The 113,225-nt window shown below is 38.0% G+C and carries 137 protein-coding genes, 1 tRNA gene, 1 other RNA gene, 1 pseudogene and 1 riboswitch (1 of these 141 running past the window's edge); of the genes and pseudogenes, 116 read left to right on the top strand and 24 right to left on the bottom strand.

What is annotated here, in order from left to right; genetic code table 11:
• The first annotated feature begins 164 nt into the window (after positions 1-164).
• The 15 genes from AC6CHV_RS04125 to AC6CHV_RS04195 all read left to right on the top strand — a co-directional run bounded on the left by AC6CHV_RS04125 (position 165) and on the right by AC6CHV_RS04195 (position 8,222).
• Positions 165-380: a hypothetical protein gene (locus AC6CHV_RS04125; RefSeq protein WP_440272771.1), complete on the top strand. Its 216-nt coding sequence runs from the start codon at positions 165-167 to the stop codon at positions 378-380.
• A 176-nt stretch (positions 381-556) separates the two neighbouring features.
• A complete protein-coding gene (locus tag AC6CHV_RS04130; RefSeq protein ID WP_440272772.1) occupies positions 557-1,075 on the top strand; it encodes a DUF4352 domain-containing protein in 519 nt (172 codons plus the stop codon).
• A gap of 233 nt (positions 1,076-1,308) precedes the next feature.
• A complete protein-coding gene (locus AC6CHV_RS04135) occupies positions 1,309-2,118 on the top strand; it encodes a DUF817 domain-containing protein (RefSeq protein WP_440272773.1) in 810 nt (269 codons plus the stop codon).
• Positions 2,115-2,540, top strand: a complete 426-nt coding sequence (locus AC6CHV_RS04140; protein ID WP_440272774.1) for a hypothetical protein — start codon at positions 2,115-2,117, stop codon at positions 2,538-2,540. The genes AC6CHV_RS04135 and AC6CHV_RS04140 overlap by 4 nt, the downstream gene beginning before the upstream one ends.
• A 29-nt stretch (positions 2,541-2,569) precedes the next feature.
• A complete protein-coding gene (locus tag AC6CHV_RS04145) occupies positions 2,570-2,980 on the top strand; it encodes a GNAT family N-acetyltransferase (RefSeq protein WP_440272775.1) in 411 nt (136 codons plus the stop codon).
• Between the two features lie 39 nt (positions 2,981-3,019).
• Complete coding sequence (locus AC6CHV_RS04150) at positions 3,020-3,517, top strand: GNAT family N-acetyltransferase (protein WP_440272776.1); 498 nt, start codon at positions 3,020-3,022, stop codon at positions 3,515-3,517.
• A gap of 171 nt (positions 3,518-3,688) precedes the next feature.
• Complete coding sequence (locus AC6CHV_RS04155) at positions 3,689-4,225, top strand: histidine phosphatase family protein (RefSeq protein ID WP_440272777.1); 537 nt, start codon at positions 3,689-3,691, stop codon at positions 4,223-4,225.
• A 54-nt stretch (positions 4,226-4,279) separates the two neighbouring features.
• Positions 4,280-4,507, top strand: a complete 228-nt coding sequence (locus AC6CHV_RS04160) for a hypothetical protein (RefSeq protein ID WP_440272778.1) — start codon at positions 4,280-4,282, stop codon at positions 4,505-4,507.
• 433 nt (positions 4,508-4,940) lie between these two features.
• A complete protein-coding gene (locus tag AC6CHV_RS04165; RefSeq protein WP_440272779.1) occupies positions 4,941-5,381 on the top strand; it encodes a hypothetical protein in 441 nt (146 codons plus the stop codon).
• Positions 5,382-5,402: 21 nt separating this feature from the next.
• A complete protein-coding gene (locus tag AC6CHV_RS04170) occupies positions 5,403-5,909 on the top strand; it encodes a hypothetical protein (protein ID WP_440272780.1) in 507 nt (168 codons plus the stop codon).
• Between the two features lie 33 nt (positions 5,910-5,942).
• Positions 5,943-6,134 carry a hypothetical protein gene (locus AC6CHV_RS04175; protein ID WP_440272781.1) on the top strand — a complete coding sequence of 64 codons (192 nt, stop codon included), beginning with the start codon at positions 5,943-5,945 and terminating at the stop codon, positions 6,132-6,134.
• Between the two features lie 53 nt (positions 6,135-6,187).
• A complete protein-coding gene (locus AC6CHV_RS04180; protein ID WP_440272782.1) occupies positions 6,188-6,376 on the top strand; it encodes a PspC domain-containing protein in 189 nt (62 codons plus the stop codon).
• 44 nt (positions 6,377-6,420) lie between these two features.
• Positions 6,421-7,212 carry an MBL fold metallo-hydrolase gene (locus AC6CHV_RS04185; protein ID WP_440272783.1) on the top strand — a complete coding sequence of 264 codons (792 nt, stop codon included), beginning with the start codon at positions 6,421-6,423 and terminating at the stop codon, positions 7,210-7,212.
• A 132-nt stretch (positions 7,213-7,344) separates the two neighbouring features.
• Positions 7,345-7,620, top strand: a complete 276-nt coding sequence (locus AC6CHV_RS04190) for an autorepressor SdpR family transcription factor (protein WP_440272803.1) — start codon at positions 7,345-7,347, stop codon at positions 7,618-7,620.
• Positions 7,617-8,222 carry a hypothetical protein gene (locus tag AC6CHV_RS04195; RefSeq protein WP_440272784.1) on the top strand — a complete coding sequence of 202 codons (606 nt, stop codon included), beginning with the start codon at positions 7,617-7,619 and terminating at the stop codon, positions 8,220-8,222. Before AC6CHV_RS04190 ends, AC6CHV_RS04195 begins: the two co-directional genes overlap by 4 nt.
• 29 nt (positions 8,223-8,251) lie before the next feature.
• Here AC6CHV_RS04195 and AC6CHV_RS04200 read toward each other — a convergent pair whose 3' ends face one another.
• Entirely contained in the window at positions 8,252-8,695 is a 444-nt protein-coding gene (locus tag AC6CHV_RS04200; protein WP_440272785.1) for an SRPBCC family protein, read from the bottom strand.
• 53 nt (positions 8,696-8,748) lie between these two features.
• Between AC6CHV_RS04200 and AC6CHV_RS04205 the strand changes: the two genes are divergently transcribed.
• The gene (locus AC6CHV_RS04205) at positions 8,749-9,249 is read left to right on the top strand and encodes a DNA-deoxyinosine glycosylase (RefSeq protein ID WP_440272786.1); all 501 of its coding nucleotides are present in this window, start codon (positions 8,749-8,751) and stop codon (positions 9,247-9,249) included.
• On the opposite strand, the gene AC6CHV_RS04210 is transcribed toward AC6CHV_RS04205, so the two are convergent.
• Entirely contained in the window at positions 9,244-9,720 is a 477-nt protein-coding gene (locus AC6CHV_RS04210) for a glutathione peroxidase (RefSeq protein ID WP_440272787.1), read from the bottom strand. The two genes, AC6CHV_RS04205 and AC6CHV_RS04210, sit on opposite strands and share 6 nt — an antisense overlap.
• Before the next feature lie 138 nt (positions 9,721-9,858).
• Here AC6CHV_RS04210 and AC6CHV_RS04215 point away from each other — a divergent pair, with 138 nt between their 5' ends.
• Positions 9,859-11,085 (top strand): MFS transporter, encoded by a 1,227-nt coding sequence (locus AC6CHV_RS04215; RefSeq protein WP_440272788.1) that lies wholly within the window; start codon positions 9,859-9,861, stop codon positions 11,083-11,085.
• A 57-nt stretch (positions 11,086-11,142) separates the two neighbouring features.
• On the opposite strand, the gene AC6CHV_RS04220 is transcribed toward AC6CHV_RS04215, so the two are convergent.
• On the bottom strand, positions 11,143-11,499 hold the full coding sequence (locus tag AC6CHV_RS04220) for a YobA family protein (RefSeq protein ID WP_440272789.1): 357 nt from the start codon (positions 11,497-11,499) through the stop codon (positions 11,143-11,145).
• Positions 11,500-11,616: 117 nt separating this feature from the next.
• On the opposite strand from AC6CHV_RS04220, the gene AC6CHV_RS04225 reads away from it, so the two are divergent.
• Complete coding sequence (locus AC6CHV_RS04225) at positions 11,617-12,177, top strand: AAA family ATPase (protein WP_498078181.1); 561 nt, start codon at positions 11,617-11,619, stop codon at positions 12,175-12,177.
• Positions 12,178-12,260: 83 nt separating this feature from the next.
• On the opposite strand, the gene AC6CHV_RS04230 is transcribed toward AC6CHV_RS04225, so the two are convergent.
• The gene (locus AC6CHV_RS04230) at positions 12,261-12,860 is read right to left on the bottom strand and encodes a 1-acylglycerol-3-phosphate O-acyltransferase (protein ID WP_498078182.1); all 600 of its coding nucleotides are present in this window, start codon (positions 12,858-12,860) and stop codon (positions 12,261-12,263) included.
• Positions 12,861-12,949: 89 nt separating this feature from the next.
• Between AC6CHV_RS04230 and AC6CHV_RS04235 the strand changes: the two genes are divergently transcribed.
• From AC6CHV_RS04235 to AC6CHV_RS04295, 13 genes are all read left to right on the top strand, one after another.
• On the top strand, positions 12,950-13,450 hold the full coding sequence (locus AC6CHV_RS04235; RefSeq protein ID WP_498078183.1) for a P-loop NTPase family protein: 501 nt from the start codon (positions 12,950-12,952) through the stop codon (positions 13,448-13,450).
• 85 nt (positions 13,451-13,535) lie between these two features.
• Positions 13,536-13,892 (top strand): hypothetical protein, encoded by a 357-nt coding sequence (locus AC6CHV_RS04240; RefSeq protein WP_341330200.1) that lies wholly within the window; start codon positions 13,536-13,538, stop codon positions 13,890-13,892.
• 273 nt (positions 13,893-14,165) lie between these two features.
• Positions 14,166-14,621 (top strand): hypothetical protein, encoded by a 456-nt coding sequence (locus AC6CHV_RS04245; RefSeq protein ID WP_498078184.1) that lies wholly within the window; start codon positions 14,166-14,168, stop codon positions 14,619-14,621.
• 100 nt (positions 14,622-14,721) lie between these two features.
• Positions 14,722-15,006: a hypothetical protein gene (locus AC6CHV_RS04250; RefSeq protein WP_498078185.1), complete on the top strand. Its 285-nt coding sequence runs from the start codon at positions 14,722-14,724 to the stop codon at positions 15,004-15,006.
• 130 nt (positions 15,007-15,136) lie between these two features.
• On the top strand, positions 15,137-15,415 hold the full coding sequence (locus AC6CHV_RS04255) for a hypothetical protein (RefSeq protein WP_498078186.1): 279 nt from the start codon (positions 15,137-15,139) through the stop codon (positions 15,413-15,415).
• 240 nt (positions 15,416-15,655) lie between these two features.
• On the top strand, positions 15,656-16,324 hold the full coding sequence (locus AC6CHV_RS04260; RefSeq protein ID WP_498078187.1) for a DNA alkylation repair protein: 669 nt from the start codon (positions 15,656-15,658) through the stop codon (positions 16,322-16,324).
• 146 nt (positions 16,325-16,470) lie between these two features.
• Complete coding sequence (locus AC6CHV_RS04265) at positions 16,471-16,980, top strand: GNAT family N-acetyltransferase (RefSeq protein ID WP_498078188.1); 510 nt, start codon at positions 16,471-16,473, stop codon at positions 16,978-16,980.
• A gap of 207 nt (positions 16,981-17,187) precedes the next feature.
• A complete protein-coding gene (locus AC6CHV_RS04270; protein WP_498078189.1) occupies positions 17,188-17,595 on the top strand; it encodes a DUF1761 family protein in 408 nt (135 codons plus the stop codon).
• Between the two features lie 221 nt (positions 17,596-17,816).
• A complete protein-coding gene (locus AC6CHV_RS04275) occupies positions 17,817-18,194 on the top strand; it encodes a DUF5412 family protein (RefSeq protein ID WP_498078190.1) in 378 nt (125 codons plus the stop codon).
• Between the two features lie 128 nt (positions 18,195-18,322).
• The gene (locus tag AC6CHV_RS04280) at positions 18,323-18,841 is read left to right on the top strand and encodes an NUDIX domain-containing protein (protein ID WP_498078191.1); all 519 of its coding nucleotides are present in this window, start codon (positions 18,323-18,325) and stop codon (positions 18,839-18,841) included.
• 170 nt (positions 18,842-19,011) lie between these two features.
• On the top strand, positions 19,012-19,593 hold the full coding sequence (locus tag AC6CHV_RS04285; protein ID WP_498078192.1) for a GNAT family N-acetyltransferase: 582 nt from the start codon (positions 19,012-19,014) through the stop codon (positions 19,591-19,593).
• A 184-nt stretch (positions 19,594-19,777) separates the two neighbouring features.
• Positions 19,778-20,434, top strand: coding sequence for a Type 1 glutamine amidotransferase-like domain-containing protein (locus AC6CHV_RS04290; RefSeq protein ID WP_498078193.1), 657 nt, complete (start codon positions 19,778-19,780; stop codon positions 20,432-20,434).
• 153 nt (positions 20,435-20,587) lie between these two features.
• Positions 20,588-21,157 (top strand): nucleotidyltransferase domain-containing protein, encoded by a 570-nt coding sequence (locus AC6CHV_RS04295; RefSeq protein ID WP_498078194.1) that lies wholly within the window; start codon positions 20,588-20,590, stop codon positions 21,155-21,157.
• A 58-nt stretch (positions 21,158-21,215) separates the two neighbouring features.
• Here the strand turns inward: AC6CHV_RS04295 and AC6CHV_RS04300 are convergent, their stop codons facing one another.
• Positions 21,216-21,665, bottom strand: coding sequence for a GNAT family N-acetyltransferase (locus tag AC6CHV_RS04300; RefSeq protein WP_498078312.1), 450 nt, complete (start codon positions 21,663-21,665; stop codon positions 21,216-21,218).
• A gap of 344 nt (positions 21,666-22,009) precedes the next feature.
• Complete coding sequence (locus AC6CHV_RS04305) at positions 22,010-22,234, bottom strand: hypothetical protein (protein WP_121446430.1); 225 nt, start codon at positions 22,232-22,234, stop codon at positions 22,010-22,012.
• A gap of 150 nt (positions 22,235-22,384) precedes the next feature.
• On the opposite strand from AC6CHV_RS04305, the gene AC6CHV_RS04310 reads away from it, so the two are divergent.
• The 6 genes from AC6CHV_RS04310 to AC6CHV_RS04335 all read left to right on the top strand — a co-directional run bounded on the left by AC6CHV_RS04310 (position 22,385) and on the right by AC6CHV_RS04335 (position 25,454).
• Positions 22,385-22,861, top strand: a complete 477-nt coding sequence (locus AC6CHV_RS04310; RefSeq protein WP_121446429.1) for a hypothetical protein — start codon at positions 22,385-22,387, stop codon at positions 22,859-22,861.
• A 9-nt stretch (positions 22,862-22,870) separates the two neighbouring features.
• Positions 22,871-23,395, top strand: coding sequence for a GNAT family N-acetyltransferase (locus AC6CHV_RS04315; protein ID WP_440273880.1), 525 nt, complete (start codon positions 22,871-22,873; stop codon positions 23,393-23,395).
• A gap of 10 nt (positions 23,396-23,405) precedes the next feature.
• Entirely contained in the window at positions 23,406-23,885 is a 480-nt protein-coding gene (locus AC6CHV_RS04320; RefSeq protein ID WP_121446427.1) for an SRPBCC family protein, read from the top strand.
• A 156-nt stretch (positions 23,886-24,041) separates the two neighbouring features.
• Complete coding sequence (locus tag AC6CHV_RS04325) at positions 24,042-24,449, top strand: VOC family protein (protein ID WP_440273881.1); 408 nt, start codon at positions 24,042-24,044, stop codon at positions 24,447-24,449.
• A gap of 4 nt (positions 24,450-24,453) precedes the next feature.
• Positions 24,454-24,984: an isochorismatase family protein gene (locus AC6CHV_RS04330; RefSeq protein WP_440273882.1), complete on the top strand. Its 531-nt coding sequence runs from the start codon at positions 24,454-24,456 to the stop codon at positions 24,982-24,984.
• Positions 24,981-25,454, top strand: a complete 474-nt coding sequence (locus tag AC6CHV_RS04335) for a tetratricopeptide repeat protein (RefSeq protein WP_121446424.1) — start codon at positions 24,981-24,983, stop codon at positions 25,452-25,454. Before AC6CHV_RS04330 ends, AC6CHV_RS04335 begins: the two co-directional genes overlap by 4 nt.
• Positions 25,455-25,476: 22 nt before the next feature.
• On the opposite strand, the gene AC6CHV_RS04340 is transcribed toward AC6CHV_RS04335, so the two are convergent.
• The gene (locus tag AC6CHV_RS04340; RefSeq protein WP_440273883.1) at positions 25,477-27,138 is read right to left on the bottom strand and encodes a ribonuclease J; all 1,662 of its coding nucleotides are present in this window, start codon (positions 27,136-27,138) and stop codon (positions 25,477-25,479) included.
• A gap of 114 nt (positions 27,139-27,252) precedes the next feature.
• Here AC6CHV_RS04340 and AC6CHV_RS04345 point away from each other — a divergent pair, with 114 nt between their 5' ends.
• The 7 genes from AC6CHV_RS04345 to AC6CHV_RS04375 all read left to right on the top strand — a co-directional run bounded on the left by AC6CHV_RS04345 (position 27,253) and on the right by AC6CHV_RS04375 (position 31,617).
• Positions 27,253-27,849, top strand: a complete 597-nt coding sequence (locus tag AC6CHV_RS04345; RefSeq protein ID WP_498078195.1) for a hypothetical protein — start codon at positions 27,253-27,255, stop codon at positions 27,847-27,849.
• Positions 27,850-27,857: 8 nt separating this feature from the next.
• Positions 27,858-28,262, top strand: coding sequence for a hypothetical protein (locus tag AC6CHV_RS04350; RefSeq protein WP_498078196.1), 405 nt, complete (start codon positions 27,858-27,860; stop codon positions 28,260-28,262).
• A gap of 9 nt (positions 28,263-28,271) precedes the next feature.
• On the top strand, positions 28,272-28,574 hold the full coding sequence (locus AC6CHV_RS04355) for a DUF4181 domain-containing protein (RefSeq protein ID WP_498078197.1): 303 nt from the start codon (positions 28,272-28,274) through the stop codon (positions 28,572-28,574).
• A 644-nt stretch (positions 28,575-29,218) separates the two neighbouring features.
• Positions 29,219-30,214: an NERD domain-containing protein gene (locus AC6CHV_RS04360; RefSeq protein WP_498078198.1), complete on the top strand. Its 996-nt coding sequence runs from the start codon at positions 29,219-29,221 to the stop codon at positions 30,212-30,214.
• 195 nt (positions 30,215-30,409) lie between these two features.
• Positions 30,410-30,832 (top strand): DUF1801 domain-containing protein, encoded by a 423-nt coding sequence (locus AC6CHV_RS04365; protein WP_498078199.1) that lies wholly within the window; start codon positions 30,410-30,412, stop codon positions 30,830-30,832.
• Between the two features lie 94 nt (positions 30,833-30,926).
• Positions 30,927-31,295 (top strand): VOC family protein, encoded by a 369-nt coding sequence (locus AC6CHV_RS04370; protein WP_498078200.1) that lies wholly within the window; start codon positions 30,927-30,929, stop codon positions 31,293-31,295.
• Positions 31,296-31,473: 178 nt separating this feature from the next.
• Complete coding sequence (locus AC6CHV_RS04375; RefSeq protein WP_341330275.1) at positions 31,474-31,617, top strand: hypothetical protein; 144 nt, start codon at positions 31,474-31,476, stop codon at positions 31,615-31,617.
• 149 nt (positions 31,618-31,766) lie between these two features.
• On the opposite strand, the gene AC6CHV_RS04380 is transcribed toward AC6CHV_RS04375, so the two are convergent.
• Positions 31,767-31,840: transfer RNA gene (locus tag AC6CHV_RS04380), tRNA-Arg, on the bottom strand.
• Positions 31,841-31,964: 124 nt separating this feature from the next.
• A non-coding RNA gene (gene ssrS, locus AC6CHV_RS04385) (6S RNA) lies at positions 31,965-32,159 on the bottom strand.
• A 236-nt stretch (positions 32,160-32,395) separates the two neighbouring features.
• Between ssrS and AC6CHV_RS04390 the strand changes: the two genes are divergently transcribed.
• From AC6CHV_RS04390 to AC6CHV_RS04415, 6 genes are all read left to right on the top strand, one after another.
• Positions 32,396-33,403, top strand: a complete 1,008-nt coding sequence (locus AC6CHV_RS04390) for a DUF3231 family protein (RefSeq protein ID WP_121446401.1) — start codon at positions 32,396-32,398, stop codon at positions 33,401-33,403.
• A 230-nt stretch (positions 33,404-33,633) separates the two neighbouring features.
• Entirely contained in the window at positions 33,634-34,146 is a 513-nt protein-coding gene (locus AC6CHV_RS04395) for an NUDIX hydrolase (protein WP_121446400.1), read from the top strand.
• Between the two features lie 23 nt (positions 34,147-34,169).
• Entirely contained in the window at positions 34,170-35,024 is an 855-nt protein-coding gene (locus AC6CHV_RS04400; RefSeq protein ID WP_121446399.1) for an AraC family transcriptional regulator, read from the top strand.
• A 408-nt stretch (positions 35,025-35,432) separates the two neighbouring features.
• Positions 35,433-35,816 carry a VOC family protein gene (locus tag AC6CHV_RS04405; protein ID WP_121446398.1) on the top strand — a complete coding sequence of 128 codons (384 nt, stop codon included), beginning with the start codon at positions 35,433-35,435 and terminating at the stop codon, positions 35,814-35,816.
• A gap of 33 nt (positions 35,817-35,849) precedes the next feature.
• Positions 35,850-37,112, top strand: coding sequence for an MFS transporter (locus tag AC6CHV_RS04410; protein WP_121446397.1), 1,263 nt, complete (start codon positions 35,850-35,852; stop codon positions 37,110-37,112).
• Between the two features lie 51 nt (positions 37,113-37,163).
• Positions 37,164-37,802: a pyridoxamine 5'-phosphate oxidase family protein gene (locus tag AC6CHV_RS04415; RefSeq protein ID WP_121446396.1), complete on the top strand. Its 639-nt coding sequence runs from the start codon at positions 37,164-37,166 to the stop codon at positions 37,800-37,802.
• 275 nt (positions 37,803-38,077) lie between these two features.
• On the opposite strand, the gene spoIIP is transcribed toward AC6CHV_RS04415, so the two are convergent.
• From spoIIP to AC6CHV_RS04430, 3 genes are all read right to left on the bottom strand, one after another.
• Entirely contained in the window at positions 38,078-39,229 is a 1,152-nt protein-coding gene (spoIIP, locus tag AC6CHV_RS04420; RefSeq protein WP_498078201.1) for a stage II sporulation protein P, read from the bottom strand.
• A gap of 132 nt (positions 39,230-39,361) precedes the next feature.
• Positions 39,362-39,739 (bottom strand): VOC family protein, encoded by a 378-nt coding sequence (locus AC6CHV_RS04425; RefSeq protein ID WP_498078202.1) that lies wholly within the window; start codon positions 39,737-39,739, stop codon positions 39,362-39,364.
• A 111-nt stretch (positions 39,740-39,850) separates the two neighbouring features.
• A complete protein-coding gene (locus AC6CHV_RS04430; protein ID WP_498078203.1) occupies positions 39,851-40,717 on the bottom strand; it encodes a YitT family protein in 867 nt (288 codons plus the stop codon).
• A gap of 146 nt (positions 40,718-40,863) precedes the next feature.
• Between AC6CHV_RS04430 and AC6CHV_RS04435 the strand changes: the two genes are divergently transcribed.
• The 4 genes from AC6CHV_RS04435 to AC6CHV_RS04450 all read left to right on the top strand — a co-directional run bounded on the left by AC6CHV_RS04435 (position 40,864) and on the right by AC6CHV_RS04450 (position 43,930).
• Positions 40,864-41,637: a methyltransferase domain-containing protein gene (locus AC6CHV_RS04435; protein ID WP_498078204.1), complete on the top strand. Its 774-nt coding sequence runs from the start codon at positions 40,864-40,866 to the stop codon at positions 41,635-41,637.
• 73 nt (positions 41,638-41,710) lie between these two features.
• Positions 41,711-42,514: a GNAT family N-acetyltransferase gene (locus AC6CHV_RS04440; RefSeq protein ID WP_498078205.1), complete on the top strand. Its 804-nt coding sequence runs from the start codon at positions 41,711-41,713 to the stop codon at positions 42,512-42,514.
• A 13-nt stretch (positions 42,515-42,527) separates the two neighbouring features.
• Positions 42,528-42,872: a VOC family protein gene (locus tag AC6CHV_RS04445; RefSeq protein ID WP_498078206.1), complete on the top strand. Its 345-nt coding sequence runs from the start codon at positions 42,528-42,530 to the stop codon at positions 42,870-42,872.
• 44 nt (positions 42,873-42,916) lie between these two features.
• Complete coding sequence (locus AC6CHV_RS04450) at positions 42,917-43,930, top strand: LD-carboxypeptidase (protein WP_498078207.1); 1,014 nt, start codon at positions 42,917-42,919, stop codon at positions 43,928-43,930.
• Positions 43,931-43,955: 25 nt separating this feature from the next.
• Here AC6CHV_RS04450 and AC6CHV_RS04455 read toward each other — a convergent pair whose 3' ends face one another.
• Positions 43,956-44,543, bottom strand: coding sequence for a hypothetical protein (locus AC6CHV_RS04455; RefSeq protein WP_498078208.1), 588 nt, complete (start codon positions 44,541-44,543; stop codon positions 43,956-43,958).
• Positions 44,533-45,471 (bottom strand): hypothetical protein, encoded by a 939-nt coding sequence (locus AC6CHV_RS04460; protein WP_498078209.1) that lies wholly within the window; start codon positions 45,469-45,471, stop codon positions 44,533-44,535. Before AC6CHV_RS04460 ends, AC6CHV_RS04455 begins: the two co-directional genes overlap by 11 nt.
• 141 nt (positions 45,472-45,612) lie before the next feature.
• Between AC6CHV_RS04460 and AC6CHV_RS04465 the strand changes: the two genes are divergently transcribed.
• Positions 45,613-45,801 (top strand): hypothetical protein, encoded by a 189-nt coding sequence (locus AC6CHV_RS04465; RefSeq protein ID WP_341330292.1) that lies wholly within the window; start codon positions 45,613-45,615, stop codon positions 45,799-45,801.
• A 42-nt stretch (positions 45,802-45,843) separates the two neighbouring features.
• Here the strand turns inward: AC6CHV_RS04465 and AC6CHV_RS04470 are convergent, their stop codons facing one another.
• Positions 45,844-46,863 (bottom strand): DUF2332 family protein, encoded by a 1,020-nt coding sequence (locus tag AC6CHV_RS04470; protein ID WP_498078210.1) that lies wholly within the window; start codon positions 46,861-46,863, stop codon positions 45,844-45,846.
• A gap of 89 nt (positions 46,864-46,952) precedes the next feature.
• Between AC6CHV_RS04470 and AC6CHV_RS04475 the strand changes: the two genes are divergently transcribed.
• A complete protein-coding gene (locus AC6CHV_RS04475) occupies positions 46,953-47,090 on the top strand; it encodes a hypothetical protein (RefSeq protein ID WP_165918152.1) in 138 nt (45 codons plus the stop codon).
• A gap of 30 nt (positions 47,091-47,120) precedes the next feature.
• Here the strand turns inward: AC6CHV_RS04475 and AC6CHV_RS04480 are convergent, their stop codons facing one another.
• Positions 47,121-47,834 carry a DUF4181 domain-containing protein gene (locus tag AC6CHV_RS04480; RefSeq protein ID WP_498078211.1) on the bottom strand — a complete coding sequence of 238 codons (714 nt, stop codon included), beginning with the start codon at positions 47,832-47,834 and terminating at the stop codon, positions 47,121-47,123.
• Between the two features lie 160 nt (positions 47,835-47,994).
• Between AC6CHV_RS04480 and AC6CHV_RS04485 the strand changes: the two genes are divergently transcribed.
• From AC6CHV_RS04485 to AC6CHV_RS04500, 4 genes are all read left to right on the top strand, one after another.
• Positions 47,995-48,849 carry a pirin family protein gene (locus AC6CHV_RS04485; protein ID WP_341330295.1) on the top strand — a complete coding sequence of 285 codons (855 nt, stop codon included), beginning with the start codon at positions 47,995-47,997 and terminating at the stop codon, positions 48,847-48,849.
• Positions 48,850-48,863: 14 nt separating this feature from the next.
• Complete coding sequence (locus AC6CHV_RS04490) at positions 48,864-49,106, top strand: glutaredoxin domain-containing protein (protein ID WP_498078212.1); 243 nt, start codon at positions 48,864-48,866, stop codon at positions 49,104-49,106.
• Positions 49,107-49,209: 103 nt separating this feature from the next.
• The gene (locus tag AC6CHV_RS04495; RefSeq protein WP_121446499.1) at positions 49,210-49,590 is read left to right on the top strand and encodes a DUF1232 domain-containing protein; all 381 of its coding nucleotides are present in this window, start codon (positions 49,210-49,212) and stop codon (positions 49,588-49,590) included.
• 708 nt (positions 49,591-50,298) lie between these two features.
• On the top strand, positions 50,299-51,828 hold the full coding sequence (locus AC6CHV_RS04500; protein ID WP_498078213.1) for a malate:quinone oxidoreductase: 1,530 nt from the start codon (positions 50,299-50,301) through the stop codon (positions 51,826-51,828).
• 104 nt (positions 51,829-51,932) lie between these two features.
• Here AC6CHV_RS04500 and AC6CHV_RS04505 read toward each other — a convergent pair whose 3' ends face one another.
• Entirely contained in the window at positions 51,933-52,901 is a 969-nt protein-coding gene (locus AC6CHV_RS04505; protein WP_498078214.1) for a DUF4179 domain-containing protein, read from the bottom strand.
• The gene (locus tag AC6CHV_RS04510; protein WP_498078215.1) at positions 52,882-53,424 is read right to left on the bottom strand and encodes a sigma-70 family RNA polymerase sigma factor; all 543 of its coding nucleotides are present in this window, start codon (positions 53,422-53,424) and stop codon (positions 52,882-52,884) included. The genes AC6CHV_RS04505 and AC6CHV_RS04510 overlap by 20 nt, the downstream gene beginning before the upstream one ends.
• Before the next feature lie 192 nt (positions 53,425-53,616).
• Here AC6CHV_RS04510 and AC6CHV_RS04515 point away from each other — a divergent pair, with 192 nt between their 5' ends.
• A complete protein-coding gene (locus tag AC6CHV_RS04515) occupies positions 53,617-54,084 on the top strand; it encodes a GNAT family N-acetyltransferase (RefSeq protein ID WP_498078216.1) in 468 nt (155 codons plus the stop codon).
• Positions 54,085-54,136: 52 nt separating this feature from the next.
• On the opposite strand, the gene AC6CHV_RS04520 is transcribed toward AC6CHV_RS04515, so the two are convergent.
• Positions 54,137-54,670 (bottom strand): GNAT family N-acetyltransferase, encoded by a 534-nt coding sequence (locus AC6CHV_RS04520; RefSeq protein WP_498078217.1) that lies wholly within the window; start codon positions 54,668-54,670, stop codon positions 54,137-54,139.
• A gap of 230 nt (positions 54,671-54,900) precedes the next feature.
• On the opposite strand from AC6CHV_RS04520, the gene AC6CHV_RS04525 reads away from it, so the two are divergent.
• Together AC6CHV_RS04525 and AC6CHV_RS04530 are read left to right on the top strand one after the other, a co-directional pair.
• On the top strand, positions 54,901-55,275 hold the full coding sequence (locus AC6CHV_RS04525) for a DUF4440 domain-containing protein (RefSeq protein ID WP_498078218.1): 375 nt from the start codon (positions 54,901-54,903) through the stop codon (positions 55,273-55,275).
• A gap of 95 nt (positions 55,276-55,370) precedes the next feature.
• Positions 55,371-55,703, top strand: coding sequence for a YnfA family protein (locus AC6CHV_RS04530; protein ID WP_341330302.1), 333 nt, complete (start codon positions 55,371-55,373; stop codon positions 55,701-55,703).
• Between the two features lie 546 nt (positions 55,704-56,249).
• Here the strand turns inward: AC6CHV_RS04530 and AC6CHV_RS04535 are convergent.
• Complete coding sequence (locus AC6CHV_RS04535; RefSeq protein WP_121446376.1) at positions 56,250-56,459, bottom strand: YjcZ family sporulation protein; 210 nt, start codon at positions 56,457-56,459, stop codon at positions 56,250-56,252.
• Positions 56,460-56,663: 204 nt separating this feature from the next.
• Here AC6CHV_RS04535 and AC6CHV_RS04540 point away from each other — a divergent pair, with 204 nt between their 5' ends.
• The 3 genes from AC6CHV_RS04540 (at position 56,664) to yiaA (ending at position 58,263) form a co-directional block, all read left to right on the top strand.
• On the top strand, positions 56,664-56,924 hold the full coding sequence (locus AC6CHV_RS04540; protein WP_498078219.1) for a hypothetical protein: 261 nt from the start codon (positions 56,664-56,666) through the stop codon (positions 56,922-56,924).
• Between the two features lie 430 nt (positions 56,925-57,354).
• Positions 57,355-57,663 carry a hypothetical protein gene (locus tag AC6CHV_RS04545; RefSeq protein ID WP_498078220.1) on the top strand — a complete coding sequence of 103 codons (309 nt, stop codon included), beginning with the start codon at positions 57,355-57,357 and terminating at the stop codon, positions 57,661-57,663.
• Between the two features lie 135 nt (positions 57,664-57,798).
• The gene (gene yiaA, locus AC6CHV_RS04550) at positions 57,799-58,263 is read left to right on the top strand and encodes an inner membrane protein YiaA (RefSeq protein ID WP_341330307.1); all 465 of its coding nucleotides are present in this window, start codon (positions 57,799-57,801) and stop codon (positions 58,261-58,263) included.
• A gap of 25 nt (positions 58,264-58,288) precedes the next feature.
• Here yiaA and AC6CHV_RS04555 read toward each other — a convergent pair whose 3' ends face one another.
• The gene (locus tag AC6CHV_RS04555; protein WP_498078221.1) at positions 58,289-59,263 is read right to left on the bottom strand and encodes a hypothetical protein; all 975 of its coding nucleotides are present in this window, start codon (positions 59,261-59,263) and stop codon (positions 58,289-58,291) included.
• Between the two features lie 111 nt (positions 59,264-59,374).
• Positions 59,375-60,700 (bottom strand): alkaline phosphatase, encoded by a 1,326-nt coding sequence (locus tag AC6CHV_RS04560; protein ID WP_498078222.1) that lies wholly within the window; start codon positions 60,698-60,700, stop codon positions 59,375-59,377.
• Positions 60,701-61,031: 331 nt separating this feature from the next.
• Here AC6CHV_RS04560 and AC6CHV_RS04565 point away from each other — a divergent pair, with 331 nt between their 5' ends.
• The 6 genes from AC6CHV_RS04565 (at position 61,032) to AC6CHV_RS04590 (ending at position 64,488) form a co-directional block, all read left to right on the top strand.
• Positions 61,032-61,202 carry a hypothetical protein gene (locus AC6CHV_RS04565; protein WP_498078223.1) on the top strand — a complete coding sequence of 57 codons (171 nt, stop codon included), beginning with the start codon at positions 61,032-61,034 and terminating at the stop codon, positions 61,200-61,202.
• Between the two features lie 508 nt (positions 61,203-61,710).
• Positions 61,711-62,529, top strand: coding sequence for an SDR family oxidoreductase (locus AC6CHV_RS04570; RefSeq protein WP_498078224.1), 819 nt, complete (start codon positions 61,711-61,713; stop codon positions 62,527-62,529).
• Between the two features lie 156 nt (positions 62,530-62,685).
• Positions 62,686-62,865, top strand: a complete 180-nt coding sequence (locus tag AC6CHV_RS04575) for a hypothetical protein (protein ID WP_133372279.1) — start codon at positions 62,686-62,688, stop codon at positions 62,863-62,865.
• A 97-nt stretch (positions 62,866-62,962) separates the two neighbouring features.
• A complete protein-coding gene (locus AC6CHV_RS04580) occupies positions 62,963-63,250 on the top strand; it encodes a hypothetical protein (protein ID WP_498078225.1) in 288 nt (95 codons plus the stop codon).
• A gap of 21 nt (positions 63,251-63,271) precedes the next feature.
• Entirely contained in the window at positions 63,272-63,946 is a 675-nt protein-coding gene (locus tag AC6CHV_RS04585) for a toxoflavin lyase-like VOC family protein (protein WP_498078226.1), read from the top strand.
• Between the two features lie 20 nt (positions 63,947-63,966).
• Positions 63,967-64,488 (top strand): GNAT family N-acetyltransferase, encoded by a 522-nt coding sequence (locus AC6CHV_RS04590; protein WP_498078227.1) that lies wholly within the window; start codon positions 63,967-63,969, stop codon positions 64,486-64,488.
• A gap of 171 nt (positions 64,489-64,659) precedes the next feature.
• Here AC6CHV_RS04590 and AC6CHV_RS04595 read toward each other — a convergent pair whose 3' ends face one another.
• Complete coding sequence (locus tag AC6CHV_RS04595) at positions 64,660-65,484, bottom strand: polysaccharide deacetylase family protein (RefSeq protein WP_498078228.1); 825 nt, start codon at positions 65,482-65,484, stop codon at positions 64,660-64,662.
• A 182-nt stretch (positions 65,485-65,666) separates the two neighbouring features.
• On the opposite strand from AC6CHV_RS04595, the gene AC6CHV_RS04600 reads away from it, so the two are divergent.
• The 41 genes and pseudogenes from AC6CHV_RS04600 to AC6CHV_RS04800 all read left to right on the top strand — a co-directional run bounded on the left by AC6CHV_RS04600 (position 65,667) and on the right by AC6CHV_RS04800 (position 108,755).
• Positions 65,667-66,764: an FAD-dependent monooxygenase gene (locus AC6CHV_RS04600; protein WP_498078229.1), complete on the top strand. Its 1,098-nt coding sequence runs from the start codon at positions 65,667-65,669 to the stop codon at positions 66,762-66,764.
• A 286-nt stretch (positions 66,765-67,050) separates the two neighbouring features.
• Positions 67,051-67,614: a GNAT family N-acetyltransferase gene (locus AC6CHV_RS04605; protein ID WP_498078230.1), complete on the top strand. Its 564-nt coding sequence runs from the start codon at positions 67,051-67,053 to the stop codon at positions 67,612-67,614.
• Positions 67,615-67,781: 167 nt separating this feature from the next.
• Positions 67,782-68,829 (top strand): annotated as a pseudogene (locus tag AC6CHV_RS04610) (flavin-containing monooxygenase).
• Between the two features lie 17 nt (positions 68,830-68,846).
• Positions 68,847-69,155 (top strand): ArsR/SmtB family transcription factor, encoded by a 309-nt coding sequence (locus tag AC6CHV_RS04615; RefSeq protein WP_341330320.1) that lies wholly within the window; start codon positions 68,847-68,849, stop codon positions 69,153-69,155.
• A gap of 12 nt (positions 69,156-69,167) precedes the next feature.
• Positions 69,168-70,115: a cation diffusion facilitator family transporter gene (locus tag AC6CHV_RS04620; protein ID WP_498078231.1), complete on the top strand. Its 948-nt coding sequence runs from the start codon at positions 69,168-69,170 to the stop codon at positions 70,113-70,115.
• 103 nt (positions 70,116-70,218) lie between these two features.
• Positions 70,219-70,920: a response regulator transcription factor gene (locus tag AC6CHV_RS04625; RefSeq protein ID WP_121446363.1), complete on the top strand. Its 702-nt coding sequence runs from the start codon at positions 70,219-70,221 to the stop codon at positions 70,918-70,920.
• Positions 70,917-72,320, top strand: a complete 1,404-nt coding sequence (locus AC6CHV_RS04630; protein ID WP_498078232.1) for an ATP-binding protein — start codon at positions 70,917-70,919, stop codon at positions 72,318-72,320. Before AC6CHV_RS04625 ends, AC6CHV_RS04630 begins: the two co-directional genes overlap by 4 nt.
• A 120-nt stretch (positions 72,321-72,440) precedes the next feature.
• Entirely contained in the window at positions 72,441-73,865 is a 1,425-nt protein-coding gene (locus AC6CHV_RS04635) for a trypsin-like peptidase domain-containing protein (protein WP_498078233.1), read from the top strand.
• Between the two features lie 323 nt (positions 73,866-74,188).
• Positions 74,189-74,644, top strand: coding sequence for a DinB family protein (locus AC6CHV_RS04640; RefSeq protein ID WP_498078234.1), 456 nt, complete (start codon positions 74,189-74,191; stop codon positions 74,642-74,644).
• A gap of 186 nt (positions 74,645-74,830) precedes the next feature.
• Complete coding sequence (locus AC6CHV_RS04645; RefSeq protein ID WP_341330326.1) at positions 74,831-75,400, top strand: DNA-binding protein; 570 nt, start codon at positions 74,831-74,833, stop codon at positions 75,398-75,400.
• A gap of 23 nt (positions 75,401-75,423) precedes the next feature.
• Positions 75,424-75,509: riboswitch (cyclic di-GMP riboswitch) on the top strand.
• A 395-nt stretch (positions 75,510-75,904) separates the two neighbouring features.
• On the top strand, positions 75,905-77,488 hold the full coding sequence (locus tag AC6CHV_RS04650) for a peptide chain release factor 3 (protein WP_498078235.1): 1,584 nt from the start codon (positions 75,905-75,907) through the stop codon (positions 77,486-77,488).
• Between the two features lie 65 nt (positions 77,489-77,553).
• Entirely contained in the window at positions 77,554-78,609 is a 1,056-nt protein-coding gene (locus tag AC6CHV_RS04655) for an iron ABC transporter permease (RefSeq protein ID WP_207899857.1), read from the top strand.
• Complete coding sequence (locus tag AC6CHV_RS04660; RefSeq protein ID WP_498078236.1) at positions 78,585-79,403, top strand: heme ABC transporter ATP-binding protein; 819 nt, start codon at positions 78,585-78,587, stop codon at positions 79,401-79,403. The genes AC6CHV_RS04655 and AC6CHV_RS04660 overlap by 25 nt, the downstream gene beginning before the upstream one ends.
• Complete coding sequence (locus AC6CHV_RS04665; RefSeq protein ID WP_121446358.1) at positions 79,404-80,354, top strand: ABC transporter substrate-binding protein; 951 nt, start codon at positions 79,404-79,406, stop codon at positions 80,352-80,354.
• Positions 80,355-80,427: 73 nt separating this feature from the next.
• Complete coding sequence (locus tag AC6CHV_RS04670; RefSeq protein ID WP_121446357.1) at positions 80,428-80,655, top strand: DUF2198 family protein; 228 nt, start codon at positions 80,428-80,430, stop codon at positions 80,653-80,655.
• Between the two features lie 356 nt (positions 80,656-81,011).
• Positions 81,012-82,991, top strand: a complete 1,980-nt coding sequence (gene uvrB / locus AC6CHV_RS04675; protein WP_121446356.1) for an excinuclease ABC subunit UvrB — start codon at positions 81,012-81,014, stop codon at positions 82,989-82,991.
• A 7-nt stretch (positions 82,992-82,998) separates the two neighbouring features.
• Positions 82,999-85,872, top strand: a complete 2,874-nt coding sequence (gene uvrA, locus AC6CHV_RS04680; protein ID WP_121446355.1) for an excinuclease ABC subunit UvrA — start codon at positions 82,999-83,001, stop codon at positions 85,870-85,872.
• A 121-nt stretch (positions 85,873-85,993) separates the two neighbouring features.
• On the top strand, positions 85,994-86,494 hold the full coding sequence (locus AC6CHV_RS04685) for a hypothetical protein (protein ID WP_121446354.1): 501 nt from the start codon (positions 85,994-85,996) through the stop codon (positions 86,492-86,494).
• Positions 86,495-86,611: 117 nt separating this feature from the next.
• Positions 86,612-86,995, top strand: a complete 384-nt coding sequence (locus AC6CHV_RS04690) for a hypothetical protein (protein WP_165918150.1) — start codon at positions 86,612-86,614, stop codon at positions 86,993-86,995.
• A 173-nt stretch (positions 86,996-87,168) separates the two neighbouring features.
• The gene (locus AC6CHV_RS04695; protein WP_121446353.1) at positions 87,169-87,483 is read left to right on the top strand and encodes a magnetosome magnetite crystal formation protein family; all 315 of its coding nucleotides are present in this window, start codon (positions 87,169-87,171) and stop codon (positions 87,481-87,483) included.
• A 14-nt stretch (positions 87,484-87,497) separates the two neighbouring features.
• Positions 87,498-88,598 (top strand): DUF4097 family beta strand repeat-containing protein, encoded by a 1,101-nt coding sequence (locus tag AC6CHV_RS04700; RefSeq protein WP_121446352.1) that lies wholly within the window; start codon positions 87,498-87,500, stop codon positions 88,596-88,598.
• Positions 88,599-88,831: 233 nt separating this feature from the next.
• Positions 88,832-89,032, top strand: a complete 201-nt coding sequence (locus AC6CHV_RS04705) for a PspC domain-containing protein (RefSeq protein ID WP_099352489.1) — start codon at positions 88,832-88,834, stop codon at positions 89,030-89,032.
• Positions 89,032-89,397, top strand: coding sequence for a phage holin family protein (locus tag AC6CHV_RS04710; RefSeq protein ID WP_121446350.1), 366 nt, complete (start codon positions 89,032-89,034; stop codon positions 89,395-89,397). The genes AC6CHV_RS04705 and AC6CHV_RS04710 overlap by 1 nt, the downstream gene beginning before the upstream one ends.
• 82 nt (positions 89,398-89,479) lie before the next feature.
• A complete protein-coding gene (locus AC6CHV_RS04715) occupies positions 89,480-90,004 on the top strand; it encodes a GNAT family N-acetyltransferase (protein WP_498078237.1) in 525 nt (174 codons plus the stop codon).
• 608 nt (positions 90,005-90,612) lie between these two features.
• Entirely contained in the window at positions 90,613-91,548 is a 936-nt protein-coding gene (gene hprK, locus AC6CHV_RS04720; RefSeq protein ID WP_498078238.1) for an HPr(Ser) kinase/phosphatase, read from the top strand.
• Positions 91,549-91,577: 29 nt separating this feature from the next.
• On the top strand, positions 91,578-92,393 hold the full coding sequence (lgt, locus tag AC6CHV_RS04725) for a prolipoprotein diacylglyceryl transferase (protein WP_498078239.1): 816 nt from the start codon (positions 91,578-91,580) through the stop codon (positions 92,391-92,393).
• A gap of 313 nt (positions 92,394-92,706) precedes the next feature.
• Positions 92,707-93,651, top strand: coding sequence for a nucleoside recognition domain-containing protein (locus AC6CHV_RS04730; protein ID WP_121446346.1), 945 nt, complete (start codon positions 92,707-92,709; stop codon positions 93,649-93,651).
• A complete protein-coding gene (ppaX, locus tag AC6CHV_RS04735; protein ID WP_498078240.1) occupies positions 93,641-94,276 on the top strand; it encodes a pyrophosphatase PpaX in 636 nt (211 codons plus the stop codon). The genes AC6CHV_RS04730 and ppaX overlap by 11 nt, the downstream gene beginning before the upstream one ends.
• A 204-nt stretch (positions 94,277-94,480) precedes the next feature.
• Positions 94,481-95,005: a heptaprenylglyceryl phosphate O-acetyltransferase gene (locus tag AC6CHV_RS04740; RefSeq protein WP_498078241.1), complete on the top strand. Its 525-nt coding sequence runs from the start codon at positions 94,481-94,483 to the stop codon at positions 95,003-95,005.
• 435 nt (positions 95,006-95,440) lie between these two features.
• Positions 95,441-96,625: an ATP phosphoribosyltransferase regulatory subunit gene (locus tag AC6CHV_RS04745; protein WP_498078242.1), complete on the top strand. Its 1,185-nt coding sequence runs from the start codon at positions 95,441-95,443 to the stop codon at positions 96,623-96,625.
• Complete coding sequence (gene hisG, locus AC6CHV_RS04750; protein ID WP_121446342.1) at positions 96,625-97,254, top strand: ATP phosphoribosyltransferase; 630 nt, start codon at positions 96,625-96,627, stop codon at positions 97,252-97,254. Before AC6CHV_RS04745 ends, hisG begins: the two co-directional genes overlap by 1 nt.
• Before the next feature lie 27 nt (positions 97,255-97,281).
• Positions 97,282-98,547 carry a histidinol dehydrogenase gene (gene hisD / locus AC6CHV_RS04755; RefSeq protein WP_121446341.1) on the top strand — a complete coding sequence of 422 codons (1,266 nt, stop codon included), beginning with the start codon at positions 97,282-97,284 and terminating at the stop codon, positions 98,545-98,547.
• A gap of 407 nt (positions 98,548-98,954) precedes the next feature.
• Entirely contained in the window at positions 98,955-99,542 is a 588-nt protein-coding gene (hisB, locus tag AC6CHV_RS04760) for an imidazoleglycerol-phosphate dehydratase HisB (RefSeq protein WP_498078243.1), read from the top strand.
• On the top strand, positions 99,543-100,175 hold the full coding sequence (gene hisH / locus AC6CHV_RS04765) for an imidazole glycerol phosphate synthase subunit HisH (RefSeq protein ID WP_121446339.1): 633 nt from the start codon (positions 99,543-99,545) through the stop codon (positions 100,173-100,175).
• Positions 100,172-100,906, top strand: coding sequence for a 1-(5-phosphoribosyl)-5-[(5-phosphoribosylamino)methylideneamino]imidazole-4-carboxamide isomerase (hisA, locus tag AC6CHV_RS04770; RefSeq protein ID WP_498078244.1), 735 nt, complete (start codon positions 100,172-100,174; stop codon positions 100,904-100,906). The genes hisH and hisA overlap by 4 nt, the downstream gene beginning before the upstream one ends.
• Positions 100,906-101,664: an imidazole glycerol phosphate synthase subunit HisF gene (hisF, locus tag AC6CHV_RS04775; RefSeq protein WP_121446337.1), complete on the top strand. Its 759-nt coding sequence runs from the start codon at positions 100,906-100,908 to the stop codon at positions 101,662-101,664. Before hisA ends, hisF begins: the two co-directional genes overlap by 1 nt.
• Complete coding sequence (gene hisIE / locus AC6CHV_RS04780) at positions 101,661-102,281, top strand: bifunctional phosphoribosyl-AMP cyclohydrolase/phosphoribosyl-ATP diphosphatase HisIE (RefSeq protein WP_498078245.1); 621 nt, start codon at positions 101,661-101,663, stop codon at positions 102,279-102,281. Before hisF ends, hisIE begins: the two co-directional genes overlap by 4 nt.
• A 606-nt stretch (positions 102,282-102,887) precedes the next feature.
• On the top strand, positions 102,888-104,378 hold the full coding sequence (locus AC6CHV_RS04785; RefSeq protein ID WP_498078246.1) for a tetratricopeptide repeat protein: 1,491 nt from the start codon (positions 102,888-102,890) through the stop codon (positions 104,376-104,378).
• A gap of 102 nt (positions 104,379-104,480) precedes the next feature.
• Positions 104,481-105,425 carry a thioredoxin-disulfide reductase gene (gene trxB, locus AC6CHV_RS04790; protein ID WP_121446334.1) on the top strand — a complete coding sequence of 315 codons (945 nt, stop codon included), beginning with the start codon at positions 104,481-104,483 and terminating at the stop codon, positions 105,423-105,425.
• A 62-nt stretch (positions 105,426-105,487) separates the two neighbouring features.
• A complete protein-coding gene (locus AC6CHV_RS04795; RefSeq protein WP_121446333.1) occupies positions 105,488-106,051 on the top strand; it encodes a GNAT family N-acetyltransferase in 564 nt (187 codons plus the stop codon).
• A gap of 1,135 nt (positions 106,052-107,186) precedes the next feature.
• On the top strand, positions 107,187-108,755 hold the full coding sequence (locus tag AC6CHV_RS04800) for a GNAT family N-acetyltransferase (RefSeq protein ID WP_121446332.1): 1,569 nt from the start codon (positions 107,187-107,189) through the stop codon (positions 108,753-108,755).
• 84 nt (positions 108,756-108,839) lie between these two features.
• Here AC6CHV_RS04800 and AC6CHV_RS04805 read toward each other — a convergent pair whose 3' ends face one another.
• Positions 108,840-110,153 carry an aminotransferase class III-fold pyridoxal phosphate-dependent enzyme gene (locus AC6CHV_RS04805; protein ID WP_498078247.1) on the bottom strand — a complete coding sequence of 438 codons (1,314 nt, stop codon included), beginning with the start codon at positions 110,151-110,153 and terminating at the stop codon, positions 108,840-108,842.
• A 652-nt stretch (positions 110,154-110,805) separates the two neighbouring features.
• Here AC6CHV_RS04805 and AC6CHV_RS04810 point away from each other — a divergent pair.
• The 3 genes from AC6CHV_RS04810 to mgfK form a co-directional block, all read left to right on the top strand.
• Positions 110,806-111,264 (top strand): NUDIX hydrolase, encoded by a 459-nt coding sequence (locus AC6CHV_RS04810; protein WP_099352509.1) that lies wholly within the window; start codon positions 110,806-110,808, stop codon positions 111,262-111,264.
• A gap of 200 nt (positions 111,265-111,464) precedes the next feature.
• On the top strand, positions 111,465-112,355 hold the full coding sequence (gene rapZ / locus AC6CHV_RS04815; RefSeq protein WP_121446330.1) for an RNase adapter RapZ: 891 nt from the start codon (positions 111,465-111,467) through the stop codon (positions 112,353-112,355).
• On the top strand, positions 112,355-113,225 hold the 5' portion of the coding sequence (gene mgfK / locus AC6CHV_RS04820) for a gluconeogenesis morphogenetic factor MgfK (protein ID WP_440274245.1). Its footprint extends 104 nt past the window's final position; only the first 871 of its 975 coding nucleotides appear in the window; it begins with the start codon at positions 112,355-112,357; its stop codon lies off the right edge, out of view. The genes rapZ and mgfK overlap by 1 nt, the downstream gene beginning before the upstream one ends.

The following is a 113,225-nucleotide window of genomic DNA, read 5'->3' on the forward strand; positions in this document are numbered from 1 at the left end:
ACAAGGGTGGAGCAAAAAAGCAAGTTAGTGTCCGAACCCGAACCCGAACCCAAAATCTATCAAATAGGAGATTGAGAGTAAAGAATAACTAAGAAATATAGGGTTGTAGGAAGTAGCCGCCTGAGCAACAAAATATGCCCCAAAATGCCTAGGAGGTTAATTATATGAATAAAGACAATGACTCTCAATCCACCACAAATCATTCAAAAAGAAAGAGTGATTTATTTTGGGACCTTTTTCTTACAGGTGGATGGTCCTCATTTGAAAAGGAATGGAAATATCCAAAGAGTCCTTGGCATACATTCCTTTTGTTTTCTGTCCCTGTCTTGGGAGCGGGGATCATCGTACTAATAGCCGTATTTGTGAGAAAATTATTTTAGTGCAACCAAAATAAAAAAACAAGTTTAGTAACATACTTATTCGCTTATATGAATGCAAGCCCAATCGTAATTTTTATAATATTGTCCTGTAAACTCTTTAATTTATACAAGACTTTTGGTATAATAATTCTGAAAATTGGTAAATTTTAAAATACAGAAAAAGGGGGTTAATAACAATGAAAAAATTTAGTCTTTGGTCGGTACTGCTGGTATTGGTATTGTTTGTCAGCGCTTGTGGTGGGGGTGGAAGTTCAGAAACAGGTGGGGACGGGATAAGCGAGGATGGTATCTTAACAATTGGTGAAACTGGTCTTTATTCAACCAAAGGTGGGGATTTTGAAGTAACGATAAATAGTGTCAAGAAAGAAGCAGGTGGGGATGGTGAGACGGCTTTAAGGGGTACATATGTCGTTGCAAATGTAACGATAACGAGTAGAGCATCGGAGTCTACAAATTTAGAAAAAGTATTGCCATTTAAAATCTTTGTGGACGACATCGTTAACTGGAACAGCGTAACAGCTGGCAAAGAGTTCAGTTTTGGAAAACAAATTTCAGGGGAAATTGCTGGAGGTGATTCCATAACTGGTGAAATTATATTTGATGCTCGGGAATCGGAAACATATAAAATTCTGCTGGGTGGAAAAGCAGAACCAAATAAACTTGAATGGAGCCTAGCAGCAGAGGATTTTCAGTAAAAATATCAATAAATTTTTGAAGTGGTACTGGAATAAGATTCCGGTGCCACTTTTTTCTTTTGTGAACTAGGAAAACTTTTTAATACTATCATCTTAAACAATAAATTAAATCTAAATTTCAATAATATTTTATTGAAAAACAATAAATAATAACATATAATCAACTAAGGAATAATTCAATGTCGGGTGGGACACAGGGGCAGTCTCCTGGTCCCAAATTGGAGGTTAGGATCATGAGAGCGTTGAAACAGCTTTTTCATTTTGGTTGGGAGCAGGCCCTTTCCTGTTTGTTTCCTGTGGTTATTTTTGCCTCTTTGGCTCTTACAAAAATCATACATCTTCCTTTTTTGCCACGGTATGATTGGCTGCTAATCATCTGTGTTGTGATGCAGTGGTGGATGGTACGCTCAGGCCTAGAAACACGGGATGAACTAAAGGTGATCACATTGTTTCACCTTATCGGGCTGGCTCTTGAACTTTTCAAGACACATATGGGCTCATGGTCCTATCCAGAGGAAGGGTATTTCAAAATTTTCGGTGTGCCATTATATAGCGGATTCATGTATGCAAGTGTGGCGAGTTATCTTTGTCAGGCATGGCGCAGGCTTAATGTGGACCTTGTAAAGTGGCCACCATTTTGGTTAGTGGTCGCCCTTGCAGCTGCGATTTATTTGAACTTTTTCACACATCATTTTTGGATTGACGTCCGTTGGTACTTAGCGGTGCTTGTTATGGTTGTTTTTTGGAAATCCTGGGTCACATATGAGATTAATGGAACACATTACCGGATGCCAATTGCCCTTTCTTTTATGTTAATCGGATTTTTTATTTGGATAGCTGAAAATATTGCAACATTCTTTGGAGCTTGGGAATATCCCAACCAAACCAAAGCCTGGAGTCTCGTTCACTTAGGTAAGGTGAGTTCATGGGTTCTATTAGTCATAGTGAGCTTTCTTATCGTAGCAACGTTGAAGCAGGTTAAAGGGAAAAATTCCACTAGGATTACTACTAGTCATTTTTATAAAAAGGAGATGGTAAAATGAAAATGCGAGTGTCGATACTGTTTTTTCTTCTTATTTTATTATCAGCCTGTGCAGAAAATTCTGGTACTCCAATTGTGCCAAATGAAAGTAATATGATTATTAAAGTAAAAAACAATGCAGATTTTGAAATGTATGGTCTGGAAATAGATATACGTAACCATACACAAGGGGCGGTGTATGCGGACGGATCCAAAATAAAAAAAGGAGATGAACTTTTGTTTGAATTCCTAGAAGAAGATTTTACTTTAGAGGGTGAAGGTGAAATGGACGTTTTTATTTTAACGGACAACCACATAGAGGATAATGGTGATAGAATACCGATAAACAAAAAAGTAACATTAGACTTGGAGAGTAATAAGGAAATCATATTTGAATTAACAGGTGGATCAATAAGCGACGCTGAACTAAAAAGGTTAAAATAAGTGTAAGGATAATTGATGAGGGTGAGGATATGGCAACAACTATTACAAGGATCAATAAAGAACAAGCTTGGGAAGTACGGCACAAAGTGATGTGGCCAGATAAAGACTTTGACTATATAAAATTAGAAGATGATGATGCAGGAATTCATTTTGGACTTTTTGAAGGTAACACGCTGAAATCAGTTGTTTCTCTTTTTATAAAGAATGAGGAAGCCCAATTTCGAAAGTTTGCTACACTTCAAAAGGAACAAGGCAAGGGCTACGGAAGTACGTTGTTGGACTACGTGTTAAAGGAAGCAAAGAATCATGAGCTGAAAAGAATATGGTGTAATGCCAGAAAAAACAAAATGGATTTTTATAAAAAATTTGGTTTGCAAGAAAACAATGTTAGCTTTGAAAAAGGTGGCAAAGCCTATGTGATTATGGAGAAATATTGGTAATTCAATATAGAAACGTTGAAGTACGGGGGAGGAGAGCAGATGCTTGTAAGAGAAATTATACCTTCAGATGCAGAGAATTTTGGGTATCTTACACAACAAGTTGAAATGACTTCTGAATTTATGCTTTGGGAGGCGGGGGAAAGGAAGGCAAATCCCGACCAGCAACGAAAAATGATTGAGAGAATTGGTGCCAATGGTAATTCTACAATTCTTGTTGCCGAAGAAAAAAGCCAATTAATCGGTTTTCTAATGGCGATTGGTGGTAATGCCAGGAGAAACAAGCATTCCGTGTATATTGTTGTCGGTATCTTGAAGGATTCTAGAGGTAAAGGTGTAGGCACAAACCTGTTTGAAGAACTTGAAAAGTGGGCATTAGCGCACCAAATCCATCGTTTGGAATTAACCGTTGTGACTCGAAATGTAGCGGGATTAGCATTATATCAAAAAATGGGTTTTGAAATCGAAGGAACGAAGAGACATTCCCTTTTTATTGATGGTGAGTTTGTGGATGAATACTATATGTCTAAGCTTTTATAGAAGGAAGAGAAGGTGTGATAATCCAAGCAGGAATCACATCTTTTTTGTGGAACTTAACATAAAAAGGAAAAATGCTAATAAAATCTTTCACGATTGAGACTTGGCAACATACAGATGGTAAGTGAATGCGCTCAGGGGAGAAAAAGATCCGGTTTCTAAAAGGAGGACCATATGAAAAACATATATATGATCAGGCATTGTGAGGCTGAGGGCCAGGAACCTGAAGCGCCTCTAACAGAAAAGGGCAAACAACAAGCCATTAATTTAGCTGCTTTTTTTGAAAAACGAAAAGTAGATCGAATCATTTCGAGTCCGTTCAAACGTGCCATCCAAACAATTCAAGCACTGGCAGGTGAACGTGATCTTGTTATCGAAATGAATCATCAATTATCAGAACGTGTTTTAAGCGCAAGGAATATGCCAGATTGGTATGATAAATTAAGAGATACATATGTGAACTTTGATCTGAAATATGAAGGTGGCGAATCGAGTCGAGAAGCAGTAAGCCGAATCATTGAGGTTGTTGATGAAGTTTTGAAAAGTGATGCTGAGAATACAATTATAGTGACACATGGTGGTCTATTGTCACTGCTATTAAATCATTACAATAAAAACTTTGGATTCGAGCAATGGGCAGCACTTAGCAATCCGGATGTATATCTCTTAACTGGAGAAAATCAAATCACTTTCAAGCGACTTTGGGAATAAACTGTAACGTTATTTCTCAAAAAGTTATAGAGTAAAAGTGAAAGGGGAATTCCCATGAAAACACTTGGACTCGCGCTTTCGGTAACGATTGCCCTGTTCTTTATCAGCATGTTTATTATAGCTCCGGTCATGTCCAATATTGGCTATTCATCTGTTGAATCGTCCTATCATCTACAAACACACGCATTATTAATAACCCTGATTTTTACGGTTATTCTTTGTACCCTCCTTGGCACAAGATATATTGTAGAAGAACTAAAAAAAGCAAAGGCTAAGCACTAATTGAGCGTTGACCCAATGGCAGGTCAGCGTTTATTTTTGTGTAAATAAACTGAAACTTCTGTAAATATAAAACGTAAGATATAGAGAAGGGAGTGGGTTTCTTGAAGAGATATATGATTTTTGTGTTATTGGTATCGGTGCTGGAATTAATCCTGCTTTTCGGTATATCTCTGTTTTTGGATATAAACCTCGTAAACACAATGTTTATTGGTTCCTGCATTTTCATCATTTTTGCATTTTTAATGAGTTCCACGGGTGATATCTTTTCGAAAAATAGTCAAAAGGCCATTTTCGATATGTTTTTGGGAAGCTACAAACCACAGCACGAGAAAATGACATTAAAAATTAGTCCATTTCTAGTTGGCTCGATCTTGTGTTTTGGAATGTATTTTGTTTTGTATTATTTAGGGATTTTGACATGAGGAGAAAATAAATGAAAAAAGCCCTTTGTATAACAATCCTAGTTTTATTGATGCATTCAATCTCTGCTCACGCTCTTAGCTGGGCGTATTTCTTTGTCGTTCATGATGGAAAAGTATACGAGGTAAAAGAAGAGTTGCTACTCAAACAAACTGAACTTGGAAAAGCGATAGGTAAAGTGGAAACCGAGGCTGATGGGTATAGTGGGGACTATTATGGAAATGCATCAAACTATTATGAAATCGGTACACGCTATTATAAGATACAAGGTGTCCCAATCACCGAAGCAATTGCAGTTGAAACTGAAGAAGGGCTGTATGTAATAGCGGTCTATGTCCACGATGCTGCACCTCATATCAAGAATCTCCTCACAAGCTCCTATTTTTGGGTTATCTTAGGAATAGGGATGGTTCTATTGGTGGGGATTAATGTGTTAAAATCAAAACAAAGCTGATTTACTAGTAGTGTTCCAATTTTGACTTATATCAAAACTGTATTACCTAGAAAGCTACTAACCGCATCTATCTCAAGTTCCCTTTTCGCAATCTTGTTTGGCTTATTTTTTCCAGGTTCATTTGGGAGTGAAATCAACTCGATAAAAGAATATATGTGGAGTTTTTCAGCAACAGTACCATTCTACCTCATGTACAGCTTTCCAGTCATCCTCGTTTACGGAACGGTAACTTCTGTCATTAGCGACTTCCTTTCAGGACTCATTACGAAAAATAGGTTAAAACGAATGGAACCATATCTGTCAGCAGTATTTCATTTCTTATTTGGTTTCGTTCTCCAATGGATAAGTCTAGTTGCTGCCATCTTGTTTTTTGTAACAGACCGTATTTTAGGCAAAAAGAAGAACAGATACACTTGGAGCCATGGTTTAAAAAGCCTAATCATTCCATTTCTAATCTGGATCCTTTTCATGGGAATCATATGGATTATGGATTTCATTAGGGATGGTGGAGATCACATCGTTTATTAGTAGTAAAATATGTGGGTAAATGGAGGTTTCATAATGAGTCCTTTTATTGCACTTTTTATTATTTTATTTGCCATTGTGGCAGATTACTTTTGGTTTGATACGGATAAGAAGAGATGGGGTTGGATGAAAGATTGGTCAAAACTCAGTAAAGGGTTATTTTTTTTAGGATTTGCGGTCTTCTCGATATTAATTTACATAGGTTTAAGTTTCAAATATTTACACTAATTGGCGGATCTAAAGTAAGATGAGGTGCCATTCTTCTAATAGGGGGAGTTTACTTGAACCAGAAACTAAGAAAATCTGCAAAAGATAGGTCTATAACTGGTGTTTGTGGAGGTATTGCTGAATTTTTTGGCATATCCTCTTTTGCTGTTAGACTAATCTTTATTCTTTTACCACCTGCGAACATACTAATCTATATCATTCTTGCAAATACGATGTCTGATAGTCCACGGTCTCTTTATTAATAAAGAAATACGTTAGAGGTGATTAAATAGGGAGTGTGAACCAAATGGAAGTATACGATAGAGAAAATGTTACTTGTGTTGAATTAGAGGTTCCGAATATGCCAAACCTCTTTTTATTCGTAACGGATGGAATGTTAGTTGATACTGGAGCTAAAAGCTATGAAACTCAAATTATTCCTTTTTTAAAAGAAGCATCATTTGATCTTGTTGCATTAACACATAGTCATGAAGATCACACAGGTACAGCTCCGTGGATACAGGAAAACCTTAATGTTCCGATTTATATATCGCCTCTCGGTGTCGACACTTGCTTGCAATTTGCCCCATATCCACAATATCGCCAAATTATTTGGGGCAAACGAAAGCCATTCAGACCACTTCCGATATCAGATACAATACAGTCTCGGAAAAAAGAGTGGAAAGTATTACATACACCAGGCCATGCTGAGGACCATATTGCTTTATTGAATAAAGAAACTGGAATTTTGTTCACAGGCGATTTGTTTGTATCACCAAAAACAAAGGTAATAATGAGGTCTGAATCTATCCCTCAAATCTTGGACTCAATTCGGAAGGTTCTTACCCATGACTTCGGTCCAATGTTTTGCTGTCATGCCGGCTACATACAAGATGGACAAAAACGGATGCAACAAAAGCTTGACTACCTTGAAAATCTTTGCGGCGAAGTAAAAAATCTATATGAAATTGGGCTTTCCATAGAAGAAATTAATCAAAAGATTTTCCAAAGAAGATACCCAATTACGTTTGTATCAGAGGGTGAGTGGGATACTTTGCATATTATTACTTCAATTATCGGTGGTAATAAAAAATCTTAGGCAGATATTCTACATAAAAAAATTTAATTGTTAAGGGAGTATTGTTTCTATTGACAATTAATTCCTTTTGGATATAATTTAAGTAATTAAGTAATTACTTAAATACCGATGATGGAGGTCGTATAAGTGGCCATCAATGATTTATTTAAAGCTTTATCTGATGAGAATAGAAGAAAGATCTTAGACCTTTTGAGAAAAGGAGATTTGACGGCTGGTGAGATTGCTGAACATTTTGAAATGAGTAAAGCAGGTATTTCACAGCACTTATCTGTATTGAAAAATGCTGAATTAGTATTTGCGATAAAAAGGGGGCAGTATGTTTACTATTCATTAAATTCAACTGTTTTTCAAGAAGTATTGAAATGGATTATACAGTTCCATTCAAATAAAAAGGAGGAGAATATATGATCAATAAAGTTTTTATAAGTATTTTAACCCTGTTTTCATTTGGGATCAGTATTTTTATATTGGCTACCACTTCCGTAGAAAATACAATATATGGTCCTCAGGAAGTCATATTGTTTAGCATCCCATTAGCCATGGTCATTGTTAACAGCAACTTGTTTATACTTCCCAAACTGATTAAATCACCTGATTCCTACCTACGATTTAAAAAAGGACTTGAAAATATATTTTTGGCCTTATCACTACTATTAACCATTCTCCATATAGGTTTAATATTATCTGTATCCGGTTTTGACATTAATCTAATCCTATTAGTCCCTTTAAGCGTAGGGGTTGTCCTTATCACCACAGCAAATACACTTCCGAGATTTCAACTAGAAATGCCAACATCCTCAGTGCTATCTAAATCAACTCACCAAGTTTGGAACATTGTCTTACGTCCTTTTTCTATTCCTTTGATTATAGGAGGATTAGTGATGTTATTTTGTGCATTACTTCCAGAGCACCTCATACTAAGTGGGTTCCTAACGGTCCTTTTTTGTACATTATTGATTTCCATCTTACTTTCATTTAGAGCCTATAAAACTCATTTGAATAAATGTTAAGCTTCGCAAGAATAAAAGCTAGGGAATACCTATTCAGGTCTTACCCTAGCTTCACAGAAACCTTTTAAACTGTTAAGAACAAACTCACCAGATTGTTTGGCTGAACTTTTAAATAGCTTATCAATCATATTCATAACAGGTCGGAAATACGTTGTTTCAAACTCTTGCTCGATAATGGTATGATTGGCATGGTGCTGTAAACGATACGAAAAAGTCATCTTATAGGTTTGTGATTCAAGTTCAAAAGCGAAGAACGATGGGCGGGTAACTTGCTTATTTCTCCCCTGTAATGTAACCTGTTCTTTTTCTTCCACGGCTGTAAGCTGAAAGCTCGCACCAGGATGAGATTCGTGCTTGAGGTTAGAATAATGGATAGACGTCACATTCGGAAACCATTTTTCACGCAAATGGGCCTTCGCAATACAGTCAAATACGTCTGTAATGGGTGCTTCGATAACAATTGATTGTTTCATAGGAATACCTCGTCATTTTTATTAGATTAAACATAGCAGAAAAGGTGATATTTGTGGAGAGAATTTTTGGACTAGATCCTGTAGTTGGAGAAGACCCAAAAGTATTAATCCTTGGTTCGATGCCAAGTGTAGAGTCACTTCGGAAACAAGAATATTACGGGAACAAACGAAATCATTTTTGGAAAATCATGTTCCAGCTTTTTGATAGTCTCGAGCAGGAAGAATACGAGGATAAGATTGCATTTATAAAAGACAAAAACATTGCCCTTTGGGACGTGCTATATAGCTGCCAACGTGAAGGAAGTTTGGATTCAAATATTAAAAATGAAGAACCGAACGAAATTGAGTCTTTTGTTAAATGTAACCCAACCCTTCGCCTAATCGTTTGTAATGGCACAAAAGCCTATAAAAGCTATCAAAAATACATTGGGCTTAATCGCTTTCCAAATCATGAGGTGATTAAACTACCTTCCACAAGCCCCGTTCCCGGAAAATACAATAAAACTCTTGAAGGCAAGCTCCAAGAGTGGAAAAAGATTAAAGAGTATTTATAACACTTTTTTTAGGTCTTCCTCCATTTTTTCAGGCTCAGTTTGTGGGGCATAGCGGCCCACAACTTGGCCATTACGGTCTACTAAAAACTTGGTGAAATTCCATTTGATCGCTTTTGATAAAACACCTTTTTGTTGTTCTTTTAGGTATTCAAACAATGGGTCGGCTTTCTCACCATTTACATCAATTTTTGCAAACATCGGGAATTTTACGCCATAATTTATTTCGCAAAATGAAGTTGTTTCATCAACATTTTCAAACTCTTGATTTCCAAACTGTGCAGACGGGAACCCGAGAACAACTAAACCATCTTCTTGATATTTATCATAAAGCTCCTGCAACCCCTTAAACTGGGGTGTAAATCCACATTTACTTGCTGTGTTGACGATAATTAGTGGTTTTCCTTCATATTCCTTCAGCGCTTTTCTTTCACCATTTGGCATGGTTACTTCAAAATCATACACACTTGCCATTATTACCACTCCCTAAAGTACGACTTATCCCAATCGTAAATGATGTTAGATTTGGATTCAAGTTTGGACTTCTTTTCATACAGATTTTCATGTAAGATTCAGTGGAGAGAGAATTTTTTGAAAAAATGAGGGTGTAGAATGAACCAGTCGTTGAAAGAGTGGAAGTTCCCAGCGATGCTATTAACTGGGTTAGGATTATCCTCTTTGGGGGATTTTATTTATCTTGTAGCTATTAATCTACTTGTTTTAAAAATGACCGGATCAGCCGCAGCAGTTGCTGCTCTTTGGGTTGTCGGTCCAATTACGTCAATCCTCGTAAATGGATGGTCAGGAAGCATTATTGACCGCTCCAATAAAAAGAAGATCATGATCATCACAGATATCGTCCGAGCTGTTGCGGTTGCCATCATCCCATTACTTCCAAGTATTTGGATGATTTATGCCTTATTATTTGTAATCAGTGTTGCTAAATCTTTTTTTAATCCTACATCAACTACTTATATGACTGCCCTCATCCCGAAGGAACAGCGGAAGACGTTTAATTCGATTAGAAGCTTGGTTTCTTCAGGTGCATTTATCACAGGACCTGCGATTGCAGGTGTGCTCCTCATCGTGGGGAGTCTTGAAATCGCCATCTATAGTAATGCCATTTCCTTTGTCATTTCTGCTATACTCATCGCATTTTTACCGAATATTGATAGGAATCAAAATGACATAACGGAAAAATTTCAAATGAAGAACTTACTAGAAGATTGGAAAGTGGTTATTCGCTTTGGAAAAGAGGCATTATTTGTGATGATCATTTATTCCAGCTTTGTTATATTTGATATTTTTACGATGGCTATGGATTCGCAGGAAGTTGTTTTTACACAACGGGTAATTGGTCTAACTGAAGTGGAGTATAGCTTACTAATGAGTGTAACAGGGATTGGCTATGCGGCTGGAGGATTATTGGTGATTTTTATTTCACGATTTCTATCGATTCGCGCCCTGATCGGAACAGGACTCTTTATGCTTGCAGCAGGCTATTTCATCTACTCCCTGTCCACATCCTTTACGATGGCAGCCACTGGTTTTATTATATTAGGCTTCTTTTTTGCCTTTTCAAATACAGGCTTTACCACCTTTTATCAAAACAATGTACCAGTGGAAATCATGGGTCGTGTCACAAGTATTGTAAGTGTGCTGCAAAGTGCAGTTTCTGTTGTTTTCCTATTATTTATTGGAATCATGGGCGACCTCCTGCAGTTACGATACACGATTGTTACATTGTCTATTGTTAGCGTGGTGCTTGCCGTTTTTGTGATCATCCTTGTTTCTCAACCGACGAAAAAAGTGTACTTTTCAGAGGATAAGGCAGGATAGATATGTATACATAAGCTCAAATCATGAAAAATGCTGCGACCCTAAAAGTCGCAGCATTCACTCATCAACAATCTCAACTTTACTAGCTTTTGCCTGAGCTGGGGCAGACTCCGCAATCCCGCCATCCACCACAATTTTTACTTTTTGCCCAACCTCGAGCTTAGATACAACTGACTTGTCAATAGAACTAACGTTGAAAAAAATACTTGAATAATAGTACTCGTCATAAATTTCTTGATCTGTTTTTGTCTCAAATTCGGCTCCAGTAATGTGTTCATTGACTAGGATTCGCTCCCCGATCCCAAGAATGTAGCCAGTAATGGTTGTTTCGGCACTATTGCCCGATTGCCCGCCTGTTCCACAACTTGCAAGCAACAAAGTGAAAAAGCTAAAAAGTAAAACAATTCGTCTCATATTCTCACCTCATCTTATTTGGCGAAAATTCATGTGAAAAGGTTACGAACTGGATAAATAGTACGTGAAACTTTGTAAAAATATGTTAAAATATTTGAAAAGCAAAGGGGCAGGGAGATGAAATTTGTTCACTTATTTGGACCTCAAGCAGTTGGGAAAATGACGGTAGGACAGGAACTAGCGAAAATAACGGATTTAAAGCTGTTTCACAATCACATGACAATCGATTTAGTCAGTCATTTTTTTGATTATAGTACAAAACAGGGAAAACGGTTAGTAAAATTGTTTCGTCAGGAGATTTTTGAAGAAGTGTCAAAGAGCGATCTAGATGGCATGATTTTTACGTATGTTTGGATGTTCGATATGGAGTCAGATTGGGAGTATGTGAAAAATTTATCTGAGCTTTTTGAATCAAGAGGGGCAACGGTTTATTATGTTGAACTTGAAGCCGACGTGGAAGAGAGATTCAAACGGAATAAAACACCGAATCGCCTCGAACATAAACCTAAAAAACGCGATATCGAATGGTCAGAAAATGACATGAAAAAGACAATGGAAAAACATCGCTTGAATTCATTTGATGGTGAAATCACATTTAAAAACTACATCAAAATTGACAATACAAACCTAAGCGCTATAGAAGTAGCCAAAATGATCAAAGAAAGATTTCAATTATAAAAAACGCTTGGCATTTGTGTGTGAAACTGCATGATCTTCAAATAGGAAGATTGCAGTTCACATTTGCCAAAGCGTTTTCCAAATCAGTTATTCTTATTTAATTCATCTCGAAGCAATTCCAATCTTCTTTCCAATTCATGTGTGAAATGCTCACGTGCTTGCTTTGCGTCCATATCTGGAGAGGCAATATACATGGGTTCACCAAAAATAAGCCTTGCCTTTTTAAACTTGATTAATTCACCAATCGTATTTGGCCCAATATACACAGCGGGAACGACTGGTACCTTGCTGCGCTGTGCAATCGTAATCGCTCCTTGTTTAAGCGTAGACTGCTCATTCGTACGAGTTCCACTTGGGAAAATTCCTACGATTTCCCCTTTTGAGAGTAATCTAGATGGAATTTTTAACACACTTGGACCAGGGTTATCACGATCTACTGGAAAGGCGTTTAACTTTGTTAAAAAGCCACCAATAAATTTGTTTTTGAACAATTCCTTTTTTGCCATATAGTGTATTTGTCGAGGGAGTAGGGAAACACCAAGCCACAAAATATCAATATAACCTGTATGCGTACAGGCAACAACATAAGCACCGTCCTTTGGCAACTGTTCCTTGTTAAAAACCTTAATTCCACCTGTAGTTGTAAGGATGCCTTTTACTAAATTTGCAATAAAATGATACACGTAACTTACCCCTTCATAAAAAACTTCTAAACTAGTAAGATTATAGCATGAAAGAATGGGTCGAAAATACCAAAAAAGCGAGGATCTGCATGGAAAAAATCATGGTAATCGGAATATCTGCTGGCGTTGGAAAATCTACATTTGCTCAACAATTAGGTAATAAAACTGGAATTGACGTGTTCCATTTAGACAGCTACTTTTGGAAACCAGGATGGGTGGAGGCTACACTTGAGGAATTCAGACAATCTCAGGAGGAGATTCTAACGAAAGATACCTGGATTATCGACGGCAATTATAGCAAAACCTTCGACCTTCGTGCAGAGCAAGCCGATACCATTATTTATCTCGAACTACCAAGATATATGTGCTTATACCGTGTCCTCAAACGCTATTTAACACACATTGGAAAAAAACGCTCAGACCTTGGCTGCACCGAAAAGTTAGATTGGAAGTTTATCAAATTCATCTGGACGACCTATAAACCAAGAATACATAAAATGCAGAAAAGGCTTAACCGATTAGCAAAGGATAAAACTGTGGTCATCCTACGAGGGAAAAAGGAAATTCATGATTTTATGAGTAAATTGTAGAGAGTAATAAAAAAACACCCTAAAAAAAGTAAGTAGTTCGTTTTAGTGGTGAAACAGTAGGCCTTTTCCAAAGGATATTTACATAATGGTGGTGATGAAAATAAAAACGCTCGCCTTATATATTTTTGGATTTGTTCGATTTATTATTTTAACTATTTCTATATTTTTAAGTATATGGTTCTTCGTAGTAACTGTATTTTCAGGGATTGCTGCAATAGGGGAAACTCAAGAAGAGTGGGTTTATGCGTTAACACAATATCTATATTTTCTTGTTTGTGCTTTTTTAATAGGTGTGATGAATGAATTCGAAAAGAAAATAAATAAAGAGGATTACGACATAAGCTCAAATATTTGGTTATTTGATTTATATTTGCTTATATTAATAGCTCATTATGAATTGCCTAAAAAACTACTAATGAAATTGATGGGACGTTCAAAATAAAAAAGCCAGGTCAAGTTTCCTGGCTTTTGTGTTTGTGGTACGTATTTTGTATTTCTTCAACTGCTTGGTGATCGAACTCATTTTTAATAGCAGTGCCTAAACGGGTGTGGGTGTTTCAAGGAGAGTGCCCTTCTTTGTTGGATCTTTAACTACCAGGGCAGGTTAGTGAAGAAGGATTTAATCATTGTATATAGTATCACTATTCTTAATAGCGACTCAGTTTAGAAACCTTTTTCCTTTAGAGCGTAATAATTACAAGGTAGGTGGTCTGAAATGAATAAATTGTCTAAAATAGGAAAAAAACTGACTTTTATTGGTATCGGGGTAGCTGCATTTGGCATTGTGCTGATGATAAAAGATGACGGTGGAACATTTACTGCTCTCGCAATGCCTTTCATATTTATAGGTTTATTAGTAATAATGGCGTCAATCTTGTTTTTAGGAAACTTGAGTAAAAAGGCGTTTCATACAAATAACTTTATCGTTTTGTTTATGTTACTGGCGTTTAACACAATAGCCTTATTTGGGGCTGAATTTAGCGGAGGAGCAGAACCTTATACGTTGTTTGCAACTGGGGTTTCATTTGTATTTTGGGGAATTTTTTATTTTGTTCAATTTGCACGTCCCAACCAGATATGGCGAATTTCTTGGTTTTTCATTATGTTACTATTTTTATTCTTTTGGGAAACAGGACTTGGTACATTAGTTGGTCTAATGTTTTTTAACTAAAGGGTGCAAGAGTTGAAGATCAAAGCTGTCCCGAGGGCAGCTTTTTCTTTTAGTACTAACAGGCAGATTTGTTCAATAAGAAATCAATGGAGGTATAGTTATGTGGGTAATATTCGGGGTTATTGCAATCGTTGTTACTTTTATAAATCTTTATATGTATACAGCTGGAAAGGATTATAAGCTTGCTATGGCGATGGGTTTATCATTTACAGCATTAACACTTTGTGCAGAATACAGTCTTGTTTCGGATTGGGTAGAGGTGAAAGATTGGGCAGCTTTAGACGATGTAGTACCTGGTATGGAAAAGGCATTATGGTTTTTGACAATTGTTTCTATCATACTAAATATAGCACCTATACACTTAGAACGAAAAGGTAAGAAATAAAGAATGTGTCACATCATTTATATAATATGCAATTAATCTGTAAGTCTTAATGTATAGCAACGGGTAGCGATTTGCGAATAGTCGCTAAATTGCTAGCAAGCAGGTTAATGGAATAACGATTTTAGATATTATGGTAGAAAGGGTGACCAAAATAAAAACAGTTCTTCAAGCAGTTATCAGTTCAGTTGTCATTCACTTAGTCTATATCGTTGGTCAAATGGTAGTAGGTTATATAAAAACTAGAAACTACAACCCAGATATTGTAAGTGCTTGGGATAAAGGTGAGACACTTAAAAATGAGGTTGTTTTTGGTAAGGCTATATCTCCTTTTATTTACTTATTAACATTTATCGGTGTAACCGTTATCTGTGGGATTTTTATATTTTTATATAAAAAGTTATTGAACTAATGAGTAGCGTTTATTAAAAAAGGAATGCACTTTTCGTATTCAATTATAAAGTAAGTAAATTAACGATAGTTGCTCTTCTATTATAGGGGAGAAAGCTTTAATAGGGTGTATGCTAAAATATAGAAAATGGTAAACTTTGGATGCACACACTGCAATAAGACTTATTACAGTATTGAGTTCTTGATATATCCCGTCAAGTACATATTATGAAACAGTGCTTTAATAAAGGAGTTGTATAAAATGAATGAAAATAAAGTTACAGAAATAAAACGCTCTTCAAAAGCAGAAAACATTCTAGCTCAGATTAATAGTAAAACTAAGCTAGGCGACTTACGAAAAATCGCGAAGGACATTAAAAAGGATCACGAACTAGCTATGGAACTATGGTCAACCGAAGAGTTTTTGCCCAGACTATTAGCAATCTTAATTATGGACAAAAAACTTCTTTCACCAGATGTGCTAAATAAGCTTGATAAGGATATGCAGACTCACACTCTTGATGAGCGAAATAACTTAATGGACTGGTTAATGGCTAATCAGCTCACCAAAGACAAGAAGAAGATTGCATTGATGGAGTCATGGGAAAATAGTCCTTCTGCTCTTCAAAGGCGAGCTTTCTGGTATTATCAAGGGCGGTTGAGATGGACTGGACAAACACCGCCTGATAACACCGAGGACTTGTTATCTGCAATGGAAGCTAACATTACGCAGGAAGAACCGGAAGTTCAATGGGCTATGAATTTTACCGCTGGCTGGATAGGCGTTTATGATGAAAAGAATCGTGCACGTTGTATTAAACTTGGTGAGAAAACGGGTCTTTACAAAGATGAAAAAGTATCAAAAGGATGTACTCCCAACTATTTGCCAGAGTTCATTAAGATTGAAGTAAACAAACGAAATAAAAACTAGTTACCTCTGTACTGTTCAGAAGGAAATAAATAAGGACGATTTCCACAATAAAGGTGATCGTCCTTCTTCTTGGCAAAGTTTCAGTCGTTTCAAATAAGAACTTTATTCTTTTTCAACTAACGAAGTTTTCTATTGGAGGGAGAAGGATGGTAAAAATACTAGAATTGGCAAGTAACGAAATAATACAACAAGTATCAGAACTATATAAAGAAGTTTGGAATAATGAGGATAATTCAATAAAAGAACGGATTTTAAAACATAGCTCATATAAGGGGTATAGAGGGTTTGTAATCCTATCTAAAGAAGACAAAGTAATAGGTTTTTCATATGGGTATACTTCATTACCAGGACAATTTTATCACGAGTTACTTACAAAGAAATTTAATTCAGAAGAATATCATGATTGGTTACAAGATTGTTTTGAATTTGTTGAATTAGCAGTCCATCCATCATACAGAAAACAGGGGCTGGGTAAATTGCTAAGTACAAAACTATTAGAAAACCTTGAAAACAAGACCGCTATATTAACAACTCAAAACGATAATAATTCTGCCCGGTCACTATATGATTCTTTGCATTGGAAGGTTCTAAAAGAAGCTTTTTACCCAAGCAATTCGAAACAGCCATATGTAATCATGGGTAAAGAATTAATGTAGTCTTTCTTCACAAGTTAACGAGAGAAAGGTATTTCTACTTATTGATACAAATCTACCTCCAGTTGCGAAGTATATGGAATATCTCTATAACAAGGAAATTCTGGAGTAGTATGACAGTTCCGTCGTCCAACATTGCTAATAAAGACCATTATTTATATAATTGATGAGAAAAATTAGTAAGAGCTGAGTTTTTTTGGAGGGAAGAAAGTGGATTTTGATTTTGGTGCAATCAGTTATTTAGCAGTAATTTTAAGTGCGGTTGCTATCTGTATTCTTGGTTCAATCTGGTATTCACCAAAGGTATTCTGGAATACTTGGCAAACATTAAAGGGATTGAATCAGGAGGATCTACCTAGCGTGGGAAAAGTGATGACTAGTTCGATTTTGATGGCTATTGTTAATTCCTTTTTGTTAGCGAATATTGCCAAGTGGGCAAATATAGGTGGTTGGGCAGATGGGTTATGGCTCGGGTTACTAGTAGGTCTTATCATCGCTGGCACTTCTGCCACGAATGCCTTTTATGAAGGGATGAAGTTGAAACTTTACTTGATAACGGCTGGTTTTCATGTGATCAGCATGATACTTGCTGGGATCATTATCGGGAGTTTCTCTTGATACTCTCACTCACATTGATTGGATCATTTCGGAAAGGGATATTTTTACTTGTACATGACGGCCACTCTAGTAGAATGGCCGTTTTGTCGTATTTGTGTTTAATGTTAGACTATTTAAGTAAAATTACCTTGAAAACAAAAAAGTAATAATCTTTTTCAACAAAAGGGTGCATTGATCTAAGAAGGATTAACTACCCTTTGTGAAATTCTGGGGGAGAAGAATTGCTTAATAAAATTAAACGTCCCATTTATATCCTGCTATTTGTATTTCTTGCTATCTATTGTATTGATTGGTTTTATTTTGATTATACACGCTTCAAAGATGAATACCTTTTTGAATCTACCTCTCCAAATGAATCTTTCACAATAAAAATATTTCGTTCTAAAACAGATACGGTCACTCCTGTCGTGTTGGGGGTGTTAAACATAAACAATAAGAATAAAGAAACAAAATTTATCTACTTCGATAAAGTGGATTATGCGAAAATTAAATGGCTTGATGATGATATCGTCCTTATAAATAACATCCTGTTAGAGCAACTAGAAGAATACTGGCATATTCGAGAAGGAGTAAAAAAGGAAGTTTATAGTATCATATAATCATTTTCATTGAATTGACTTAAATCCTAATCGGGTGTATTCCTTACTTAACGTACGAAGCAATTTAGTTTAACAAGGAGTACCGTCAGATTTATCTTGTTACAAAACTATACATAAGGAGTTTAGCTATGGAAAAGTGGGATTTATATGATAAGCATCGTAATAAAATAGAGAAACAAATAACTCGTGGAGATGAAATGACATCAGACGAGTTTCATTTAGTAGTACACGTATGTATATTTAATTCAAAAGGAGAGATGCTCATTCAGCAGCGTCAGCCCTTTAAGCAAGGATGGTCAAACCTTTGGGATATCACTTGTGGTGGTAGTGCGGTTGCAGGCGATACCAGTCAGCAGGCTGCCTCAAGAGAGTTATTCGAGGAGTTGGGGATTCATTATAACTTTGAAAAGATACGTCCACTATTTACAATTAACTTTGAACGTGGCTTTGATGATTTTTATTTAATTGAATATGACTTAGATTTGAATGAATTGAAGTTACAGACTGAAGAGGTACAAGCAGCGAAATGGGCTTCTAAAGAGGAAATCATAAAGCTAATCGAACAAAAAAAATTTATACCTTATTATGAGAGTTTCATTGCGTATCTTTTTGAGGGTCGACATCATTATGGTTGTATTCGTTTGTAAATGTGTAGTTTTGCAATGATAACGTATTTAAGGAACTAAGTTTATAAAGGCGTATAAAAGATGGTGAAGTATTGTACTTAAAGTAAGGGTGCGTTGATCTATGAAGGATTAATGCACTTTTTTGTTGAAGTTATAAAACGAAACATACGGAATTGTTAGATAAGGATGGAATGATTATAATTTTTAGTAAGATATCAAAAGGTGTGAAGCAAAAGATGCATTTAAAATATGAGGTTTTACCAATTGAAAAAGCTGACTCTTGTAAAGAGTTGTGTAATGAACTTATGGTTTTTCAAAAATCAAAGGCAAAAATTACACCTGAATTGTTTGATGATATGAATTTTGAGACTAGGATGCTTTATTCTATAAAAAGTGCTACAGACAATCAAATAGTGGTTGTAAAAGATGGGGATAAAATAGTTGGTTATGTATATTCAAATATCTCTCCTAAAGAAGCCTACTCGAATAATTTCGCAACTTTCTTTGACCTTTCTTCTGTTAATGGAAAGAATGTAGGGTGTTTATCTCAGTTTTATATAAAAGAAGAATATAGACGATTTGGGATTGGCTCAAGGCTATTTGATATTTCAATGAAATGGTTGTATCAATTTGATGATATAGAAGATTATTTTATTTTTGTTTCAAATGGTAATGATGCATTAGAATTTTATAAACGAAAAGGTTTTGCTGTTAGCCACAATATTTTGAATGGATTCATAACTGTTTTACGAAAAAGATTTCCAGATCGTTAATTTTGAATGTGAGGGATTACACTTAAACGAACGGGTGCAAGAGTTGAAAATCAGAGCTGTAACGAAGGCGGTTTTTTCTTGTTTAACTAACGGGGCAGGTTTGTTGAAGAGTTTTGTTTAACTTGTGTTTAACAATCGGTCATATTGAGAGTATTTTGATGCTGACAAGAAAACGGGGGTACTTATGAAAACTCACTATTATTTAGGTTGGTTTAATAATTTTTTTCCAGAGAATCTAAGCAGAGTGTTACAGGGGGATATAACTGATAGAAAATCACTTGCTATGATTAGCTCGAATCCTTCTATTTATGAAAACGCTGGTGTTACTGAACGCTCTTGGCTTGACCAGGCTGGTATTATGTTTGACGAATATCATTTAATTAATTTTCGCGTACAGAAGGAAGATGCCCAAACGATAATTCAAAATGCTTCAGTCATTTTCTTGTTGGGAGGGGATATTCTTAAACTTAATAATTTTTTGAAGGAATATGAATTATTGGATTTGATAAAAAAAAGTAGCGCAGTTGTGATTGGAGCAAGCGCTGGTGCAATCAATATGTCCGCTAAATGGTTATGCTCGAAAAACTTTGGGGATAAAGTTGAAACGAACTCTGTTTATGACGGAATCGGTCTTGACAATTTTTCCGTCCTGTCTCATTTTGATCTTGAAAATAACATGGAGTTAGTTCAAAGCGAACTATCTCTTCTATCAAAAGAAATAGATATTTATGCATCGAACAAAGATTGTGCTTTACGTATAAAGGGAGACAAAATCGACGTTATAGGCAATGTTTATTTGCTTTCCCATTCAAAGATTCAGAAATTGGACGAGACGCTCTAGTTTTAGTTCAATCGGGTCCGAGTAATAAAATATGCGTCACTTTTTTCTTGTTCAACTAAAGGGTGCGTTATTGAACAAACGGGGCAGGATAGTTGAAGAATCGAGTGCAAAATGTGAATAGATAGTAGATAAATTAATACATGGAGGATACATATGTCATTTGGACAATGCCAGAGCATTAAGTCATTGATGTCAGGATATGATAGACCTTGGTTTATTGCTGGAGGATGGGCAATTGATCTTTTTATAGGGAAAGAAACAAGAGAACATAAAGATGTAGAGTTCGCCATTTTTCGAAAAGACCAAATATATTTGAAGAATTATCTCAAAGAATGGGAGTTTAAGAAAGTCGTTAATGGTAAGTTCCATGCTTGGGAAAGTGAGTTTTTAGAGTTACCAATTCACGAAATACACGCTTTAAATATGTTAAGTGGCGACAAAATAGAAATTCTTCTAAATGAAACAAAAGAAAATAATTGGATATTTAGAAGAGATTTAAGGATATCATATCCACTCAATTCTATTTGGAGTATTAATGAAACAGGTATTCCATACCTAAAACCAGAAATTGTACTATTGTATAAGGCGAAAAACACAAGAGAAATAGATCATCAAGACTTTTTAAAAATAAAGGATTATCTCGATAAAAAGAAGAAAAAATGGCTTAAAAATGCTCTGGAAATCCACGAACCAGAACATAAGTGGCTTAGATTTTTAAGGTGAATTTTCATTAACTAACAGACTTAAATTACACGTCCATCTTACCAAAAAATGAGGAACATTACTTATTTAATTGCCATATGTACATATTATCCTTGATTCCGATTCTCTTCATATTTAATTTTTTTAAGACTTTAATTGATGAAGTATTATCAATTAAACATTCAGCAACTATTTTTTTAACAGTACCGGTTGAGAATGCCCATTTAATAATTTCATTTACTGCTTCTGTAGCAAATCCCTTGTTTTGAGCTGCCGGTATAATCCCATAACCTACTTCAACAATATTTTCTGAGTCAGGTTTGCCTTTAAACCCAATATCACCAATGATTGTATTATCTTCTTTATTAATAACAAGCCATACACCCCATCCTAATAGGGAAGGGTCTTCTTTTAGTTTTTTCAAGTAATTGTTTATATGGCTTCCAATTTTAAATCCTGTGGTCGCATATACAGAAAATACTTCATCAGTGCAAGGGACAATTACTAGTCTTTGAGTTTGAAGTTCCATTTTTTCTCCTTGTTTACTTAATTTTAAATCATCTTCATTTCTCATTTATGTCTTCTTATAATTACTTTACTGTCCTATATATCCTCTGTAAACAATAATCGTAATAATTTATTCCACATTACTCAATGTTTTTATTGTGAAATCCTTCGCTTAAACATTCAATGCTTAAATTGAATAAGAACATCACATAAAATAACAAAAAAACTTGGGATGTCCCAAGTTTTTTTGTGTTAATTGTATTGTTAATTCCTTGCTATTTTCATTTCAAACCGTATGTTATTTGAACTGTGATTTTAAGTTTTCTTCACATTATCGGAAATCTTACTAAAACAGGGTGTTCATACTTAGATAATCTTTGTATCATTCTTTGGGGCTTCAAGTTTCATTTTTTCGAGCTCGACTCGCATTTTCTCAGTTTCAAGCAAGTAATTTTCATGCTTCAGCTTCTCTAACTCTAATTCATCTTGGATCATCTTATGTTTATATTTTGATTGTGTCTGAAAGTGACTCGTGATAATCGCAACAAGCGGAATTGAAAAAACCATTACAACCGCAACAATACCCGTCATTCTTTGACCTCCTTACAAAAAATCCGTTTCTTTATATATATTTCATTATACCAAATATACGGAAGAATAAGCCGTATGGTTTCAAAATGTGTAACCTTTTTTTAGAATGTTTCGTCAGTTTATTAAAAGCTCACATTTGGAGGACATATGATGAAAAAATGGATGTTTGTACTTTTAATTGCGATTTCTATTACTCTAACAGGTTGTGGAGAAAGTGATGCAAGTAGTAAGCTGTCTGGAAGAAAACCGCCGGAGACGGTGATTCAAATTGGAAATGAAACCTATCCAACGAAACTAGGTACGTACTGCTGGAGCACTTCAAATACAAGTGAATGTGTTGACACAGCTGGGCCTGAAGGATTATTGGAGGGAAAGGAACCGATTGTTGTGCCCCCAGGTGAAGAAATTACATTTATTATGGATTATGAGCCATTGCCAAATGAAGTGCACCTAGCTATTTACAATGGTGACAAGGAACAAGAAGTAAAAGTAGTAAATCATCGTTTTACGGCACCTGCGGAAAAAGGGATATATTACTATTCATATGGCGTTTGGTGGATGGATGAAAACGAAGAGAATGTATCAAACGGTGATGCGTTTTACGCCTTTGCACTCGAGGTAAAATAGGAGGACGTTATGAAAATAAGAAAAGCGGTATTAGCTGATGCATCAGGCATTGCCAAGGTGCATGTCGACAGTTGGAGATCGACCTATACAGGAATTGTTCCTGATGAGTACCTTCAGAATTTATCTTATGAATCTAGGGAAATGATGTGGAAAAAAGGAATCCCCAACGGCCATATATTTATAGCAGAAAATGAAGAAGGTGAAGTTGTAGGATTTGCCTGTGGTGGGCAAGAGCGGAGCGGGGAATACGGAAACTTTCATGGCGAGCTCTACGCCATTTATATTTTAAAAGAATATCAAGGGCGTGGCTTGGGTAAAAAGTTAGTAGCTCCTGTTGTAAGACAACTTTTAGGCAAACACATAACTAACATGCTAGTATTAGTTTTGGAAGAAAACAAATCCTGTCTATTTTACGAAGCACTTGGAGCCCGCAAACTAGATTCGGTCGAAGTCGAAATCGGCGGGAAGACACTGAAGGAAGCCGTTTACGGATGGGATGATTTAAAATCAAGCTTCGGCACGATAATGAACTAGGAGGTACAACATGCTAGCAATACTTGAAAAAAATGATTCCAATTACATAGCTACATTTGAACGTCACTTTTCACACTCCGTTGATGAGGTGTGGGCGATGCTAACAGAAAATGATAAACTACAATCATGGTTTTCAGAATTAAAGGTTGATTGTCTTCATAAGGGTGGCCGTCTCCTATTTGATATGGGGGATGGAACCTTCGAAGAAATGACCATCACTGACTTTAGTGACCACGCTGTTTTGGAATATACATGGGCCGACGACAAAGTCCGCTTTGAGTTGACCCCTGGGCCAAATGGTTGCAAACTTCTATTAATTGAAACGATCACAAAGTTGACTGACCATACCCCAAGAGACTTAGCTGGTTGGCATGTTTGTTTAGATATCATAGGTGTTTTACTTGATGGAAAACAAGTGGATGACCGTAAGAAGCTCTGGGAACCCTTATATGAACAATACGTCCAAGCCATAGCTAGCTTAACTAAATAACACTTCATAAAGAAGCCGATCCATAAGGATATGGCTTCTTTTTTATACGCCATCGAGCTCTCTTATTGGAAGATAATTCATAAAATTAAAAGGGAATTCAAAATATGGCTCGAATAAAGTAAATATCGAAGTCTGTTAAAAAAGGAGGCCAAGAAAATGTCACAAAAACTCATACGGGTCGGAACCACTTACCTTCCTGTTTCTAACGTGGAGCGTTCAGCTAGTTGGTACACTGAAAAACTTGGGGCTACGTTAAATTATATGGATGAGGACAAAGCCATCATCAATTTGGCGAATCAAAGCTTTTTCCTTGTTGCAGCATCGGAAGGACAAAACGCAAACTTCATAGATTCAAAAGGTAATGAACGCTTTTCACTAACTTTTGAGGTTGATGGTTTACAAGCATTAGAGAAATTACATAAAGAATTCAAAGATCTTCATATCACTGTAGGAGAAATCGAGGACCGTGGCCATGCAGGTAAGAACTTTGTATTTAGAGATCCAGACGATAACCAATTCGACGTTTGGAGCGAACTCAGTCCTACATTTAAAAAAGGAGGATAAATAAATGCAAGCATTACTAGTGATTGATGTCCAAAATGGCATAGTAAATTTTAAAGATTTTAGCGAGGAACTTCACAAAATTCAACAAATCATTCAAGATTTTAAAACGAGAAAACTACCAGTAATCATGGTACGTCATTTTGATGAGGTTGAGGAAAGTCCATTATATCGGGAATCTGAGGGCTCTGAACTGCATGAATCTGTCAGAGATTATGCGGATTATATCATTGAAAAAGAGACACCGAGTGCCTTTTTTAAAACAAAGCTAGCAAGTATTTTAGAGGAACTCGGAGTAGAGCACATATTTATTACTGGCTTTGAAACAGAGTTCTGTTGCATGTTTACCGCCATTTCCGGATATGATCGTGGCTATAAAGTAACCTTTATTGAAGATGCAACCGGAACCACAAACACTGAAGATACGTATGAGATGAAAGGACTTGATATTAATGACTTTGTAGGAACAGTCCTTAATTGGTCTAATGCTGTTGAGGTTCTATATTATAATGAGTATAAGGAGACCTATAAAAAATGAAGCAAGCACTTCAACTTAGAGAAGAGGGTCGTTTTAAGGAATCAAATGCACGGCTATTGAGTTTGGTAAAAGAGTCGCCAAATGATCCTCAGCTAAACTATCAGGTTGCCTGGAGTTTTGATGTGTTAGGTTTGGAATCGAATGCTGTCCCTTTTTATGAAAAATCGATCAGATTAGGTCTAGAAGGTGAAGACTTGGAAGGGGCACTTTTAGGTTTGGGTAGCACTTATCGGACCCTCGGAAAATATGAAAAATCAGCAGAGACTTTAGTAAAAGGTCTCGAGCTATTCCCTGAAAATCATGCGATAAGGTCTTTTTACGCAATGACACTATACAATCTTAATAGACACCAGGAAGCTATGGGAATTTTGCTAAAAAGTCTAGCCACGACCTCGGGGGATAAGTATATTCAACAATACAATCGTGCAATCAACTTTTACGCAGATAAGCTTGATGAAATATGGAAATAAAAAACCCTCCACAATCGGAGGGTTAGACTTCAATGATAAACGGAACAATCATCGGCTTTCGTTTTGTTTGGGCAAATAGGTACTGACCCACCGCTTTTTTAATTTCTCTTTTCATTGCATTCCACTGGTACTTATTTTCACTTTGCAGGTCTAGAATCGACTTTTTCACAAGTCGGTTCGTCTCCCTTAGAAGCTCTTCAGAGTCTCGATTGAACACAAAACCGCGCGTAATTGTATCTGGACCAGATATGATTTTCTGATCTCGTTTACTGAGTGTAACAACAATGACAACCATGCCATCCTCAGATAACTGCTTGCGGTCGCGTAAAATAATATCGCCTACATCACCGACACCAATTCCATCCACATATGTGTCTCCAGAAGGGACTTTCCGAGTTTGACGGGCCTCCGAATTTTGAACATCAACCACATCGCCATTTTGAATAATGAAGGTATTCTCCGGATCCACTCCAACGGATGCTGCTAGCAATTTGTGCTGATGTAACATCCGATATTCGCCGTGAATCGGGATAAAATATCTTGGTTTCATTAAGGTCAGCATGAGTTTTAATTCCTCCTGATACCCATGACCAGACACGTGCATTCCAGTTGCGCTTCCACCGTATAAAACGACCGCCCCAAGTTGGAACAAATTATCAATAATGCGTGATACATTTTTTTCATTACCTGGAATCGGACCGGCCGCTAGAATTACCGTATCCTCAGGAAGGATTTGAACATCTCGGTAACTTGCATTCGAAAGACGGGCAAGTGCAGCCAACGGTTCCCCCTGACTTCCTGTACATAAAATACAAACCTTCTCCGGTGCAAGATTGTTCACCTCTTTGGCATCAATCAGCATCCCATCTGGTAGGTTAAGGTACCCGCGCTCGACTGCAACATCTACCACATTCACCATACTTCGCCCAAGTAGAGCAAGTTTTCGGTTTGTTTTCATCGCGGCATCAACAACTTGTTGCACTCGACTAATGTTGGAAGCAAACGTTGACACAAATACCTTACGCCTTGCTTTGAAAAATGCTTCCTCTATACTGTTTCCAACTTTTAACTCAGTCGGTGTTGAACCAGGGCGCTCCGCATTCGTACTTTCTGATAATAGTACAAGCACACCTTCTCTCCCGATTTCAGCCATCCGATGAATGTCCGAATGTTGATCATTTACAGGTGTCAAATCAAATTTGAAGTCCCCAGTATGTACAACCCTACCCTCGGGAGTGTCAAACACAATTCCGAGGCAATCCGGAATACTATGATTTACTTTGAAAAAGGAAACTGAAATTTCTCCAAACGTAAGCTTTGAATCTGCATCAATAGTTATTAGCTCCGAATCTGCAATAAGTCGGTGCTCTGTCAGCTTTAACTCAATTAAACCTAGTGTAAATCGAGTCGCATAAATTGGTACATTGAGTTTTTTTAGAAAGTATGGAATCCCGCCAATATGATCCTCATGCCCATGCGTAATAAGTAATCCGCGAATTTTTTCCCGATTTTCTTCTAAGTAAGTAAGGTCTGGAATGATTAAGTCAATGCCAAGCAAGCTCTCATCCGGAAACTTCCCCCCACAATCAATCACCAAAATGTCATCATCATACTGTAGCACATACATATTTTTCCCAATCTCATTGATTCCGCCAAGTGCAAAAATCGATAATTCGTTGCTCAATACTTACGCCTCCTACATCTTAAATCGTGTTCTTAGTTTGACCAGAGTTTACTGGATTTATTTATAAGGTGTTCCAAAATATGTTAATATTAGTTTTGTGAGGGGGTACTGAACGTGAAACGATTACCATTTGAACGACGAAACGTACATTATAATGAGAAACTTTTTGAAATAGATGAGCAAATATGTGCCCTTTTAGAGAAGAGAAAAAATATCTCAAATGACAATCCAGGATTACCAAAGGAAGAAGTGATTTCTGGGTGGGCAAAAAAATATGGATTCTACGAAGAATATTTGAATGCTGTTTTTGAATCATTTCGAACTGAAAAATATTTCAAACCAAGGGTAGAGCCCGAAGGATTTAAGAAACACCTGCCGGTTTTAAAAGCTGTCGAAGTAAAAAATTTACTTTATACTATCAATTTTATACGACAATACTCGAACGCAAGTGTCATCAATTTAAATATCGATTGGGATGCATCAGAAGAAATCGAAGAAACGTGGGTACACACTTTTTGGGAATTAGAAATGGGAGACAAGTACGATTGCAGAACAGAAGGTGGTAGTGGATCAGGAGGCCATGTTTCTTTTAAATTTGTTGTGTCACCTCCACTACCAGACGATCCAAAGGGAATAGTCCTACAATTCAAGGGAGATCAAACACCATATCGTGAAGCTCCAACTCGGGTAGAGTTTGAAATTGAATTATGAACTATTTTATGAAACTTAATGTAATGGGCACACTTTATGCCCTTGCTTTATTTGTTGCGATCGAACTAATTTTAAATGTTTATCGGATTAGTAGACTCACAGGCTGGGATCTTGGAAGTGTAATAAATGTAATCACTATTCTTGTTTTTGCGGGATTTGTTGGGGCAACCTTTTTGTTCATTTTGATGACAAAAAGGTGGATGAAGGCAAGAAAATCTAGTTACTGGTCTGTGGTACTTTGGGCACCATATCTTGTATTCTGTGTTTATATATTTGCTTCACTTTTCCCAATTATAGACCCCGGAGAAGTACCCAGCCCAGGTGTCGGCCTAGTGCTCATTGCTGCTCTGTTTGTGTACCCATTTTATGTGGCTTTGGTGAATTTTGTCGGTGTGAATCTACGGAGAGGATAAGGTGTATCAATGATTTATCAGTTTATTATATTTTGTTTGGTAGTTATAATACTCGGATCGGCTGGTGAAGCCATTATAAGGCGAAAGTTCAATATAGAGAAAAGAGGAAAATTGGCTCGCTCAGTCAATAAACTACAAACTAGACTTGAAATAGCTCTATTTGTCCTTTTTATAATCGGCATTTGGTTCGTAATGGACAATATCTTTCTATACTTAATTGGTTACTTAACTATCCTTAATTTATTCCGTGCATTCATGTACTATAAATATGAACCCGAAAAGAAGCCCATATCCTTTTTGTGTATGAATTAGTACTGTTAATGGCAGTTTGGGCTGTGGCATATTGGTGGATTTTTGAGTGATTTCAGTTATTAGCCATAAAATAAAAATAACGGCCATAAATTTTTTTTATTGGCCGTATTTTTGTGCTAACGGCTATAAAAGTTTAATAAAAGCCATAAATTGTCCCACGCTGAAAAGATTAATTAATTTTAGGCTGTTTTCGCAAACTTTGTTGTTTTTATATCGTTGACTTCCGCTTCAGGTGGACGCTTTCCGCGGGCGTGGCTTGAGCCTCCTCAACGAAATGTGGAGGCGGCTTGCACAGAAACGAGAAAATTGGCCACTCCGACAAAGAGGCGTAATTTGCCTCTGAAGGAGGAGTTGAAATTTCTCGAGTTTCTAGCCGCTACAACTGGACAAGTCGCTGCCGCTCCTGCGGGGTCTCAAGTCTCACGCTTTTCCCGCTGGACATTGAATTTGCTTCTTTGAAATAACCCACGCACGAAGAAAATGTGAATACATTTTCGAGGAGTCGCCACCTTACGCTCCAACCAACTTGGTTTGCAATTTATTAACATAAAGCAACAATCTTTTAGAAAAGAGCCTAATTTTAAAAGGATTTAAAGGGATTTTGTCGAAAAAAACATTATCAAACAATAAAGGAGTTAGAGTTAATGAGGAAAAAGGAGTTAGAAATCCCTTTACGCATTAGAAAACTTGAAGCCGAACTAAAAAGATTGCCGGAATCGCACCCAAAATACCAAGAAATTAACGATGAATTTGGTCGTAGGATGTCCGGATACCGTGGAGAACAATCCTTAAAGTACTATTTGTCCTTTTTAAAAGAAAAAAATTACTTCATCTTTCACAATCTACGTCTTCCTGACGTCTCCGGTGAGCACTTTTTTGAAATAGACTTACTTCTAACCAGCCCCAAATACCAACTAATCATTGATGCTAAACATTATCGCGGAGAATTATATTTTGACGGTAAGTTTGACCAACTAATCCAAACCTACAAAGATACGAAGAAATCGTACCACTGCCCGGTTGCCCAAATCAACAGGCACCAACTACAGCTAAAACGACTCCTCGAAACCTTTAAATTACCCAGCCCCCCAATTGAAACCTTAGTTGCCTTCACAAATCCCAATGCTATTATTGATGCCAGCAAAGACTTTAAACACTTTCATAAAGTCATAAAAAGCCCAAGTTTTCTTTCGAAAATAGATTTGTTTGAGAAGAGGAATAAGCAAGAAATATTGGATAAAAAACAACTTCAAAAATTGTCAAAACTACTTTTAAAGAAACATACCCCACATGATCACGACATACTCGCACAATTCGGGATAAAAGAGCATGAACTCATTAAGGGCGTGCGATGTCCTAAATGCAACAAGATTCCAATGGAACGAACGCCCAGGTCGTGGCGCTGTACAAAGTGCAATTATACCTCTAAGACAGCTTATCTGAACTCTTTGGTTGATTATTCGCTTTTAATCGGGAACACAATCACAAATCAACAACTACGTGATTTCTTAAAATTGCCTACTCGTTCAGGTGCAAAAACAATATTCAAGTCATTAAATTTAGAGTATAGGGGTGATCTGAAGGCTAGAGTATATATCATCCCTGACGATTTTGAAAATATCCTTAAAGAATTTGAGTGAAAATAGGGTTCGTTTAGTATTTATGGCTAATAATATTTTTTTATGGCTGATAAACAAAATTTATGGTCAATAATCAAAAAATATGGCCGGTAATTAAACTTTATGGCCAATAGTTCCAAAAAGCAGGATTCCCCACCCCACGTCTCGAATGAATGAAAAATGTCAATCCTACATACTATCAAGGAGGTCTAAACCATGTATGAATTAAAAACAAAAGAGAATGACGCAAGTGTCATCGAATTTATTGAAAGTGTTGAGAGTCCGAAGAAGAAAGAGGATGCTTACAAATTATTAGATATTTTCACAGAAACGTCTGGATACCCGGCAAAAATGTGGGGGCCGAGCATTATTGGTTTTGGATCTTACCATTACAAATATGCCTCCGGTCATGAAGGAGATGCGCCACTTGTTGGATTCTCACCACGCAAAGCAAAAATTAGTCTGTATTTTGCACCTGGCGATACAAAGCGTGAGGAGCTTCTCGAAAAGTTCGGCAAGTACACAACTGGAAAAGCGTGTGTCTACATTAATAAAATTGCAGATGTCGATGTTGATGTACTTAAAGAGTTAATTGCCCAATCCATACAATTTTTAAAAGAAAGGTATCCTGAAAAATAAGGTAAACTTATATCAATACATAAAATTAATCAAATTTAGTTATCCCTCGAAATGAAGTACGATAGAAGTAACACATATTAAAGAGGCGATAAAAATGACTTATACCATTAAGGCAATTGACCACATTCAACTTGCTGCGCCAAAAGGCAGTGAAAACCAGGCACGCCATTTTTACGTAGCCATTTTAGGCTGCAAAGAAGTCGAAAAGCCAGAGACTCTTCGAAAAAACGGCGGTGCTTGGTTTACGTTTGGAACTGTGCAAATTCACATCGGTATCGAGGATCCGTTTGCTCCCGCCAAGAAGGCACATCCAGCATTCGAAATCGAAAACTTAGAAGCCTTAAAACAACATCTTCTTAACAACAAAGTGGAGATAATTGATGACAACAACTTGCCGGGTGCAAATCGATTTTATGCGCATGATCCGTTTGGCAACCGCCTAGAATTCTTAGAATGGAAGTAGAGTTGAACCAATGAAAAACCAGTTACTCAATCCAGTTCCCGAAAAAATTAGACCTTGAACTACAAGACATCCTCGAACGAATCAGCAGTTCGAAGCCACTGCAAATATATGAATGAACGACAAACTGATTGCCCACACTATGGCTAATGTAGAATTTTCCATAGTGGAGGTGGTCAGTTTGCCTAAGGATACGAAAAATGAAAGCCTAGAACTTTCTTCAAATGATGCACTTCGCGGGAAGCCCTATCTCGATATCGATCGCACTATTATCGAGGGAGTTTCAGCGTATGTGAATAAAGAAACGAAAACAAAAGATGTATAGGGGCTTAAAGCCTCTTTTTGTTTTTTTAACCTAAGAGGAAAAAGTGAGTAGAGTCCAAAAGAAAAAAAGGATGTCCCCTGAAATGACCCGTAATTGTTAGAATCTAACGTTTACAGGGCAATTTAGCCCGGACATCCTTTTTAATTTAGCGTCCCAGATAGGAATCGAACCTACGACCTACAGCTTAGGAGGCTGTCGCTCTATCCTACTGAGCTACTGGGACATCATATAAAAAATAAATATACTACAGAAATTAATTATAAAATTAATTACTGAAAAAGGTCAAGACATTGAAACGACAAATAAAAAATCCACTCTCCTATTGGAAAATGGATTAGCATGAAATTGGAAAAGCCACAATTGCCGTAATACGCTAAGAAAGTTTAAAACCACCACTCCTCAAAGTGGGTGTTTGCAGAAACGTTCCTGTATGTCCTTCAAGTCGCCATGGACGAAGGCCTGCCATTCCAGCTTCAATGTTAAACTCCCTATTACAGTTCAAAGGTTAAACTTTATTATGATTACGTACAATGTAGCTTGTATATGTATACTACATGATTGAAACCATGAAATCAAATGTAAAAAAAATCCAAATTGTTGAATTTTGTCGTTGTCTTTTCAGTCGAAATCAATTGTTGTTAGAAATAGTAGTGGAATCAACAACATCTTTAGTAATTAGAAAGAATTTTTGTCGAAAAAAATTTGAGAGCCTATGATTTTTGAATACATTCGCTCAGCTTGAAAATACTATATAAAAAAAGTGATGAGGAGTTATGCAATGAAACCAACTAATGAGCAACTTACTACGGCAGAAATGGGTAAGCTGTGGGCGGTCTACATGGGGAACTCAATGGCCATTTGCGTGTTAACCTATTATCAAAAACATTGCCAGGACCCTGATATTATGGAGATTCTTAAAAAAGCAAAAGGCCTCAGCGAAAAAATAATAACTGGAATTACAGAGGTATTCAAAAAAGATAATTTTCCAATACCGATTGGATTTGACGTTAAAAAGGATGTTAACCTAGACGCCCCTAGATTGTTTGCAGATGAATTTTACCTTCATTATTTAAAGTATACTGCAAAGGCAGGGCTTAGCCTTTACTCTACTGCGATTCCTATGATGATACGGAAAGACGTTAGAGAACTTATTCTTACTATCGACCACAATACAATTCAATTTTTAGTTGCTCTAAATGAAATTCTAGAGAATAAAGGTTATTTAACAAAACCACCAATCATCCCAATCCCTAAGGAAGTAAGTTTTGTGGAAAAACAGAGCTATCTAGCTGGATTCCTTGGTGATGCAAGACCGCTACATGCTTTAGAAATTGCACACCTTCAAGATAATCTTGAAAATAATGTGGCGAGTAAAGGGCTATTGATTGGATTTAGCCAAGTAGCCACTCATAAAAAAGTAAGAGAGTTTATGCAACGCGGAGTGGAAATTACACATGATCATATTAAAGATGCTAGGGAAAAATTAAATGAAAATAATCTACCAGGGCATCCATTACTTGATGACTTAGTGGAACCATCATCCATCCCTCCTTTTTCAGACAAGTTGATGGTTTTCCATAAGATTGATATGTTCTCAATGAAGATTCGGTCTTATGCGAACGCTATGTCAACGAACGGTAGACGAGACCTTGGGATGATGTATGGTAAGTTCATTATCGATGTAGGAAAATTCGCAGAAGATGGCGCAAATATCATGATTGACGAACACTGGTTTGAAAAACCCCCACATGCTGTTGACAGGAAAGCACTTCTAGATGACCGATAAAATGAAAAAGTCAGGCAACCATAGCCTGACTTTTTTATTTAAGGTAATGTAATTAAGCTCGAAAATTCCCCTTTTTTCTTTCGCAACCAGTTTGCTAATATTCAAATCCTTTCCTCGTTAGTTAGAGAAACTAGATATCCAAAACGTTTCAATATATTAAAAGGATTTTGGTTTGTTTGCATCGAAATACATATAAATCTTATCATTTTTAAAAAGGGCGGAAGCGAAAAATGTTGGAAACAGATGGCAACATTTTTAAGATTAGACAAGCGGTTGGAGCAATCGTTTATAAAGAAGATCACTATTTGCTCGTACATAAAACAAAAATAAATACTCGAACAGGTACAAAAAAAATAGATGGCGAGTGGGATTTTGTTAAAGGCGGAATCGAAGATAGTGATGAATCTCCAAGACATGCAATCCTCCGCGAACTGCAAGAAGAAACAGGCTCAATCGATTTTTCGATCATAAAGCAGTTTGATGAAAAAATTCACTTTGAGTTCCCTGAAAAAATGAAAAAGAAAATCGGATATGAGCGCCAGGAAACCACGATGTTTTTAGTGGAATTCACAGGTTCTAATTGCGAATTTGCTCCATTAGATAAAGAAATTGCAGAGCTTCAATTTATACCGGAAAAAGAGGTCGGCGACAAACTTACTCACGAAGATACAAGAAGCTTTTTTATGAAAAATCTGTCTCAACAAAGCACAAAAAGACAGGATGGAAAAATGTGTGACAAGTAGAATGAAGGTAAGGAGTGAGGGAAATGAGTTGGCTAGAATCATTACAGAACGCAATTGATTATATGGAGGACCATCTGCTAACGGAAGTTTCAATTGAAGAGATAGCGAGTCGTGCAAATGCATCACCGTTTCATTTTCAACGGACATTTTCGATTCTAACAGACATTACAGTGGGTGAATACCTCCGCCGACGCAGGTTAACATTAGCAGCTGAAGAACTATCGAGAACAGACACAAAGATTATTGATCTAGCCTACAAATATGGCTACGACACTCCCGAGGCTTTCACAAAAGCCTTTCGGAAACAACACGGTGTAACGCCAAGCGATGTCCGGAAGGGGATTGGAAAGCTGCAATCATATAGCCGCCTGGTCATCCAGGTGAGTCTGAAAGGAGTAGATCCAGTGAAGTATCGAATTGTTGAGAAGGAAGGATTTAAAGCAGTTGGGGTAAAACGAACGTTTTCATGTGTGAATGATGAGCATCTCAGTATGATCCCGAAATTATGGGATGAAGTGAATTCCGATGGTACCTGCGATTCATTGATTCCGCTAATGACTGGCGAAACGAACGGAATATTAGGCATTTGTGTTAGTGAGCCAAATGTTAGAGCAATCGATTATTGGGTTGCTGTGGAAAACAAGGATGGAGCATCTGGAAAGTATGACATTTTAGACATACCAGCTTCAAAATGGGCCGTATTCGAGGTTCATGGCGCGATGCCACACGCGATGCAGGACGCATGGAAAAAAATCTACTCAGAATGGTTTCCATCAAGCGGGTATGCGTATGCAGGGACTGCTGAGCTTGAGCTATACTCAGACGGAAACGCAGCAGACCCCGATTACTACTCAGAAATTTGGATACCAGTAAAGTAAAGAGAGAGCCCCAAGGAGATTCCTTGGGGCTTTAATGTGTGGTGATTTTCGCTAATGGCAGTAAGTTGGCGATTAGCGGCAGTATTTTTGGAATAGTGGCAGTATTTCCGAATTAGCGGCAGTAACCAAAAGGTTATAGGCCAGTATAAGTGAGTGATTCCTGAAAAAAACAAGTCATTGCGACCACTTATGGCTGATAATCCAAAAATATGGCTAATAAATAAAATTTATGGCCAATAAAATGATTTTATGGCCAATAATTAAAACTTATGGCTGTTAACCAAAATTTTTCGAAACCCGATCCTTAGTCCACAACCAAATACAATTAGACGGAAATTTCCGAAAAACATATAATGGAAATATCTAAAATACATATTACGAGTAAACGTTTAAATAAGGAGGGACGAAATGAACTTAACACATATTCGTCTGTTAGTAGATAACTATAAAGAATGTTTCTTATTTTACCGAGACACATTAGGTTTTGAAGTTTCATGGGGGGATAAAGAATCCAATTATGCTGATTTTACAGGAATTGGTGGAGCGAAGTTGGGTCTTTTTGAAAGAAAACAAATGGTGGCTGCGATAGGTACTGAATATGTACCACTTGTAGAAAATCAGGACAATTCGGCATTGATTTTTAAAGTGGACAGTGTCGAGGATACATACGAAAAAATGAAGGATAAACTTGAGTTCATCACGAAGCCACACGAACAAGTTGATTGGATGCTGAAGGTTGCACATTTTCGAGACCCAGCAGGCAATTTAATTGAAATCTATGAGAATCTTTAAACCTGCATTGTAAAACAAGAAGGAGTGCTGTCCATGCATTATGGCTGGGTTGTGGTTTGGATTACATTCGTTGCGGTATTGATAGCAGCTGGAATTCGCTCAATTACAGGTGTTATTTTAATTCCGCTAGAGCAAGAGTTTGAGTGGAGCCGTTCATCCATTTCATTTGCTTTTGCTATTAATCTCATACTCTATGGAATTTCAGGGCCGTTCATTGCTGCGGGGCTTGAGAGATTAGGCGTTCGAAAAATCATGGCCTACTCGATGGTCCTGTTAGTTATCGGATTAATTACAAGTTTGTACATGACACATATTTGGCAGCTTCACCTCATTTGGGGAGTCATTATTGGGATAGGTTCGGGCGTTTTTTTATCCGTACTTTCAGCAAATATCGCAACGATTTGGTTTGAAGAAAAGCGCGGAATGGTTTTGGGTCTCCTTATGGCTGCAACCGCTGCGGGGCAAATGGTCTTTTTACCGTTATTATCATTTTTAACTGAGGAATTTTCCTGGAGAGTAGGAACGACTGTATTTATCGGACTAGGACTCCTAATAACCCCGATCATCTTTATTTGGATGAAGGATCATCCACGTGATAAGGGGCTTCTTCCTTATGGGGCAACCAAGGAAGAAGTGAAAAATGAAACTAAAAAGAATCCAATCAGTTCTGCCTTTGAAGTGCTATGGATTGGAATGCGCTCCGTACCGTTTTGGTTACTGTCAGGTAGTTTCTTCATTTGCGGCTTGTCGACTGCAGGTCTTTTAGGTACACATTTTATCCCAGCCTCAACCCACCATGGAATACCTGAGGTACACGCAGCGAGCATCTTCGCGTTCATGGGTGTTTTTAATATAATCGGAACGATGATTGCGGGCTGGTTATCTGATCGCTTCGACAACCGTTGGCTCTTATTTTGGTTTTATGGTCTTCGAGGACTGTCGTTACTCGTGTTGCCGTACGCTCTTCAGATGCAGTCGTATGTGATGCTTATCGCCTTTGCTGTATTTTATGGATTGGACTGGATTGCTACGGTTCCGCCAACGGTTCGACTAGCAGCTGACTTCTTCGGAAAAATAAATGGGCCGATTATTTATGGCTGGGTGTTTGCAGCCCACCAAATCGGATCTGGAGTAGCTGCATATTTAGGTGGATATTTTTACGAGGTTTTCCATAGCTACACCATTACGTTTCTATCCGCAGGAGTCCTATGTATCGTTGCAACCCTGTTTGTATTAATCATAAAAAAACAAGCCACAATCATTCCCCAGGACCCTAGTGTGACGGTTAGTAAATAAACGAAGAGGAGTATCTGGTTTTTTACTACAAAAAAAGAAGGTGTGACTTAAATGAATAAAGGAAATCCATTTCTACATAAAATTGAAACAGAAGAAGAGTTGCGCTCCATGATGGGTACTCCAAGTGAGTTGGTCAAAAGAAAAGCTATTTCTTATCTTGATGAAAATTGTGTAAAGTTCATTTCTAAATCACCATTTCTTGTCATATCTACGTCTGATGAATCTGGCTTTTGTGACGTCTCTCCAAGAGGGGATCAGGCAGGTTTTGTTCAGGTGTTAAGCAAGAAGTATTTACTCATACCCGAGAGACCTGGGAATAAGAGAATGGACTCACTTCGAAATATTTTAACGAATCCTAGGATAGGTCTTCTTTTTATGATTCCAGGATTAGGTGAAACAATGAGAGTGAATGGAAAAGCCACGGTGGTCAAGGACCATGAACTCTTTGAGGAAATGGCCGTTAATGGGAAAAAGCCACTTTTAGGCATAGGAGTTGAGGTAGAGGAGTGCTTTATCCATTGTGCCAAAGCCTTTATCCGATCGGGATTATGGAAGCCTGATTCTTGGCCGGAACGATCACAATTACCATCCCCGGTAAAAATGTTACTTGAACACACGAAACTCCCTCATGCAACGAAAGAATCAATCCAGGATAGCCTTGAAGAAAGTTATTCGAAAAGACTTTATTAGATTGATAGGAAGAATTAAAATGAACGTAAATAGGTGCGTTAATCCATAAAGGGTTAAACGCACCTAATCTTGTTTGACAAAAAATTTTATTACAGCGCGGGATTAGAGTATTTTACCCCCGTTGTTTTTCTTTCTCCACAACCAATAGTTTAATCAACGCTTTGCAACACATCACAATACCAGTGAGAAATGCTGCAAGGGTATAGACAAAGGGTAAGTAAAAAAAGCAAAACAAAGTGGAAACAAACAACCAAATAAGCCAAAAGAGTAACTCTTTATTCATTTGTTGCATTCACTTTCTCAGCATCGAGGATATGTTCACTGATTACTTTTGCCAGCGCATCAACTGTGTTTTTTATTTCTTTCATGTCATTATCGACGCCACCGACCTCGATCAGAATGGAGTTTTCCGCTAAGTCCTGATTATACACTCCATTTCCTTGGTCCAGTCCTTTTCCAACCACACCCCTGCTGATTCCTGGGAACAGCGATTCGATAGATTTATCTAGAGCCTCGGCCAAGGCATAACTTTTTTCAAAATGACGACTCGCTTTTCCGACCACAAAAAATACTCTCGCATATGGTTTATTGTTGATGGTAACAGTTGTTACATCTTTTCGAACACTGTCACGATGAATATCGATTAGAAAGTCGATATCGGAGTCACTTGCCATTGCCGATTGAACGATTTCACGTGAGACAGCATAAGATTCAGTCGTGTCCCACCCTTTTTTCTTCAATATTTGCCCAATATTCGTCTTATCGATAACTGCCCCAATTCCGTATTTTTCTAACTCTTTTCCTAGAAGTTCGCCAACAACTGTGATGTTTGTTTTAGAATCGACAGCTTTATTCATATCCGGGTCACTAGTAAGTCCAAGTAGAGGTAAGTAGGATTCATAACTGTGAGAGTGGTAGATTAGCACCTTTTTATCCGTGGCTAGATTGACTGGTGGAGTTTTCGGATCTTCCTTATTAAACTCATCCAGTTCCTTTTGAGCCATTTCTCTTTCTTGTAGTAAGACATCTAAAGGTGGCGCCGATTCGTATGGGAGATTGGTGAAATCTGTACCTTCTCCAGATACCAGGATTTCGGTATGATGCAAAGATAATCCAGGTAGTTCATGGCCGAAAAAGCTTCGCAAATCACCGTATTTAAATTGAAAGGTTGATTCTACTAAGGTTTTTGTGAAAGATTCCTGTTCCACGGTTAAAGATTGTACGAAATAGGCATTTTCAGATTCAAGTAATTTCACAAAAAACTCAGTTGGAAAGGTTCGAATGTTAACATCGATTTCGCGAAAACTCATCCAATCTTTTTTAATAGAGGATATGCTTGATGCGGCTGCAAAACAAATGAGTACGGTTAAGATAAACATAAGGGCGACTCTCGGAATTAACAATTGCCCATATCCTAAATTTTTCATGATATCCGTCCTTTATTGCTTTTGGACATATATATGAATAATTCTACCTAAATAGAATGTCTATTTTCCTATGATCGATTTTGTTCAAATGAAAAAAACATGGCGGACCATGCTTTCTAGGGAAAAGCTCTCTTACTTATCTTCTCGTAATAAATACTCATTTCCATCTTGATCGTAGAAGGTGAACATAGAGCCATACGGCATTTTTTGTAATACCCCAACTTTAACTCCATTTGAGTTCATATTTTCATAAGCAGTGTCGATATCAGTTGTGCTGAAAAGAATCGATGGATGAGAAACCTTTGATGGGTCATGCTGCTCCATAGCTGCCTTCGCATAGAGTACCAACGTCGTAAACTCGTTCTCACTTGGACCAACTTCTATCCAAGAGAAATCGGGTCCCATTGGTTGTTCAAACTTTAAAACAAAGCCAAGTTTGTTCACCCAGAAATCCTTTGCTTGTTCTTGATCTTCCACATAAACAGTTACTTTACCAATTTTATTAATCATCATTATCACCTATTTCTATAGCGTCATCTAAATTTTAACAAATCTGCAAGTAAAAACGAAATGCTTGTATAACAAAAAATACAGAGGCCATCTAGCCTCTGCATTTACTACTTAATGTCCGCTGCCGTTTCCAAAATTACTACCCGTCACATCAGCGATATTTTCAATCGCAATCAATGCACTTGGATCCAGTTCATGAGAAATTTCCTTTAATGTGGAGAGCTCGATCCGACTAACAATTGTATAAATGATTTTCCTTGGTTCATTTGTGTAGGCCCCTTCACCATGAATAAAGGTAATTCCACGACCCAAAACTTTATTCAATTCATTAGCAAGCTCATCAGGCATATCAGAAATAATGGTTACTGATTTTAATTCTTCCAAGCCTTCAACCACAATGTCTATCATTTTAAAAGCAATGTAATATGTAATAATGGAGTACATGGCTGTTTCCCAACTGAATACGAGCAAAGCAGCAAGAATAAAAATAAATACGTTCGTGATCATCACAAATTGTCCAACAGATACGGGTCGTTTCCTGCTTACGATGATGGCCAAAATTTCGGTACCATCCAAAGCTCCACCAGTCCGAATGACCAATCCGACACCTGTTCCTAAAATAACCGCCCCAATAATGGTTGCTAAAAATAAATCATCTGTTACAGGTTCAAAATGATGCAAATAAGCAGTAAAGGCGGATAAAACAACAACGCCATATAACGTATGTAAAGTAAATTTAATTCCCATTTTTCGATACCCAAGAAAAAGGAATGGAATATTTAAAACTATAAGGAAGATACTCATTGGAACTCCAAATATCTTGGACGCAATGATGGACAGACCGATAACCCCACCATCCAAAATATCATTTGGAACTAAAAATAGTTCCAACCCAAAGCCCGCGATCAGAGCCCCGATGGTAATCATAATAAGTTGTTTAATTTCTGTTAATACCCGTTTTTTCTTTGTTTTACCCACAAAAACCAAGCCTTTCACTATTAAAAATAAAATTTACTTATTAATATTACCACATTTAACGGACATGCTTACAATTTTTGAAGGAAATTAATACCTTTAAGTGGAAATTTATAATAAGTAATTTTAAGTTTAGTAAAGGAGCACAAATGAACAAAATTGATAATTTTGAGGAATACAAGGATCCGGTCCTTTATGACCGAGAAAATGACCCTTTCCAAGATGATGTGGAATTCTTAAAAAAATGGGCTGAAAAAGTTAACGGTCCAATCATTGATTTAGCTTGTGGAACAGGTCGAGCAACCATTCCCCTAGCAGAAGCGGGACATTCTCTTATTGGGGTAGACATACATCAAGGCATGCTTGCTCAAGCAAACAAGAAAACAGAACATGCAAACCTAAACATTGAGTGGATTGAGCAAGACTGCATGAATCTTCAATTAGGAGTAAAAAGTCCACTGATTTTTATCGTCGGAAACTCATTTCAGCACTTTCTTACGAATGAAGCCCATGATCAACTTCTAACTTCCGTTCACGATCACCTTGAAGAAGAGGGGATTTTCATCTTCGGCACGAGGTTTCCAAGTCCGGATGAATTGCTTCTACCACCTACTGAGGAATATTGGCGAAGCTATAAGGATGAAACAGGGAAAACGGTAGATGTCTACACGATAAGTAACTACGACGCGCTTCAGCAAGTGCAACACTATATAACTATTAGACGACAAAAAGATGACAGCGGTAAAACAGTTGGAGAACAGAAAACGAATATCAAATTGCGCTATGTATTTCCGCTAGAGATGGATCGTTTACTCAAACAAAATAAATTTGAGATTTTAGGTGTTTACAAGGATTGGGATGAATCGCCTTTAACGGAAGATAGCCATCAAATGATTTATGTCTGCAGAAAGGTGTCGGAATAAATGGAAATGATCACAGGGCTGGCATCCATCACATTAGTAGTTTTATAAATTCATCAAAAAAGGAAGTGGAGAAGTGGTCGTAACCAAGCAATTTGCCCAAACCATAGAAACCGCTGAAATAGAGGTATTAAACTCTAGACTAACGGCTATACAAGCGATCGAAGGAAATCCGATGGGCGTAGAAGTGAAACACTTTGGAAGTGCAAAAGCTTTTTCAGTTAAGAATATTCCAGGTCCATCGTTCAACACGGTAAAGGGTTTATCTGATGGCGATGAGAAATACATAGATGAAATCATTCATTTTTACAATCAGAAGAATATTCCTGTTCGATTGGAACTAACGCCGGGGCATGTTTCTTCGGATTTTCTTATGTTCCTAAGCAACAAGGGCTTTTATCAATATGATTTTCACACAACCCTTTACTCAGAACATTCTTCACATCAGGATACGAGCACTAATTCCAAAATCAATGTTCGCGAGTTAGACCATCATGAATTTGATTTATTCGCCGGAATTTACACGAAGGGCTTTGGTATGCCGGCATTTTTAAAAGATGGGGTCGCACAGAATAACAAAATACTTTACGACAATGAAAATTGGACATTCTATCTTGCAACTATTGAAAATGAACCAGTGGGCATAGGAGTTTTATATACACACAATAGCATTGGAACTCTTGCAGCCGCAACGACCTTGCCGGAATTTCGTAATCATGGTATACAAACAGCATTAATTAAGAAGCGGATGCAAAAAGCACTGGAAAAAGGATGCAGTTTAATTGTAAGTCAGGCAAAATTTGGCTCAGTCAGTCAAAACAACATGGAACGAGCAGGTATGCACATAGGTTATACAAAGGCTATTTGGATAATGAAATAAAGGAGAGGTTTCGATGGCACGAATAGTAGGTTTTGAAATCAGCAGCCAGGACCCTGAAAAAGCAGTGAAATTCTATTCAACGGTTTTCGGTTGGGAATTTGAAGAACTAAATTGGGGGTTTTGGCCTGTTAAAAGATCAGGTCTAGTAGACATTCAAGGTGGGATTAGCAAAGGCCCGCATGATTATCCACATGGAACGAGAATCCAAATTGAAGTTGATTCGATAAAGGATACAATTGTGAAAGCTGTAGACAACGGTGCAATGATTGTCCGTGAAAAAATGGAGTTTGATGATTTCTTCTTGGCGTATTTAGTCGATCCAACCGGAGTTGGTTTTGGATTAATAGAAAGAAAGTAATAGGAAAAATGTAAAACGATATCGAATTGAATGGGGGACTTCGGGTGATAAATTATCCTCTATTAATGAGTGGAGCAACTATAGGGGTAACGGCACCGTCATCAGGGGTAGAAACAGAGCTTCATGATCTTATTAGATCTGCCATTACTCGTTTGGAGCAGAAGGGGTTTACTATCATTTGTGGTGAAACTGTTTGGACACAGGAAAAAGCAAAGTCTGCACCAGGAATAGAGCGTGCAGACGAGTTTAACGAAATGATGGGCAGTGAAGAAATCGATCTGATTATTCCACCCTGGGGTGGTGAATTACTTATTGAAATTCTTGAACATCTCGACTTTGACAATTTCAGAAACAAATGGATCCTAGGTTACTCAGATATAAGTGGGTTACTATTGGCTATAACATTGAAAACAGGTTTGGCAACTGCACATGGAACAAACTTAATAGATTTAAGAGGAAAAGATTCGGACCCGACGACAGCAATGTGGCAAACCGTCTTATCCACAAAGAAGGGAGAATCAGTCATCCAATATTCATCAGAAAAATACCAAAAGGAATGGCAGCATGATAATCCAACACCTCACATTTTTCATCTAACCGAACCGACCTACTGGAAAACAACAGGAAAAGGTGTAGTAACTATAAAGGGAAGAATACTTGGTGGCTGTATTGATATCGTTAGACATTTAATAGGTACCCCATATGGAGATGTTAGGAAATTTAATAAAGACTTTCTTGATGGTGATTCCGTGGTCTGGTATTTTGAAAATTGCGAGCTTGTAACAACCGATTTGCGACGATCCCTCGTGCAAATGAAGCTAGCGGGGTGGTTTGAAAATTGTGAAGGCATTATGTTTGGCAGAAGTCCAGCAAATAATCCAGTTGAAGATTATACGGTAGAGGATATCTATCAAGAACTCACAGAGGAACTAAAGATTCCGATTATATATGATATCGATTGTGGCCATGTTCCACCACAAATTACATTTATTAATGGAGCATATGCCGAAATTGAAGTAGTAAACGGAAAAGGAACTGTTTTACAGACGTTTAAGTGAAACGCTTGGTACAGAACCAAGCGTTTTATCCATCCTTGTTGAAATCCAATCCTTGAAGTTCCTTATGCTTATGCAATTTTCTCAAAAGTACAAGAAACATGATTTCCATGAAGAGACCTAAAGGGATCGTAAAGAATAGGTAACCCAATATAATTTCTCGTGAAAAGTTCATCGCAAATGTATGGATGAGTGTGATAAGTAGCATAACAGTCATATAAATTTTAAACGTTTGTGAGCTTCTACTTATTAAAACTTCATCCCCTAGAGCAGAGACCACTGTCATGATTAACTGAAAAACAAGGAATACAATGACCAACTTGAAAATTTCTAGTAAAAAGGTATAGATATCCCAGATAGGTATGCCGACAAAAGATCCTAATTCATTCCCATTCACATTTTGTTGGATAAACACAGTTGGAATACTAATGAGTATAAGCACGATCAAAAGCTTTTTCAATAGATTGCCGGATCTGCTTTCTGAAGGAACCCCGACTAGGCTTGCGAAAATGAGATAATACCCGATTGGCTCTGGCAAAATATCAACGTAAATCAAATGGATCTCCAATAGAATAAAAACGAAGCCCCAGAACATTTGCTTAAAATTAATTTTCATTCGCCCTCACCAGCCTCTTTTCCTCGATGATTTCGTTGATCGCCTTTTGATCTAACTCAGGGTGATCTATGATTGGTAACTCCCTCACAAACTCATCACCCGATTCTGTTTTTCCGTTGAGTTTGATGCTGAATTGAAAGAAACTATACCTAGCCGGATTGAATTGTATGAAGAAGCGGACCCATTCTTTTTGTTCCAAAGCAAATGGAAGTAAATCATCATTGGGGGTGACACCTGGTAAGTCATCCCATTCCTTTTCGCGGTCTTCATCGAACCATTTTGGAGGATTCGCACCAGTCTTGAGTTTTTCGAGTTCACTCAATTTATCCTGTTCAAGGTCAACTTTAATAAAAATGTCATCTGACAATTCCTCTTTAAAAGGAATCTCAATTTCCTCAATGTTGACTGGTTCTAAAGCAACCATCGATTTCTCCTCTCGATGCTGATTACTACTTGAACTTATTTGTGTCTCTAACACACTGGGGTATTCCGAATTTTTATGAAGAATGACTTCTCCAATATCAGCCAAAAGGGATTTTCCATTGGAAAGATGGACCTCCATTTCTGAAAACGATAAAGGACCTTCACCTTCGAAATCCATGGGAAACGTAACATTAAGTGCTTTTAAATAATGATGTGTATACTCTTGTTCAAACTGAGGTTCCTGCGACCCCCATATAAAATCCATATTCGAGCTCGCATATGCCTCAATTCCATCAATTTGTACATGATCAATTGATGAAGAGTCCGACTTATTGGTTACGTAATAAAAAGTGAGCATTGTCTCATCTTCATGATTCAAAGTGAGTTCATAATAATGCTCCAAAAATAGTGGGGCATCCAGCTGTTTAGATTGGAAATACAAATAATTGCCGATATAGCTAAGGATAATGACCACTATACTGATCCAGAATATTTTCTCCTTCAAACAAAAACCCCCAATTCTATAAATCTCTAAAATTATTTTACCATCAAGGTTTGGTAATATTTTTATTTATTTCAATTTTTTTGAAATAATGCGATAATAGAAGTAACAGATATCTAATAGGTACGGAGGGAGGAGTTTCGATTGTATTATGATAATGTTCTTGATTTCATCTATGTAGCATTATTCTGGTGGGTGATCTTTCTAGTTTTTCAACGCATCAACAACCGTTATCCAAAGAGTAATCCGTGGAAGAAGGATATCATGTTAACGTTCATACAATCTTTAGTAGTTACACTTTTGCTTCCGATTATCGTGAAGATCTTTATATAGACACCTTTCGTTTAAAAGGCATAGGAGTTATCCAAATGCCTTTTACAGCCCCCACGTAAACCATTTTCCATGCCCTTCTGTTTGACCAACAACATGTTTATACACTTTTCCTTCAAGAGAATAATCTAGATGAAGGTCGCGGTCTTGTATATTGTTATATAGATGAAAAATCTCACGTTCGGTTCCGATCTGCTGAACCTTATCTAGCAATCTATTCCTCACTTCCGAAGGCATTTGGTTTGCTACATGGGTGTGGAACATACAAATCGCATATTCGCTTGACATTTCTTTAGAAAGGTCCTCAAGCATTTCAACACCATTCCCTTTAATCAATCGTATTTCGTTCGCCTTAACTATTTTTGCAGCTTTTTCAAATAACTCCCGTCTTTCATGATGTTCGGGCCAAATGAGGGCTTTTAACCAAAGGACATTGTCATCATCTTTTAAATCAATTGGATGGAGGTCAATGCCAATACGAGAAGCTACTGGAGGAATATAGTCTTGTAGATTAGGAGCATTATCTCCTTTTATCTCAGCTGTTATATGTAAAGTTGATTCTCTGTTTCCGTAAGCTGCATCCGTCCCATACGAGTAACTATACTGATCCCATAGCAACTGCAGGCCGGCACTGGTCCCAATTTCAATCAATGCTAGCGGCTTTTTCATGATATGATAAATATATTGAAAGGCCGGAAAAAGATAAGAACATCGTCTTACTTCATTTGTCTGAACCAATTTTTCCTGTAGAAGTGGGATGATTTCATTAGAATATTGATTGCAAAACTCTTTAAAAGGTAAAAAGGATTCATCTACTTTCCGGGGATGCGTCGTCATACTTGGATAAAAATCTCGAAGACTGTGGTCTTTTCCTTTTAACAAAAGGTAATGAACAGCACCAAACAACAAATTAGATGAAGGCTGACCACTACGTGCATGAGAAGCCAACTCAAGGAGTTCATCATCGTCGGCAATTTGTAATGAAAGAAATTCATACAAGCTACTTGAACCCTTACACTCGGTGTTGGCGAAGTTTTGAAACTTAATAGACTGAGTGTTATTCACTATTTTTCTCCTCCTGAAATTTTTTTAACTTGACCCTCAAACCAAGATAAGCCCAAGCGAATTATATAACGAAAGGTTTGGTGGATTACATGAAAGAACAAACAATAAAGTTTACGTATAATGAAATCGACTTACTTATAGAAGCAATGGATAAGGATATATGGAAAGATATTAAATGGAAGTTTGTAACTGAAGAAGAAATTGAATCTTTATTAAAAACCTCTTAAGGTATCCCTTAGGGGGTTATTTATTTCCCATTATTCCTCTACCCACTCCAATTGACCGTTCTCTATTAGGCATAATAACTTGTTTTCACCCTTAATTACATAGCTTTTGTCTTCGATTTGCAACTCACTTTCAGTAATAACTAAACTGTAAGCATCTTTACCAATATAGGCTGTCACGAAATAACCCAATCCAGATCCAAATCTTGTTTTCATAAGGTTCATATCAGAAGGCTCGGTAATGAATCTGTGTATCAATGATTGATCGGTGATGGTAGTTTTATTGTTCATGTAGCCCTTCTTTTGAACAAATGTCATTGCAGTTACTTCAATTTTATCGATTTTCTCCGTTTCCCCAATGTATTTACTTACTTCCTCACCAAAAGTAGTTTTCGTGATTTTTTCATAAGTAAAAAAGATTCCAAAAGTAGCAATAACAGAAACAACCATTAAAACAAGAGACAATTTGTACTTCTTTCCCTCAACATATTTCCATTCCATGAATGACTGAAAACCCCAAAAAGAAAACATAAAAGAGATGAGAAGCCATTTTGTATGGTTAACATTATCAATATCAAATAATGTATAGGCACTTCCCAAAAATAAGATGACGATAAGGATGCCGCCTATCCGGAATTTTACTCGCCCGTCTGATTCGGCCAAATTATACCCTGGTTCTAATCGTTTTCCTATAACACTATCGATTATAGACAGCAGGAAAAACATAAATAAAAAAACGAAACCCATTAAATCCCCCCAGTCTTACTTTGATTATACTGATTATTGGAAAAATATACTAGGTGAGGTCTGAAGGCGAAGCGTAATTTTTGTACAAATTCACCTAAAGTGTCAAAATGAAATGGAAATAGGAAAGAATACAAGTATGAACAAGCAAGGAGTGAACGAAATGAGTTCCCTTTTTAAACGAGATCTTAAAAAGCATTGGTATATAAAATACAACAATAATGGGTATCCACATATACAGCAAGGCTTTGTGCTACCGCCTAATCGGTTTGAGGAGTTTGACCCGTTTTTAATTATGGCGGAGGACTGGTATAAGCGCGGCGCATTTCCGGACCATCCACACCGAGGGTTTCAAACGATTACCTATGTAATTGATGGACGATTGGAGCATATCGATAACCACGGTGGAAACTCAATTTTAGAGGCTGGCGATATCCAATATATGAATGCTGGCAGTGGTGCAAGACATGCTGAGGAGCCAGTTGACCAAGATATTGCTCATACACTACAGTTATGGTTGAACTTACCGAGTTCCCTAAAAAATACAAAAACCTCCTACCAAAATGTGTATATAGAGGATGTACCTCATGTGAAAATTGAAGGTGGGGAATTAAAGGTCTACTCTGGAGACATAGCGGGGGTTAAAGGACCGATGAATAGCTTGGTCCCCATTACTATGACTGAGATTTCACTTGCGAAGGGTATGACATACAAACACATACTGCCTGAAAATCACAATGGGTTTGTATATGTACTTTCCGGTGAAGTAGAGCTTGGTGAAAGTAAAACACCTCTGAAAAAAACAGGGGCAGGAACCCTTACTTTTAACGAAAATGGTAAAAACGAAAGTGAATTTGAAATATCAGCAAATAGTCGTTCAAAATTACTTGTTTACTCAGGGGTGCCACTGCGCGAAGAAATTGTCGCTTATGGCCCATTTGTTATGAATTCAATGGAAGAAGTCCAACAAGCATACCGTGATTATCACGCAGGAAAATTTGGCCCGCCGGCAGAATAAGGAGTATTGTTACAATGAATAAAGAAGTAATTGTCTATACAACAAATGACTGTGTCGAATGTACTTTTGTTAAAAAGGTTCTCACTGAAAATGGTATTCCATTTGACCTCCGAAATATTGCAGAAAACGTGGTCTTCCAAAAGGAATTGGAACGCTTTGGTTTTCTAGGTGTCCCTGTAACAGTTGTAGGTGACCGCGCTGTTAAAGGATTTACCCCTGAACTTATTGAACTATTAGAACCGTTGAAAAAATCCTAATCTCTTTGCAATGGTTAAAAGTGGTACAAGTAGGAGATCCTAAAGTATACACCCCTAAAGAAGATGGGAATAAAATAAGGAAACAAAATTATTGGGTGAACTTATGGAGAAAATCAAAAGCTGGGCAAAACGCTTGAAAAAACAAATATTCGTCTTGTATTTTGCATATAAGGATGCGAGGGTTCCATGGTATGCTAAGCTTTTTACTGCTGGAGTGGTAGCTTATACATTCAGCCCGATCGACTTGATCCCAGATTTTATACCAATCCTCGGATACCTTGATGAGGTCATCCTTGTCCCAATTGGAATCATGTTTGCATTGAAAATGATCCCAAGTGCAGTGATTGCAGATTGCGAAATGAAAGCAGAAGAAATGATGAAAAACGGTAAACCCAAAAACTGGGTTGCAGGGATACTTATCCTGTTCATATGGGCTTTAATTTTGATCTGGATGATTGTCAAAGCATCTCAATATATACTCTAAACCTGTATTTCAAAGTGCAGGTTTTTTTTGGTTGTTAAGTAATCTTTTTGGCAATTGCCCTGAAATCCTCATTGTGATGAAAAAGCATTACTCAAGATGAAGTAAAAAATATGAGTGATAAAGTAGATTTTCTTGCGTTGCACGATACCGGATTGGTTGGAAAAGCGCTGTCACTTGTCAAATTATTATGATTTATTTTGCATGAAATTTGATGTTTCTGCTTTTTTTCATGTTATAATAACAAAGGATGGAATGAAGAATAAGAGTTTATTAGTATTCCATTCATACAACTGAAGATGCAAGGCTGTATTGTCGGAGCCATGAACTTCTAAATAAACTTCTTACTTTTAACTGGCTTTTAATTAGCCTATAATTATCATATAGTAATGAAATATTAATCTATAACTTTATTCAGTTTTCTTACTTCAGTTAATTAGTACTAAAACACAGGAATTTAAATTTGTGTGAGCGTTTAAAACATGTCTGAATAAAGTTAAGCCTCTGGCGGATGCCACAGATTTTCAATGGAATCTTTTCGGGCAAGCTCGAAAAAATCTGGGCACAAATACGCCAAGGCGCATTTGATAAGATTGCCATCCAAAATGGCCTTAATTGAGACGAGAAAGAGATTGTCTAATAATGGTGAGCCCGATTTTGTGACCGCCTTCATCTTTTTTGTCCAAATTTTAAAAGAAAAGGTTGATAAATATGAGCAACATAGAAACCAAAACAGATGTCATTTTAATCGGTGCTGGTATCATGAGTGCGACATTAGGGACACTCTTGAAAGAACTAGTGCCTGAATGGAACATTACCGTTTTTGAAAAGCTCGATAAACCAGGAGAGGAAAGCTCTCACGAATTGAATAACGCGGGTACAGGTCATGCTGCACTATGTGAACTTAACTATACTGTTGAGAAACCAGACGGAACATTAGATATTAAGAAAGCAATTAATGTCAACGAACAGTTCCAAGTTTCCAAGCAGTTTTGGGCATATCTTGTAAAGAACAACTTAATCCAAAATCCACAAGATTTCATCATGCCATTACCGCATATGAGCATGGTTCAAGGAGAAAAGGATGTCGAATTTTTAAAGAAGCGATTTGAAGCGCTGTCAAAAAATCCGTTATTCCAAGGAATGGAGTATAGCGAAGATCCGGAAAAACTTTTAGAGTGGATTCCGCTCATTATGAAGGATCGCTCGTCAAATGAGCCAATAGCTGCTACAAAAGTAGACGCTGGTACAGATGTGAACTTCGGTAATTTAACACGAATGTTGTTTGATCATTTAAAGAATAAAAATGTCCAAATTAATTACAACCACAGTGTAAAAGATGTGAAACGTACAAGTGATGGTCTATGGGACTTGAAGGTGAAAAATCAAAATAGTGGTTCTGTTGAACATCATAAAGCAAAATTCGTCTTCATTGGAGGCGGTGGAGGAAGCCTACATCTACTCCAAAAATCTGGTATTCCTGAAGGAAGACATATTGGTGGATTCCCTGTAAGTGGGATTTTCATGGTATGTAATAATCCGGAAGTGATTGAAAAGCATCATGCCAAGGTATACGGAAAGGCGAAGGTTGGTGCGCCACCAATGTCTGTTCCACATCTTGATACAAGATATATTAACAACAAAAAGTCATTGCTATTTGGACCTTTTGCGGGATTCTCTCCAAAGTTCCTAAAAACAGGCTCCAATATGGATTTAATTACATCAATCAAACATGATAACTTGTTAACGATGTTAGCTGCAGGGGTAAAAGAAATTCCGCTAACAAAATACTTGATTCAGCAAGTTATGTTATCAAAAGAACAACGAATGGAAGAACTCCGTGAATTTATCCCAAACGCAAAAAGCGAAGATTGGGATTTAATCGTAGCTGGCCAACGTGTTCAAGTTATTAAAGACACTGAAGCAGGCGGCAAAGGAACCCTTCAATTTGGTACTGAAGTAATTACTGCAGCTGACGGTTCTATTGCAGCGTTACTTGGTGCATCACCAGGTGCATCAACTGCTGTTCATGTTATGCTTGAAATCATTAAAAAGTGCTTCCCACAACATATGCTAGAATGGGAGCCAAAAATCAAAGACATGATTCCTTCATACGGGCTATCCCTTATGGAACACCCAGATCTACTGGCGAAAATCAATGCTTCAACTGGAGAAGCACTTGGCTTAATCGAAAAACAAGAGAAAGTAGAAAAAAAACAAAAGGAACTTGTCCTAAGCTAACCACTTATGATGTATAGATAAATAATACCTTCAATCTTGATTGGGATTGGAGGTTTTTTTATGTGCAAAATCCGAACCACTCAGTAGTCCGGAATTTGCATTTCTTAATTCAAATGAACCTTTAATGCATCTAAATTAATTTCTTCATTGCCAATATGATACGAAGGTATTACCTCAATAAACATTGGTGGATTTTTACTATCAATTTCAAAGATAAGCATAGAATCTGAAACGGTATGGAGTGATAATTTTTCACTTTGATCAGAAACAACGTTAAAGTGTAGGTTTTCACCTTCTATCCCAGCTGTTGATAATTCTTTATAAGTTAACATAGCGTTTGTTTTTCCAATCTTTATATCATGAAAAAGGAGGCTATAATCCTTATTTGTAGAGTACATTGTTTCATTAAGTACAATTTTCCGCGAAGGTAATTTTTCAACAGAAAGATTAAAGGTCCACTCTCCTCTTACGCCGGCCATATGTGTGAACGTAATCGGGATTTCTAGCTCGTCTGGACTATTCTCGTTGGGGTTATTCAATATCATTGCACCCACATATTCATTGCCTTGTTTCGTTATGGTCCCCATAGTTGAACCCCATCCAGATTCATCTTTTCCGTCAAACATCTTATAGGAGTACCCAGACTCTGGTCCTGTTTCTCCGCCAAATGTTTCAGACAAGTTTTCACCAGATGCTTTAAAGGTTAAACCAACATAGGAGCCATCATAAAAAATCGATGTAATGCTCATCTTGACTCCTTTATTTTCAACAGTTTGATTCATTTCCGTTATTAGCTGTTCAGTTGCCAAATTCTGCCCAATTGTCATTTGATAATTATCGTAGATACTCCCAATGATTGGAACTTGAGCAAGAACCTGGTTTACAGGTGCAAAAACAAATCCGGATGCTAGGAGTAAAGCTGCAGCCCCAGTAGAAAAAAAAGTTGTGCGTTTTAGTGGTCGTATGTATTTACTTTTTCGACGGAACCTTTCACCGCGCTCGATCCCTTTTCTAATCGCAACATTTAGTTCTTGTTTCGGTATTTCAATATCGTTAAATAAGTCTTTTTCCATAATAATCAGCCCCTAACGTTTTTCTTAATTCAGCTTTTGCTCTCCGTAAATAGGTTTTAATGGTTGATTGTGGCTTATCCAGAATCGTAGAAATCGTTCGAATCGGTAAATCATAATAATAGAAAAGTAAAATAGCATTTCGATAGTTCATATTTAGCGAAGAAAGTGCCTCTGATAAATCAATTGTTAGGTTCATTTCTGGTGTCTGACTGGATTCGATTAAATACTCTAATGTTTCTTCCGGAAGCTTTATCACCTTCTTATTACGTGCAAGTTCTTTATAAGCGGTTCGCATTAAAATCTTCACAAGCCATGTACTGAAAAAAGTAGGTGATTTCAGTTGATGGATGGAAATATAGGCCTTATAGGTAGCTTCCTGTATGACATCAAGTGCATCCTCTTTGTTCCGCATATGTAAATAGGCAATTTTATATAACTTTTCACTTTCAGATTTTATAAGTTGTTCAAATGCTTGTTTGTCACCAGCAATGGCCAGCTCAACTATGTTCGTAGAATATGACATTTCCTAATTAACCTCCTTTCAATTATTAGAGGTATGATATGTAATAAAAAGTTTCAATTAAATGTTTATAGTAATATATCATTTTGTCGAAAGAAAAACTTTCCGTTCTCCGCTATTCTGTGAAGGAAGAACTCCACATTCTGTTGAATAAATAGGGTGGTAAATTTATTTTTAACTAAAAAGGAGAACTACATGAACATTAAATTAGTTGATGTAACAGAGGACAATTTCTATGATGTAATCAACTTAAAGTCTGATGAAAACCAAGAAAAGTATATTCAAATTTATGAAAGGTGGGTAGGATCAAATACGTATTTTCTCGCAGTATGCCAAACATTTGGTTTTACTCCAAAAGCAATCTATGATGGTGATACACTAATTGGTTTTGCTTCTCATGGCTATCATAAAGTAACAAATCGGTATGAATTAATCAGTATGATGTTAGGGCATAGGTATCAAGGAAAAGGATATGGAACCCCTGTTTTAAATGCAATTATTGAAGATATGGTTGGTGCCTATCAATGTGAGGAAATCTATCTATCTGTTATCTATAATAATGAACGTGCAATACGGACCTATGAAAAAGCGGGTTTTATCCCGACCGGAGAGGTAGAAGAGGGTCATCATCCTGAGCCGATTTATTGTTTGAAAATAAAATAAGAAATGGGGTGCTCAAAGGTCCAAACTTTAGAGCCTTGGATACCCCTCGTTATTATTCCTCAAAAGCTTTTGAATATTGAATAAGTCCTTGAACATGATCAAGAGAACCTTCAGTTAGTTCGAGAGCCATAAATACCTCATTCGGTACATCAAAAGGAGCTTTTATATTCCAGCGATTCGCCTGTTTGAAGCCAAACAATGGATAATAATCTTTATGTCCAAGTACAATAACTGACTGATATCCAAGATCTTTTGCCTTATCAAGTGCAGCACGGATTAATTGGCTTCCAACCCCTTTTCTTTGATACTCTGGTGCAACAGAAACGGGGGCAAGTGCCAGTGATTCGACGGATTGGTCTCCATCCACAATCTTAATTTTTGAAAGAATGATATGTCCAACAATCTCATCTTTTTGATTAACGGCAACCAACGAAAGTTCTGGTATAAAAGCATCTGATTTTCGAATCCGGTTTACGAGAAAATGCTCTGTCTTATCACTGTATTCTTCTTTTAAAAAAGCTTTTCTGACAACTTCTTCTGTTTGAAAATAATCTTCAGTTTGTTCTTGTCTTATTACTATTTCCATTTATAATCCTCTATTCTAGGTATATTTTTTATGTATAAATGGTACACATCCCAGCTCTAAACAGAAGTTACCAAATGATAGCCTACTCCTATAATACCTTCATTTTAGAAGGCTATGGAACATGGGTCAATGATGCTTTGTGGGAAATTGCAAGTTGAGAAAGGGTTACGAAAGTTTAAGTAGAATAAAAACATAGAATGGAAGAAGCATAAAGGAGGATTTTGTAAATTATGGAAAATGAGTTAAAGCAAAAATTGAAAGAATTAGAGGAAATGCATTTAAATATAGAAGTTCGAAAAAAACGTGAGGAGCTAGATAAACTACTAGCAGATGACTTCTTTGAGATTGGTAGTTCCGGATATATGTTTAATAAAAAAGAATGTCTTGAATCCAGAATTGACCTTTCGGTAATGTCACTCCATAACTATGAGATTTATCCCCTGGCACCAGATGTCGTTTTAGCAACCTATTTCATTGTCAATGAGACGAGGAAGCGGAATACATTTCGAAGTTCCATATGGAAACTTATTGAAGGAAGGTGGCAATTGTATTTTCATCAAGGGACGATCTCACCATTGAAGTTGAGTGAAGTACTTAATGAATAAATTTTACGAAATTTATAAGTAATTGCCTAGCAAAAGATAAAAAAATACTTAGTTGATATAATAGGTAAGTACTGCAATTACATATACTGGAAGTGATGTACATTTTACATGCCATTTTCTTTTTTATCATAGCAGGAATCGCTGAAATCGGAGGAGGCTATTTGATATGGCTTTGGTTAAGAGAAGGGAAGCCGTATTACTGGGGAATCGGTGGGGGAATCGCATTGGCCTTATATGGTGTGATTGCTACTTTTCAAACCTTTCCATCTTTCGGTAGAGTTTATGCTGCCTATGGTGGGGTATTTATCGTTCTTTCTGTCCTTTGGGGTTGGGGAATTGATAAGAAAACACCCGACCTATACGATTGGCTAGGTGCTGGAATTTGTATCATAGGTGTTTCCGTGATGTTATTTGCACCGCGACAATAACAAAAGGGCATTGATCTAAGGAAGGATCAACGCCTTTTTACTTTTTTGCGATTTCTGTTTAGTCTTTTTAGAGACGGTTTTAATGAAAAATATGCCTACAATTAAGGCAAGTAAATTGAGAGAATCACCGAAATTCACTGTGAAATTTATGTTGTTATTCACTCTTATATAGTTTCGATTATCAGACCTCGCCTGCGAAACTTTTTCATCGTTATCCAAATTGATCCCTCCATATGAGCGGTTGTCCTAAACTCAATATATGAAAGAAAATAATAAGTATTCGTGCCAATGTCCTCACAACTATATTATTTTGGTTTGTCCGATAAAATGTGAGTTGTGTCCGATATATTGGCAACAATGTCAGATAAAATCAAAATATTGTCCGATATCAAGATTATTAGAAAAAAACGAGTACATCATCAAAACGAACTGGCATTATAATAGAGTTCTAGAAGGAAAATAGAATTAAATTAGCCAAAAAACAAGAACACATCAAGTAGACATGTTCTTGTTTTTTGTGTGATGTTTTTAAAGGCTAGCTTTTATTTAGCACTTTGGAAAATAGCAAGCACCGATAATGATTAATAAGATGAACAACACAACGATCAATACGAAGGTATTATCGTTACAAGGTTCAGGACAAGCGTATCCATAACTAGGGGTAAAATCATAGCTTGGGGCTGTATATGTCGGTTGTGGTGCTACGTAAGGGGTCTGAAAAGATGCCGCATTTACGTTAGATAAATTTAGCTCCATGTTCTTACTTCCTTTCTCTTGTGTAGATTCCCTACAGTATACTCACCTAGTCTCAAAATGCCACGTTTCTCTAAGAAAATGGGTCATTGTCACGGGCCGATAAAGGATTATGTAGAACTGTCTATGTAATATTTTGGTATTGTTGTGTGGTAAAATTGTTTACATAAGTAGCCAGTACATTTTGTGGTTTTGGGGGTTAGTATGGTGAAGGAAGATAAAAAGGTTTCGTACATAAGTATGTTTTTTGGCGGAGTTGGGACTGTTTTAATTTTATTAGCGGCAATTAAGCTACTTGATGCGGATGAATTAAACGAGGGGTATCTTGTAATTTTCGGTTTTATATTTACAATCGGTTATATTAACAATTTAGAGTCTAAAGCGGGTGTGAGTAAAAAAGCAACATGGGTTAGAGCAATCCTTTCCATGGTAGTCTTATTACTAGTTTCATATTTTGTATTTTTCTAATGAATGGAGGGATTGTTAGATGAGAAAGGGTAAAAAAAGATTTAGTTTGGGTGGGTTACTCGTGATCTTTTTAATCCTATCCTTATGATTTAACCCAACAAAACAGGACTAGATAGAATATACAAATTTTAATAAGATCCCAGCAGAATCTTTCAATAAACAAGTTGATATCGAAATTGAAAGGAAAAATTTCTTTATCTTTTCAACTTATGCCCCAAAAGAGAAGGTTTTTGAAAGTTACGGTATTGTTCATTTAAGATTTATGAACGGTTTTTTTCAAATCTCTGATGGACAGTACGATTACCCATGGTGGTTAGAACTTTTCAAATAGGCTGTTCACGTAGACGATGATACAAATGACTTTATAAGACAGAATATTTTGGAATTAAACGGCGGGTAGATCCGTATATACACAAAAGGGGGAGCTGATTTGGCCGAAGTTATTTTGTGTTTGATATTAATGATTCCTTTATATGCAGTGTTAATTTGGACCTACTTCAATCCAGAGGAAAGTATGTTATTCGGGCAAAGGTGGATGTATAAGGGAGAACTTGAGTTTTCGGAACATGCCATTCGTTATACGAAATTTATGGCACGCGTAGGTATTTTACTTATAACAATGGTATTCGTACTCTTTATTATTGATCATATCATAATCCGACTTATCATCATTCTTGGATTCATTTCTTATGTGATTATCGGGGGCTATCGGTTACTACAAAAATATTTGGAATCTTAAAATGTCGAAAATTCAAGATGTAAAAAAACGAAAAAATTATCATTTTTTGTAAGTGATTTTTGTATAATGGATTTAGGCACTACAGGGCATCTGCAGTGCTTCCTTTTTTATAAGAAAGATGGAGGGGAACATTTGATGGAAAATGAGATTTTGGTAGATAAAGACAAACAAGAAAAACCAAAAGTGAAGGTAGAGCGGAAAGAAGGGGAACCAACTGCAGCCTTTAAAGGGGCTTCGTGGGCAGCGTTATTAGTTGGTGTTGCTGCTTATCTTATTGGTTTATTTAACGCCACAATGGAACTGAATGAGAAAGGGTATTACTTTGCAATCTTAATTTTTGGTCTGTATTCATCTGTTTCTTTGCAGAAAGCTGTAAGAGACAAAGAAGAGGGAATTCCAGTAACAAGTATCTATTATGGAATTAGTTGGGTTGCACTCATTGTATCCGTATCATTAATGGCTATTGGGCTTTACAACGCAGGAAGTATCGTTTTAAGCGAAAAAGGATTTTACGGAATGGCATTTGTTCTAAGTATTTTTGCAGCTATAACTGTTCAAAAGAACATTCGTGATACACAAAAGGCAAGAGAAAGAGATTAAGAGATGAAAAGAGGACCTTCCATGTTTAAATTGGATGGTCCTTTCCTTTTTGTTTTTTTCGTTTCCATAACAAAAACGCGGTCCAACTTAATAAGATAATGAGTAGGACGGATACAAGCGTAAGAGTTACAGTATCCGTCATCAAGATTGCAGTGTAATCTCTAAAATCCATCTCTTTGGCAAAGACCTGATAAGGGTTATCGACATTATAGACGATTGGCATTTCCTCGGTATATTTTTTATAACTATGCCATGTGACGCCCTTTACGATAAAAATACTTTCGTGATCCTTCGGTTTATACATCAAGGAGATGTAGTACTCATTTTCGTTATAGATGGATGTTCCCCTATCAAAACCACGATCCGTAACAATAGCCATTGTTTCAGCATGATTGTTTCCGAAATATTTCTCATACCCGTTTTCAAGTGCTAATTTTGTTTCTGATGAAAGGAAGAGAAGGAGAGCTAGTATCAAACTACCAAATATAAGTAATGAAATCACAAAGCCTGCAATCTTATCAACATACAAGCGTCTTGAAATAATTGAAAATAATTTCTTTATTGCTTTAATTTTGCCTAACCAATATAAAATATAGCCGATGGGATACAGACTAAAGACGGTTAACAAAATATAAAACCAGCGTATTTCCTCTTTTAACAGTGTCTCTGTATAAAATTTTCCGTCAACCTCATAACCGGAAATTGTATCCGCAACATCAATTTCTTCAAATAATTCCTTAGAGATTGTAATCATGGAATCATTATGTTTTGTAGGGATACTACTATCGGGCAAGACACCGATTTGGACGGAGAACCTAGGCCCTTCCAATAGTCCATTCACTACATACTTACGCCAAACCCTCTCTTCAACTTGATTTTGCTCCGCTTTTTCAAGGAACTCCCGATGCTCCTGAACGTTATCATAGATCGTATAAAGGATAACTATAAATGCAACCAATGCCAGCAACTTCAACCCATTTTTGTCCCATAAATCTTTCATGAATGACACCCTTAATTTTCCTTTTTGACTAGTATAACATCGTTTAGGGTGTTTTTATTTTCTTTGACAAAAAAAGAGCTGTATCTTAACAGCTCTTTTACATAGTATAGATTAGTTTCCAGGCTTGAATTTGATTTTCATTGCTTTGGCCATTAACACAGGTAGGTTTGTGTTTTCATGTAAACCGCTAAATAAGTGAGACCCTGGTCCGAATGCATATAAAGGAACGTCAGTACCAGTGTGCCCCGAGCTTGACCATCCAACAATTGCACGTTCAGAAACAACTTGATTAATTGCAATCGATGGCGAGTTAGCAGCCTTGATTCTTTCCACTTCGGCAGCAGTTAAATCCAAATTTGTATATTGCTTAACCACTTCCTTTACATTACTGCGGTCAGCGTTCAGTTTGCTTTCCATGAAATCACCAGTTGCTGTAACGTTACGTAAAACATCGAGATTTGCATCTCCTTTTCCATAACCACCGACTGACATCCCGCCAGTATCATGGTCACCAGCAACAATCACTAATGTGTTGCCATCCTTCTTAGCAAATTCTACCGCTTCCTTAACAGCAAGTTCAAATGCTTCACTGTCCTTCATTGCCCATGCAGCATCATTATCATGACCAGCCCAATCAATTTGGCTTCCTTCAACCATTAAGAAGAACCCATCCTTATCCTTTTTAAGAACGTCTATCGCAGTTTCTGTCATTTCTGCAAGGCTAGGCTCGTTGGTTTCATCACGATCTAATTCAGGTGCCATGCCGTCTTCAGCAAATAGCCCGATAAGTTTGTTTGATTTCTGGACTTTTTTAAGCTCATCGTGATTTGTAACATATTGATATCCATTTTTGACGGCCTCATTCAGTAAGGTTTCAGGGAAGTATTTTTTACCTCCGCCAAGAATAACATCGACATCATTTTCTAGCAATTGTGGTGCAATATCTGCTTCATTTGAACGTGAAGCTACATGAGAAGCAAATACAGCGGGTGTTGCATGTGTAATTGTTGAAGTTGCAACTAAGCCTGATGATTTTCCTTTCTCTTCAGCAACTTCAAGAATTGTTTTTAAATCTTTCCCATCTGGAGATGTACTAATCATCCCATTATTTGTTTTGATTCCAGTTGCCATAGCTGTACCTGCTGCGGCTGAATCGGTCACCTCTGAGTTAGAGGAATAGGTGCGATGCATCCCAACAAGCATTGAATCAAGCACAGTTTCCTCACCTTTATACCATCTGTAGTTCGTTGCATATGAAGCAGAGTAGCCGTCTGGAACCATAAAAATAACATTTTTAGCTTTACCATTATTCGTATCTGGCTTACTTGATTTCGCATCAGCAGTAGGAACTGAAAAGTTTCCAACAAGGGCTCCAAGTGCGAGTGAAGACACAACAGCAAACGGGATCAGTTTCTTTTTAATAGATTTGTTTTTCATTACTATTCCTCCTAAAATGTTGTTAGGATTAGTATAGAATTCGAGTTTGAATATCGCTTTACTAGAAAGTAAATAAAAGGTTAATAGGAAAAAATGGTACAAACCTCATGCTTCATATATAACTATAAAAAGATAAATAGATATTTTAGCATAATCTTTTTAGCTATCACGGTTAGTTAATTGGTTCCTTTTAATGGGAAGTTTCAGTTTAACTTTTGAGATGGGAAGTGAAGGTAATTCGAATGTACTAGACACGCCTTCATCTTTTATTTACACTTCTGATACAATATTTACTTTTTTTGCTAAAACGGAAGGATTAGGAGGTCTTATCATGAGATGTGGGGCAAAATGCTTTCTGGTTGAAATAGAGGTAGACGGAAAAGTACAAGTCGAGTCAGTCAACGCAAGAACATCGGCGGAAGCGAGAAAACAAATCCGAAAACAATTGGGGCAAGACACTGAAATTCTAACAGTTAAAGAAGAGAAGAAGAAAGTACAATGATAAAAGGGTATGTTTGGGATGGGGAAACTAACGTAAAAAAGAAGATATAATGTGTATGAATTGTTTATACGATTAATCAGGTGCGTTGTCTATGACAGCGCATTTTTTATTGTTTTTTTAGGCTGTTATCGTAAACTATGTTACTTTTTAATCCGATTATGCAAGGGATATATTATTGTTCATTAAGTGATTTCAGTTGATGGTACGAGATCCTCGAAAATGCTGGCATTTTCTTCGTGCGGTGTATGTTCAAGGAAGCAAATTCAACGTCCTGCGGGAATAGCGAGCAAGAAGAGAACCCGCAGTGAAGCGAGGAGGCTTGCGAATCGCCCGCGGAAAGCGAATACCAGGAGCGGAAATCACCCTACATTTAAAAACAACAATCTGTTAGAAAAGAGCCTTTTTTTAAAAGAATAGTTAGAAAAATAGATGTGAATTCTGGAAGCACATGCTATTTTATAAGTAATATAGAGTAATCCAAATCTAAAGAAAAGGGAGATCACGTTTGATGAGCAAAATCATTCGAGACCAATATCCACTTAAAGGGAAAAATGTACTAATTACTGGAGTTAGCCGTCGCCAAGGGATTGGGTATGCGATAGCCCGCCAAGTGGCTGCATGGGGAGCGTCTGTTATGATTCATCATTTCCAGCTGCACGATCAAGAACAATCATGGGGTGCGGATGATTTGAGTGAAGTACTGAAAGGTATTAACGCAGAGCTAATAGAAGGTGCATTTCTATATGACATAAGCGGGAATTTTTTGGAGCCTGAAGAACCAAAAAGGGTGATGGATGAAATCCGTAATAAATGTGGACATATAGATGCTCTTGTTTGCAATCATGCAATGAGTGGTAGCGATGGGGTACTTGGTGAACTGACTGTAGAAATGTTAGATAAACACTGGGCTGTAAATGCACGCTCGTCCATTCTACTCGCACAATATTTTGCAGCTCAACATGATCCTAAATCAGGCAGAGGAAAAATTATTTTCATGACCTCGGGACAAAGATTAGGTCCCATGACAGGAGAAGTTGCCTACGTTGCTTCGAAGGGAGCGCTTGCTGATGTAACGCTGACACTATCAGATCAATTGGCTGATCAAAACATTACTGTGAATACCGTGAACCCGGGACCAGTTGATACGGGGTATATGACCGAGGAATTATGGGAACACCTTAAACCCATGTTCCCATTTGGAAGGATTGGGCAGCCGGAAGATCCAGCGCGTCTTATTGCGTGGTTATTAACGGATGAAGCTTCGTGGATGACCGGACAAATTATTAATACAGAAGGAGGCTTTGGACGTTGGCGTCATCCTTCCTGATGGAGGAGTTTAAAGCTGTACGTACCAGTCTTAGAAACGATAAATGCTTTACCGGAATCACACTCAGATTAGGGAGTTTTAGGAATATTGTCATGAACTGAAGAATAAACGTTATAATACAAGCCTTCCTAATCTCTTCGTTAAGGTGCTGATTTTTTGAATAGGAATAAGAATATTAGTGTAGCAATTCTATTGCTGATTTTGATACTCGTTATCCTGATTGTCCATGTGATCCTTCATGTAAATGTGTATGTTGTCTACAGCGCAAGTCTTGGTACGATTTTTATGATTGGCCTTATCATATTTCTCATTGTTTTACTCATATTAAAAACATAACCGTCTAAAGAGGTGTTAATCAAAGAAGGCTTAACACTTCATTTTGTTGAACTAAAGTAATATTACAGTTGTCATTTCTTACAAATTGGAGGTTACTATGGCGTTTCTATTTTGGCCGTTTATGATTGTATCACTTATCCTTTCCGTTTTTTCAATCTATAAAAGAAAACCTTTATTACTCGTAATATCAGCTGTGCTTATAGTACCACTGTCACTATATCTTGCAGCTACACCACGTTTTGAAATATGGGGACTTATATTTCCATTGTTTTATGTCGGGGCTGCCGTATCCCTAGCCAAAAAAGTAAAATGGTTATCCATTTTGCTGGTATCTCCAAATTTTATTCTTATTGGGTGGATAGGATTTTCGGTAATGAATCAGTAATTTGTAAAGGAGTGTCTCAACGTGGAAGTAAAGTTAGTAAAATTACAAACAGATAGAATGAATGAAATGAAGAAGTTCTATGTTGATCTTTTCGGATTTCCATTAATTAATGAAAATAAAAGTAGCTTTCGAATTAAGGTAGGTTCTAGCGAGTTAGAATTTACTACGGAAAATGTAAAAGGGAATCCGTTCTATCACTTTGCCTTTAATATTCCTTCTAACCAGTTTAGTGAAGCTAAGTCATGGGTCAAAGAGAGGGTGGAACTAAATGTGGAGGATGGGGATGATGAAGTCTATTTTTCTTTCTTTTCCGCACATGCTTTCTATTTTTACGATCCTGCCGGGAATATTGTAGAGTTCATTTCAAGGCAGGGCTCAAAAGAAGAAGCAAAGCCATTCTCGATAGACAATGTGATAAATATTAGTGAAATAGGACTTACAGTAAATGATGCGATTAGTGCTGGCACTCGGTTAATAGAGATTGGTATAAATGAGCGTAACAACAACCCACTTAGTCAAACATCACTAAATTTCATGGGAGATAAATCAAAAGGTGTATTCATCATTTTAAATCAACCTGGGAGAAGATGGATCTTTTCCGATAAAATCTCTGCAATATTTCCAATTGAAATTTTAACAACAGATGGCAGTAAAATTATAGTTAACTCTGAAAATCTGATAGAAGTGTATGAATAATAACTAGAAGGTGAATGTATATGGAACAGACAACATTAATTCGGCCATCACTAGACTATCAATTTGAATATCTATCTTTCTATAATGAATGGAAAGATAGTAATGAAGATATGGTACCTTGGGTGATTAGTAAGGACCCATCAAATTTTCAAGATATGCTTCAATCTCTATTTGATGCTGAAAAAGGAGAAAATCTCCCGGAAAATTGGGTGCCTGACTCAACCTTTTGGTTAGTTGGTGAAAATAAAAAAGTAATTGGTGCAGTAAATATCCGCCATCGATTAACTGAAACGTTATTCAACAGTGGTGGTCATATTGGGTATGGAATCCGTCCCTCTGAGCGACGTAAGGGGTACGCATCGAAACTTTTAGCATTATCTTTAGAAAAAGCGAAAAAACTTGGGATTCAAAAAGCCTTAGTTGTTTGTGATGAGGATAATATAGGTTCATTAAAAACAATAGTACATAACGGTGGGGTACCTGATACGGACTTTATCGAAGAAGATGGAAATGTAATTAAAAGGTTTTGGATAGAAATTTAGATTCATTTGCATAAGGTTAGAACTAGATAGTTTCATTCGCACTAGCATTAAATCTCTCCGGATTAATGCTTTTTTTGCTAATTTTAGGAATTTGTGAACCTTGTGTGATTAGTTAACAACCAAAAGAAAAAAAGCGCCAATTTCCACTAAGCGCTTTTCTCAAGGTTTATTTTATTTTTTCACCAAATCATTCATTTTCAGCTCAAACTCAGCATGGTCTCCAAGTGCATGTGGAACTTGAATACTTATGATAACAGCATCATTAAGGTAATATGAAAAAACACCATATGGGTTTTCTTCAGGATTTGGGTGATCTGCTTTCGTGATGGCATCAATAAGCGTTTGTAAATTAAAAGTATTTAAGTATTCAACAATAGCAGCCTGTTTTTCCTGATTTGGCTCTTTTGGATTTTCCCAATCAATGTACGGTGCATTTCGCAATTTTTCAATGAAGCCTGCATCAATTACAAACTTATCCGATAGTCTAACTTTTTCTCCTTTTTTCCAGTCAATAGTGGTGGTGAAAAGGAGGCTTGTAGGATACATCCCACCATGATAATCACCAGTATATTGAATACTAAAAGTATCAGCATCTGGCAATAGGATTTCGTAATTCATTTCAAGTGAAGAGTCACTACCATGATATTGCTCTATAAAAAGCGTTGCGTCTTCTTTAATAAGAGTATTGATTTCCTGCTCAATATTCTTATCCTGCATTTCATTTAGCTGAGGATAATGAATTGTAAGTTCCCCATCCTCATAAGTTGCTGTATCTATTTCAAAAGGTTCAGTATTAGTTTCTTCTTCTACTTGCTTTGATGGCGTATCTTCTTCATCTACTTCTGCCGGTGCATCATCGTTCTCATCGGTTTCTACTTGTTTTGGTGATGTATAATCTTCTTCATTCACCTGTTGCGATAGTCCCGTCTGCTCGCCACTGCAGCCTGCTATAAATAGGACACAAGCAATCACAATCAGTAAAAGGATTTTCTTCATTTAACTCTCCCCTTGAAAAATATTCCAAATCATTATTCTCTATTTTATTACAATCATGTATGGAAATGAATATCAGTTGACCAAATAAATCCTGGTTGTTATCATTTAATTATCGTTTAGTGAACTTTGTTTCTTATTAGGAAACCTTTTTGCATCATACGATTATAATAGAAGGTGATAACATGAATTTGCAGACAGATGTTTGTATTGTGGGCGGAGGTCCTGCGGGTGCTCTACTTGGCTATTTAATGGCGAAGAAGGGTATATCAACTATCGTCGTTGAGCGTACTTCTGGAAATGAACGTGAATTTAGAGGTGAGCACATCAACGCAGAAACCGAAGCGATATTAAAAGAACATCAACTTTTCGATAAAATAGAAGCACTTGGATTATTAAAGATGAAGAAGGTTCAATATATTAATGGTAGGCATATTGTAAAAACAATCACACCAACAACTGAGGATCACGTTGGTATTCATATACCGCAGCCCCATTTTTTAACGGCTGTTTCAAACGAAGCTGCACGGTTTCCAAACTTTCAGTTGCTTGTAAACACAACTGTCACAGGGTTAGTTCAGGATGATAAAGGACACTATACAGGTGTAAAAGCAAAGCAAAATGGAGAAGAAATCAACATTACGAGTAAAATCGTAGTTGGTACGGATGGCCGCTACTCAACTGTTCGAAAACTTGCGGGTATTGCGGCTTCAGAGGAATCACATGGTTATGATGTGCTTTGGGCTAAAATTCCAGCACCTGCTGATTGGGAGCCTTCAACAAAAATGGTTCTTGCTAATGGACATCAACTAGCTTTGTTTACCCAAACAGGTGGGATGATTCAAATTGGTTGGAACATTCCAGAAGGTACATTCAATTCTTTACGAAAGCAGCAGCTAGAGCCATTTTTGGAGCCACTTATAACAAGCTTTCCAGAATTAGAGTCAACTGTAAGGGAGCAGATTCAATCGTGGAAGAACTTCGTCTGCCTAAAAGTTTTTAGTTCAAATGCAGACACTTGGGTAAAAAATGGCCTCATCATCCTTGGAGATGCAGCACATACAATGACACCAACAGCAGCGATTGGTATTAACTGTGCAATTAAAGATGCACATGTATTGGCACCAATTCTTGAACAAGCATTAAATGCAGGCGATCTTAGTGAAACAAGATTAAAAGAATTTGAAATTACAAGACGCGTGGAAATCGAACAACAACAAGAAATGCAGTTTGAAAAAGAAGAGGCATTCGTAGAGAATTTCCTAGAAGTGGTTGGAAATTAAGCATGCAGTAGTAAAACGCTGCATGCTTTTTTAATGCCGAAAAAGAGCTAAAAGCAGTAAATTCAGACGCTATCGTTCCCCTTTTTCTGATTGCGTTTGGCGATTGGGCACGATTCAGACGCTTGCGTCCCCTTTCCGCCCATTTCGTTTGGAGATCAGGCACGAGTGTTTTTTCACAGTCACGGTTTAAATAAAAGAAAGGATTTTCTCTGTTGATACCGAATAAAACATATATATAGGTAATATATTGGAAATTAACGTTTTGAAAGATAGCAGGGGGATCAAGATGAATCTAGTTAAAGTAAAAGGAGAAAAAGTCACTTTACGTCAAGTTGAAAAAGAAGATTTACCTGTACTTTGGGAACTACGCTACGGTAACCCAAATCCAGAATGGAAAAAGTGGGATGCGCCTTATTTCACACTTAAATACATAGATAAAGAAACGTATTTAAAAAAGGCTGAACATCAACTCGCCATGCAACACCACCCATTAGATCACATGATTATTGAAGCCGATGGTCAAATCATCGGATCCGTTATTTTCTATTGGGAAAGTGAAGCCACAAGATGGCTTGAGATGGGCATTGTTATCTATCTTCCGGAATATTGGGGGGATGGATACGGAACCGAGGCGATGAAGCATTGGATTGATTATTTATTTGAAACGATCCCATACATCGAAAGAGTCGGATACACGACATGGTCAGGGAATCAACGTATGGTCAAGGTTGGCCAAAAGCTCGGCATGACACTCGAAGCGCGTATGAGAAAATGTCGTTACTATAATGGCTTCTACTATGACTCAATCCGGATGGGGTTGCTAAGAGAAGAATGGGAACAAGAAAAATAAGAACTCGAACCTGCATTCCTAAAGAAATGCAGGTTTTTTTAATGGGACACAGGGACAGGTTCATTGTCCCACAAAATTTTTCCAATTTTAATTGACACCTTTCAAACAATTACATAATATTATATATGAGCATATGCTCATATACTTTAAATGAAGTAGGGATATTCATGTATGATGCTGTGGTAATCGGAGCCGGTCAAGCGGGTTTAGCCATAGGTTTTTATTTAAAACAAGCCAAACAGTCATTTCTACTTATAGATAAAAGCGAAGGAAATCGGGGAATCATGGATAAATCGATATGATTCATTGACCCTTTTTACACCAAGAGCCTATAGTGAGCTTCCTGATTTCAAAATGAATGGTCCAAGGCAAGAGTACCCAACAAAGGATGAGGTTGCCGATTATTTGGCTAAATTCGCATCATACCATTCGCTTCCGACCCAATTAAATACAACAGTCACAAACGTTACAAAGGTAGAACATGGTTTCAAAATTGAAACGTCGAAAGAAGTAATCCTTGCTAAAAATATAGTGATTGCAACTGGTCCGTTTCAAGAACCATCGATCCCATACTTTGCAAAGAACTTATCCAATCAAGTATTTCAAATCCATTCAGCACAATACAAAAATCCAACACAACTCAAAGACGGACCTGTATTGGTTGTGGGGGGAGCAAACTCCGGTGCACAAATTGCTGTTGAGTTAGCAAAAGAGCGAACTGTTTATCTTTCGGCTAGTCAAAAATTCAACTTTATCCCGCAGGACCTTGGTGGTAAGAGTATTTTTTGGTGGTTTGATAAATTTGGTATACTCGAAGCTAGTACAACATCCAAATTAGGTAATTTTATAAAAAAACGTCCTGATCCGATTTTTGGATATGAATTAAAGACAGCCATCAAATCTGGTAAAGTGACGATAAAATCAAGAACTATTAGTATAAAAGATGAAACATTCATTTTTGAAGATAAAAGTGAGCTTAACGTTCCTAATGTCGTTTGGGCAACTGGATTTAAATCTAATTATCAGTGGTTACAAATTCCGAACGCATTACAAGAAAACGGTCAGCCAGAGCATATAAAAGGAATCACCAAGATAAAGGGTCTTTATTTTTTAGGATTACCCTGGCAAACAAGAAGAGGCTCAGCCTTACTCCAAGGAGTAGCCGATGATGCAAAGTACATAGCACAGCATATACAGGTAACCAAGCAAAAGTAAGAAAGAAGGGTTAAATAGTGGAACAAAAAGATCATTCCTTTTTATCTCAAACCACCATTGGCGAAGCATCACGTATTTTTAAAGCACTTGCGGATCCAACGCGGATTAAAATTCTTTATTTATTATCACAAGAGGAATGTTCGGTTACCCATATTGCGGAAGTCCTCGAAATGTCACAATCAGCAGTATCCCATCAACTTAGCTTACTGAGGAATCTTCGCTTAGTGACGTACCGACGCGAGGGGAATACATTTCTTTATACATATGATGATGAACATGTCATTACTTTGCTCCACCAAGTCATTCATCATATTGAACATGAATAGGAGGGGAAATTGATGGGACATCACCATCATCACCATCATCACGGACACGACCATCATGGTCACCATCATCATCATCATTTTGATGAAGTTAGAGAGGGCAACAAAAAAGGCTTACTCATCGCTTTGGTCATTACGACGGGAATCATGCTGCTGGAATTTTTCGGTGGTCTTATTACAAACAGTCTAGCTTTACTATCGGATTCAGGTCATATGCTAAGTGATGCGAGTTCATTAGCGTTAAGCTTAGTCGCATTTTGGTTTGCTACCCGACCTGCATCTCCGAAGAAAACCTATGGGTTTTACCGATTTGAGATTTTAGCCGCTCTATTTAATGCAGTTACATTGTTTGTCATTGCAGGCTTTATCGTTTATGAGGCGGTTCAACGATTTTTCGAACCTCCGACTGTGGCAAGTGGGACGATGATGATCATTGCTGGTATTGGTCTTTTCGCGAATATACTAAGTGCTTGGTCACTGATTAGTAAAGGCGATGTAAAAAATAACGTGAATCTGAGGAGCGCATACCTTCATGTTCTTGGAGATGCACTTGGATCAGTGGGTGCCATAATCGCCGGACTCTTGATGCTGTTGTTTGAATGGTATATAGCGGACCCCATTATTTCTGTAATTGTGGCAATCTTAATTTTAAAAAGTGCCTGGGGTGTGTTAACACACTCAATTCATATTTTAATGGAAGGTACGCCGATTACGATTGATCAAAAAGAAGTGAAAGCCACTTTAGAAGAAATTGAAGGGGTGATAGATGTTCATGATCTTCACATCTGGACGATCACATCAGGCATCGACTCACTCACATGTCATATATTAATCAAAGACGACCATGACAGCCAGGAAATCTTACAGCAATCCATTGATAAAATACGTGATAAATTCAAAATCGAACATACCACTATTCAAATTGAAAAATCTTCAATTGAGCATGGGGAAATGAGAGTATAGAAATCACAAGGGGCATCCAACAATGGAGGGCCCCTTCTTTTAATAAAAGCTATTTATATTGTAAAATAAAAGTATCTACGGTTTATTATTAGGAGTTGGAGATATGAGAGTTCTTGTTATAGAAGATAATGAGAGTGTTTGCTCGATGATAGAAATGTTTTTTTCAAAGGAAGGTATTCAAGGTGAGTTTGTCCATGATGGACAAGAGGGGTATAAGCGATTTAAAGAGGAAAATTGGGATTTAATCATTGTAGACTGGATGCTTCCTGGTATGGATGGGGTTACCATCTGCCGAAAAATTCGTGAAGAAAAAAGCACGGTTCCGATTATTATGCTCACCGCAAAGGATAGTGAATCTGATCAGGTACTGGGCCTTGAGATGGGGGCAGACGACTATGTCACAAAGCCATTCAGCCCACTTGCGTTAATGGCACGAATAAAGGCGGTCACAAGACGCTACAATAGTAAGCCTTCAGAGAACGTAGAGACGGGGACGCTTCAAACAGAACATTTTAAAATAAATAAAATTACAAGAGAAGTTATACTGAATGGGAAATCGATCACGAATTTAACGCCTAAGGAATTTGATTTATTGTATTATTTTGCGCAGCATCCGAAACAGGTATTTTCTAGAGAACAATTATTAGATCGCGTATGGGGTTACCAATTTTACGGAGATGAGCGCACGGTCGACGTACATATTAAGAGGCTCCGTAAAAAACTAGGTACTGCAAATCAGCCATTTTTCCATACCGTATGGGGTGTTGGTTATAAATTTGATGAGACTGTTGAGGAAGACAAATGAAATTTCGCTACATGTTTCAACAGCTTGTTAGTCACATAAGTGTGATTGTGGTTGCTTTTGTAATCTTAAGTATTGTGTTCGCACATTACGTTGGGAACCTCGTCTTCGAAGAAAAGGTCGACGAACTGACCACTTATGGTGAAAACATCATTTCTGATATTAGTCGTACATCTAATGTCGATTCATTAATTCGTCAATACTCAAACATGCTTGGTGAAAGAAATATTTTATTTACTGTATTTGATGAAAATGGGGTAAGTCTAAGTACTGCCAGTGGATTTGTACCACAAGTGGAGTTGAAAAAGAAAGAATGGGACAAGGTCCGAAGTGGGCATATCGTGTCAGTCAAACAGGATTACAAGCGATTTGAGCAAGAAGTGACATTTATTGTCATGCCTTATATGGTTGGTCAAACTTTTGTCGGCGGTGTTCTGCTTGCGTCACCAATCAGTGGGACACAGGAAATGATTCATGATATTAACCAGTATTTATTTTATACGATGTTTTTAGCATTGGCTGTTGCTCTATTAATGAGTTGGATTTTGTCGACGGTTCATGTAAAGCGTATCAGACGTTTAAGGAAAGCGACCTCAATGATTTCTGCTGGAGATTATTCCATTAAATTGCCTTCATCTGATTTTGATGAGATTGGTGAGTTGTCGAAAGATTTTAATGAAATGGCGCAGCGCTTGCAACAATCAATGGAGGAAATTGAAAGCCTTGAAAGCAGAAGGCGGAAATTTATGGCCGATGTTTCCCATGAATTGCGGACTCCGCTCACAACCATTAGCGGGGTGATTGAAGGGTTAAGTAATGACTTGATACCAGATGAGGAAAAGGAAAAAGGCGTTCAACTGGTAAGTCAGGAAACAAAGCGTCTTATTCGTCTTGTGAATGAAAATCTGGATTATGAAAAAATTCGCTCCAACCAGGTTACGCTTCAAAAGGAAACAATCGAATTAATTGAAGTGTTTGAGGTTGTTAAAGATACACTTGAACCACAAGCGGAAGAGAAAAATGATCAAATCATGATTGATGTTCCCAACGGTTTAATGATTACAGCAGATTACGATCGTTTAATACAAATACTAATTAATATCACAAAAAACAGTATCCAGTTTACTGATAATGGGGTTATTTGGATTCGTGGAAAAGTAGGAGAACATGAAACAATTATCGAAATTGAAGATACCGGTGTCGGGATTGCCCCAGCGGAAATAGAAAATATTTGGCATCGTTTTTACAAAGCGGATGTCTCACGAACGGGTACATTGTTTGGTCAATTCGGCCTAGGACTTTCTATCGTGAAACAGTTGGTCCAGCTTCATAACGGTAAGATTAAGGTCACGAGTGAGAAAGGAAAAGGAACCAAGTTTGAAATTCGATTTCCATTAACGTAATCCAGAATAATAATGGTGGATTTTCGCTTATTTTTCCACTTCTTTTCAAGGTTTGTTAATATTTTGTTCATAATTTTTGACTATGATATAAATAAGGAGTAAGTCAAGGAGGAATTCATAATGGAAAACGATAAACGTTTTGATGAATTTAAACATACAGATGATCAATCTAACAACCTAGATAATAAGGAAAGTTATTCTTCTACAGAGATTCAGACCGAACAGGAAAAAGTGGATATGAAACCAGAGGTAGAACACAATGACTTAGAAGCAACACAAATTGAACACGCTCAAACTGAAACTGTACAGCAATCAGCGGTCAGCGAAGAATCGACACTTCGTGCATCAAGACCAAAAGAGAAAAAGTCAAACTCAAAAATGAAAAGCTTTTTATCCATGGTGTCAGCAGGTGTCCTTGGTTCAGCATTAACGCTTGGAGTTGCACCACATATTGACGGTCTCCAGGGATATTTCAATTCAGAGTCACCTGCAACAGAGCAGAACACTGAGGTTATTGAAGCGTCTGGACCAGTTAAAATCCAACCAACCGCGGTATCTGACTCGGCTTCTTCTATCGCTGATATGGTGGAAGAAGCATCAAAAGGAATCGTGGGAATTACAAGTATGCAATCCCAACAAAATCCTTTTAACCGAAGCAACTCACAAAATATTCCTAGCGGTACTGGCTCTGGAGTTATTTTTCAAAAAGATGGAGATAAAGCTTATATTGTAACGAATAACCATGTTATCGAAAATGCAAATGAGGTAGAAATCTCTCTTCATAATGGTGAAAAAACAATGGCTAAGTTGATTGGTACAGATCCATTAACCGATTTAGCCGTTTTAGAAATAGATTCAAAACATATCGAAGCGGTTCTTCCATTTGGTGATTCTGGGACACTAAGACCTGGTGACCAGGTATTTGCGATTGGGAACCCACTTGGACTTGATTTATCAAGAACAGTTACCTCAGGAATTGTAAGTGCGAAAGACCGAAGTATTTCTGTTGATACCTCTGCAGGTAGTTGGGAATTAAACGTTATTCAGACTGATGCAGCCATTAACCCTGGTAACAGTGGTGGTGCTCTTTTAAATACACAAGGACAAGTGATTGGAATTAATAGCTTAAAGATTGCGAACAGCGGGGTAGAAGGATTAGGCTTTGCGATACCAAGTAATGATGTTGTTCCGATTATTAACAGTCTGATTGATAATGGTAAAATTGATCGTCCATTTATCGGCATTGGTTTAGCGGACCTTGCTGAAGTTCCAAGAATGTATTACGCTGACCTTCCGAATGATGTTAAGGAAGGCGTCATAGTTACAGGTGTTGCTCAAAATTCTGCAGCAGAAAAAGCTGGTTTGAAAATGACCGACGTCATTGTGAAAATCAATGATACCGAAGTTAAAAGTTCGATGGACCTTCGCAAATATTTATATTCAAAAGTAAAAATAGGTGATCAAATTGAATTAACCTTCTACCGAGGTGGAAAGCTCGAAACAGCATCATTAACTTTAACAAGCAATACGACTGGAATTGAATAATTGACATAAAAGGCCCCAAATCGAATCAGATTTGGGTCTATTTGCGTAGGGAAACTCTCCGACATTTTTTTCTATTGCCGACACCATTTCCCGGGAAACGACAGCGTGTATTGGTTGTTGACAGAAAATTTAAACAGATGCACAAACGCTCTAGACCATAGGAATTATGCATGTTACTAACTATTACCTAAGCATCACGCATTTTTTAAAATGCTTTCAAAAGAAAAATGAATACAGATGACTTATTAAGGCAATAATCTGGTCTCAAATAACATCAAATGCCATATAGATTACTACCACTTAAAAACTAGGAGGGGTTTACAATGAGTCACTATTTATTGAAGCAATTTGAAGTATTAAAAGGTCGTTTCCTTGGCGAACTAGAGGATATAACAGACGACATAATTAATATTCAACCGGAGGGTTTTAATAATACAATTCTTTGGCATGTAGGTCATCTCGTTACGGTCAATGAGCAGTTCATGTTTGGTTATCCGAAGAAATCTACTTCTCTACCGGAAAATTACATAAACCTATTTGCTAAAGGAACTAGTCCTGCAGATTGGAATGGAGATATTCCCTCAAAAACAGATCTTGTAAATCAATTTACCAATCAGGTAACTAGAATACAGCAAATTCCTGTTGAACGTTTGGAAGAAAGGCTGAAACAACCCTTTCTTGGGCTGGAAACCTTTGGTGAAATAACGAACCTAGCACTCTTCCATATTGCCTACCATTTAGGCCAAATTCATGCGATGAAGCTTATGCTTCAAAAATAAGTAGCTACTATCCGGAAAGATGCACATTCAACTTGTATACTATAAAAGTATAAAAAGCACTTGACAATTCTAGTGAAAATAAAAATGTCAGTGTGTTTTTAGTTCAATAGTATGATATGATAAGAGTATGTCATCAAAAGGCCTTTCATTCTTAGTGCTATTAAGAATGAAAAGGGGATTTTTGATTTGAAGAAGAGAACATGGACATATGAAGAAATAGAGTTTTTGAAGGATAATGTAGGCCGTATGAAAATCTCTACCATTGCCAATCACCTTCGTAGGACGGAAACGGCAGTTGAGTTAAAGATTAAAAGATTAGGGCTTTCGAACACGAAATCCTTTACTGGTCAATTGACTATGCACGAATTGGCAACTCTATTAAAAATTGATCCAAAGTCTGTAAAGCTATGGATTGATAACCATGGACTAAGGTACACAAAAAAAGCAACACGAAATACTCGAAAATTTTACTTTATTAAACCCGAGGATTTTTGGGATTGGGCAAAGAGGAACAAAAGCCGAATTGACTTTTCAAAAATTGAAAAAAATGCAATCGTTCCTGAACCATGTTGGGTGGAAGGAGAGCGTTCAAAGCAAAAGAGGGTCAATTACCGGGCGTGGACTACAGTAGAAATTAACTCTATGATTGAGCTTGTGGCAACAGGTACTCCGTTTTCCGATATTGGGAAAAGACTAAACCGTAGCCCAATTAGCATCCAACGTAAATACCAGCGTATGAATCAAGCAGTGAAATAAATACATCATTGATAAAAACCAAACTATACAAAAGGCAAAATTGTTGAAAGACAATGACGCAAAGCCACGGGCCTAAGGAGGATAACTCTATGGTGGCCGGGTTGCTATAGAATGGAAGGGTTCCTTTATTTGATGACGAAAAAATGGGAGATACTAGTTGAACTAGTTCTCCCATTTTCTTTTTCTACATTATTGATCCAGTGAATTGTTATCTATTTCTTTTACACCTTTCATAATTTGCATTGCAAAACCGACACAAACTAGAATAAGACTAAAAACAAGAAAATATGCTACAAACATGTAACTCTCACCTCATTATAGTTTTTTTCTATTTCTATCTTTAGTATAGTGCGAACCTAAATAGGATTCTGTGATTTAAATCACAGAATCGCTTTATTTTCGAACCTTTGCTATGCGGAATTGGAATCAATTCTCGTTGTAGTTCCTTTTTAATTGTGATATATTTTTTTAGATACAATCTGTGATAACGGAAGGATAATTTACATGAGCTATATAGATGAAGTTCAAAAACGAAGAACGTTTGCCATCATCTCCCACCCGGATGCCGGTAAAACGACGATGACTGAGAAATTATTATATTTTGGTAATGTAATTCGTGAAACAGGTACGGTAAAAGGAAAAAAATCAGGAAAATTTGCTGCGTCGGACTGGATGGAGATTGAAAAGCAACGTGGGATTTCAGTTACGTCAAGTGTGATGAGTTTTCCATACCAAAACTTTTATGTCAATATTCTTGATACACCAGGACACGAGGACTTCAGTGAGGACACTTATCGTACGTTAACAGCTGTGGACAGTGTTGTGATGATCATCGACTCCACGAAAGGTGTCGAGCCACAAACGATTAAACTATTTAAAGTTTGTCGTATGAGAGGTATTCCAATTTTTACATTCATCAATAAGCTTGACCGTGAAGGAAAAGATCCACTGGAACTTTTAGCCGAAATTGAAGAGGTCCTTGGTATTGAGTCTTATCCGATGAATTGGCCAGTTGGAATGGGGAAACGATTCTTAGGGATTGTTGACCGTTACAACAAACAATTTGTACATTTTACTGGAAATGAAGACGAAAAAATCATTTCATTACAGGAGCTAGAGGACGGCAAATATCCTGAAATTACAGATAGTCCGATTTATGAAAGTACACAAGATGAATTACTTTTATTGGACGAAGCAGGAAATGATTTTGATGTGGAACGTGTAGCCAAAGGTGAACTTACGCCCGTCTTCTTTGGTAGTGCGCTCGCAAACTTTGGTGTAGAAACGTTTTTTAATACATTTTTACAATTTGCTTCAGAACCGAAGCCACGTAAAACAAATCTTGGCTTAATTCCACCAGAGGACGAAACGTTCTCAGGCTATATTTTCAAAATCCAAGCAAACATGAACACGAAGCACCGCGACCGAATTGCATTCCTTCGCGTCTGCTCAGGGAAGTTTGAACGTGGAATGAGTGTCAACATCACTCGTACAGGCAAATCAATCAAGTTGAATCAAACCCAGCAGTTTATGGCTGCAAGCCGTGAAACAGTAGATGAGGCTTATCCTGGCGATATTATAGGGATTTATGATCCAAATGTCTACCAAATCGGCGATACCCTTACAGCTGGAAAAGAAGATATGCATTACCAGGAATTGCCTGTGTTCCCACCTGAAATGTATCGTAAGGTACGTGTGAAGAACGTAATGAAAGCAAAGCAATTTAGAAAAGGTATTGAACAGCTCGTTCAAGAAGGGGCAATTCAATTATTCAGACAGGAATCAAGTGATGAGTTCATTCTTGGTGCGGTTGGCCAACTTCAATATGATGTGTTTGAATATCGATTAGAGGGAGAATATAATGTCTCTGTTGAGTTCACTTCACTTGGAAACAGGATCCCAAGATGGATTGGCAATAAAGATGTAGATACTCGCCTATTTGACTCAAGAAGTCTACTTGTTCGGGACCGTAACGACCGATATGTCGTGTTATTTGAAAATGACTTTACGTATCGTTATTTCCAAGATAAAAACAAGTACGTTGAACTAATCGACTTCTATGAAAGTAATGACTATAAAGGTGTGTAAAAACATGACTCTACGACGCTCAGAAAACTTCTCTGGGCGTTCATGTTTTGTAGAAAGGAATTGGGATGAAAAGGGATTATATTCAAAAGATCTTCAATCAAGATGAACCAAATATGAAGATTATAACAATACTGCTGTTGATAGTAAGTGCACTTTCAATCTTCTTCTCAATCGGTATAGGGCCAGTCTCAGTTCATCCACTTACGGTCATCCAAATTCTTTTAGCCAAACTTCCCTTTCTTACTATTGAAAATAACTGGACTCAGGTTGAGTATAATATCGTTTGGGGTTTGCGCCTACCAAGAGTGTTATTAGGAATGATTGTTGGTGCTTCATTAGCGATAACAGGGGTAGTTATGCAGGCATTGGTACGTAACCATCTTGCAGATCCATTCATTCTCGGTGTTTCATCAGGTGCATCTGCAACGGCAACTTTAGGTATGTTATTTGGTGCTTTTTCAATTTTCGGTACTTATTCACTTTCCATTAGTGCGTTTATTGGCGCTGCTGTGACGATTATTTTAGTCTATGTCCTTTCAAAGGTGAACGGAAGAATCAATGTTACTCATCTCTTACTTTCAGGTGTCGCCATCGCACTGATGATGGATGCTTTAACAAGAACGATTACGCTAAGTGCTCCGAACGCGTTAGGCTTACATAATGCTACCTTTTGGATGTCAGGTAGCTTGGCAGGAGCAAAATGGGGCTATTTAACACTGCCTCTTATAGTGTCAGTGATTTGTATGATTGCTTTAATGAGCCAATACCGTGCCCTTAATGCCTTACTTTTTGGTGACGAAACAGCGGGAACATTAGGCTTTAATGTGGGGAGATTACATAAACTGTTAATCCTTGTGGCCTCGCTTTTAGCTGGTGTCACGATAGCGGTGAGTGGCTCAATTGGATTTATCGGTTTAATGGTTCCGCATATTACAAGACTTCTCGTTGGTTCAGATCATAAACGTGTTCTTCCTGTAAGTGCCTTACTCGGTGGAATCCTTGTTGTGTGGACAGATGTCGCAGCCAGAATGGTGATCGCACCTGAAGAATTGCCAATTGGGATATTAACCGCATTAGTAGGAGGCCCATTCTTCATTTGGTTATTAAAAACAAAGAAGTAGGTGAAAAATTGACACTACAAGTTGAGAATTTGAATTTTTCATTGAATGAAAAACAGATTATTGAAGATATGAATTTGCATGTTAATAAAGGTGAATTTGTCGGAATCATCGGACCAAACGGAAGTGGGAAATCGACTCTCCTTAAAAACTTGTATCGTGTGCTTAAGCCTGATTCCGGTGTTGTTTTTTTAGATGGAGAGAATGTATATAAAATGAACCCTAAAGAAGTTGCCAAAAAAATCGGTGTAGTTGGACAAGAAAATGTCATCCCATTTGACTTTAAAGTTCAAGAAATCGTCGCAATGGGACGAAGCCCATACAAAGGACTTTTTGATGGTGACAGTAGAAAAGATAAAGAAATTGTTGCAAATGCGATTGAGCAAATTGGTATGTCTGATATGGAGAAACGTAACTATATCAATCTATCAGGCGGAGAAAAGCAGCGTGTCTTACTAGGTAGAGTGCTTGCGCAGCAAACGGATCTATTACTACTAGATGAGCCAACAAATCACTTGGATATCCAGCACCAGCTACAAATTTTTGATTTGATTAAAGGTCTAGGTGTAACAGTATTATCCGCTATCCATGATTTAAACCTTGCTGCTCTATATTGCGACCGACTTTATGTTGTTAAGGATGGGCGTATTTTGATGGCAGGAACGCCTGAAGAAGTATTAACGTCTCAATCGATATACGAAATCTACGGGGTCAGGTCTGATGTAGCAATTCATCCAACTACGAAAAAAGTGACGATTACCTATTTACCCGTCAGTTTGTTAGAAGGAGAAATTTAAATGAAAAAACTAGTTTTGCTACTGGTAGGGATTCTTGTTTTGGTATTAACAGGATGTGGCTCGGATACAGAGAACGGCTCCGTTACCAAATCTAAAGAAGCTCTGGTCATTGATAATTATGGAAGAGAAATAGAATTTACTGAGAAACCTTCAAAAGTATTAACCCTGGGGCCGAATGCAACCGAATTATTTATTGCATTAGGACTCTCTGATTATGTAATTGGAAACAGCTTGGACAATCATAGCCGCGGTGCTTTGCCTGAATACAAGGACGATTATGAGAAGATTCCAGAGCTTACGTACGGTTCTGCAACAAGGGAAGCTGTAATAACGAGTGGGGCAGATTTTATTTACGGCATTGATTGGGAATTTGGTAGTGAAGGTCTAGACGTGGATGAGCTTGAAAGCTATGGAATCAACGTATATATGAATAAAGCCACAACAATGGAAGAAATTTATCAGGAAATACGTGATATCGGTAAGATCTTTGACATTGAAGATCGAGCGGAGTCATTTGTTGAAGAACAAAAGGCACGAATTACTAGTGTGCATGAGAAATTGGATAATCATGAGCCAGTTGATGTACTAGTATATGATAGTGGCGGAAATGGCATTTTCACCGCGGGTGGAACAAATTTTGAAACGTTATTAATAGAGCTAGCAGGCGGCCGAAATATTTTTAATGATATCACAGACAAACAATGGACCACAGTTAGCTACGAAGAAGTACTTGCAAGGCAGCCAGATGTCATTCTAATTCACGATTATGATGCTCCTTCGATTGAGCAAAAAATAAAGGATATCAAAAATGACCCAGCGCTTTCACAACTTGAAAGTGTTAAAAATGAAAAGTTTGTCGTTATTTCATTAGAGAGTGTACTACCAGGAAACCGTATGGCGTATGCAGTTGAAACATTGGCTAAAGGATTCTATCCGGAATTGTTTAAATAGCAGGAGTAATCACGTGAATTCCTTAATTTGATTTGCTATATTGAAGATATGAAATTGAAAGGATACGAATTTAATGCTATTAAAACTATTGCTGGCGCTCATCCTTCCTGGTGTACTCGTCGTTTTCTTTACAAGAGTAACCTATAACCATTATGTGGGGTTTTTACTAGCGGTTGCCCTTATCGTTGCGTCTATTTATAAAGGATATGCCGATTCTGCGATTATCATCGCTGCTGATATTCTTTCGTTGGGAGCAGGATTCATGTATGCGAGAAATATGGGAAAAAGAGCGGGAAAATAAAGTCCTTCATCGAGATGATGAAGGACTTTTGTCTTTGAAATTACTTCGATTTATTTCAAACTTCTCCCACACTTAAACAAAGCTTTTATTTAATCTTACACTTCTAATTGCCCCTCTATGAATAAAAAAATTCAAATAAAAGATCACCTTTTATCATATAAAACTCCTTCAAAGTAAACCTATTTACCTAATTATAGTATGTTATATTTTTTATAAACTACATTTCAATAAATAAAAAATCGAATATCAGTTCGTATTTTTGTTTGTTTTAGGTCAGTTTGTGGTACAATATTTCTATCGAGAAAAAGTCAGTGGAAAATTACATAAAAACAAAAGAATGGATGGGAGGAACGTAAATGAAGGATCAATTTGAGTTAGTTTCAAAGTATTCACCACAGGGTGACCAACCACGAGCAATCCAACAGCTTGTTGATGGAATCAAAGCTGGCAAAAAAATTCAAACCTTATTAGGTGCTACGGGTACAGGAAAAACGTTTACGATTTCGAATGTGATCAAGGAAGTAAATCGACCGACACTTATCATTGCCCACAATAAAACATTGGCAGGTCAGCTTTATAGTGAATTTAAAGAGTTCTTTCCCAATAACGCTGTTGAATATTTTGTTAGTTATTATGACTACTTCCAACCAGAGGCATATGTTCCATCCTCTGATACATATATCGAGAAGGACTCAAGCGTGAATGATGAAATTGATAAATTACGACACTCAGCAACATCTTCACTTTTTGAACGTAGGGACGTCATCATTATTGCGAGTGTATCTTGCATTTATGGCTTGGGTTCTCCTGAGGAATATAGGGAACTCGTTGTTTCATTAAGAACGGGAATGGAAATCGAGCGAAATGAGCTTTTACGCAAATTAGTGGATGTTCAATATGAACGAAATGACATTGACTTCCGACGCGGAACCTTCCGTGTAAGAGGGGATGTTGTTGAAATTTTCCCCGCCTCACGTGATGAGCACTGTATTCGCGTGGAGTTTTTTGGTGATGAAATTGATCGGATTCGTGAGGTTGATGCCTTAACTGGTGAAATACTGGGTGAACGTGAGCATGTTGCAATATTCCCGGCATCCCACTTCGTAACCCGTGAAGAAAAAATGCAAATTGCGATCAAAAATATTGAGGCAGAGCTAGAAGAACGCTTAGCTGAACTTCGTGAAGATGGTCAATTATTACAAGCACAACGTCTTGAACAACGGACAAATTATGATCTTGAAATGATGCGTGAAATGGGCTTTTGTTCAGGTATTGAGAACTATTCACGTCATCTAACCTTACGCCCGCCAGGTTCAACACCTTATACTTTACTGGATTATTTTCCAGAGGATTTGTTAATTGTCGTTGATGAATCGCACGTTACATTGCCTCAGATTCGAGGCATGTTTAATGGTGACCAGGCAAGGAAACAAGTACTGGTTGATCACGGCTTCCGTCTTCCATCAGCATTGGATAACCGCCCTTTGCGTTTTGAGGAGTTTGAAAAGCATATCAATCAAATCATTAACGTCTCTGCTACACCTGGACCTTACGAAATCGAGCATACAGACGAAATGGTTGAACAAATTATTCGTCCAACTGGATTACTTGATCCAATTATTGAAGTTCGACCAATTCAAGGTCAAATTGATGATTTATTAGGTGAAATCCAAGACCGTGTAAACAAAAATGAACGAGTCCTGATTACTACCTTAACGAAAAAAATGTCTGAGGATTTAACAGATTACTTGAAGGACGTTGGGATTAAGGTAACCTATTTGCATTCAGAAATAAAAACACTAGAGCGGATTGAAATTATTCGTGACCTACGTATGGGTAAACATGATGTACTAGTAGGGATTAACCTGCTTCGAGAAGGACTGGATATTCCTGAAGTCTCACTTGTTGCCATTCTGGATGCGGATAAGGAAGGGTTCCTGCGTTCGGAACGATCACTCATTCAAACTATTGGTCGTGCCGCTCGAAATGCTAATGGTAGGGTCATCATGTATGCAGATAAGATGACGAACTCAATGGAAATTGCGATTAATGAAACAAAACGTCGTCGTGAAATACAAGAGGAATATAACAAAAAGCATGGTATTACGCCACAAACTATTAAAAAGGATATTCGCGATGTCATTCGTGCTACAACTGCAGCCGAAGATACGGAAACCTATGAAACAGTACCTAAGTTAACTGGATTATCGAAAAAGGAACGCGAACAGGTAATTGCTGAAATGGAAAATGAAATGAAGGAAGCTGCAAAAGCACTTAATTTTGAACGAGCAGCTGAATTACGTGATTTAATTTTGGAGTTAAAAGCGGAAGGATGACATAAACATGGCATTGGATAAAATAGTCGTCAAAGGAGCAAGGGCCCATAACTTAAAAAATATAGATGTTACGATTCCAAGAGATCAACTAGTTGTCGTGACTGGTCTATCTGGTTCAGGAAAATCTTCCCTTGCATTTGACACCATTTATGCAGAAGGACAACGGCGCTATGTCGAGTCTCTTTCTGCATACGCACGTCAATTTTTAGGCCAAATGGATAAACCCGATGTTGATTCAATTGAGGGTCTTTCACCTGCGATTTCGATTGACCAAAAAACAACAAGTCGGAATCCAAGGTCAACTGTTGGAACGGTAACAGAGATTTATGATTATTTGCGTTTATTATATGCTCGAGTAGGAAAACCGGTTTGTCCTAACCATGGAATCGAAATTACTTCACAAACTGTTGAGCAGATGGTGGATCGTATATTAGAATACCCCGAACGGACAAAACTGCAGGTACTCGCGCCTGTTGTATCAGGACGTAAGGGTGCCCATGTGAAAGTTTTAGAGGATATAAAAAAACAAGGTTATGTCAGAATTCGTGTCGACGGTGAAATGCTTGAGCTATCAGATGACATCGAGCTAGAAAAGAATAAAAAACATTCAATTGAGGTTGTCATTGACCGAATTGTAGTTAAAGAAGGTGTAATAGCAAGACTATCTGATTCCCTTGAGGCTGCCCTTCGATTAGGCGGAGGTAAAGTAATTATTGATGTAATTGGGGAAGAGGAACTCTTGTTTAGTGAGCTTCATTCATGTCCAATTTGTGGTTTTTCGATTGGGGAACTTGAACCAAGAATGTTTTCTTTTAATAGCCCTTTCGGTGCATGTCCCGATTGTGATGGCTTAGGTAACAAGCTTGAAGTCGATCCAGATCTCGTGATTCCGAACTGGGATTTATCGCTTCGAAAGCATGCAATTGCACCATGGGAGCCAACAAGCTCTCAATATTACCCACAATTACTTGAATCAGTTTGTAATCATTACGGGATTGATATGGATATTCCTGTTAAGGATATCCCGAAGCATTTGATGGATAAAATCCTTTATGGAAGTGATGGGGAGGAAATCTACTTCTATTATGAGAATGACTTCGGTCAGAAACGTGAAAATAATATCGTTTTTGAGGGTGTCCTTCGAAATGTAGAAAGACGTTACAATGAAACAAGCTCCGATTATATCCGGGAACAAATGGAAAAGTATATGGCTGAGCGGGCTTGCCCTACATGTAAAGGATATCGATTGAAAAAGGAAAGTCTAGCTGTTTTAATCTCAGGAAAACATATTTCTCATGTTACAGACTTTTCTATTAATGAAGCTTTTGATTTCTTCACTACTATTGAGCTTTCTGAAAAAGATATGAAAATCGCGAACCTTATTTTTCGAGAAATCAAAGAACGACTCGGTTTTCTCGTCAATGTTGGATTAGATTATCTAACTCTAAGTCGTGCCGCAGGTACTTTATCTGGTGGTGAGGCTCAACGGATTCGACTAGCTACTCAAATCGGTTCGCGTTTAACCGGTGTTCTCTATATTTTGGACGAGCCGTCAATAGGATTACATCAACGAGATAATGACCGACTGATTGATACATTAAGGACAATGAGAGATATTGGGAATACATTAATTGTAGTTGAGCACGATGAAGATACGATGTTAGCTGCTGATTATTTAATCGACATCGGACCGGGAGCTGGAATTCATGGGGGAGAGGTTATTGCTGCGGGAACTCCTAAAGAAGTAATGGAAGACCCGAATTCCTTAACAGGACAATACCTCTCGGGTAAAAAGTTTATCCCACTTCCAAGCGAAAGAAGACAGCCGGATGGACGTTACGTAGAAGTTATTGGTGCAAAGGAAAATAACCTAAAAAATGTATCAGCTAAGTTTCCCCTTGGTCTGTTCATCGCTGTTACAGGTGTATCAGGATCAGGTAAGAGTACTTTGGTGAATGAGATTCTCCATAAATCATTGGCACAGAAACTGAACCGAGCCAAAACAAAACCTGGTGAACACAAGGAAGTTAAAGGGATTGAACAATTAGAAAAAGTAATCGACATTGACCAGTCGCCAATTGGACGAACACCACGATCAAATCCAGCTACATACACAGGCGTCTTTGATGATATTCGTGATCTGTTCGCTAATACAAATGAAGCAAAGGTAAGAGGTTATAAGAAGGGCCGTTTTAGTTTCAATGTTAAGGGCGGACGCTGTGAAGCCTGCCGTGGTGATGGAATTATTAAAATCGAAATGCACTTCCTGCCAGATGTTTATGTACCTTGTGAGGTATGTCATGGGAAACGCTATAATCGTGAAACATTAGAAGTTAAATACAAGGACAAAAACATATCAGATATATTAAATATGACTGTTGAGGATGCACTATCCTTTTTCGAAAACATACCACGAATCAAGCGGAAAATTGAAACCTTATATGATGTTGGTTTAGGCTATGTTAAACTAGGACAGCCCGCAACAACTCTATCTGGTGGAGAAGCACAACGCGTGAAGCTTGCATCTGAATTACATCGTCGCTCAACTGGTAAGTCGTTTTATATATTAGACGAGCCAACAACAGGCTTACATGTAGATGACATTTCAAGATTGCTTAAGGTCTTACAGCGATTAGTTGAAAATGGGGACACAGTCCTCGTCATTGAACATAACCTCGATGTAATTAAAGCCGCGGACTACATTATTGACCTCGGCCCTGAAGGTGGAGACAAAGGCGGTACTATCAATGGAACAGGTACACCAGAAGAAATTACAAAAATCAATGCATCCCACACTGGACGCTATCTAAAACCAGTCCTTGAACGCGACCGTCAGCGTATGAAAGAACTAATCAAAGAAAAAGAGACAGTTTCTAAATAAATGCAGAATCCCGTTTTGCGCATAGCAGCAGAACGGGATTTTTTAACTGAAAACATACTCCGGGAGGAAAATTATGGTACTCTACTAATAGATTCTTAATTAATAGGTGGAGTTGATACACATGAAAGCAAGAGCTCAGAAAAAACTATTTAGCCTTTGGACAGGAGAATTATCAGCTGCCATTCTATTTGCGGTCCTCTGGTTACTATATATTCCAACTTTTGAATGGTCTGCTCATTATTTAATCACTATTCCACATCTATTTGCATTCTGTATTTTGGAATACATTTTATTTCAAGGTAGTTATTATTGGTACTTGAAGTGGAAGCGGGTCAAACAAGGCAAAAGTTCTTCTTTACCTGACAGTTATCTATCCCGTTTTCGTTTTTTTAAGAAAAGTAATCTGGTATTACTTGTAGTGGGTTTCCCTTTCCTAGTCTACCAAGCTACTTTTTCTAAAGGACTATATTGGTACCTTTTCTTATACGGATTTGCTATGGTTGAATACATTAATTATTATCATATCCGCCTTTCCTACATGAGCACAGAAGAAATGAAAGAACTCATTCGCCAAAAGGGGTTTCGCCAATCGATTCTTGCAAGGGAGTTAGGCAAAAAGTAAATTGAAGTTCATCCTTCTTAGTTCTAACGGAAGTGTAATACCGTAAATATTACTGTAAGGGTCTTTAAGGTAATCTTTTGAAAGTGGCTATTTAAAAACCATACAAAGGGGATTATGATGAAAATCACCATTCGCATTATTGAAATACTGTTGGGGACCATATTTTTAGGAGCAGGGTTAAATGGGTATGCTGTATTATTTGGATTTGAGCCATTTGCACCAACAAGCCCTGCTGCGATGGAATTTTTGGGAGAAGGCTATTTTCTAGCATTGGAAAAAGGTGTTGAAATCATCACTGGTGTTTTACTGATTATTCATAGGTATGTTCCGTTAGCCTTGGTTGTTTTAGCAGGTTTGATAGTCAATATTTTAACATTTCATATCTTTGTAGATTCAGAGTTGCTTCCATTGGCGATTATTATCACAGTATTTGAAGGAATATTAGCATGGCATTACCGCGAAAACTTTAAGGGACTTTTAGAAAGCAAGCCTAAGCATTAAATCCAGTGGGTTGACCTCTGGATTTTTTTGAGTCAGGGGAAATTCGCCCGATTCTTTCATCGATATATCAAGTGGCTCCCTTTGTTATCTAAGACTCCAGGCTTATTTTTATAAAATCTTGAAACCAATTATATCTCGTTATCGTATATAGAGGTATAAAGGGGAGATGAAGAGTGAATACCGACAAATTAATTGCAGCGTTGTGTTACTTCAGTGTTTTCTTTGCGGGGTTTATTTTACCACTCGTTGTTTATATCATAGTTCAAAATCCAGTAGTAAAAAGGCATGCCTTGCATGCGTTAATCTCACATATTATTCCAGTAGCAACAATCGTTTTTATCATTATTCCGTTTTTCTTTATATGGTCTGTGGAGGCATTTGTAGCTACTATGGTGCTAGTGTTCATCCTATTAGCGATCATTAACGTCGGAATTGTGATTTGGAACATTGTAAAAGGAATTCAAGTATTAGCTCAAGAAGAACTTTAAGGGAGGAAGGAACCATGAAAGAAGAACAAAAACGTATTTTAAAACTAGTTGAAGAGGGAAAACTGACAGCTGAGGAAGCAATCGTTCTAATTGAAAAACTCCATTCTGGCGAGGAGAGCCAGTCCCAAGATCCAGCACAGGAAATCAAGACAGAGCTTTCGACTCAAGTCCAGTATGAGCAATCCCAGCAGCAACACCAACATTCATATCAAAGCAAGGGCTCTGCGAAACACAAATTTATGGACTTTATCGACACTGCTCTGAAAAAAATTAAAGACCTCGATCTCGATTTTAATTTTGGTAATGCGGTAGAAGTGAAACATATTTTTCAGCATAAGGACGTATATATTACCAAGCTTGACCTAGACGTTTCGAATGGAAGTATCACAATTATTCCGTGGGAAGAGAAGGATGTCCGCGTTGAATGTGAAGCAAAAGTATATAATATTGATAACCAGGAACGTGCACGCAAAGCATTTTTAGAGGATGTTCTTTTCTCCATCGAAAACGGTGCACTTCGCCTATCAATCCAGAAAAAGCAAATGAAGGTTCATGCAAAAGTATATGTTCCTCAGGAAAATTATGAAAGTATTAAGACACGCATGTTTAACGGACCGATAACTGGGGAAAATTTACGAGTAAAGGATTTCCGTGCAAAAACAGCAAATGGTGCAATCACCATTTCGAATTTTGATACAGAATCGGTTGAAATAGAAACAGCAAATGGTCACATTAAAGCAAATCAAATCACAAGTAAAGATTTTGAAGCGGAAACATTAAATGGGACTGTAACAGCAACTGGACGTTTTGAGAAAGTTGACCTCCAAAGCTTTAACGGAAACATCACTTGCGACATTCAGGGAGATAACTGCCACACTGCGTATGTAAAAACAACCACTGGGAGCATTGATGTGTTTGTCGCAAATGACTATCAAGTTGACGGTGAATTAAAATCAAATCTCGGCAGCTTCAAGTCAGAGCTTCCAATGATGTCAATCATTGAGGAGAAAAATGAAGTTGTTCAGAAGTCTCTACGGTTTAAAGCAAATGAAGAGAAAGTGCAAAAGCTACATCTCTTTGCTGAGACGAAAACAGGCTCTATTACGATAAAGTGAAAAATTCATTCAGTAAGGGGGTCTTCATCCCCTACTGAATGTTAGTTGAGGCCACACGAAGTGGGTCACAAAGACGTTGACACAGGATGTGTCGATCTTAGTCTTTGTACATTGATTCGGGCTTCTACTGGCAGTTTGCCCCCAAAAAAATACTTGTTGGTTATCCCAATAAACTTGTAGTGGGGGTCTTACTACCAGTTAATGCGGGATAAAACTACTTTGAGGTGTTGACAATGAAAAAGAAATTATACCGCTCCACTAGAAATAGAATGCTAGGAGGAGTGCTTGGAGGCCTAGCGGATTATACAGGAATCGATGCGTCATTATTACGTATACTTGCTGTAGTCGGATTCATTTTAGGCGTCGGTTCATTAGGGATTATTTATCTCGTTTGGTTGTTTATTGTACCAAATGAAGGAGATGTCTATAGATAATGAGATGGATTGCTAGCATAATTGTTAATAGCATCGTACTAATGGTTGTAGCAGGATATGTCGATACGTTTCATCTTGAAGGCGTAGGCGCCGCTGTCACAGCAAGCGTAATCCTATCGATTTTAAATGTAATCGTAAAACCTATTCTCATCGTTTTAACTTTACCTGTTACGGTACTCTCATTAGGTTTATTTTTATTTGTGATCAATGCACTTACTTTAATGCTGACACAGTCCTTAATGGGTGACTCCTTTGTCATCGAAGGCTTTGGCACAGCATTACTAGCAGCAGTTATTATCTCGATTCTAAATTTACTCATACAAAAAGTAATCGTCGAACCGCTTCAGGAGAAAAAGAAGAAATAATACTTTACTAGCAGCGTAGTCCAAGGAGGATTACGCTGCTTTTTATTGAACATATAGTCAAAGGAGAGAAAGGAGTACAAGCATGTTTCCAATACTAGAAACCGAACGACTTAGATTAAGAGAGATCGTACTTAGCGATGCCGAAGCAATATTCACCTGTTTTTCAAACAATGATGTCACGCGTTATTACGGACAAGATCCACTAACCAAAAAAGAACAAGCAGAGCAATTTGTTGAATTCTTTGCAAAAAACTATAGAGAAAAACGTGGAATAAGATGGGGAATTGAATTAATAGAAATCAATGAATTCATTGGAACGATAGGATTTAATGCTTGGTCTCCCAAGCATATGCGAGCAGAAATTGGCTATGAGCTACAGCCCCAATACTGGCGAAAAGGATACGCAACCGAGGCTGTTAAAAAAGTAATCTCTTTCGGTTTTGACAATCTAGGATTAACTCGCATTGGTGCCATAGTGTTTGTTGAAAACGTAGCATCAAATGAATTGTTACTAAAACTTGGATTCGAAAAAGAAGGTATCTTAAGGAACTATATGTACCAAAACGGTGTTGCGCATGATACAAATGTTTATTCACTGGTAAAATGAAATACTCAAAGACAAATATAAGAGTTCTCCATGCAATCTGTCGTTGAGACTGCCTCTCGCAGACAAAACAAAAGAGTTAGTTTGGTAAGCTGTCTCAGAGGCCGTCTCTCAAAGACAAATTAACTGAGTACACCGTTCAAACGTCTCTGAGGCCGTCTCTCGAAGACAAATTAGATGAGTTCACTGTTCAATCTGTCTCTGAGACCGTCTCACAAGGACAAAATAGATGAGTACACCGTTCAATCTGTCTCTGAGGCCGTCTCTCAAAGACAAAATAGATGAGTACACCGTTCAATCTGTCTCTGAGACCGTCTCTCAAGGACAAATTAGATGAGTACACCGTTCAATCTGTCTCTGAGACCTTCTCTCCCACAGGTAAACAGAAGTAATTCTCCCAATCCACCTCTTAAAACACAACTCCCCTACATTCTTCTGCAATTTAAATCAGAAAAGTTTTGGCCTTACACAGAAAAATGCTAAAATAGGAGAATGAGTTTGAAAAATTTAATTTTATAAAATACAGTCTTTTTAAGCAAAAAATGTGAGGGCTTTAAAAATACGCAGTAACAACCAAAAACTACATGAATCACAATCAAGGAGGAACAGATGTGCCAAAAGTTAGCACAAAAGATTTAATTGAGAAGTTCAAATTAGAATTGGTGAGTGGGGAAGAAGGAGTGAATCGCCCGATAACAACAAGTGATATATCTAGACCGGGTATTGAACTAGCGGGATTTTTTGATTACTATCCTTCAGAGCGAGTCCAGCTATTAGGAAAAACTGAGCTGACGTTCTTTGAGAAATTATCTACCGAAGAAAAAAGATACCGTACGGAAAAGCTTTGTACAGATATCACTCCTGCAATTATTATTTCGCGTGATTTAGAAGTTCCACCAGAACTGATTGAAGCCTCCGAGCGTGAATCGGTTCCGGTGATCAAAGCACAAATGAAGACAACAAGACTATCAAGTAGAATTACAAACTTTTTAGAAAGTAAGCTCGCTCCAACAACAGCTGTCCATGGTGTTCTAGTGGATATATACGGAGTAGGGGTGCTAATCATCGGTAAGAGTGGTGTGGGTAAAAGTGAAACAGCGCTTGAACTTGTCAAACGCGGACACCGACTTGTTGCAGATGATTGTGTAGAAATTCGTCAAGAAGATGATGATACACTTATTGGTAGCGCACCTGAGCTTATCGAGCATCTCCTTGAAATTCGTGGTCTTGGGATCATCAACGTCATGACCTTATTCGGAGCAGGTGCAATTCGAAATTATAAACGGATTACACTTGTGGTCAATCTAGAACTTTGGGATCAGACAAAACAATATGACCGACTTGGACTTGAAGAAGAAAAAATGAAAATCATCGATACTGAATTAACAAAATACACAATTCCAGTTCGTCCTGGGCGAAACCTAGCCGTCATCATTGAAGTGGCAGCGATGAATTACCGTCTTAAACGTATGGGCTTGAATGCTGCAGAAGATTTCTCAAATCGACTTTCACATACAATTGAATTTAGGGAGCACGACGACATATAAAAAAATCAATAAAATAGGGAGATGAGATAGTGGACCGAAACATTCAACCATTAGATCCAACATTTTTAGAATTTGGCGCGTTACGCATTCAATGGTATGGATTAATCATCGGGCTAGGGACCATGCTAGCCCTTTACCTTGCCATTAAAGAATCAGAACGCAGAGGTATGCATAAAGATACTTTCATGGACCTTATGCTGTTCGCTGTGCCAATTGCTATCATCTGTGCAAGAATTTATTACGTTATTTTTAAATGGGATTATTACTCGCAAAATCCTTCCAAAATCATTGCAATTTGGGAAGGTGGAATTGCCATTCATGGTGCGTTAATTGGTTCAGTTGTGACTGCGATTGTGTTTGCAAGAGTAAAAGGTTTGTCCTTTTGGAAAATTGCAGACATCGCGGCACCAAGCATTATCTTAGGTCAAGCAATTGGCCGTTGGGGAAATTTTATGAACCAAGAAGCACATGGGGGACCCATTGCTGAGGAACAGATCCAAACTTTCTATAATGTGTTACCTGACTTTATCATGGACCAAATGTATATCCAAGGAACGTACTACCATCCAACCTTTTTGTATGAATCAATTTGGAGTCTTGTAGGTTTTGTTTTATTACTAATGCTTCGAAGGGTTAACCTAAAACGTGGAGAAATGTTTCTTACATACGTCATCTGGTATTCTATTGGCCGCTTATTCGTAGAAGGCTTACGGACCGATAGCTTAATGCTTGGGGATATTCGAGTGGCACAGCTGATTTCAGTGTTATCGATTGTGGGAGCAATTATCGTACTTATTTACCGAAGAATAAAAGGTCATTCGAACGAGCGTTATTTAGAGAACTAATTTTAAAATGTGAGTTTAAAAAGGAGGATGAAAAGGACCGGTCGACAAAAACGCCACGGCCTCATGTCTTGTCGACACTAGCACGTCCTGTGCGTCGAAAGTTCAAGGCGGCGCAGTTTCGAGTACCGGAGCGAGGCAACTGCCTGAGTTAACTTCCTTGCAGCCTTGCGCTGAGGAATTGACCTCGTGAATAAACTAGAAGACGCAAGCGCATAACCTGTTTATTGCCATTTTCTCGGAGCAATGTACGCAGAAATTCGATGTGTCATTTTTATTGGACTTTTTAAACATCCTTAAAAGGGAGAGGGGAAACTTGCTAGATACAATCAAGAGAGGCTTCATAGTAGGATTAAAAACTACTTGGACATTAGGGAAGGTTATTTTCCCTGTTACCCTACTTGTCACAATGTTGCAATATACACCGGTGCTAGATTGGGTGATTAAGTGGATTGCCCCAATCATGGGCTGGTTTGGTCTGTCAGGTGATGCCGCAATACCACTTGTATTAGGTAACTTTTTAAACCTTTATGCAGGGATTGGAGCGATCTTAACACTAGATTTGACCGTAAAAGAAGTGTTTATTTTAGCTGTCATGCTATCATTCTCGCATAATATGATTATCGAATCGACTGTTGCTGCAAAAGTAGGTATGAAGATTTGGGTGATTGTAACAGTTAGACTGGGACTCGCATTCATTTCTGCCTTTGTCATTAATCTAGTTTGGAAAGGTGGAAGTGAGCTAGCGAAATATGGATTAGTATCTACGACTGATGAACAAATATCAGGCTGGGGTGCTATTGTTTTAAATGGTATAGAAAAAGCTACATTTGGGATTCTGCAATTGGCTCTTATTGTCATTCCATTGATGGTTGTTATTCAAATATTAAAGGATTTAAAATGGTTGGATGTATTTTCAAAGTGGATGACGCCAGTCACAAAGGCACTCGGAATGAAGGAAAATACATCAACAACCTTGGCTGCAGGTATTTTGTTCGGTCTAGCGTTAGGAGCAGGTGTAATGATTCAGGCGGTAAAAGAGGATAATGTAAGTAAGAAAGATGTAACCTTAGCATTAATTTTCTTAGTATCCTGTCACGCGGTTGTGGAGGATACGCTTATCTTTATCCCTTTAGGCATTCCGGTTTTACCGCTATTGTTAATCCGCCTCATTACTGCAATCATACTAACAATGGTCATCGCTTTTATCTGGAAACGCGTCGAGCAAAATAATAGAAAGGAAGTTATTTATGGCAATTAATACACTACTATTTGATTTAGATGGAACGTTAATTGATACGAACGAACTGATCTTGCAATCCTTTTTACACACCTTTGGAAAATACTTTCCAGATCGCAACTATAGCAAAGAGGATATTTTGCCGTTCAATGGTCCTACTTTACATGAATCTTTTTCATCTGTAGACCCGGATCGTGCAGAAGAAATGATTGCTGAATATCGAAAATTTAATCATGAAAAACATGATGAACTAGTTACCGAATTCCCGGGGGTATTTGACACCATTAAGACTCTTAAAGAAAAAGGTTATAAAATTGGAGTTGTTACAACAAAAGTTCGAAAAACGGTTAACATGGGATTACAACTAACCAAGCTCGACCAATTCTTTGATGTCGTGGTGACATTGGATGATGTGACTAATCCAAAACCAGATCCCGAACCAGTCCTGTTAGCGCTGAAAATGTTAAACTCAACACCGGAAGAGGCCATTATGGTTGGCGACAATTATCAGGATATTGTAGCTGGTAGAAATGCGGGCACAAAGACTGCTGGAGTTGCCTGGTCTCATAAAGGAAAAGACTTCTTATTGGAATACAACCCTGATTATATGCTAGAAAACATGAGTGACTTACTGGATTTAGTTTAACTTTATTCAGAAGTAACCTACTTCTAAAGTGGGATGAATATAAAGGGATTTACCGTTCCAGTTGAGGGTACAAATCATGACTGAATAAAGTTAAAGCCTCCGGCGGATGCCACGATTTTTCAGAGGAATTTTTTCGAGCAAGCTCGAAAAAAATCGGGCGCAAATACGCCAAGGCGCATTTGATTATAAAAGGATGAAAAAATTGTGAAACGACGAACCACACGATATTTTGTTTCAGGACCTAATTCACTTTGGCAAATTTATAAGACCGTATCCTTTTGGAAGGTTGTTAAAAACTTTATCGTCATACAGATCGCGCGCTATACGCCATTTCTTGGCGTGAAAAATTGGCTATATCGCACTTTTTTAAAAATGAAGGTAGGGGAAAAAACAGCATTTGCACTTATGGTAGTACCGGATACAATGTTTCCTGAGAAAATCAGTGTTGGAAGCAACACCGTTATTGGCTTCAATACCACAATATTAGCCCATGAATACTTGATTAAAGAATACAGATTGGGTGACGTTAAAATTGGCAACGAGGTAATGATTGGAGCTAATTCAACGATTTTGCCAGGTGTGGAAATCGGCGATGGAGCAATCGTATCAGCGGGTACATTGGTCCACAGAGATGTCCCAGCAGGCAGTTTTGTTGGCGGGAACCCGATGAGAGTGATTTATACGAAAGAACAAAGGGAACAGCGAGAGAAAGAGGAATCAAGCCATTGAGTTGGTTTGGTTCCTTTTTTATTGCCCAAGCTTACACCATTTACGTATCTCTTTTACCTTCTCTATTTCTACTGAATCATCTTCTTTCCTCTTTTTCCTCATCTGTTCATTTTCTATTTCCAACATCTGTCTCCTTTCTTCCTCTCTTGCTTACAAATTTTCGGTTCATTTATACACAATATCAACTCAATCCACAATCTTACTTTTATAGTTATCAACAATATACATATAATCCACAGTTAATAACTTTATTCTCTATAATGGCACAATATCCCGATCCTACCTAATATATTTTACCTAAATTCTGACTTTTTTGTTGACGCATATAAGGGATAGGTGTATTATATACTTTATCTTGGTAGTATATTAGCGAACTAAAGTAAAATGATTTTTTTAAGAAAATATTGGGAAAGTTAACATATACAAACTTTGGTGGTGACGAAAATCGTGTTTATGTTTGAAAAACCATTAGGAATGAGAGATACATTGCCTGCTTTATATGAAGCGAAAAAGAAAATCCGTAATGCAATGTCGTCTCAAATTGAAAGCTGGGGTTATCAATTTATTGAAACTCCAACACTTGAATACTATGAAACAATCGGTGAGGCGTCAGCGATCCTCGACCGTCAGCTATTTAAATTATTGGATTCACAGGGTCACACACTTGTGCTAAGACCTGATATGACAGCACCAATTGCTCGAGTCGCAGCATCTCGTTTATATCAAGGTGAATATCCACAACGTATCGCATATTCCGCAAATGTGTTCCGTGCGCAACAACATGAAGGTGGAAGACCAGCTGAATTTGAGCAAATCGGAGTCGAGTATATTGGCGATACAACAACAAGTGCAGATGCAGAGGTTATCTCGCTTATGATTGCGTCTCTTAAGCAGGCAGGATTAACTAATTTTACAGTGCCAATTGGCCATATTGGATATGTGAAAGCATTGTTTATGGAGATTGTCGGAAATGAAGCAAGAGCGGATGTCCTTCAGCGCTATTTATATGAAAAAAATTACGTTGGCTACAGAGAGCATGTGAAAAAACTGCCGCTTTCTTCTATTGATAAACAGCGATTGCTATCTCTTTTACAATTGAGAGGAAATGATTCGAAAATTGAGAAAGCGAAAGATTTAGTCGAATGTGAAGAGGGAAAAAATGCAGCAGCCGAACTTGAAATGCTCTGGAAAAAACTAGAGGCATTCGGAGTAACTGAGCATATAAAAATTGACTTTAATCTCGTGAGCCATATGAGCTACTATACAGGAATTCTTTTCGAAGTTTATGCTGAAAATGTAGGCTTTTTAGTAGGAAATGGTGGACGCTACGATCATTTATTTGAAAAGTTTAATCGTCCTGCACCAGCGACAGGCTTTGGTATCCGTGTTGACCGACTTCTTGAAGCTCTTGATTTACCTCAGGAAGAGCCAGAAATCCATTGTGTGATTTTTAGCGCTGAACAGAGAGAAGAAGCAATCCGTTTTGCAATGAGTAAAAGAGAAAAGGGTGAGCGGGTTATCCTTCAAGATATAGCAGGAGTCAAGGATGTTGATGCTTGTACAAATGCTTTTGCCAAAAACACCTTTTTCTTAGGAACAACAAGGAAGGAGGAGGCATAATGAGTGACAAATTAACAATTGCAATGCCAAAAGGACGAATTTTTGAAGAGGCGGCACAACTTTTAGTAAAAGCAGGTTATAATCTGCCTCCCGAATTCGAGGATTCCAGAAAGTTAATTATCGATGTTCCTGATGAGCCGTTTCGTTTCATGCTTGCAAAACCAATGGATGTAACTACATATGTAGAGCACGGTGTAGCAGACCTTGGTATTGCCGGTAAAGATGTCATGCTTGAGGAAGAGCGCGATGTATATGAAGTGCTCGATTTGCAAATCAGCAAATGCTATCTAGCCGTTGCAGGACTCCGAGATGTCAAAATCAAAGGTGTCGCACCTAAAATCGCAACAAAATATCCAAACATCGCATCTAGCTATTTTCGTGAAAATGGGGAGCAGGTTGAAATTATTAAACTAAACGGTTCAATCGAACTTGCACCATTAATTGGTCTTGCAGATCGAATTGTCGATATCGTCTCAACAGGACGTACATTGAAGGAAAATGGATTAGTTGAGCTTGAACATATTGCAGATATCACGTCACGACTTATTGTAAATCCAGTAAGTTATCGCTTGAAGGATCAGCAAATCGATGAAATCGTAGAGCGATTATCAACCGTAGTATCGCAGTAGTATCAAAATAGAAAGGACCGACACACCATGAGAATTGAACGTGTTACCAACACTGTTTCACTGAAACGGACCATTGATAGTGGGACAGAAGAACAAAGAAAAGCAGTCTTAGAAATTCTCGCAAACGTACAAAAAGTAGGGGATCAGGCCCTTCGTAACTATACTGAAAAATTTGATGGGGTTTTACTTGATGGATTAAAAGTCACCGACTCAGATTTTAAAGAAGCGTATCAAAAATTAGACGCGAAACTTGTTCCAATTATTAAAGATGCAGCTGAAAATATCCGTGATTATCATAGCCGTCAGGTAAAACAGTCATGGATGACAATGAAGGAAAATGGGACGATTCTCGGTCAAAAGGTCACTCCACTTGATGCAGTTGGTGTTTATGTTCCTGGTGGGAAGGCTGCATACCCGTCATCCGTCCTAATGAACGTCATTCCTGCACAAGTCGCTGGAGTCGAGAGGATTGTGATGGTGTCACCACCTGGAAAAGACGGTACCATTCCAGCCGGTGTATTAGTGGCTGCAGACATACTTGGTGTAAAAGAAATCTATAAGGTTGGTGGTGCTCAAGCTGTTGGGGCGTTGGCGTTCGGAACAGAAACCATCAAGCCTGTTGATAAAATCGTCGGTCCTGGTAATATCTTTGTAGCATTAGCAAAACGTGAGGTATTTGGAAACGTGGATATCGACATGATTGCTGGTCCTAGTGAGATCGTTGTGTTAGCAGATGAGACAGCTCTACCAAACGAAATCGCAGCAGACTTACTCTCCCAAGCAGAGCATGATGAACGAGCATCAAGCATTCTCGTAACACCTTCAATGCAGCTTGCAGAAGCAGTTTCTAAAGAGGTTGAAAGGCAGTTAAGCCTTCTTCCGCGTGAAGCGATTGCTAGGGCATCAATTAATGATTTTGGAGCAATTTACGTTACAGGTGACCTAGATGAAGCAATCAAGGTTGTAAACGAGCTTGCTCCAGAGCATCTCGAAATCGTGACAGAGGAACCAATGGAGCAAGTTGGAAAAATCAAGCACGCTGGAGCTATTTTTATCGGACGTTATAGTTCTGAGCCTGTCGGTGACTATTTTGCTGGTCCAAACCACGTCCTTCCGACAAACGGAACTGCACGTTTTTCAAGTCCACTAAGTGTGGATGATTTTACAAAAAAATCAAGCATTATTTCATATAGCAAACAAGCTATCGAGGAAAACGGTCCAAAAATTGCTGCTTTTGCAAGACTAGAAGGGTTGGAAGCACACGCAAGAGCCGTTGAGGAACGATTAAAGTAGAAGTTCAAAAATTCGGGTGAAAGCGAAACATCGAATTTCTGCAAACATCACTACGAGATATGGTGAAAAAATAGGACATGCGCTTGCGTCTGCTAGGTTAATCTCGAAGTCAATTCCTCAGCGCAAGGCTGCAAGGATGTTAACTCAAGCAGTTGCCTCGTTCCGGTACTCAAAGCTGCGCCGCCTTGAACTTTCGATGTACAGGATGTACTAGTGTCGACGTTGCCACAGGACGTGGCGTTCTTAGTCGACGGGTCCTTTACATTTTGAACGTATATTAAAATAATTCACAAAATTCACATCTGATTTGTGGATAGTGTGGATAATGTGGACAATAATCCACAGATTTCAGAACCATCAAGGACTCATTACCATTTTTAAAATTGTGGATAACGGTAGGTGTAATTATGACAAGACAAGCAAAGGTTGAACGTAAGACAAATGAAACAGATATAAAACTAGATTTTGCAGTAGATGGGGAAGGTATTTCAAAGCTAGACACAGGCGTTCCATTTATGTCCCATATGTTAGATCTCTTTACACAACATGGAAAATTCAACTTAACAGTTGATGCAAATGGTGATACAGAAATCGATGATCATCATACAACAGAAGACATTGGAATTTGTTTAGGACAGGCATTGCGTGAAGCACTTGGAGATAAAAAAGGAATCAAGCGTTATGGGAACGCATTTGTTCCAATGGATGAAGCTCTCGCGCAGGTTGTTATTGATTTAGGAAATCGTCCACACTTTGAATTGAAGGCAGATTTCCCAAGTACTCGAGTTGGCACATTTGATACAGAACTTGTTCATGAATTTTTATGGAAGCTTGCATTAGAGGCAAGAATCAATCTCCATGTAATTGTTCACTACGGTCACAATACACATCATATGATTGAAGCTATTTTTAAAGCGTTTGGTCGTGCATTAGATGAAGCAACGATGATTGACCCACGAGTTAAGGGGGTCCCGTCAACGAAAGGGATGTTGTAGATGATAGGCATAATCGATTATGGCATGGGGAATTTATACAGCGTTTCTAAGGCGCTTGAACGGATGAACTATGATTATTTCATTTCAAGTTCACCAGATGAGCTTGCGAAAGCAGAAGGATTAATTTTACCAGGTGTAGGGTCCTTTAAGGACGCAATGGGGATCTTACATGAAAAAGGATTAGTCGGTTTCATAAAGGAGTCAGTTGCAAAAGGGACTCCGCTCTTAGGAATCTGTCTTGGAATGCAGTTATTATTTGAAGAAAGTGAAGAAAATGGACTTACCCAAGGTTTTGGTTTCTTACAAGGCAGAATTACAAAAATTCCTGGCATAACAGCGAATGGTGAAACCTACAAAGTTCCCCATATGGGATGGAATGATCTTGAACTCAAAAATCCATCTCCACTTTTAAAAGGCATCGAGGGTGGGCACGTCTATTTCGTTCATTCATACTTCGCAGAGACTGACAGTGAAAATGTGATTGCAAGTAGCATGTATGATGTCGAAGTTCCAGCTGTTGTTGGAAAAAGTAATGTGTTTGGAACCCAGTTTCATCCTGAAAAAAGCAGTGAGCTAGGATTAAAAATTCTCCAAAACTACGCTGCGATCGTGGAAAAGAAGGTGACAATATGAGTACTTTTACAATTTACCCGGCAATCGATATGCGCGGTGGCAAATGTGTTCGATTGCTACAGGGGGATTATAATAAAGAAACCGTCTATGGTGACTCCCCGTATGATATGGCAAAAGCTTTCGCTGATGCGGGTGCTGAGTGGATTCACATGGTCGATTTAGATGGAGCAAAAGCGGGTAAACGTGTGAATGACCAGTACGTGATTGAGGTTGCCAAAAAACTTGATGCAAAAGTTCAAATCGGTGGCGGAATTCGAACCGAAGAGGATGTAGCTTACTATATTGAAAATGGTGTTGACCGCGTCATTTTAGGAAGTGCGGCCATTTCTAATCCTGATTTTGTAAAAGACATGCTTAAGAAATACAAAGAAAAAATCGCGATAGGAATCGATGCAAAAGACGGTTATGTAGCGACTGAAGGTTGGTTAAATACATCATCTGTAAAAGCGACTGACTTAGGTGTTGAGCTCGCAAAAGCAGGTGCACAAACATTCATTTTTACAGATATCGCGACAGACGGCATGCTTAGCGGTCCTAACATTGATGCGGTTGCAACGCTCGCTTCTGTTACAGGAAAACAAGTCATTGCTTCTGGTGGAGTTAGCTCTATTGAAGACTTAAAAGCTCTTAGTAAGTTAGCAGATCGAGGTGTTTCTGGTGCAATCGTTGGAAAAGCCATCTATACCAATCAGTTTACCGTGCAAGAGGCGTTAGAAGAGGTGAATGCGTGATGATTACAAAACGTATCATTCCATGTTTGGACGTAAAAGATGGTCGGGTTGTGAAAGGCATTCAATTTGTTGGTCTACGTGATGCAGGGGATCCTGTTGAACTTGCCAAATTCTATGATTCAGAAGGTGCAGATGAACTCGTATTCCTTGATATTTCTGCCTCACATGAAGGTCGAAAAACGATGGTTGAGGTTGTCGAAAAAGTGGCAGCAGAGCTTGCGATTCCTTTCACAGTTGGAGGAGGAATTAATTCCTTAGAGGATATGAAAAAAATCCTCCGTGCCGGTGCTGACAAAGTTTCACTAAATACGGCAGCCGTGACAAACCCTGCCTTAATCAAGGAGGGCGCTGACTTCTTTGGCTCTCAATGTATTGTTGTTGCGATCGACGCAAAATACGATGAGAAACTTAGTAGCTGGAGAGTTTACACTCATGGCGGACGTAAAGCAACTGAGTGGGAGGTTGTTTCTTGGGCGAAGGAAGCAATCAAGCTTGGTGCTGGTGAAATATTATTAACTAGTATGGACGATGACGGAAGCAAGGATGGCTTCAATCTTGAATTAACAAAACGAGTGAGTGAGGCAGTTACTGTACCTGTTATCGCATCAGGTGGCGCAGGAAATGCTGAACATTTTGTACAAGCATTCAAAGAAGGTAAGGCAGACGCTGCATTAGCGGCAAGTATTTTTCACTACAAAGAAACTTCCGTAAAAGAAGTGAAGACTTATTTAAAAGAGAAAGGGGTCAATGTCCGATGAACACACCAGACATTAAATTCGACGAAAAAGGACTTGCTCCAGCTATTGTTCAGGATGCAGTAAGTAAAGAGGTATTAACACTCGCTTATATGAATGAAGAATCTTTACGTAAATCCATTGAAACACGTGAAACTTGGTTTTATAGCCGTTCACGCCAGGAGCTTTGGCACAAAGGGGAAACCTCAGGTAATACTCAAAAAATAGTGGATATTAAGTATGATTGTGACCAGGATGCCATCCTTGTTTTAGTGGAGCCAGCAGGCCCAGCTTGCCACACAGGAAGCTATTCTTGCTTCAATGAATCAATTCTAGGAGAATCAAAAGAAGTGTCTTCTGACCGCTTTGCCATTCTTAATGAACTTGAAGAAGTAATCGCGAAGCGCGAAGCTGAAATGCCAGAGGGCGCTTATACTACATACCTATTTGATAAAGGGGTAGATAAGATTCTGAAAAAAGTCGGTGAAGAAGCTTCAGAAGTTATTATTGCAGCGAAGAATCGAGATCACGAAGAACTTAAGTGGGAAGCAGCAGATTTGATTTATCACTTGCTCGTCTTACTTCGTGAACAAAAGCTTCCACTTGATGAAGTATTATCCGTCCTACAAAAGAGAAGATAGAAATGTAAAGGGTGCTTATCCACAAATAGGCACCTTTTTCAATGCTTGACCTTACTGAAATGTTAGCTATATATCCACAATATCCACACTATCCACATTTTGCATTGGTTCGATGTGCGTATGTCCCAATCAAACCAGCAGCCACGGTACTTTATTCAAAGAAATGTGGAAAGTTGTCCACATTATTCACATTACCCACAAATTACCACTCGAACTTTCTTCAAAAGTTTTTTCCTTTTACCCGAGCACCCCTATGTGTCAAGGATTATATATGTTATACTACGTTGGGAAATATCTTTAAAAAGCAGTATTTATAGTTGATGTTCAAAAAGTCCGGTAAAAATGACACATCGAATTTCTTTGTTGGCTTGCTTTTCCGTTCCTTGGAAAGGAAAAGCACCTTTCCGGCGTGCGAAGGGGATTCGCGGAAGCAATTACTTATGCTCACGTATTAAATGCATACGTTCCGCCACTCAAAGCTGCGCCGCCTAGAAATTTCGACGCACAGGATGTGCTAGTGTCGACAAGACATGAGGCCGTGGCGTTTTTGTCGACGAGGTCCTTTTTATCCTCCTTTTTGAACACGTACTTTTAATGGAGGCCCCGATGGAAAAACAAAACAGAAAAGAAAGTCAGCATAGTTCGAAGGTAATTCCGTTTATCCAGACGGGAGAATATTATTTTAAAAAAGGACTAAAGGCGTATCGCCAGCATGATATATATAAAGCCATAAAACATTTTAAACGAGCGATTCAGCTTGAACCAAAAGAGCCGATGTTCTTATGTCAATTATCTGTAGCGTTAACAGAAATTGGCGATTATGTCCTATCTAATCAGTATCTTACAAAAATAATGGAAGATCCAAATTTCGATATGCCAGAGTGCTATTATTTCATGGCCAATAATTATGCACATTTAGGTTTGTTCCAAGAAGCAGGCAAACATGCACAAGCCTATTTAGATTGTGAGCCAGAGGGTGACTTTTCGGAGGATGCCGAGGATTTGCTTGATTTATTGCTCCTTGAGGAAGTGGACTTTGAAGATTCAGCTAACCAACAGGATGAACTCATCGTCATGCAAGAACAAGCCCGTGATTACCTTGAAACAGGACGATTAGACGAAGCAGTGACCCTTTTAAAGGAAATCATTCGCGAATACCCGGAATTCTGGTCTGCTTATAATAATTTAGCACTTGCGTATTTTTATTCTGGTGATGTTGAGAATGCATCAGAGATTCTTGATGAGGTTTTGAGTAAAAACCCTGGCAATCTTCATGCACTTTGCAACTCATTGGTATTTCTATATTATCAGCGAAAAAATCAGCAGGTAAAAGAGCTAACAAAACGATTAGCGCTGATCCATCCGATCCTTTCCGAACACCGCTATAAGCTAGGTGCAACATTTGGGTTGGTCGGAAGACATGATCTGGCTTATAAATGGTTGCGAAGTCTGCAACGAAGTGGGTTTGAAGGAGACGAAACCTTCTATTATTGGCTTTCACATTCTGCTTATTTTACAGAGCACCATGATGTTGCCCAGAATGCATGGAAGCGAGTGCTTGAAGAAAATCCGAGTAAAAAGGGCTCAGCCCCATGGGAATCAGACCGTACTAAATCCATTAGTGATGTATTGGACCGTTGGTTAACAGGTGATTTTATCGAGGAACGCCTATATGGTTTATTTTTAGCAAGTAAGACAAACTCTTCTCTTGCCCGCAAAGATATTAAACATATACAATTCCATGCGACCCTTGAACAAGAATTTGCAAGCTATGTCCTTAGTAAAAAGAAAAAAACAGGAAAAATTCCGGTATATATTATAGATGGATACAATATTGCAGACACTTTATTTACAAAAAATAAACATGATGATTCTGCAAATGAGGAACTCTATTTAACATGGTTAATGATTTACGATGAAGCGGTTAAGCGTCAATTCAATGTATCTAACTGGCAAGCATGGGCTGCAGCAACTGAATACATTTGGCGTAACCACGGGTCACGGACGATAACCCAAAAACAGGTTGCTGAGAAATATAATATTTCAAAAGCAACCGTGATGAAGTATGTAAAATTTGTTAAAGAACTCTTACAATGAGCATATTAATAGCGGATTTTGTCAGGTTTTTATAGGATAGGGGTAGGAGATACTAAAACAATAAAATCCACTTTTATAAAGGATGTAAGGAGAGACGTAAAAATGACGGAAGAAAAAATTTATGATGTCATTATAATCGGTGCTGGACCAGCAGGTATGACTGCGGCCGTTTATACATCTCGTGCAGACTTATCAACATTAATGCTTGAGCGCGGGATTCCTGGTGGCCAAATGGCAAACACTGAAGAAGTTGAAAACTACCCAGGATTTGATCATATTTTAGGACCTGAATTATCCACAAAAATGTTCGAGCATGCGAAGAAATTCGGTGCTGAATATGCGTATGGTGATATAAAAGAAATAATTAATGGTGAAGAATACAAGACTGTCATTGCTGGCAGCAAAGAATATAAAGCACGTGCTGTAATCATCGCAACTGGTGCGGAATATAAGAAAATTGGGGTGCCAGGTGAACAAGAACTTGGTGGCCGAGGCGTTTCTTACTGTGCCGTGTGTGATGGGGCATTCTTTAAAAACAGAGAGCTTGTTGTAGTTGGTGGAGGCGACTCAGCTGTAGAAGAAGGCGTGTACTTAACACGTTTCGCTTCTAAGGTTACAATCATCCACCGTCGTGACGAACTTCGTGCCCAAAAAATTCTACAACAACGTGCATTTGATAACGAGAAAGTGGAGTTTATCTGGAATCACACAGTTAAAGAAATTCACGAAAAAGATGGTAAGGTTGGTTCCTTAACACTTGTAAATACAAAGACTGGTGAGGAAACAGAATTTGGTGCAGACGGCGTATTCATCTATGTTGGAATGCTTCCACTTTCAAAACCATTCCAAAGCTTAGGTATTACAAACGAAAACGGTTATATCGAAACAAATGAACAAATGGAAACAAAAGTTCCTGGTATCTTTGCAGCAGGCGACATCCGTGAAAAACAACTTCGTCAAATCGTTACTGCAACAGGTGATGGAAGTATTGCGGCACAAGCAGCTCAACACTATATCGAAGAATTAATGGAAAAAATCAAAGCATAAAGTAGAAACACCTTCGTATCGGAGGTGTTTTTTTTGACGAATTAAAAGGTGGGAAAAGTCTTATGATCGATTTACAGGCTAAACCGACAATCGTCGGAGAAAAAACAATTCTAAGACCATTTAACATGGATGAAGATTTCCCGTACATAGAAGAATGTTTAAAAGATCCTATTGTCCTTAAATATACGGGTAGCTCAGCAGGATATGATAAAGAAAAAACTCTTCTGTGGTACAGAACAAGAAATGAACAGAAAGATCGATTGGATCTTGCTATTGTTGATAAGGAGAAGCAAGTCTTAGTTGGAGAAGTCGTGGTTAATTTATATGATGAAAAAACACATAGCATGAATTTTAGAATTCTGATTGGTCCTAATGGCAGAGACAAAGGACTCGGAACAGAAGCAACTCAGCTTATGGTTGATTATGTTTTTCAAAACACTGATCTTAACCAACTAACCCTAAGTGTTTTTGATTTTAACCCAAGAGCCAAAACAGTTTATGAAAAAGTGGGGTTTATTACCGACAGTGTAGACAAAGACGACTTAGAGTTTGAAGGATCATGGATCGATTCCATCAACATGAAACTAACAAGAGCGGATTGGGAGAAGAAGCGGTCGGGTAGCTAGGCAAACTTATCATACGATATACATAACTGTGGATTCGGACAAAGACGTGCATTAAATTATGAAAGCAGTCCGAATCCCGAGCACATTCGGACACTGTAGCCTCTAAAAATTATAAAAGCTGTCCGAATACCACTCATAATCAGACACACTAATGCACGGAACTAAGAGAGCAGACTGAATACTACATTCATTCGGACTCACCAGCCTGTGAAACTAAGAAAGCAATCCGAATACCACACATATTCGGACTCACCAGCCTGTGAAACTAAGAAAGCAGTCTGAATACTACACTCATTCGGACTCACCAGCCTGTGAAACTAAGAAAGCAGTCCGAAGCCCACACATATTCGGACTCACCAGCCTGTGAAACTAAGAAAGGAGTCCGAATTCCACACATATTCGGACTCACACTCCAATGAAACTAAGAAAGCAGTCCGAATACTACATTCATTCGGACTCACCGGCCTGTGAAACTAAGAAAGCAGTCTGAATACTAAACTCATTCGGACCCACCAGCCTGTGAAACTAAGAAAGGAGTCCGAATTCCACACATATTCGGACTCACACTCCTATGAAACTAAGAGAGCAGTCCGAATACAACTCAAATTCGGACACACTAATGCATGAAACTAAGAAAGCAGTCCGAATACCACACATATTCGGACTCACACTCCAATGAAACTAAGAAAGCAGTCCGAATACTACACTCATTCGGACCCACCAGCGCATGAAACTAAGAAAGCAGTCTGAATACTACACTCATTCGGACCCACCAGCGCATGAAACTAAGAAAGCAGTCCGAATACTACACTCATTCGGACCCACCAGCGCATGAAACTAAGAAAGCAGTCCAAATACCGTACTCATTCGGACAGCTATGCCCCTTAATGAGTAGAAAGATGTCAAAATCCAAAATACACACTCAAGACCGCTCCTCGATAAGATATACCTGTCCCAATTCCGTAAAGAATTAAAATGAGATGATATCAAATGGCATACAAAATGTATCAATTATAATGATCATCTAAAATCAAACAGATATATATACGCTTTCTCAATAATATAGTGATATAAACGGGGATGAATTTTGAATATTGCTTTTTATTTTATCGAATGCCCAGAAAGGGAGATTTTTGTGTCGAGGATTGATTTATCAAGATTTGAGAAGAGGATTGTGTTACGAAATATTAGGCATGAGGACATCGAAGAGATTATTGAGCTTTCAAAAGTGTGTTTTCCCAATATGGACCCATGGGAGCGGGATCAATTAGAAAGCCATCTTACCATCTTTCCTGAAGGTCAATTTTGTGTTGAATATGATGGGAAAATCATTGGCTCCTGCTCAAGCTTAATTGTTGATTTTGATGAATATGAGGATAAGCATACGTTCGATGAGATTAGCGATAACTCCTATATTCGCAACCATGACCCACATGGGAAAAATCTTTATGGAATTGATGTCATGGTCCATCCGGATTATCGCCGTATGAAAATCGGGCGTCGACTCTATGAGGCTAGAAAAAAACTTACTCAAGAACTCAACTTAGAAAGTATCATTATTGGGGGAAGAATCTCAAACTATCATAAATATGCGGATGAAATGTCTGCTAGGGAATATGTGGATCAGGTCATCCAACAGAACATCTATGATCCAGCCCTTACTTTTCAAATGATTAATGGGTTTGTCCTGAAGCGCGTTAATGCCAATTACTTATCGGATCGGGATTCTTTAGGCTATGCAACTCTAATGGAATGGAATAATCCAGATTACTTGCCTAAGAAAACGAGGAGAATTTACAATCGGTCCCTCCCAGTAAGAATTTCAGTGATTCAATATATGATGAAAAAAATCAAATCCTTTGAAGACTTTGCCACACAATGTGAATATTTTATCGATGCGAGTTCTAACTTCCGCTCAGACTTTGCTGTGTTCCCTGAAACGTTTACCATGCAGTTATTGTCGTTCATTGATGAGCAGGTACCGAGTAAACAAATCAAAAGAGTTTCAGAATATACGGAGGACTATATTAATCTCTTTTCGAAACTTGCCGTAACATATAATATTAATATCGTAGGCGGTTCGCACTTTGTGGAAGAGGATCATTGCCTTTATAATGTTGCGTACCTTTTCAGACGAGATGGTACAATCGATAAGCAATATAAGCTCCATATCACACCTGATGAGAGAAGATGGTGGGGAGTTCAACCAGGGAATGGTGTCCACGTATTTGACACAGACTGTGGAAAAATCTCAATTCTGATAAGCTATGATATACAATTTCCGGAGCTTGCTCGGATTGCTGTGGATAAAGGGGCACAAATTATTTTTACCCCGTTTAGCTCAGAAGATCAACAGGGGTATTTAAGAGTGAGGTATTGTTCACAAGCTCGTGCTGTTGAAAATCAAGTATATACGGTAATTGCTGGTGCGGTCGGTAACCTTACACATGTCCCACATATGGATGTACAGTACGCACAATCCGGTATTTTTTCACCATCTGATTTTACGTTCTCAAGCAATGGAATTGTTGGAGAGTGCAACCCGAATATTGAAACAATCGTGGTGGGAGAGGTTGACCTTGAAAGCCTTCGACGAAACCGTAACATTGGAACCGAAACCCCACTAAAAGATCGCCGAACGGATTATTATCAAATTATCACGAAGAAACCTAAACAAGCCAAAAAGACAATCCCATCTGATTAAATACTTATACACATGTGAATAACTGTTTAACATAAATTAACCGCCTAATCCGCAAAGGAATAGGCGGTTATTCATATTTCTATCTTACACGCTTCGTTCAACCCTAAAAATCGCGTGATGTAGCTTTTCAATCATGAGTTCGACTTCTTCCTTTCTGATACAGAGAGGGGGAGCGAAGACGAGTGTATCCAAACCATCAAATACGACGGATCTACAGATTAAGCCGATTTTCGCGGCCTCATTCACAATTTTGGGGGCAAGAGGTCCTTTTACATGCTGTGGTGTATTGATTTCGACAGCACCCATGAGGCCGAGTGCACGGACATGACTGACAAGACTGCTTTCACCTTGAATCCATGAAAAACCATCAAGCATTTTGGCACCCATTTTTGCAGAATTCTCGATTAATCCCTCTTCTTCAATGATTTCGATGTTTTTCAACGCGACTGCACATGCCATTGGATGACCACTGTACGTATATCCATGTAAAAGTGTCCCAGTTGATAGTTGCTTGAAATCCTCAAAAATAGACTCGGATAGCATGACCCCACCTAACTGGGCATATCCACTCGTTACACCTTTGGCAAAACACATCATGTCAGGTGCAACACCATAGTGGTCCACTCCAAAGTATTCACCTGTCCGCCCAAATCCTGTAATCACTTCATCTGTAATCCATAAAATATTGTATTCATTACAGATGTTCCGCACTTCTTTAAAATATCCTTCAGGTGCGATATGGACCCCGCCAGCCCCTTGCACGGGTTCAGCGACAAATGCTGCAATTGTATCTGGACCTTCAGTTTCAATCGTCTGGCGCAATTCCTCAGCAGAAAAATTATCCGTATGATAAAAATCAGGTGCTAATGAATTTGTAAAATCTCGAAAAGGCTTTAGGCCTGTTGCACTTGTCGATCCCATGGCAACCCCATGATAAGACCTATTTCGAGAGATAATTTTCTTTTTCTCAGGCATTCCACGGAGTATCCAGTAATGCCGTGCTAATTTATATGCCGTATCATTTGCTTCAGAGCCACCTGAAGTAAAAAAGGTTGTTGATAAACTTCCTGGTGAAATTTCTGCAAGTTTAGCTGCCAAACGGATTGCAGGTTCATTGCTAAATGTTGCAAAACAAGAGCTAAATGCAAGCTTATTCATCTGCTCCTGTGCTGCTTGCCCTAATTCTTTACGACCGTGTCCGATATTGACATTCCATAAAGAAGACATGCCATCGAGTACGCGTTTTCCATTCACATCCTCAAGAAACACACCTTCTCCTTTTGTGAAAATAAAGGCAGGTCCTAAATCCTGCTGTTGCTGTATCGGAGAGGTTGGATGCAAAAAATGTTTTTGATCAAGTTCCATTAGTTCCTGTCGCACCATTCCTTTTTCGTTCATTCAATTCCTCCTTCGTAAATAAGCTTTTATTGAAATATATGCGAAGGGTTCAAGCTTTTGAACTACGAATAAGTGAAGGAACTACTCCTTTCGGGTTAATGTTTCGTTTATGTAAATGCTACTTTTAAAACGTAATTTTGTTTTAACTCTCCTGTAACACGGATGAAATATATTTTGAGTATGATAATAGTAGTAATTGACCCCCTTTTTATAAATAGATTTTTTTTGGGCACGGGTACATCCCCCGTGCCCCCTTTTTTTTAGTCGGCCGAAAATGACACTTCGAATTTCTGCAAACATTGCACCGAGAACATAGTGAATTACTAAGACATGCGCTTGCGTCTGCTAGTTTATTCTCGAAGTCAATTCCTCAGCGCAAGGCTACAATGATGTTAGCTCAAGCAGTTGCCTCGTTCCGGTACTCAAAGCTGCGCCGCCTTGAACTCTCGACGCACAGGACGTGCTAGTGTCGACAACCACAGGACGTCGACGCGGTCCTATTCAACCTCCTTTAGGAAACACACCTTAAATTATAAAAAACAATATGAAAATCTTGTTCGTTGTGAGTACCTGTTAGAAATAGTATAATAATATCAATATGAATGCTTACAAACGGTCTATTTAAAAAGAGACCGACTTGGGGTGAAAGAAAGTGCAAAGAGTAACAAATTGCTTAGTACGCAAGGATAATAAAGTCTTGCTTTTACAAAAGCCACGACGCGGGTGGTGGGTTGCCCCTGGTGGAAAAATGGAACCGGGTGAGTCAATCCGTGACTCTTGTATCCGTGAATACCGTGAGGAAACTGGACTTTATCTTAAGAACCCAGATATTAAAGGGATTTTTACATTTATCATTAAAGAAGGTGACAAGGTAACCTCTGAATGGATGATGTTTTCTTTCTTAGCTAATGATTTTGAAGGGGAAAATGTTGATGAATCTGAAGAGGGAATCCTGAAATGGCAAGACATCGGGGACATACCCAATCTGCCGATGGCACCAGGTGATTATCATATTTTAGATTATGTACTTAAAGGTTCTGGGGTCATATATGGGACATTTACATATACACCCGATTTTCAATTACTATCTTATCGATTAGATCCAAGCTAATTTATTCAGTCGAGATTCAAGCACAGACTGCATAAAGTTAGTGCGTCTGGCGGATGCCTCAGATTTTTTAGAGAAAAATTTCAAGCATAAGACATTAAGAACGCCACATTCTGTGACAACGTCTTTGTAAACCCTCGTGTGGATATAGAAAATCTGAGTGCAAATACGCCAAGGCGCATTTATATTAGGGAGGCAAAACAATGAGTGTTGGTTCAACAAGTGAAATACAATTAGTAATAATAACTGGAATGTCAGGTGCCGGAAAAACGGTTGCCATTCAAAGTTTTGAAGATTTAGGGTATTTTTGCGTAGATAACCTACCCCCAACTTTGCTTCCAAAGTTTCTAGAGTTGATGAAAGAATCTGGCGGAAAAATGAATAAAGTTGCACTCGTCATGGACTTACGGGGCCGTGAGTTTTTCGATAGCCTTTTTGCATCACTTGACGAGCTCTCAGAAGTCTCATGGATTTCTCCGCAAATCTTATTCCTTGACGCAAAGGATACGACTCTTGTTACTCGGTATAAGGAAACAAGACGTTCTCATCCTCTTGCTCCGACTGGTTCTCCATTGGAAGGGATACAGGCAGAGCGCGAAATTCTTGATGAACTTAAGGGAAGAGCACAATACATTTATGATACTTCTGAGTTAAAACCAAGAGAATTACGCGAGAAAATCTTAAAGCAATTTGCATCCGAATCAAGACCTACCTTTACAGTCAACGTAATGTCATTTGGTTTTAAATATGGTATTCCTATTGACGCTGACCTCGTGTTTGATGTGCGTTTTCTTCCAAATCCACACTATATCGAAACGATGAGACCGAAAACTGGACTTGAAGATGATGTTTCAGGTTATGTATTAAAATGGACCGAAACACAGAAGTTTATTGAAAAGGTAACCGACTTGCTTGCATTTATGCTTCCTCAATACAAACGGGAAGGTAAAAGTCAGCTTGTTATTGGAATTGGTTGCACAGGTGGACAGCATCGTTCTGTTACGCTTGCCGAATATATCGCAAATCATTTCAAGGATGAATATCAGACCCATGTTTCTCACCGCGATATTGAGAAGAGAAAGGACAAAAAGTAATGACCAAGCCAAAACAACCTAAGATTGTCATCGTTGGTGGGGGAACAGGACTTTCTGTACTTTTACGAGGATTAAAATATCTACCTGTTGATATCACGGCAATTGTGACGGTTGCAGATGACGGGGGTTCTTCTGGTCGTCTTCGAGATGAGATGGATATCCCACCGCCTGGTGATATTCGAAACGTATTAGCTGCGTTGTCAGATGTGGAGCCACTAATTGAAGATTTATTTCAACATCGGTTTGCCGGTGGGAATGGATTATCAGGTCATTCCCTGGGGAACTTGATTCTTGCGGCAATGACTACAATTACCGGGGATTTTGTTCACGCAGTTGGTGAAATGAGTAAAGTCCTCAATGTAAGAGGGAAGGTCCTTCCGGCGGCAAATAAAAGCGTCATTCTACATGCTGAAATGGAGGATGGTACAGTTGTTTCAGGAGAATCCAAGATTCCATATTCGGGGAAAAAAATAAAGCGTGTATTTTTAACACCTAGTGATGTAGAACCTCTACAAGAATCGATTGAAAAAATACAACAGGCAGATATGATTATCATTGGTCCTGGTAGCCTCTACACCAGTATTTTACCGAATTTACTTGTACCCAAAATCGGTGAAGAGGTTTTAAAATCGAAAGCAAAAAAAGTTTATATATGTAATGTAATGACACAGGCTGGGGAAACGTTGAATTTTACAGCTAGCGACCATGTTCAAGCTTTGTACGATCATATGGGCGTCAATTTCATTGATACTGTTCTTGTCAATAATGGAGAGATTCCTGAGAATATAAAAGAAAAATATGCAAAAGAGCTAGCAAAACCTGTAGTTTACGACACTGAAAGGCTTTCTGCTTTAGGTTTAGCTATCATCC

This window comes from Ferdinandcohnia sp. GQ5 (assembly GCF_059759275.1).

Excerpts from the sequence above, each read along its gene's own strand:
- AC6CHV_RS04125 (WP_440272771.1), top strand. The coding sequence starts at position 165 with ATGAATAAAGACAATGACTCTCAATCCACCACAAATCATTCAAAAAGA.
- AC6CHV_RS04130 (WP_440272772.1), top strand. The coding sequence starts at position 557 with ATGAAAAAATTTAGTCTTTGGTCGGTACTGCTGGTATTGGTATTGTTT.
- AC6CHV_RS04135 (WP_440272773.1), top strand. The coding sequence starts at position 1,309 with ATGAGAGCGTTGAAACAGCTTTTTCATTTTGGTTGGGAGCAGGCCCTT.
- AC6CHV_RS04140 (WP_440272774.1), top strand. The coding sequence starts at position 2,115 with ATGAAAATGCGAGTGTCGATACTGTTTTTTCTTCTTATTTTATTATCA.
- AC6CHV_RS04145 (WP_440272775.1), top strand. The coding sequence starts at position 2,570 with ATGGCAACAACTATTACAAGGATCAATAAAGAACAAGCTTGGGAAGTA.
- AC6CHV_RS04150 (WP_440272776.1), top strand. The coding sequence starts at position 3,020 with ATGCTTGTAAGAGAAATTATACCTTCAGATGCAGAGAATTTTGGGTAT.
- AC6CHV_RS04155 (WP_440272777.1), top strand. The coding sequence starts at position 3,689 with ATGAAAAACATATATATGATCAGGCATTGTGAGGCTGAGGGCCAGGAA.
- AC6CHV_RS04160 (WP_440272778.1), top strand. The coding sequence starts at position 4,280 with ATGAAAACACTTGGACTCGCGCTTTCGGTAACGATTGCCCTGTTCTTT.
- AC6CHV_RS04165 (WP_440272779.1), top strand. The coding sequence starts at position 4,941 with ATGAAAAAAGCCCTTTGTATAACAATCCTAGTTTTATTGATGCATTCA.
- AC6CHV_RS04175 (WP_440272781.1), top strand. The coding sequence starts at position 5,943 with ATGAGTCCTTTTATTGCACTTTTTATTATTTTATTTGCCATTGTGGCA.
- AC6CHV_RS04185 (WP_440272783.1), top strand. The coding sequence starts at position 6,421 with ATGGAAGTATACGATAGAGAAAATGTTACTTGTGTTGAATTAGAGGTT.
- AC6CHV_RS04195 (WP_440272784.1), top strand. The coding sequence starts at position 7,617 with ATGATCAATAAAGTTTTTATAAGTATTTTAACCCTGTTTTCATTTGGG.
- AC6CHV_RS04200 (WP_440272785.1), bottom strand. The coding sequence starts at position 8,695 with ATGAAACAATCAATTGTTATCGAAGCACCCATTACAGACGTATTTGAC.
- AC6CHV_RS04210 (WP_440272787.1), bottom strand. The coding sequence starts at position 9,720 with ATGGCAAGTGTGTATGATTTTGAAGTAACCATGCCAAATGGTGAAAGA.
- AC6CHV_RS04215 (WP_440272788.1), top strand. The coding sequence starts at position 9,859 with ATGAACCAGTCGTTGAAAGAGTGGAAGTTCCCAGCGATGCTATTAACT.
- AC6CHV_RS04220 (WP_440272789.1), bottom strand. The coding sequence starts at position 11,499 with ATGAGACGAATTGTTTTACTTTTTAGCTTTTTCACTTTGTTGCTTGCA.
- AC6CHV_RS04225 (WP_498078181.1), top strand. The coding sequence starts at position 11,617 with ATGAAATTTGTTCACTTATTTGGACCTCAAGCAGTTGGGAAAATGACG.
- AC6CHV_RS04235 (WP_498078183.1), top strand. The coding sequence starts at position 12,950 with ATGGAAAAAATCATGGTAATCGGAATATCTGCTGGCGTTGGAAAATCT.
- AC6CHV_RS04240 (WP_341330200.1), top strand. The coding sequence starts at position 13,536 with ATGGTGGTGATGAAAATAAAAACGCTCGCCTTATATATTTTTGGATTT.
- AC6CHV_RS04245 (WP_498078184.1), top strand. The coding sequence starts at position 14,166 with ATGAATAAATTGTCTAAAATAGGAAAAAAACTGACTTTTATTGGTATC.
- AC6CHV_RS04250 (WP_498078185.1), top strand. The coding sequence starts at position 14,722 with ATGTGGGTAATATTCGGGGTTATTGCAATCGTTGTTACTTTTATAAAT.
- AC6CHV_RS04255 (WP_498078186.1), top strand. The coding sequence starts at position 15,137 with ATGGTAGAAAGGGTGACCAAAATAAAAACAGTTCTTCAAGCAGTTATC.
- AC6CHV_RS04260 (WP_498078187.1), top strand. The coding sequence starts at position 15,656 with ATGAATGAAAATAAAGTTACAGAAATAAAACGCTCTTCAAAAGCAGAA.
- AC6CHV_RS04265 (WP_498078188.1), top strand. The coding sequence starts at position 16,471 with ATGGTAAAAATACTAGAATTGGCAAGTAACGAAATAATACAACAAGTA.
- AC6CHV_RS04280 (WP_498078191.1), top strand. The coding sequence starts at position 18,323 with ATGGAAAAGTGGGATTTATATGATAAGCATCGTAATAAAATAGAGAAA.
- AC6CHV_RS04285 (WP_498078192.1), top strand. The coding sequence starts at position 19,012 with ATGATTATAATTTTTAGTAAGATATCAAAAGGTGTGAAGCAAAAGATG.
- AC6CHV_RS04290 (WP_498078193.1), top strand. The coding sequence starts at position 19,778 with ATGAAAACTCACTATTATTTAGGTTGGTTTAATAATTTTTTTCCAGAG.
- AC6CHV_RS04295 (WP_498078194.1), top strand. The coding sequence starts at position 20,588 with ATGTCATTTGGACAATGCCAGAGCATTAAGTCATTGATGTCAGGATAT.
- AC6CHV_RS04300 (WP_498078312.1), bottom strand. The coding sequence starts at position 21,665 with ATGGAACTTCAAACTCAAAGACTAGTAATTGTCCCTTGCACTGATGAA.
- AC6CHV_RS04305 (WP_121446430.1), bottom strand. The coding sequence starts at position 22,234 with ATGACGGGTATTGTTGCGGTTGTAATGGTTTTTTCAATTCCGCTTGTT.
- AC6CHV_RS04310 (WP_121446429.1), top strand. The coding sequence starts at position 22,385 with ATGAAAAAATGGATGTTTGTACTTTTAATTGCGATTTCTATTACTCTA.
- AC6CHV_RS04315 (WP_440273880.1), top strand. The coding sequence starts at position 22,871 with ATGAAAATAAGAAAAGCGGTATTAGCTGATGCATCAGGCATTGCCAAG.
- AC6CHV_RS04320 (WP_121446427.1), top strand. The coding sequence starts at position 23,406 with ATGCTAGCAATACTTGAAAAAAATGATTCCAATTACATAGCTACATTT.
- AC6CHV_RS04325 (WP_440273881.1), top strand. The coding sequence starts at position 24,042 with ATGTCACAAAAACTCATACGGGTCGGAACCACTTACCTTCCTGTTTCT.
- AC6CHV_RS04330 (WP_440273882.1), top strand. The coding sequence starts at position 24,454 with ATGCAAGCATTACTAGTGATTGATGTCCAAAATGGCATAGTAAATTTT.
- AC6CHV_RS04335 (WP_121446424.1), top strand. The coding sequence starts at position 24,981 with ATGAAGCAAGCACTTCAACTTAGAGAAGAGGGTCGTTTTAAGGAATCA.
- AC6CHV_RS04350 (WP_498078196.1), top strand. The coding sequence starts at position 27,858 with ATGAAACTTAATGTAATGGGCACACTTTATGCCCTTGCTTTATTTGTT.
- AC6CHV_RS04355 (WP_498078197.1), top strand. The coding sequence starts at position 28,272 with ATGATTTATCAGTTTATTATATTTTGTTTGGTAGTTATAATACTCGGA.
- AC6CHV_RS04360 (WP_498078198.1), top strand. The coding sequence starts at position 29,219 with ATGAGGAAAAAGGAGTTAGAAATCCCTTTACGCATTAGAAAACTTGAA.
- AC6CHV_RS04365 (WP_498078199.1), top strand. The coding sequence starts at position 30,410 with ATGTATGAATTAAAAACAAAAGAGAATGACGCAAGTGTCATCGAATTT.
- AC6CHV_RS04370 (WP_498078200.1), top strand. The coding sequence starts at position 30,927 with ATGACTTATACCATTAAGGCAATTGACCACATTCAACTTGCTGCGCCA.
- AC6CHV_RS04390 (WP_121446401.1), top strand. The coding sequence starts at position 32,396 with ATGAAACCAACTAATGAGCAACTTACTACGGCAGAAATGGGTAAGCTG.
- AC6CHV_RS04395 (WP_121446400.1), top strand. The coding sequence starts at position 33,634 with ATGTTGGAAACAGATGGCAACATTTTTAAGATTAGACAAGCGGTTGGA.
- AC6CHV_RS04400 (WP_121446399.1), top strand. The coding sequence starts at position 34,170 with ATGAGTTGGCTAGAATCATTACAGAACGCAATTGATTATATGGAGGAC.
- AC6CHV_RS04405 (WP_121446398.1), top strand. The coding sequence starts at position 35,433 with ATGAACTTAACACATATTCGTCTGTTAGTAGATAACTATAAAGAATGT.
- AC6CHV_RS04410 (WP_121446397.1), top strand. The coding sequence starts at position 35,850 with ATGCATTATGGCTGGGTTGTGGTTTGGATTACATTCGTTGCGGTATTG.
- AC6CHV_RS04415 (WP_121446396.1), top strand. The coding sequence starts at position 37,164 with ATGAATAAAGGAAATCCATTTCTACATAAAATTGAAACAGAAGAAGAG.
- spoIIP (WP_498078201.1), bottom strand. The coding sequence starts at position 39,229 with ATGAAAAATTTAGGATATGGGCAATTGTTAATTCCGAGAGTCGCCCTT.
- AC6CHV_RS04425 (WP_498078202.1), bottom strand. The coding sequence starts at position 39,739 with ATGATTAATAAAATTGGTAAAGTAACTGTTTATGTGGAAGATCAAGAA.
- AC6CHV_RS04435 (WP_498078204.1), top strand. The coding sequence starts at position 40,864 with ATGAACAAAATTGATAATTTTGAGGAATACAAGGATCCGGTCCTTTAT.
- AC6CHV_RS04445 (WP_498078206.1), top strand. The coding sequence starts at position 42,528 with ATGGCACGAATAGTAGGTTTTGAAATCAGCAGCCAGGACCCTGAAAAA.
- AC6CHV_RS04455 (WP_498078208.1), bottom strand. The coding sequence starts at position 44,543 with ATGAAAATTAATTTTAAGCAAATGTTCTGGGGCTTCGTTTTTATTCTA.
- AC6CHV_RS04475 (WP_165918152.1), top strand. The coding sequence starts at position 46,953 with ATGAAAGAACAAACAATAAAGTTTACGTATAATGAAATCGACTTACTT.
- AC6CHV_RS04480 (WP_498078211.1), bottom strand. The coding sequence starts at position 47,834 with ATGGGTTTCGTTTTTTTATTTATGTTTTTCCTGCTGTCTATAATCGAT.
- AC6CHV_RS04485 (WP_341330295.1), top strand. The coding sequence starts at position 47,995 with ATGAGTTCCCTTTTTAAACGAGATCTTAAAAAGCATTGGTATATAAAA.
- AC6CHV_RS04490 (WP_498078212.1), top strand. The coding sequence starts at position 48,864 with ATGAATAAAGAAGTAATTGTCTATACAACAAATGACTGTGTCGAATGT.
- AC6CHV_RS04495 (WP_121446499.1), top strand. The coding sequence starts at position 49,210 with ATGGAGAAAATCAAAAGCTGGGCAAAACGCTTGAAAAAACAAATATTC.
- AC6CHV_RS04500 (WP_498078213.1), top strand. The coding sequence starts at position 50,299 with ATGAGCAACATAGAAACCAAAACAGATGTCATTTTAATCGGTGCTGGT.
- AC6CHV_RS04505 (WP_498078214.1), bottom strand. The coding sequence starts at position 52,901 with ATGGAAAAAGACTTATTTAACGATATTGAAATACCGAAACAAGAACTA.
- AC6CHV_RS04510 (WP_498078215.1), bottom strand. The coding sequence starts at position 53,424 with ATGTCATATTCTACGAACATAGTTGAGCTGGCCATTGCTGGTGACAAA.
- AC6CHV_RS04515 (WP_498078216.1), top strand. The coding sequence starts at position 53,617 with ATGAACATTAAATTAGTTGATGTAACAGAGGACAATTTCTATGATGTA.
- AC6CHV_RS04520 (WP_498078217.1), bottom strand. The coding sequence starts at position 54,670 with ATGGAAATAGTAATAAGACAAGAACAAACTGAAGATTATTTTCAAACA.
- AC6CHV_RS04525 (WP_498078218.1), top strand. The coding sequence starts at position 54,901 with ATGGAAAATGAGTTAAAGCAAAAATTGAAAGAATTAGAGGAAATGCAT.
- AC6CHV_RS04530 (WP_341330302.1), top strand. The coding sequence starts at position 55,371 with ATGTACATTTTACATGCCATTTTCTTTTTTATCATAGCAGGAATCGCT.
- AC6CHV_RS04535 (WP_121446376.1), bottom strand. The coding sequence starts at position 56,459 with ATGGAGCTAAATTTATCTAACGTAAATGCGGCATCTTTTCAGACCCCT.
- yiaA (WP_341330307.1), top strand. The coding sequence starts at position 57,799 with ATGGAAAATGAGATTTTGGTAGATAAAGACAAACAAGAAAAACCAAAA.
- AC6CHV_RS04555 (WP_498078221.1), bottom strand. The coding sequence starts at position 59,263 with ATGAAAGATTTATGGGACAAAAATGGGTTGAAGTTGCTGGCATTGGTT.
- AC6CHV_RS04560 (WP_498078222.1), bottom strand. The coding sequence starts at position 60,700 with ATGAAAAACAAATCTATTAAAAAGAAACTGATCCCGTTTGCTGTTGTG.
- AC6CHV_RS04565 (WP_498078223.1), top strand. The coding sequence starts at position 61,032 with ATGAGATGTGGGGCAAAATGCTTTCTGGTTGAAATAGAGGTAGACGGA.
- AC6CHV_RS04570 (WP_498078224.1), top strand. The coding sequence starts at position 61,711 with ATGAGCAAAATCATTCGAGACCAATATCCACTTAAAGGGAAAAATGTA.
- AC6CHV_RS04580 (WP_498078225.1), top strand. The coding sequence starts at position 62,963 with ATGGCGTTTCTATTTTGGCCGTTTATGATTGTATCACTTATCCTTTCC.
- AC6CHV_RS04590 (WP_498078227.1), top strand. The coding sequence starts at position 63,967 with ATGGAACAGACAACATTAATTCGGCCATCACTAGACTATCAATTTGAA.
- AC6CHV_RS04595 (WP_498078228.1), bottom strand. The coding sequence starts at position 65,484 with ATGAAGAAAATCCTTTTACTGATTGTGATTGCTTGTGTCCTATTTATA.
- AC6CHV_RS04600 (WP_498078229.1), top strand. The coding sequence starts at position 65,667 with ATGAATTTGCAGACAGATGTTTGTATTGTGGGCGGAGGTCCTGCGGGT.
- AC6CHV_RS04605 (WP_498078230.1), top strand. The coding sequence starts at position 67,051 with ATGAATCTAGTTAAAGTAAAAGGAGAAAAAGTCACTTTACGTCAAGTT.
- AC6CHV_RS04620 (WP_498078231.1), top strand. The coding sequence starts at position 69,168 with ATGGGACATCACCATCATCACCATCATCACGGACACGACCATCATGGT.
- AC6CHV_RS04625 (WP_121446363.1), top strand. The coding sequence starts at position 70,219 with ATGAGAGTTCTTGTTATAGAAGATAATGAGAGTGTTTGCTCGATGATA.
- AC6CHV_RS04630 (WP_498078232.1), top strand. The coding sequence starts at position 70,917 with ATGAAATTTCGCTACATGTTTCAACAGCTTGTTAGTCACATAAGTGTG.
- AC6CHV_RS04635 (WP_498078233.1), top strand. The coding sequence starts at position 72,441 with ATGGAAAACGATAAACGTTTTGATGAATTTAAACATACAGATGATCAA.
- AC6CHV_RS04640 (WP_498078234.1), top strand. The coding sequence starts at position 74,189 with ATGAGTCACTATTTATTGAAGCAATTTGAAGTATTAAAAGGTCGTTTC.
- AC6CHV_RS04650 (WP_498078235.1), top strand. The coding sequence starts at position 75,905 with ATGAGCTATATAGATGAAGTTCAAAAACGAAGAACGTTTGCCATCATC.
- AC6CHV_RS04655 (WP_207899857.1), top strand. The coding sequence starts at position 77,554 with ATGAAAAGGGATTATATTCAAAAGATCTTCAATCAAGATGAACCAAAT.
- AC6CHV_RS04665 (WP_121446358.1), top strand. The coding sequence starts at position 79,404 with ATGAAAAAACTAGTTTTGCTACTGGTAGGGATTCTTGTTTTGGTATTA.
- AC6CHV_RS04670 (WP_121446357.1), top strand. The coding sequence starts at position 80,428 with ATGCTATTAAAACTATTGCTGGCGCTCATCCTTCCTGGTGTACTCGTC.
- uvrB (WP_121446356.1), top strand. The coding sequence starts at position 81,012 with ATGAAGGATCAATTTGAGTTAGTTTCAAAGTATTCACCACAGGGTGAC.
- uvrA (WP_121446355.1), top strand. The coding sequence starts at position 82,999 with ATGGCATTGGATAAAATAGTCGTCAAAGGAGCAAGGGCCCATAACTTA.
- AC6CHV_RS04685 (WP_121446354.1), top strand. The coding sequence starts at position 85,994 with ATGAAAGCAAGAGCTCAGAAAAAACTATTTAGCCTTTGGACAGGAGAA.
- AC6CHV_RS04690 (WP_165918150.1), top strand. The coding sequence starts at position 86,612 with ATGAAAATCACCATTCGCATTATTGAAATACTGTTGGGGACCATATTT.
- AC6CHV_RS04700 (WP_121446352.1), top strand. The coding sequence starts at position 87,498 with ATGAAAGAAGAACAAAAACGTATTTTAAAACTAGTTGAAGAGGGAAAA.
- AC6CHV_RS04705 (WP_099352489.1), top strand. The coding sequence starts at position 88,832 with ATGAAAAAGAAATTATACCGCTCCACTAGAAATAGAATGCTAGGAGGA.
- AC6CHV_RS04710 (WP_121446350.1), top strand. The coding sequence starts at position 89,032 with ATGAGATGGATTGCTAGCATAATTGTTAATAGCATCGTACTAATGGTT.
- AC6CHV_RS04715 (WP_498078237.1), top strand. The coding sequence starts at position 89,480 with ATGTTTCCAATACTAGAAACCGAACGACTTAGATTAAGAGAGATCGTA.
- ppaX (WP_498078240.1), top strand. The coding sequence starts at position 93,641 with ATGGCAATTAATACACTACTATTTGATTTAGATGGAACGTTAATTGAT.
- hisG (WP_121446342.1), top strand. The coding sequence starts at position 96,625 with ATGAGTGACAAATTAACAATTGCAATGCCAAAAGGACGAATTTTTGAA.
- hisD (WP_121446341.1), top strand. The coding sequence starts at position 97,282 with ATGAGAATTGAACGTGTTACCAACACTGTTTCACTGAAACGGACCATT.
- hisB (WP_498078243.1), top strand. The coding sequence starts at position 98,955 with ATGACAAGACAAGCAAAGGTTGAACGTAAGACAAATGAAACAGATATA.
- hisH (WP_121446339.1), top strand. The coding sequence starts at position 99,543 with ATGATAGGCATAATCGATTATGGCATGGGGAATTTATACAGCGTTTCT.
- hisA (WP_498078244.1), top strand. The coding sequence starts at position 100,172 with ATGAGTACTTTTACAATTTACCCGGCAATCGATATGCGCGGTGGCAAA.
- hisF (WP_121446337.1), top strand. The coding sequence starts at position 100,906 with ATGATTACAAAACGTATCATTCCATGTTTGGACGTAAAAGATGGTCGG.
- hisIE (WP_498078245.1), top strand. The coding sequence starts at position 101,661 with ATGAACACACCAGACATTAAATTCGACGAAAAAGGACTTGCTCCAGCT.
- AC6CHV_RS04785 (WP_498078246.1), top strand. The coding sequence starts at position 102,888 with ATGGAAAAACAAAACAGAAAAGAAAGTCAGCATAGTTCGAAGGTAATT.
- trxB (WP_121446334.1), top strand. The coding sequence starts at position 104,481 with ATGACGGAAGAAAAAATTTATGATGTCATTATAATCGGTGCTGGACCA.
- AC6CHV_RS04795 (WP_121446333.1), top strand. The coding sequence starts at position 105,488 with ATGATCGATTTACAGGCTAAACCGACAATCGTCGGAGAAAAAACAATT.
- AC6CHV_RS04805 (WP_498078247.1), bottom strand. The coding sequence starts at position 110,153 with ATGAACGAAAAAGGAATGGTGCGACAGGAACTAATGGAACTTGATCAA.
- rapZ (WP_121446330.1), top strand. The coding sequence starts at position 111,465 with ATGAGTGTTGGTTCAACAAGTGAAATACAATTAGTAATAATAACTGGA.